This window comes from Streptomyces sp. NPDC044571 (assembly GCF_040647115.1).
In the GTDB taxonomy this organism is placed as follows: domain Bacteria; phylum Actinomycetota; class Actinomycetes; order Streptomycetales; family Streptomycetaceae; genus Streptomyces.
This window is the reverse complement of record NZ_JBEZBN010000024.1, coordinates 1-99530: the sequence shown is the minus strand read 5'-3', so window position 1 is coordinate 99530 and position 99530 is coordinate 1. Positions and strand designations below refer to the sequence as shown.

Annotated in this window: 102 protein-coding genes and 6 pseudogenes; 66 read left to right on the top strand and 42 right to left on the bottom strand. The window is 73.2% G+C overall.

Translation table 11 applies throughout. The features are described 5' to 3' along the window. Positions 1-116: 116 nt before the first annotated feature. From AB0B01_RS15665 to AB0B01_RS15655, 3 genes are read right to left on the bottom strand one after another with little or no spacing between them, the layout of a single operon-like run. Positions 117-827 carry a sulfite exporter TauE/SafE family protein gene (locus AB0B01_RS15665; RefSeq protein ID WP_361718177.1) on the bottom strand — a complete coding sequence of 237 codons (711 nt, stop codon included), beginning with the start codon at positions 825-827 and terminating at the stop codon, positions 117-119. Beyond that, entirely contained in the window at positions 824-2266 is a 1443-nt protein-coding gene (locus AB0B01_RS15660) for an amidohydrolase family protein (RefSeq protein WP_361718174.1), read from the bottom strand. The genes AB0B01_RS15665 and AB0B01_RS15660 overlap by 4 nt, the downstream gene beginning before the upstream one ends. A gap of 23 nt (positions 2267-2289) precedes the next feature. Continuing rightward, entirely contained in the window at positions 2290-3630 is a 1341-nt protein-coding gene (locus AB0B01_RS15655; RefSeq protein ID WP_361718171.1) for a uracil-xanthine permease family protein, read from the bottom strand. Positions 3631-4032: 402 nt separating this feature from the next. On the opposite strand from AB0B01_RS15655, the gene AB0B01_RS15650 reads away from it, so the two are divergent. Both AB0B01_RS15650 and AB0B01_RS15645 read left to right on the top strand, forming a co-directional pair. Beyond that, positions 4033-4392, top strand: coding sequence for a hypothetical protein (locus AB0B01_RS15650; protein ID WP_361718168.1), 360 nt, complete (start codon positions 4033-4035; stop codon positions 4390-4392). A gap of 127 nt (positions 4393-4519) precedes the next feature. Further along, positions 4520-5206 (top strand): DUF4230 domain-containing protein, encoded by a 687-nt coding sequence (locus AB0B01_RS15645; RefSeq protein WP_361718165.1) that lies wholly within the window; start codon positions 4520-4522, stop codon positions 5204-5206. A 17-nt stretch (positions 5207-5223) separates the two neighbouring features. Here AB0B01_RS15645 and AB0B01_RS15640 read toward each other — a convergent pair whose 3' ends face one another. Continuing rightward, positions 5224-5382 (bottom strand): hypothetical protein, encoded by a 159-nt coding sequence (locus AB0B01_RS15640; RefSeq protein ID WP_361718162.1) that lies wholly within the window; start codon positions 5380-5382, stop codon positions 5224-5226. Positions 5383-5446: 64 nt separating this feature from the next. After that, complete coding sequence (locus AB0B01_RS15635) at positions 5447-7501, bottom strand: SpoIIE family protein phosphatase (protein WP_361718159.1); 2055 nt, start codon at positions 7499-7501, stop codon at positions 5447-5449. Positions 7502-7738: 237 nt separating this feature from the next. Here AB0B01_RS15635 and AB0B01_RS15630 point away from each other — a divergent pair, with 237 nt between their 5' ends. From AB0B01_RS15630 to AB0B01_RS15605, 6 genes are all read left to right on the top strand, one after another. Continuing rightward, the gene (locus AB0B01_RS15630) at positions 7739-8371 is read left to right on the top strand and encodes a hypothetical protein (protein ID WP_361718156.1); all 633 of its coding nucleotides are present in this window, start codon (positions 7739-7741) and stop codon (positions 8369-8371) included. Between the two features lie 106 nt (positions 8372-8477). Beyond that, the gene (locus AB0B01_RS15625; protein WP_361718198.1) at positions 8478-8735 is read left to right on the top strand and encodes a ferredoxin; all 258 of its coding nucleotides are present in this window, start codon (positions 8478-8480) and stop codon (positions 8733-8735) included. Beyond that, entirely contained in the window at positions 8728-10119 is a 1392-nt protein-coding gene (locus AB0B01_RS15620) for an FAD-dependent oxidoreductase (protein ID WP_361718154.1), read from the top strand. Before AB0B01_RS15625 ends, AB0B01_RS15620 begins: the two co-directional genes overlap by 8 nt. Positions 10120-10143: 24 nt before the next feature. Beyond that, positions 10144-11382, top strand: a complete 1239-nt coding sequence (locus AB0B01_RS15615; protein ID WP_361718151.1) for a cytochrome P450 — start codon at positions 10144-10146, stop codon at positions 11380-11382. A gap of 94 nt (positions 11383-11476) precedes the next feature. Further along, positions 11477-11758 (top strand): hypothetical protein, encoded by a 282-nt coding sequence (locus AB0B01_RS15610; RefSeq protein WP_361718148.1) that lies wholly within the window; start codon positions 11477-11479, stop codon positions 11756-11758. After that, positions 11755-12369, top strand: a complete 615-nt coding sequence (locus AB0B01_RS15605) for a hypothetical protein (RefSeq protein WP_361718145.1) — start codon at positions 11755-11757, stop codon at positions 12367-12369. The genes AB0B01_RS15610 and AB0B01_RS15605 overlap by 4 nt, the downstream gene beginning before the upstream one ends. 78 nt (positions 12370-12447) lie before the next feature. Here AB0B01_RS15605 and AB0B01_RS15600 read toward each other — a convergent pair whose 3' ends face one another. Next, positions 12448-13632 (bottom strand): Gfo/Idh/MocA family oxidoreductase, encoded by a 1185-nt coding sequence (locus AB0B01_RS15600; RefSeq protein WP_361718142.1) that lies wholly within the window; start codon positions 13630-13632, stop codon positions 12448-12450. Positions 13633-13657: 25 nt separating this feature from the next. Beyond that, positions 13658-14596 carry a hydroxymethylbilane synthase gene (gene hemC, locus AB0B01_RS15595; protein WP_361718139.1) on the bottom strand — a complete coding sequence of 313 codons (939 nt, stop codon included), beginning with the start codon at positions 14594-14596 and terminating at the stop codon, positions 13658-13660. Positions 14597-14813: 217 nt separating this feature from the next. Here hemC and AB0B01_RS15590 point away from each other — a divergent pair, with 217 nt between their 5' ends. Beyond that, a complete protein-coding gene (locus tag AB0B01_RS15590) occupies positions 14814-16709 on the top strand; it encodes an FUSC family protein (protein WP_361718136.1) in 1896 nt (631 codons plus the stop codon). Beyond that, a complete protein-coding gene (locus AB0B01_RS15585) occupies positions 16694-17143 on the top strand; it encodes a hypothetical protein (protein WP_361718133.1) in 450 nt (149 codons plus the stop codon). The genes AB0B01_RS15590 and AB0B01_RS15585 overlap by 16 nt, the downstream gene beginning before the upstream one ends. A gap of 51 nt (positions 17144-17194) precedes the next feature. On the opposite strand, the gene AB0B01_RS15580 is transcribed toward AB0B01_RS15585, so the two are convergent. Further along, on the bottom strand, positions 17195-17338 hold the full coding sequence (locus AB0B01_RS15580; protein ID WP_361718204.1) for a hypothetical protein: 144 nt from the start codon (positions 17336-17338) through the stop codon (positions 17195-17197). Here AB0B01_RS15580 and AB0B01_RS15575 point away from each other — a divergent pair. From AB0B01_RS15575 to AB0B01_RS15550, 6 genes and pseudogenes are all read left to right on the top strand, one after another. Further along, a pseudogene (locus AB0B01_RS15575) lies at positions 17307-17757 on the top strand (ATP-binding cassette domain-containing protein). The gene AB0B01_RS15580 and the pseudogene AB0B01_RS15575 sit on opposite strands and share 32 nt — an antisense overlap. An 80-nt stretch (positions 17758-17837) precedes the next feature. Next, positions 17838-18224 carry a VOC family protein gene (locus AB0B01_RS15570; RefSeq protein ID WP_361718130.1) on the top strand — a complete coding sequence of 129 codons (387 nt, stop codon included), beginning with the start codon at positions 17838-17840 and terminating at the stop codon, positions 18222-18224. A 28-nt stretch (positions 18225-18252) separates the two neighbouring features. Beyond that, positions 18253-18519 carry a hypothetical protein gene (locus AB0B01_RS15565; RefSeq protein WP_361718127.1) on the top strand — a complete coding sequence of 89 codons (267 nt, stop codon included), beginning with the start codon at positions 18253-18255 and terminating at the stop codon, positions 18517-18519. Positions 18520-18977: 458 nt separating this feature from the next. Further along, a complete protein-coding gene (locus AB0B01_RS15560) occupies positions 18978-19328 on the top strand; it encodes an STAS domain-containing protein (RefSeq protein WP_361718124.1) in 351 nt (116 codons plus the stop codon). Positions 19329-19400: 72 nt separating this feature from the next. Further along, the gene (locus AB0B01_RS15555; RefSeq protein WP_361718121.1) at positions 19401-19997 is read left to right on the top strand and encodes a TetR/AcrR family transcriptional regulator; all 597 of its coding nucleotides are present in this window, start codon (positions 19401-19403) and stop codon (positions 19995-19997) included. Further along, positions 19994-20866: an SDR family NAD(P)-dependent oxidoreductase gene (locus tag AB0B01_RS15550; protein ID WP_361718118.1), complete on the top strand. Its 873-nt coding sequence runs from the start codon at positions 19994-19996 to the stop codon at positions 20864-20866. Before AB0B01_RS15555 ends, AB0B01_RS15550 begins: the two co-directional genes overlap by 4 nt. A 10-nt stretch (positions 20867-20876) precedes the next feature. Here AB0B01_RS15550 and ppk2 read toward each other — a convergent pair whose 3' ends face one another. After that, complete coding sequence (ppk2, locus tag AB0B01_RS15545) at positions 20877-21824, bottom strand: polyphosphate kinase 2 (RefSeq protein WP_361718195.1); 948 nt, start codon at positions 21822-21824, stop codon at positions 20877-20879. Positions 21825-22182: 358 nt separating this feature from the next. Between ppk2 and AB0B01_RS15540 the strand changes: the two genes are divergently transcribed. The 8 genes from AB0B01_RS15540 to AB0B01_RS15505 all read left to right on the top strand — a co-directional run bounded on the left by AB0B01_RS15540 (position 22183) and on the right by AB0B01_RS15505 (position 28773). After that, positions 22183-23037 carry an MIP/aquaporin family protein gene (locus tag AB0B01_RS15540; protein WP_361718115.1) on the top strand — a complete coding sequence of 285 codons (855 nt, stop codon included), beginning with the start codon at positions 22183-22185 and terminating at the stop codon, positions 23035-23037. Positions 23038-23127: 90 nt separating this feature from the next. Then, entirely contained in the window at positions 23128-24645 is a 1518-nt protein-coding gene (glpK, locus tag AB0B01_RS15535) for a glycerol kinase GlpK (RefSeq protein WP_361718112.1), read from the top strand. Positions 24646-24751: 106 nt separating this feature from the next. Continuing rightward, positions 24752-24946: a hypothetical protein gene (locus tag AB0B01_RS15530; protein WP_361718109.1), complete on the top strand. Its 195-nt coding sequence runs from the start codon at positions 24752-24754 to the stop codon at positions 24944-24946. Positions 24947-25116: 170 nt separating this feature from the next. After that, a complete protein-coding gene (locus AB0B01_RS15525) occupies positions 25117-25311 on the top strand; it encodes a hypothetical protein (protein ID WP_361718106.1) in 195 nt (64 codons plus the stop codon). Between the two features lie 214 nt (positions 25312-25525). After that, positions 25526-25729 carry a hypothetical protein gene (locus AB0B01_RS15520; RefSeq protein WP_361718103.1) on the top strand — a complete coding sequence of 68 codons (204 nt, stop codon included), beginning with the start codon at positions 25526-25528 and terminating at the stop codon, positions 25727-25729. An 80-nt stretch (positions 25730-25809) separates the two neighbouring features. Next, positions 25810-26490: a M15 family metallopeptidase gene (locus tag AB0B01_RS15515; RefSeq protein ID WP_361718100.1), complete on the top strand. Its 681-nt coding sequence runs from the start codon at positions 25810-25812 to the stop codon at positions 26488-26490. A 40-nt stretch (positions 26491-26530) separates the two neighbouring features. After that, positions 26531-27157 (top strand): nucleoside/nucleotide kinase family protein, encoded by a 627-nt coding sequence (locus AB0B01_RS15510; protein WP_361718097.1) that lies wholly within the window; start codon positions 26531-26533, stop codon positions 27155-27157. Positions 27158-27243: 86 nt separating this feature from the next. Further along, on the top strand, positions 27244-28773 hold the full coding sequence (locus AB0B01_RS15505) for an FAD-dependent oxidoreductase (RefSeq protein ID WP_361718192.1): 1530 nt from the start codon (positions 27244-27246) through the stop codon (positions 28771-28773). Positions 28774-28782: 9 nt separating this feature from the next. On the opposite strand, the gene AB0B01_RS15500 is transcribed toward AB0B01_RS15505, so the two are convergent. Beyond that, positions 28783-30249, bottom strand: a complete 1467-nt coding sequence (locus tag AB0B01_RS15500) for an ornithine decarboxylase (RefSeq protein WP_361718094.1) — start codon at positions 30247-30249, stop codon at positions 28783-28785. Positions 30250-30323: 74 nt separating this feature from the next. Between AB0B01_RS15500 and AB0B01_RS15495 the strand changes: the two are divergent. Further along, a pseudogene (locus tag AB0B01_RS15495) lies at positions 30324-30764 on the top strand (ATP-binding protein); the annotation flags it as partial. Between the two features lie 78 nt (positions 30765-30842). Here AB0B01_RS15495 and AB0B01_RS15490 read toward each other — a convergent pair. Beyond that, positions 30843-31187, bottom strand: a complete 345-nt coding sequence (locus AB0B01_RS15490) for an STAS domain-containing protein (RefSeq protein WP_361718091.1) — start codon at positions 31185-31187, stop codon at positions 30843-30845. A gap of 160 nt (positions 31188-31347) precedes the next feature. Here AB0B01_RS15490 and AB0B01_RS15485 point away from each other — a divergent pair, with 160 nt between their 5' ends. The 3 genes from AB0B01_RS15485 to AB0B01_RS15475 all read left to right on the top strand — a co-directional run bounded on the left by AB0B01_RS15485 (position 31348) and on the right by AB0B01_RS15475 (position 33036). After that, entirely contained in the window at positions 31348-32271 is a 924-nt protein-coding gene (locus AB0B01_RS15485) for a SigB/SigF/SigG family RNA polymerase sigma factor (protein WP_361718088.1), read from the top strand. Between the two features lie 206 nt (positions 32272-32477). Continuing rightward, complete coding sequence (locus AB0B01_RS15480) at positions 32478-32843, top strand: ATP-binding protein (RefSeq protein WP_361718085.1); 366 nt, start codon at positions 32478-32480, stop codon at positions 32841-32843. Positions 32844-32913: 70 nt separating this feature from the next. Beyond that, on the top strand, positions 32914-33036 hold the full coding sequence (locus AB0B01_RS15475; RefSeq protein WP_356852704.1) for a hypothetical protein: 123 nt from the start codon (positions 32914-32916) through the stop codon (positions 33034-33036). A gap of 18 nt (positions 33037-33054) precedes the next feature. Here AB0B01_RS15475 and AB0B01_RS15470 read toward each other — a convergent pair whose 3' ends face one another. Together AB0B01_RS15470 and AB0B01_RS15465 are read right to left on the bottom strand one after the other, a co-directional pair. After that, entirely contained in the window at positions 33055-33462 is a 408-nt protein-coding gene (locus AB0B01_RS15470) for a DUF2267 domain-containing protein (RefSeq protein ID WP_361718082.1), read from the bottom strand. 145 nt (positions 33463-33607) lie between these two features. Continuing rightward, entirely contained in the window at positions 33608-34042 is a 435-nt protein-coding gene (locus AB0B01_RS15465) for an Hsp20/alpha crystallin family protein (RefSeq protein ID WP_361718079.1), read from the bottom strand. Between the two features lie 228 nt (positions 34043-34270). Between AB0B01_RS15465 and AB0B01_RS15460 the strand changes: the two genes are divergently transcribed. Then, positions 34271-34870: an HSP18 transcriptional regulator gene (locus AB0B01_RS15460; RefSeq protein ID WP_361718076.1), complete on the top strand. Its 600-nt coding sequence runs from the start codon at positions 34271-34273 to the stop codon at positions 34868-34870. 100 nt (positions 34871-34970) lie between these two features. On the opposite strand, the gene AB0B01_RS15455 is transcribed toward AB0B01_RS15460, so the two are convergent. Next, the gene (locus tag AB0B01_RS15455; RefSeq protein ID WP_361718073.1) at positions 34971-35144 is read right to left on the bottom strand and encodes a CsbD family protein; all 174 of its coding nucleotides are present in this window, start codon (positions 35142-35144) and stop codon (positions 34971-34973) included. Positions 35145-35311: 167 nt separating this feature from the next. On the opposite strand from AB0B01_RS15455, the gene AB0B01_RS15450 reads away from it, so the two are divergent. From AB0B01_RS15450 to grpE, 7 genes are all read left to right on the top strand, one after another. After that, positions 35312-36640, top strand: a complete 1329-nt coding sequence (locus tag AB0B01_RS15450; RefSeq protein ID WP_361718070.1) for a PP2C family protein-serine/threonine phosphatase — start codon at positions 35312-35314, stop codon at positions 36638-36640. A gap of 258 nt (positions 36641-36898) precedes the next feature. Next, positions 36899-37450 carry a DUF5133 domain-containing protein gene (locus AB0B01_RS15445; RefSeq protein WP_361718067.1) on the top strand — a complete coding sequence of 184 codons (552 nt, stop codon included), beginning with the start codon at positions 36899-36901 and terminating at the stop codon, positions 37448-37450. 9 nt (positions 37451-37459) lie between these two features. Then, a complete protein-coding gene (locus AB0B01_RS15440; protein WP_361718064.1) occupies positions 37460-37852 on the top strand; it encodes a hypothetical protein in 393 nt (130 codons plus the stop codon). A 291-nt stretch (positions 37853-38143) separates the two neighbouring features. Continuing rightward, positions 38144-39286 carry a hypothetical protein gene (locus tag AB0B01_RS15435; protein WP_361718062.1) on the top strand — a complete coding sequence of 381 codons (1143 nt, stop codon included), beginning with the start codon at positions 38144-38146 and terminating at the stop codon, positions 39284-39286. Then, a complete protein-coding gene (locus AB0B01_RS15430; RefSeq protein ID WP_361718059.1) occupies positions 39274-39906 on the top strand; it encodes a hypothetical protein in 633 nt (210 codons plus the stop codon). Before AB0B01_RS15435 ends, AB0B01_RS15430 begins: the two co-directional genes overlap by 13 nt. 242 nt (positions 39907-40148) lie before the next feature. Further along, complete coding sequence (gene dnaK, locus AB0B01_RS15425) at positions 40149-42029, top strand: molecular chaperone DnaK (RefSeq protein ID WP_361718056.1); 1881 nt, start codon at positions 40149-40151, stop codon at positions 42027-42029. Further along, complete coding sequence (gene grpE, locus AB0B01_RS15420) at positions 42026-42523, top strand: nucleotide exchange factor GrpE (protein ID WP_361718053.1); 498 nt, start codon at positions 42026-42028, stop codon at positions 42521-42523. The genes dnaK and grpE overlap by 4 nt, the downstream gene beginning before the upstream one ends. Before the next feature lie 57 nt (positions 42524-42580). On the opposite strand, the gene AB0B01_RS15415 is transcribed toward grpE, so the two are convergent. The 6 genes from AB0B01_RS15415 to AB0B01_RS15390 all read right to left on the bottom strand — a co-directional run bounded on the left by AB0B01_RS15415 (position 42581) and on the right by AB0B01_RS15390 (position 48461). Beyond that, positions 42581-42901 (bottom strand): hypothetical protein, encoded by a 321-nt coding sequence (locus AB0B01_RS15415; protein ID WP_356851044.1) that lies wholly within the window; start codon positions 42899-42901, stop codon positions 42581-42583. Positions 42902-42999: 98 nt separating this feature from the next. Beyond that, positions 43000-43470, bottom strand: a complete 471-nt coding sequence (locus tag AB0B01_RS15410) for a hypothetical protein (RefSeq protein ID WP_361718050.1) — start codon at positions 43468-43470, stop codon at positions 43000-43002. Beyond that, positions 43467-45959, bottom strand: coding sequence for a nitrate reductase (locus tag AB0B01_RS15405; RefSeq protein ID WP_361718047.1), 2493 nt, complete (start codon positions 45957-45959; stop codon positions 43467-43469). The genes AB0B01_RS15410 and AB0B01_RS15405 overlap by 4 nt, the downstream gene beginning before the upstream one ends. Before the next feature lie 164 nt (positions 45960-46123). Then, the gene (locus AB0B01_RS15400; RefSeq protein WP_361718044.1) at positions 46124-46942 is read right to left on the bottom strand and encodes an SDR family oxidoreductase; all 819 of its coding nucleotides are present in this window, start codon (positions 46940-46942) and stop codon (positions 46124-46126) included. A gap of 149 nt (positions 46943-47091) precedes the next feature. After that, entirely contained in the window at positions 47092-47649 is a 558-nt protein-coding gene (locus AB0B01_RS15395; RefSeq protein ID WP_361718041.1) for a hemerythrin domain-containing protein, read from the bottom strand. A gap of 347 nt (positions 47650-47996) precedes the next feature. Then, a complete protein-coding gene (locus AB0B01_RS15390) occupies positions 47997-48461 on the bottom strand; it encodes a hypothetical protein (protein WP_361718038.1) in 465 nt (154 codons plus the stop codon). Positions 48462-48805: 344 nt separating this feature from the next. Here AB0B01_RS15390 and AB0B01_RS15385 point away from each other — a divergent pair, with 344 nt between their 5' ends. Then, a complete protein-coding gene (locus tag AB0B01_RS15385; protein WP_361718035.1) occupies positions 48806-48997 on the top strand; it encodes a hypothetical protein in 192 nt (63 codons plus the stop codon). 57 nt (positions 48998-49054) lie between these two features. Here the strand turns inward: AB0B01_RS15385 and AB0B01_RS15380 are convergent, their stop codons facing one another. Next, entirely contained in the window at positions 49055-49342 is a 288-nt protein-coding gene (locus tag AB0B01_RS15380) for an acylphosphatase (protein WP_361718032.1), read from the bottom strand. 103 nt (positions 49343-49445) lie between these two features. Here AB0B01_RS15380 and polX point away from each other — a divergent pair, with 103 nt between their 5' ends. From polX to AB0B01_RS15350, 6 genes and pseudogenes are all read left to right on the top strand, one after another. Next, positions 49446-51170, top strand: coding sequence for a DNA polymerase/3'-5' exonuclease PolX (gene polX / locus AB0B01_RS15375; RefSeq protein ID WP_361718029.1), 1725 nt, complete (start codon positions 49446-49448; stop codon positions 51168-51170). Positions 51171-51279: 109 nt separating this feature from the next. Beyond that, positions 51280-52086 (top strand): class I SAM-dependent methyltransferase, encoded by an 807-nt coding sequence (locus AB0B01_RS15370; protein WP_361718026.1) that lies wholly within the window; start codon positions 51280-51282, stop codon positions 52084-52086. Beyond that, complete coding sequence (locus AB0B01_RS15365; protein WP_361718023.1) at positions 52083-52664, top strand: putative glycolipid-binding domain-containing protein; 582 nt, start codon at positions 52083-52085, stop codon at positions 52662-52664. The genes AB0B01_RS15370 and AB0B01_RS15365 overlap by 4 nt, the downstream gene beginning before the upstream one ends. Positions 52665-52690: 26 nt before the next feature. Then, positions 52691-52750, top strand: a pseudogene (locus AB0B01_RS15360) (hypothetical protein); the annotation flags it as partial. A 170-nt stretch (positions 52751-52920) separates the two neighbouring features. Then, positions 52921-53165: pseudogene (locus AB0B01_RS15355) on the top strand (family 1 glycosylhydrolase); the annotation flags it as partial. Positions 53166-53190: 25 nt separating this feature from the next. Continuing rightward, a complete protein-coding gene (locus AB0B01_RS15350; RefSeq protein ID WP_361718201.1) occupies positions 53191-53430 on the top strand; it encodes a hypothetical protein in 240 nt (79 codons plus the stop codon). A gap of 451 nt (positions 53431-53881) precedes the next feature. On the opposite strand, the gene AB0B01_RS15345 is transcribed toward AB0B01_RS15350, so the two are convergent. Continuing rightward, entirely contained in the window at positions 53882-54118 is a 237-nt protein-coding gene (locus tag AB0B01_RS15345) for a chaplin (RefSeq protein ID WP_361718020.1), read from the bottom strand. Between the two features lie 585 nt (positions 54119-54703). On the opposite strand from AB0B01_RS15345, the gene AB0B01_RS15340 reads away from it, so the two are divergent. Both AB0B01_RS15340 and AB0B01_RS15335 read left to right on the top strand, forming a co-directional pair. After that, positions 54704-56395 (top strand): ABC transporter ATP-binding protein, encoded by a 1692-nt coding sequence (locus AB0B01_RS15340; protein ID WP_361718017.1) that lies wholly within the window; start codon positions 54704-54706, stop codon positions 56393-56395. Then, positions 56392-57333: a serine/threonine-protein kinase gene (locus AB0B01_RS15335; RefSeq protein WP_361718014.1), complete on the top strand. Its 942-nt coding sequence runs from the start codon at positions 56392-56394 to the stop codon at positions 57331-57333. Before AB0B01_RS15340 ends, AB0B01_RS15335 begins: the two co-directional genes overlap by 4 nt. Before the next feature lie 105 nt (positions 57334-57438). On the opposite strand, the gene AB0B01_RS15330 is transcribed toward AB0B01_RS15335, so the two are convergent. After that, positions 57439-58323: a hypothetical protein gene (locus AB0B01_RS15330; RefSeq protein WP_361718011.1), complete on the bottom strand. Its 885-nt coding sequence runs from the start codon at positions 58321-58323 to the stop codon at positions 57439-57441. A gap of 200 nt (positions 58324-58523) precedes the next feature. Between AB0B01_RS15330 and AB0B01_RS15325 the strand changes: the two genes are divergently transcribed. The 3 genes and pseudogenes from AB0B01_RS15325 to AB0B01_RS15315 all read left to right on the top strand — a co-directional run. Then, positions 58524-58718: a hypothetical protein gene (locus AB0B01_RS15325; RefSeq protein WP_361718008.1), complete on the top strand. Its 195-nt coding sequence runs from the start codon at positions 58524-58526 to the stop codon at positions 58716-58718. 73 nt (positions 58719-58791) lie between these two features. Beyond that, positions 58792-59440, top strand: a pseudogene (locus AB0B01_RS15320) (transposase); the annotation flags it as partial. Between the two features lie 135 nt (positions 59441-59575). Continuing rightward, positions 59576-59686, top strand: a pseudogene (locus tag AB0B01_RS15315) (IS481 family transposase); the annotation flags it as partial. 196 nt (positions 59687-59882) lie between these two features. Here the strand turns inward: AB0B01_RS15315 and AB0B01_RS15310 are convergent. Continuing rightward, positions 59883-61079 (bottom strand): kelch repeat-containing protein, encoded by a 1197-nt coding sequence (locus tag AB0B01_RS15310; RefSeq protein WP_361718005.1) that lies wholly within the window; start codon positions 61077-61079, stop codon positions 59883-59885. A gap of 614 nt (positions 61080-61693) precedes the next feature. Between AB0B01_RS15310 and AB0B01_RS15305 the strand changes: the two genes are divergently transcribed. Both AB0B01_RS15305 and AB0B01_RS15300 read left to right on the top strand, forming a co-directional pair. Next, positions 61694-63037 carry an MFS transporter gene (locus AB0B01_RS15305; protein ID WP_361718002.1) on the top strand — a complete coding sequence of 448 codons (1344 nt, stop codon included), beginning with the start codon at positions 61694-61696 and terminating at the stop codon, positions 63035-63037. Then, positions 63034-64218 (top strand): anhydro-N-acetylmuramic acid kinase, encoded by a 1185-nt coding sequence (locus AB0B01_RS15300; RefSeq protein ID WP_361717999.1) that lies wholly within the window; start codon positions 63034-63036, stop codon positions 64216-64218. Before AB0B01_RS15305 ends, AB0B01_RS15300 begins: the two co-directional genes overlap by 4 nt. 31 nt (positions 64219-64249) lie before the next feature. Here AB0B01_RS15300 and AB0B01_RS15295 read toward each other — a convergent pair whose 3' ends face one another. From AB0B01_RS15295 to AB0B01_RS15250, 10 genes are all read right to left on the bottom strand, one after another. Further along, positions 64250-64765, bottom strand: a complete 516-nt coding sequence (locus AB0B01_RS15295; RefSeq protein ID WP_361717996.1) for a histidine phosphatase family protein — start codon at positions 64763-64765, stop codon at positions 64250-64252. 130 nt (positions 64766-64895) lie between these two features. After that, entirely contained in the window at positions 64896-66056 is a 1161-nt protein-coding gene (locus tag AB0B01_RS15290) for a GDSL-type esterase/lipase family protein (RefSeq protein ID WP_361717993.1), read from the bottom strand. Beyond that, positions 66049-67293 carry a monooxygenase gene (locus AB0B01_RS15285; RefSeq protein ID WP_361717990.1) on the bottom strand — a complete coding sequence of 415 codons (1245 nt, stop codon included), beginning with the start codon at positions 67291-67293 and terminating at the stop codon, positions 66049-66051. Before AB0B01_RS15285 ends, AB0B01_RS15290 begins: the two co-directional genes overlap by 8 nt. 151 nt (positions 67294-67444) lie before the next feature. After that, complete coding sequence (gene pgm / locus AB0B01_RS15280; protein WP_361717987.1) at positions 67445-69085, bottom strand: phosphoglucomutase (alpha-D-glucose-1,6-bisphosphate-dependent); 1641 nt, start codon at positions 69083-69085, stop codon at positions 67445-67447. Between the two features lie 221 nt (positions 69086-69306). Continuing rightward, positions 69307-69864, bottom strand: a complete 558-nt coding sequence (locus AB0B01_RS15275) for a TetR/AcrR family transcriptional regulator (protein WP_361717984.1) — start codon at positions 69862-69864, stop codon at positions 69307-69309. 177 nt (positions 69865-70041) lie between these two features. Beyond that, complete coding sequence (locus tag AB0B01_RS15270) at positions 70042-70791, bottom strand: IclR family transcriptional regulator C-terminal domain-containing protein (protein WP_361718189.1); 750 nt, start codon at positions 70789-70791, stop codon at positions 70042-70044. 884 nt (positions 70792-71675) lie between these two features. After that, positions 71676-72254, bottom strand: a complete 579-nt coding sequence (locus AB0B01_RS15265) for a sigma-70 family RNA polymerase sigma factor (RefSeq protein ID WP_361717981.1) — start codon at positions 72252-72254, stop codon at positions 71676-71678. A 463-nt stretch (positions 72255-72717) separates the two neighbouring features. After that, positions 72718-72987, bottom strand: a complete 270-nt coding sequence (locus tag AB0B01_RS15260) for a hypothetical protein (RefSeq protein ID WP_361717978.1) — start codon at positions 72985-72987, stop codon at positions 72718-72720. 16 nt (positions 72988-73003) lie between these two features. After that, positions 73004-74755, bottom strand: a complete 1752-nt coding sequence (locus AB0B01_RS15255; protein WP_361717975.1) for a S8 family serine peptidase — start codon at positions 74753-74755, stop codon at positions 73004-73006. Between the two features lie 132 nt (positions 74756-74887). Then, entirely contained in the window at positions 74888-75628 is a 741-nt protein-coding gene (locus AB0B01_RS15250) for an SOS response-associated peptidase (protein ID WP_361717970.1), read from the bottom strand. Between the two features lie 119 nt (positions 75629-75747). On the opposite strand from AB0B01_RS15250, the gene AB0B01_RS15245 reads away from it, so the two are divergent. The 3 genes from AB0B01_RS15245 (at position 75748) to AB0B01_RS15235 (ending at position 79084) form a co-directional block, all read left to right on the top strand. Beyond that, a complete protein-coding gene (locus tag AB0B01_RS15245; protein ID WP_361717967.1) occupies positions 75748-76239 on the top strand; it encodes a GNAT family N-acetyltransferase in 492 nt (163 codons plus the stop codon). A 127-nt stretch (positions 76240-76366) separates the two neighbouring features. Then, entirely contained in the window at positions 76367-77338 is a 972-nt protein-coding gene (locus AB0B01_RS15240; protein WP_361718186.1) for a cation diffusion facilitator family transporter, read from the top strand. 90 nt (positions 77339-77428) lie between these two features. Further along, positions 77429-79084 (top strand): FAD-dependent monooxygenase, encoded by a 1656-nt coding sequence (locus AB0B01_RS15235; RefSeq protein WP_361717964.1) that lies wholly within the window; start codon positions 77429-77431, stop codon positions 79082-79084. 6 nt (positions 79085-79090) lie between these two features. Here AB0B01_RS15235 and AB0B01_RS15230 read toward each other — a convergent pair whose 3' ends face one another. Next, the gene (locus tag AB0B01_RS15230) at positions 79091-79702 is read right to left on the bottom strand and encodes a short chain dehydrogenase (protein WP_361717962.1); all 612 of its coding nucleotides are present in this window, start codon (positions 79700-79702) and stop codon (positions 79091-79093) included. A 70-nt stretch (positions 79703-79772) separates the two neighbouring features. On the opposite strand from AB0B01_RS15230, the gene AB0B01_RS15225 reads away from it, so the two are divergent. Continuing rightward, positions 79773-80639, top strand: coding sequence for a LysR family transcriptional regulator (locus AB0B01_RS15225; RefSeq protein ID WP_361717959.1), 867 nt, complete (start codon positions 79773-79775; stop codon positions 80637-80639). Positions 80640-80684: 45 nt separating this feature from the next. Here the strand turns inward: AB0B01_RS15225 and AB0B01_RS15220 are convergent, their stop codons facing one another. Beyond that, positions 80685-81818: an alpha/beta fold hydrolase gene (locus AB0B01_RS15220; RefSeq protein ID WP_361717957.1), complete on the bottom strand. Its 1134-nt coding sequence runs from the start codon at positions 81816-81818 to the stop codon at positions 80685-80687. A gap of 78 nt (positions 81819-81896) precedes the next feature. Between AB0B01_RS15220 and AB0B01_RS15215 the strand changes: the two genes are divergently transcribed. Beyond that, on the top strand, positions 81897-83027 hold the full coding sequence (locus AB0B01_RS15215; protein WP_361717954.1) for a winged helix-turn-helix domain-containing protein: 1131 nt from the start codon (positions 81897-81899) through the stop codon (positions 83025-83027). On the opposite strand, the gene AB0B01_RS15210 is transcribed toward AB0B01_RS15215, so the two are convergent. Next, positions 82994-83341, bottom strand: coding sequence for a VOC family protein (locus AB0B01_RS15210; RefSeq protein WP_361717951.1), 348 nt, complete (start codon positions 83339-83341; stop codon positions 82994-82996). The two genes, AB0B01_RS15215 and AB0B01_RS15210, sit on opposite strands and share 34 nt — an antisense overlap. A 122-nt stretch (positions 83342-83463) precedes the next feature. Then, entirely contained in the window at positions 83464-83865 is a 402-nt protein-coding gene (locus tag AB0B01_RS15205) for a VOC family protein (RefSeq protein ID WP_361717948.1), read from the bottom strand. A 67-nt stretch (positions 83866-83932) separates the two neighbouring features. Between AB0B01_RS15205 and AB0B01_RS15200 the strand changes: the two genes are divergently transcribed. The 7 genes from AB0B01_RS15200 (at position 83933) to AB0B01_RS15170 (ending at position 90940) form a co-directional block, all read left to right on the top strand. Beyond that, positions 83933-84094, top strand: a complete 162-nt coding sequence (locus AB0B01_RS15200; RefSeq protein ID WP_361717945.1) for a hypothetical protein — start codon at positions 83933-83935, stop codon at positions 84092-84094. Positions 84095-84376: 282 nt separating this feature from the next. After that, positions 84377-86335 (top strand): hypothetical protein, encoded by a 1959-nt coding sequence (locus tag AB0B01_RS15195; RefSeq protein ID WP_361717942.1) that lies wholly within the window; start codon positions 84377-84379, stop codon positions 86333-86335. 17 nt (positions 86336-86352) lie between these two features. Continuing rightward, positions 86353-86973: an L-threonylcarbamoyladenylate synthase gene (locus AB0B01_RS15190; RefSeq protein ID WP_361717939.1), complete on the top strand. Its 621-nt coding sequence runs from the start codon at positions 86353-86355 to the stop codon at positions 86971-86973. Positions 86974-87034: 61 nt separating this feature from the next. Then, on the top strand, positions 87035-87703 hold the full coding sequence (locus tag AB0B01_RS15185) for a 1,4-alpha-glucan branching protein (RefSeq protein ID WP_361717937.1): 669 nt from the start codon (positions 87035-87037) through the stop codon (positions 87701-87703). 93 nt (positions 87704-87796) lie between these two features. Next, positions 87797-88999: an aromatic acid exporter family protein gene (locus AB0B01_RS15180; protein WP_361717934.1), complete on the top strand. Its 1203-nt coding sequence runs from the start codon at positions 87797-87799 to the stop codon at positions 88997-88999. Between the two features lie 94 nt (positions 89000-89093). Then, the gene (locus tag AB0B01_RS15175) at positions 89094-89321 is read left to right on the top strand and encodes a DUF6296 family protein (RefSeq protein ID WP_361717931.1); all 228 of its coding nucleotides are present in this window, start codon (positions 89094-89096) and stop codon (positions 89319-89321) included. A gap of 215 nt (positions 89322-89536) precedes the next feature. Further along, a complete protein-coding gene (locus tag AB0B01_RS15170) occupies positions 89537-90940 on the top strand; it encodes an Ig-like domain-containing protein (RefSeq protein ID WP_361717928.1) in 1404 nt (467 codons plus the stop codon). A gap of 32 nt (positions 90941-90972) precedes the next feature. On the opposite strand, the gene AB0B01_RS15165 is transcribed toward AB0B01_RS15170, so the two are convergent. The 4 genes from AB0B01_RS15165 to AB0B01_RS15150 all read right to left on the bottom strand — a co-directional run bounded on the left by AB0B01_RS15165 (position 90973) and on the right by AB0B01_RS15150 (position 94265). Next, positions 90973-92070 (bottom strand): NAD-dependent epimerase/dehydratase family protein, encoded by a 1098-nt coding sequence (locus tag AB0B01_RS15165; protein ID WP_361717925.1) that lies wholly within the window; start codon positions 92068-92070, stop codon positions 90973-90975. Positions 92071-92084: 14 nt separating this feature from the next. After that, a complete protein-coding gene (locus AB0B01_RS15160; protein ID WP_361717922.1) occupies positions 92085-92750 on the bottom strand; it encodes an HAD family hydrolase in 666 nt (221 codons plus the stop codon). Then, positions 92747-93106 (bottom strand): PRC-barrel domain-containing protein, encoded by a 360-nt coding sequence (locus tag AB0B01_RS15155; protein WP_361717919.1) that lies wholly within the window; start codon positions 93104-93106, stop codon positions 92747-92749. The genes AB0B01_RS15160 and AB0B01_RS15155 overlap by 4 nt, the downstream gene beginning before the upstream one ends. A 397-nt stretch (positions 93107-93503) precedes the next feature. Continuing rightward, complete coding sequence (locus AB0B01_RS15150; RefSeq protein ID WP_361717916.1) at positions 93504-94265, bottom strand: DUF72 domain-containing protein; 762 nt, start codon at positions 94263-94265, stop codon at positions 93504-93506. A 267-nt stretch (positions 94266-94532) separates the two neighbouring features. Here AB0B01_RS15150 and AB0B01_RS15145 point away from each other — a divergent pair, with 267 nt between their 5' ends. From AB0B01_RS15145 to AB0B01_RS15130, 4 genes are all read left to right on the top strand, one after another. Next, a complete protein-coding gene (locus AB0B01_RS15145; RefSeq protein WP_361717913.1) occupies positions 94533-95507 on the top strand; it encodes an LLM class F420-dependent oxidoreductase in 975 nt (324 codons plus the stop codon). A 99-nt stretch (positions 95508-95606) separates the two neighbouring features. Next, entirely contained in the window at positions 95607-96452 is an 846-nt protein-coding gene (locus AB0B01_RS15140; RefSeq protein ID WP_361718183.1) for a class II glutamine amidotransferase, read from the top strand. Positions 96453-96562: 110 nt separating this feature from the next. After that, positions 96563-97615 (top strand): M4 family metallopeptidase, encoded by a 1053-nt coding sequence (locus AB0B01_RS15135; protein ID WP_361717910.1) that lies wholly within the window; start codon positions 96563-96565, stop codon positions 97613-97615. A gap of 302 nt (positions 97616-97917) precedes the next feature. After that, the gene (locus AB0B01_RS15130; RefSeq protein WP_361718180.1) at positions 97918-99417 is read left to right on the top strand and encodes a M4 family metallopeptidase; all 1500 of its coding nucleotides are present in this window, start codon (positions 97918-97920) and stop codon (positions 99415-99417) included. Positions 99418-99530: the final 113 nt, after the last annotated feature.

The window sequence follows — 99530 nt, the reverse complement described above, 5'->3', positions numbered from 1 at the left end:
GCACCACGTACCGTCCGATACCAGAACGAAACGCTCACTAAGACGTCATCTCATTTGGCGAATCTGCGGTAGCAGATGCCTCGCCCGCCTCGTCCCCCGCGCCTCGTCCCTGCGGGTCACGGACCCAGCATGAGCACCGCCCCGGACACCAGGGCGAAGACCAGGACGAACAGCCGTGTCCGGCGGGCGTCGAACCGGTGGTGCACCAGCCGGCTGAGCCAGGCTCCGGCGGCCAGGGCCGGTAGCAGCAGCACCGCCTGGCCCAGCTGGGCCGGGGCCGCCCGTCCCGTCGCGAACAGCAGGCCGAGCGAGGCCGCTTCGCCGACGAGGAAGCACACGGCGACCGTGGCCCGCAGCTCGGCGGCCGGACGGTGCTGGTAGACCAGGGCGAGCGGCGGCCCGCCGACCCCGGTCGCGGTCTCGGTCAGCCCGGTCACCAGGCCCGCACCCACGTACGCCCCGCGGGAGGGCGTGAAGGCCGGGGCGGCCAGGCTCACCAGCGCCGCCAGAACGGTGGCCGCCCCGACGAAGAGGCCGAGCCGCCCCGAGGGAATCGCCCACAGCAGCAGGAGCCCGCCCGGGGTGGCCGCCAGCCGGGCCCCGGTGATCCAGCCGGCCCCGCGCAGGTCGAGGCTGGCCCGCTCGCGCCAGGCGACGTACGCGTTGAGCGGGATCATCGACGCGAGGACGAACACCGGCACGAGGGCCGGGTCCAGCAGGCCCGCCACCGGGGCGACGATCAGCGCGAAACCGAGTCCGCCGGCGCCCTGGACGAATGCCGCCACCGCGACCGTCACCGCCAGGACCACCAGGCTCTGCGTGGTCACCGCGCCACGCTCCGCCCGATGCGGCGGTCCGCGCGGGCAGCGGCGGAGGTGGGATGCGTACGGGTCACTGCGGCCCGCCCCACGACGGCGCGGGCGAGTTCGGCCGCCCGCTCCACCAGGGCCGGGCCGTCCCAGTCGGGCGGCCACCCCTGCCACAGCCGCAGGCGGCCCGCGACGAACACGGCGCTGATCTGGTCCCGGTTGCCGCGCCGGACCAGCTCCCAGGGGAGGTCCCACGACAACCGCAGCTCGGGCGTGGTGATGTCGACCAGCAGGAAATCGGCGGCGGCGCCTTCGCTGACGGTGCCCGTGCGGTCGGCGAGGCCGAGGGCGTCGGCCCCGCCGCGGGAGGCGTGCTCCAGCCAGGTCCAGCCGGCCCCGCAGGAGGAGTCGCCGGAGGCGAGGCCGTAGGCCAGGCGCTGTGCGGTCTCGGCCGCGTCGACCAGCCGGAAGGCATCACCGCGTGTTCCGTCGGTCCCCAGCCCGAAGCGGATGCCGCGCTCCGCCATGAGGGCCGCCGGGGCGACGGCGTTGCCCTTCCAGGCGCTCGCCACGGGGTTGTAGCTGACGGCGGTCCCGGTGTCGGCGAGCAGGGTGAGCTCACCGGGGGTCAGGAGGGTGGCGTGGGCGGCCAGCAACCGGGGGCCCAGGGCGCCCACGCGGTGCAGGTGTTCCAGGGGGCGTAGTCCGTGCCGTACCAGGGAGCGTTCGACGGCGACGAGATGCTCGTTGACATGGATCTGGACGACGGCGTCCGCTTCCGCCGCCAGGCGGGCGGTGGCGTGCAGGGTGCGGTCCGTCGCGGCCTCGGGGACGGAGATCGCGAGGGAGGGATGGACCAGGTCGTCGGCGGCGTAACGGGCGAGGTGCTTCTCGGCCGCCGCGAGGACGCCGCCGCTCGGTGCACCGGGGTGCCCGGCGCCCGTGGCCTGCTCCGGGGCGGCGACGTCGTTGCAGAGGAGGGAGAGCACGCAGCGGATGCCGGCGTCGCGTGCGGCGGACGCCACGGCCTCCACGTCCACCACGGCCCGGGTCCCGGCGTCGGCGACGGTGGTGAACCCGCCGCGCAGTGCCTCCAGCGCTGCCAGCTTCGCCGCCACGTAGGCGGACTCCTCGTCCAGCGCGGCCTCCAGGGGCGCCCACACCCGGCGGAATATCTCCGAGGGTTCACCGAAGGCCAGCGCCGCCCCGAAGCTCTGGGTCAGGTGGTGGTGGGCGTCGACGAAGCCGGGCATCAGGACGTGGCCGGGCAGTCGTACGGGCGTCAGCCGGGGGTTTCGGCGTTCCAGTTCCTCGGCGGGGCCGACCGCTGCGAAGGAGCCGTCGGCCACGACGACGGCATGGGCGTCGAGGGCTCCCTCGGGTGTGATCACCACCTCGGGTACGTACAGCCGCGGGCCGGTTCCCCGGAGGAGGGCCGGGGACAGCGTGTTGCTCATGTTTCTCTTTCCGCTGGAGGGGGTCACGAGTGCGCGGGCCGGGCGTCGGCCGTCGCCGGCTCGGGTACGGGCGTCGGCTTGCGAGCCGGGCCCGGGCGCGTGTGCCGGAACAGGACGTTGAGCAGTGCCGCGGTGAACGCCCCGACGGCGACGCCGCTTTCGAGGAGGATCCGTACGCCCGGCGGGAAGCCCGCATACACACCCGGGACCAGGATGGGAAGCAGTCCGAGCGCGAGGGCGACGGCGCAGACGAAGGTGTTGGTGTGGCGGTCGAGGTCGGCGCGGCCCAGCATCTGGATGCCGAGCACCGTGATCACGGCGAAGACGACCATGGCGGTACCGCCGACGACCGCCGAGGGCACCACCGCGATCAGCCGGGTGACGGGTGCCAGGAAGCCGATGAGGATCAGCACGGCTCCGGCCGCGGCGGTGACGTAGCGGCTGCGTACCCCGGTCACGCGGACGATGCCGATGTTCTCCCCGCTGGTCACCATCAGGGGCAGCCCGAAGAAGCCGCCGATGAGGGAGGCCGCGGCGTCTCCCCGGATGGTCTTGGGCACGTCGGTGCGCCGGTCGATCTGCTTGCCCACCGCCTCGGCGTTGATGACGGTCTGGCCCGTCGCCTCCGCCATGGAGGCGATGCTGTAGAGCATCAGGGGCAGTGCGGCCACCAGGTTGAACTGGGGGGAGCCGAAGGGCAGGAGCTGGGGGGCGTTCAGCAGCGGGCCGTGGGCCGCCCGGCCGAGGTCGACCGAGCCGAGGGCGAAGGCGAGGGCGGTACCGGCGACGAGACCGAGCATCACGGCGAGCTGGCGCAGGATTCCGGTGAACAGCCGGTAGAAGGCGACGGTGAAACCGATCGTCGCCAGGCCCAGCGCGAGGTGCGTGGGATCCGCGAAGCCCGGCTCCCCCGGTCGGCCGGTGACGAGGACCGCTCCGACCTTCACGAGGTTGACGCCGACGATGACGATCATCGTGCCGATGACGAGGGCGGGGAAGAAGACGAGCAGACGGGAGAAGACCGGCAGCACCACGAAGTAGAAGGCAGCCGTGAGGATCACGGCTCCGGTCGCGGTGCGCAGCCCGTGCTGTTCGGCGATGGCCAGGAACAGGATCAGCGGCGCGCCGCCGGGCAGCATGACGAATGGCAGCCGCGGGCCGAACTTCCAGGGGCCGAGGGACTGGATCAGCGACCCGATCCCCGAGAGGACGAAAGCCGCGGAGAGCAGGTTGACCGTCAGCCGGGGGTCGAGCTTGAGCGTCGCGCTCATCAGGAAGATCGCCGAGATGGGGGTCGCGGCCATCACCAGGACGTGCTGGACGCCGAAGAGCAGGATCCTGCCCAGCGGACGGGCCTGATCCACGGGGTGGGGCTCGGCTTCGGCCGGTGCGGGGCGGGGATCGGCTGGGGCCGGTACGGCGAGGGGATCGGCTTCGGCCGGTGCGGGGTGGGGCGCCGGCGGGGAAGAACGGCGGGACACGGGACGGGACCAGGGCACGTGCGAGCTCCGTTCAGCTCGTTCCGGATATGGCCACGGCACGGCCCGGGACGGGGGCCGCAGCAGCGGGGCCAAATCGATTTGGCCGTCAGTATGTAAGGGCCCATGGGGCACGTCAATAGACCCGGCAAGCGGGCATGTTGCCCGTCCGCTTACGGATGCTGCCGAGGCCCCGGAGGACGGCTCGGCGCCGACGGCCCTTTTTCGTCGACGGGTTGACGCGGGCCGGGGCGGAGTGGCGGCGGCGGGTGAATAGACTTGGCTTCCATGTCGAAGCCTGACGAACTGCTCGTTGACATCGCCGCGCTCGTGGAGTCCGGGCAGAGCAACCAGATGTCCCTGACCGTAGTCGCCGGAGGTGCTGTCATCACCGGCCGGCTGGCTCCCGAAGCCGTGTGGCGGCAACGCGTGTCCGAGGTGCTGACGGACTCGGCCCGGCTGGGCGAGTTCTCCGGCATCTTCAGCGCCTCCCCGAGCAAGGGCCGGCCGCCCACGCATCTGCACTTCCACGTCGCGAGGATCCTGCAGGGCACGGTCGGGATCCCGGAGACCGGCGGCATGTACCGCGTGGCCATCGAGGACGTCAGCGCCTGGACCATGGGCGACTTCAGCTACTCCGACCACTGAACCGCCCCCACGACCCGGACTGCGAGGGCCGGCCCGGCGGTGCCGGGCCGGCCCACCGCTGTCGTCGAGCCGGCGGCCGGAGCGTGCCGGGCAGCTGGACCCGCGCAGGGCGGGGTAAGCGCGGGGCATGGACACCTCTTCGCGTTCTTCTGACCCGCCGGCAGCCGCGCGGCGCCGGGGCGGGGTTCCGTGGTGGGGGCGGGTGGCCGCAGCCCTGGCGGCCCTGGTGGTGCTGTTCGTCCTCGTCGCCCGCTTCAGCCTGATCCCCGGGTTCGGCAACCTGTTCGGTGGGGACACCACCCGCGACCGCTCCGGTCCCGCACTGCTCAAGTCGATCCAGGACATGCACCGTTACGAGGGCGCCGTCGGCAACTTCCAGGTGGTCGTCGACCTGGAGAAGGACGCGGCCTTCCTGCCGGACGCGATCCGCGGGACCCGCACCCTGTACGTCGGCGCCGGCACGGTCAGCGGCTACGTCGACATGGGCGGGCTGGGCGAGCGGAGCGTGACGGTGAACGCGGACCGCACCGAGGCCGCGATCAGGCTCCCGCATGCGGTGCTCGGCCCCGCCGCCCTCGACCCGGACCGCTCGTACGCCGTGTCGAAGCAGCGCGGCCTGTTGGACCGGCTCGGCGACCTCTTCTCCGACAACCCCGCCGGAGAACAGGCCGTACAACGGCTGGCCGCGCAGCACATCGGCGAGGCGGCCCGCGACAGCGGCCTCGCGGCGCGCGCCGAGGAGAACACCACGGCCATGCTCGACCGGCTGCTGCGCAGTCTCGGCTTCCGGCAGGTGACGGTCGGCTACGGCTGAGCCGGGAGGTCCGCCCCTCACCCCGGAGGGCGCCGGCGCCGGCGCCTGGACAGCGTGATGAGCAGGAAGGGGAGGCCCACCACCCACACCAGGCCGCCGATGACGATCAGGCTGCCGTCCGCGCGCGCACGGCTGAAGCCCAGGTCCTTCGTGCCGATCCCGTTCCACGTGGACATCCGTGCTCCCCCGTCCCCGGATCCTGCTCCCACCCTGGTGATCCGGCGTCCGGCCCGCAGGGAGTCAGGCGGTTCCAGTGGGGTTGACCGACGCGATGAGCAGGGCGATGTCGTCGTCGGCCGCGGCCGGGACGAGGTGGGTGAGGAGGCTGTCGCAGAGTCCGTCGAGGGAGCGGACGGGCTGGGCGAGCAGATCGGTCAGTTCGCCGAGGCGCTCGTCGATGTCCGCGCCCCGGGCCTCGATCAGGCCGTCGGTGTACAGCACGAGCAGGCTGCCGGGGGCGAGGGTGAGTTCGGTGGTGGTGAAGCCGGTGCCACCGCCGACGCCCAGTGGCAGGCCGGGCGGCACGTCCAGGACGCGGACCGTGCCGTCGGGGGCGACGCTCACCGGCGGGGGGTGGCCGGCGCGGGTGACGCGGCAGTGGCCGGTCGCCGGGTCGACCACGATGTAGAGGAAGGTGGCGAGCATCGGTTCGGCCAGGTCCTCCAGCGCCGCCTCCAGCTGGAACAGCAGGTCTTCCGGGGCGAGGTCGAGGCGGGCGAGCGCCCTGACGCTGGCGGAGAGCCGCCCCATCACCGCCGCGGCCGCGGTGCCGTGGCCCATCACGTCGCCGATGGCGAGGGCGACGCGACCGCCGCCCAGGGCGGTGACGTCGTACCAGTCGCCCCCGACCTCGTTGACGTCGCTGGCGGGCAGGTAGCGGTGGGCGATCTCTATCCCCGGCGGCGCGGTGATGTGCTGGGGCAGCATGCTGCGTTGCAGGACGGTGGCGGTGTCGTGCTCGCGGTTGTAGAGGCGGGCGTTGTCCACGCACACCGCCGCCCTGGAGGCCAGTTCCCCGGCCAGGGACACCTCGTCGGGGGTGAACGGGCCGACGGGCCGAGTGCGGTAGAAGGTCGCCAGCCCGAGGACGACACCGCGCGCGAGCAGCGGAGTCATCATGAAGGAGTGCACCCCCTGCTCCAACAGCCGTCGCGGGGTCGCCGAATGGCGGGCGGCCGGGGCGATCGCCTGCTCGTCGAGCTCCTCGATGACGAAGGGGCTGAGGGCGACGAGGGCCTGGGTGTAGGGGGCGTTCGGGGGGAAGGTCAGGGTGCGGCCCAGCGGGGCGAGGGTGGCCGTGATCTGCGAACCGGTCAGGGGCGCCTTCCCCAGGCGGCGCAGTGCGGCGCCGCCGACCAGGCCGCCGCCGAGGTCGCCGCCGCCGGCCAGGCTGTCGAGGACGTCGACGGTGACCGCGTCCGCGAGGTCGGGCACGGCGAGGTCGGCCAGCTCCTGGGCGGTGCGCTCCATGTCCAGGCTGGTACCGATCTTGGCATTGGCCTCGTTGACCAGGGTCAGGTGGCGGCGGCCGGCTTCGGCTTCCAGCTGGGCCTGTTCCTGGGCGGTGATGTCGATCAAGGTGGCGGTCAGGCCGATGGGACGCCGCTCGGCGTCCTCCAGCCGTACGTACGACCCCGACCACACGTGGTCGTGCTCCGGGTCCGCGGGGGTGCGGCCGGTGCGGCGGTAGTCCAGGATGGGCTCCCCGGTGGCCAGGACCCGGCGCATCGCACGCTCCATGTCGGCGCCGTTGATGTCCGGCAGGATCTCCACCACGCGGCGCCCCACGTGGGCCGCCTGCGGCAGACCGTTCATCGCCTCCAGGGCCGGGTTGACCCGCAGGAACCGGAGCTGGGTGTCGAGGACGGCGATGCCGACCGGGGAACGGGAGAACAGCCCGTCCCACACCGCCGAGGAGCCGCGGATACGCCGGGCCGCCTGCGCGTCCACGGCGAACACCAGGACCGTCGTGCCGCCCCGGTGGCGGGCCGGGACCGGGCAGGCCCAGATCTCCAGTTCCAGGGGGCGGCCCTCGCTGTGCCAGGCGGTCACCGTGCCCATCACGCCGCGCCCGGTGGCCGCGCCCTCCCACAGCGACCGGCCGAGGGTGCGGTCCGCGCCGGGATGGAGCAGCTCGGCGATGTGCCGGCCGAGTACGTCGTGCGGAGGGTAGCCCAGCAGGTCTTCCGCGGCATGGTCCCAGCGGACGATCAGCCCGTCGGCGCTCGTGGCCACGACCGCGACGGGCAGGGCGCCCAGCCATCCCCCCGCGTCCCGGGCCGCGCTCGTGGTCACGTCATCGAAGGGCACCTGCTCCATCCGCCGCACTTCCGCACCGTCGCCGCCTCGGGCTGCTCGCGCGACCCGCCGCACCTTTCCCCCTCCCGATCAGTATGGGCACCGGTCGGCCGCCCCGGCATCAGGGACGGGAGCCGCCCCCCGCCCGCGCCCGCGGGGCCGGGCGGGCGGATCGCCTCACCCGGCCGGGTGCGCCCGTTGGCCGACGGGCCACGGGCCCGGCTTGCTGGACGGATGAGACAGCGACCACCGGGGACCTCCCGGCAGCAGAGCCTGGAGACCCCGCGGGCCGCAGGACTGGCGGGGATCGTCTTCGCCCTCCTGTTGGCGGCGGCCATCGTGCTCGTACGGATCGGGCTGCCCTCCGGGGCCGGCGGCGACACCCTGGACATGGACCAGGGCCAGCGGAACGCGGTGGCCACGGCGGTGGAGCTCGTGCCGTTCGCCGGGATCGCCTTCCTGTGGTTCATGGGGGCGCTGCGCGCGCACACCGGTGAGAAGGAGGACCGGTTCGTCGCCACCGCCTTCCTGGGCAGCGGGCTGGTCTTCGTCGCCTGCCTCTTCGGCGCCGCGGCGGCCGCCGGGAGCGTCCTGGGCTCCGACCAGCCGCAGGCGTTCGGCCGGCACTTTGCGTACGGGCTGCTCACGACGTACGGGTTGCGGATGGCCGCCGTCTTCGTCTTCGCGACCTCCACCATCGGACGCAGGATGGGCGTCTTCCCGCGCCCCATCAGCCTCGCCGGGATCGTGGCCGGCCTCGTCCTGTTGGTGGTGGGCTCCTCCCTGCCGTGGTCCGAGCTGGTCTTCCCCGCCTGGGCCCTCGTCATCAGCCTGTACATCCTGCGGGCGGCCCGCCGCTCCGCCTGAGAACGCGCCGCCGTCACCCCGATGGCCCGGGCGGACGGGCCGCCCCGGCCCGTGCCGCGCACGATGGTCCGGGAGTCGAGGGGGCCACCGAAAGGACCGCACCTTGCTGAGGCTTGTCGTCGACCTGAACCGGTGCCAGGGATACGCGCAGTGCGCGTTCCTCGCACCCGATGTCTTCGCGATGCACGGGGACGAGGGACTTCTCTACGATCCCCAGGCCGAGGCGGCCCAGCGCGAACGCGTGGCCCAGGCCGCCGCCGCCTGCCCCGTCCAGGCGATCATGGTGGACGAGATCGACCTGGGCGCCCCGGGCGGCGCGGGGGCCGCTGCCACCGCCCCCACCCCGGGGGCGTCCCGTGCCTGACGGAAGCCTGGAGCAGCTCAAGCGCGAGGGCCGGATCGTCGTCGTGGGGGCCTCGCTGGCCGGGCTGCGCGCCGCCGAGACCATGCGGGAGAAGGGCTTCAAGGGCTCGCTGACCATGATCGGCGACGAGCCGTACGAGCCGTACGACCGCCCGCCCCTGTCCAAGCAGGTCCTGCTGGGCAAGGCCGGCGCCGACCACACCGCCCTCCCCCGGCGGCTGGCCCTCGACGCCGACTGGCGGCTCGGGGTTGCGGCCAGCGGGCTCGACATGACGGCCCGTACGGTCAAGTTGGCCGACGGCGACGAGGTTCCGTACGACCGGCTGCTGATCGCAACGGGCGTACGGGCCCGGCGCTGGCCGAACGAGGCCGAGGGGGAGCTCGACGGCGTCTTCGTCCTGCGGACCCGCGACGACGGCGCGGCCCTGGCCCGGCGGCTGGACGCCGGGCCGCGCCGGGTGCTGGTGATCGGCGCCGGATTCACCGGCTCCGAGATCGCCTCCGCGTGCCGGGAGCGCGGGCTGGAGGTCACCGTCGCGGAACGGGGCGACGCTCCGCTCGTCGGCGCACTGGGCGGGGTGATCGGAGCCGTCGCCGCCGAGCTGCACCGCGAGCACGGCGTCGACCTGCGGACCGGGGTCATGGTCACGGGGCTGGAGGGCGACTCGACCGGGCGGGTCCGGGCCGCGCACCTCTCCGACGGCACCACGCTGGAGTGCGACGTGGTCGTCGTGTCCCTGGGCGCGCAGCGCAACACCGAATGGCTGCTGGGCTCCGGCCTCGGTGCCGGCCCGCGCGGTATCGCCTGCGACGCGGGCTGCCGGGCGTTCGACATCCGGGGCATCGTCACCGACGACATCTACGTGGCGGGCGACGTGGCGCGCTCCCCGCACCCGCTGTTCGGCTACCAGTTCCTGTCCCTGGAGCACTGGGGCAACGCCGTCTCCCAGGCGGAGACGGCGGCGCACAACATGCTCAGCGAGAGCGTCGAACGGCGCCCGCACATCTGGGTTCCGGCCTTCTGGTCGTCCCAGTTCGGGGTGAACATCAAGTCCGTCGGCGTGCCGTCGATGGGCACGGAGATCATGATCACCCAGGGTTCGCGGGCCGAACGCCGCTTCACCGGGGTGTACGGGTACCAGGGCCGCATCATCGGGGCCGTCACCTTCGACAACGCGCGGTGGCTGCAGTTCTACGAGCAGCAGATCGAGCGGACCGCGCCCTTCCCGCCGCCGTTCCCCACGGTCGACCGGCGCTCCGAAGGGCAGCAGCCGATGCCTGCCGACTTCCCCGACCCGTCCGTGCCCACGCACGGGCCCACCATCACCCTCAGCGGATATTCGCCGGCAGACCGGCGGATGACGTTCACCCCCGCCGGGCACTGACCCGCACGTCCTCGGAGGGCCCGCATGACGCAAGGCATCCTGAGCGAGATCCTGAACTACGCCAACCGGGCGAACCCCTATCCCCTGTACGAGGAACTGCGCAAGACCCCGGTGTACCACGACGGGAACGGGCCGTACGTCATCAGCACCTACTACGAGATCCAGAGCCTGCTGCACGACCCGCGGCTGAGCTCGGACTCCCGCAACCTGGCGGCGGCGGCGAAGGATCCGCTGGCCGAGGAGTCCGAGGAGGAGGCCGCGGCGCTGCCGCCGAGCTTCCTGAAGCTGGACCCGCCCGAGCACGACCGGCTCCGGCGGATGACGAACCGGCCCTTCGGCCCCCCGCACGCACCGCACCGGATCGACGGGATGCGCGGGGACCTGAAGACCATCGTGTCCGGCCTCATCGACAACCTCGGGGATCCCTCGGAGATCGACCTGGTCGACCAGTTCTCCTACCCGTTCCCCGTCACCATGATCTGCCGGCTGCTGGGCGTTCCGCGGGAGGACGAGGCGCGCTTCCACGTCTGGGCCGACACGCTCGCGGCGAGCCTCGACCCCGATCCCGACGCCGACCCGAACGAGCGGCAGAAGACCACCCACGACGCCCGGATGGAACTGGGCATGTACCTGGCCGGGCTGATCGAGGAGCGACGCAAGAACCCCGGCGAGGACATGCTCTCCCAACTGGCCACCGGGAAGGGGCCGGAGGGGGCGATGAGCACCATGGAGCTCCTCAGCACCGCCGCCCTGCTGCTGATCGCGGGTCATGAGACCACCGTCAACCTCATCACGAACGGGATGCTCACCCTGCTGCGCAATCCGGACGTGCTGCGTCAGCTGCGCGAGACCCCGGGGCTCGCGGTGCCGCTGGTGGAGGAGCTGCTGCGGTTCGAGCCGCCGGTGCAGCTGCTGCCGCAGCGCACTCCCCTCACCGACATCGAGGTCGACGGGGTCACCATTCCCAAGGGCTCGTCGATGTGGCTGATCCTCGCCTCCGGCAACCGCGACCCGCGGCGATTCGCGGATCCGGACCGCTTCGACCCGTACCGCAAGGACGTCCAGCACCTGGGGCTCGGCAGCGGCATCCACAGCTGCTTCGGCGCGCCGCTGGCCCGCCTGGAGGCGCAGACGGCCCTGAGCGAGCTGGCGCGCCGCCTGGAGAACCCGCGCCTGCTGGAGGACCCGCCGCCGTACCGGCAGAACGCGGTGCTGCGCGGGCCGCGCCATCTGCGGATCGCCTGCGACGGCATCCGCAGCTGAGCCACAGGCCGCATGCGGCGAGCTGCGGGCCGCGGCGGCGGCGGCGCGTCAAGGAATCCTTGACAACGCGATCATGTCAAGGTTTCCTTGACACATGCGGATCTTGAACTCGAAGGTGTCCCCCGAGGACGCCTCCCCTGCCGACCATTCGTACGTCGCACTGATCCCGTTGACCGCGATCCTGCCCGCCCTGACGGCGCTGTTCGCCGACCGGTTGGGCACGGCCGCCTGGGCGGCGCTCGTCGCGGTGGAACTCGGGCTGATCGCGACCGTGGCCGCCCTGGCCCCCCGCGCCACCGCCCGTACGGCCGACCGGGCGCGCCGCGACGCGGACGTTCTCGACGCGCTGGAGCCCCTCCCCGGCGTACGGCGATGAGCGGCGAGCCGCTGCTCGGCGCGCAGGAGGCCGTCCGCATCCGGGAGGGCATCGCCGCCGCCGTACTCGGCGCCCCCGAGGGGCTGGCCGAGTCGCTGGAGCACGACGCCGACGGATACCTGCGCCTGGTGGATGCCTCGCGGGTCGGCGCCGAGGAGGCGAGCCGGCTGCTGCGCGAGGCCGTCCAGGGGGCCAGGGCCGCCGGGCACAGCTGGGACACCGTCGGCCGCGTCCTGGGAGTGAGCCGCCAGGCCGCCCAGCAGCGGTTCGCGGGCAAGGCCGCGGACGCCACCGCAGCCGGACCGGTCGCCGGCGGCGCGGGTGCGGCCGAGCGCCGCATCCTCAGTCCGGTGTCCGCGTTCACCGAGATGGCCGCCCTGGCGGAGGCCGGCCGCGACGGCTGGCACCTCGTCGGGTACGGTCCGCTCTTCCACGAGGTGGAGGCGTCCGACCACCCCTGGGAGCACTGCCGGGTGACGCTCGCCTCCGGCGGCCGGCACCGGCGGATGGAGGCGGAGGGCTGGATCCCCGTCGGTGCCGGCTGGTTCCCCTGGCGGTACTACAAGCGCCCCCTCGGCGCGGCCAAGGCGGCTTCTGAGCACGGACGCTGACGAGCAGTTCGTGATGCCCGCCGTCGGCGCCGACATCCGCGGCGCGCGGACGCCCAGACGGACCCGACGACTGGCGGCCTAACGACGCTGGCCGTTGTCGAAGTAGGCGCTCAGTCGGGGGTCGAGCGGGGGGACCCTCCGCGGGGTCCCTCCGTCGCGCAGTGACTCCGTCGCCCCGCATCCCGCGGCGACGGCCATCCGCGCGGCGACCGATGAGGTGTCCGTCGTCCCGCCCTCGCGGATGAAGCGCAGGAACTCGTCGACCAGCAGTGGGTCCGCGCCACCGTGCCCGCCCGGCTCCCGGACCTGCGCGACCGTGTGCGTGGCATCCGGCTCGGCCCGGTACGCCGAGCGCCGGGTGTTCCACACCCGCACCTCGCTCCCCGGGCCGTCGCCGAAGTTCTCCAGCCGTCCGGCGTCACCGATGACCGTGTAGTTGCGCCAGTAGTCGGGGGTGAAGTGGCACTGCTGGTAGGCGGCGAGGACTCCGCTGGCCAGGCGGAGGTTGATCAGGGACACGTCCTCGACGTCGATCACCGGGTTCAGGTCGCGCTGCGTGTGCGGCGGCCAGTGGCCCGTCTCGGTGTACCAGTCCTGCGCCTTGGGTTCGCCCGGGGCGCGGCGGTGCGGGTTGTCGCCGTAGACCATGAGGTCGCCGAGGGCCTGCACGTCCTGGGCGTACGAGCCCGCCAGCCAGTGCAGTACGTCGATGTCGTGCGCGGCCTTCTGGAGCAGGAGGCCGTTGGTGTACCGGCGCTCGGCATGCCAGTCCTTGAAGTACCAGTCGCCGCCGTAGCCGACGAAGTGGCGGATCCAGACCGTCTTGACCTGCCCGACGGCACCCTGCGCGATCAGTCGGCGCATCAGGCGGACCACCGGCATGTGTCGCATGTTGTGCCCCACGTAGAGCCGGGTGCCGGTCTCGTACGCGGTCCGCAGGATCCGGTCACAGCGCTCCACCGAGATGTCGAGGGGCTTTTCGACGAAGACGGGCTTGCCGACCGCGAGCGTGGGGCAGGCCACCTCTGCGTGCGTGTGGTCCGGGGTCAGGATGAGCACGGCGTCCACATCGGGGGCGCCGACGACCTCGCGGTGGTCCGAGCAGGTCCGGGCGCCGGGGAAGGCGGTGGCGGCGAGCGCACGGGCCCGCGGGTCGGGGTCCGCGACGGCGGTCACGGCCGCGCCGCGACCCGGGCGGTGGGCGACGCGGGCGAGGCTGCCGCGCAAGCCGTAGCCGAGGACTCCGATCCGTACGTCCCGCATCAGCCGTCTCCCTCGACTCGGGTGCTCAGGACTCCCTGATGGCGGCCAGCACGTCCGCCGCGCCCTGTTCGAGAAGGTCCGCGGCCACCGAGGCCCCCACCTTCTCCGGAGCGTCCACGGGCCCCGCGCCCTCCGCGGTGACCTGGACGGCCCCGTCCAGCGAGGTGACGGCGGCGGACAGGTGCAGCCGGCCGTCGGAGCCGATGCGGCCCCAGGCTCCCACGGGGACCGAGCAGCCGCCGTGCAGTTCGGCGAGCAGGGCGCGCTCGGCCCGTACGCAGGCGTCCATTTCGGTGTCGCCCGTCGCGGCGAGCAGGCGGGCGGCCGGCGAATCGGCGCGGACCTGGATGCCCAGCGCCCCCTGACCCGGGGACGGGAGGAACACGGACGGGTCGAGGATCTGCCGCTGGTGCGCGGGGGGTGTCATGGCCAGCCGGTTCAGTCCGGCGGCCGCGAGCACCACGGCATGCATGCCCGCGCGTCCGACGTGTTTGATCCGGGTCGGTACGTTGCCGCGGATCGGGACGACTTTCAGGTCGGGCCGCAGGTGCAGGAGCTGGGCGATCCGGCGGGGCGCGCCGGTGCCGACGACGGCCCCTGCGGGCAGTTCGTCCAGCGTGGCGCCGCACAGCACGTCCCGTACGTCCTGGCGCGGGCCGGGGGTGGTCAGCAGCACCGTGCCGTCGGCGACGCGGGTGGGGAGGTCCTTCAAGGAGTGCACGATGATGTCGGCCGCGCCCGTCACCAGGGCGTGTTCCTGGTCGGAGGAGAACGCGGAACCGCCGGACGTCTTGGCGACCTCGGCGAGGGTGGAGGTGGTCCGGTCGCGGTCGCCGCCCTCGGTGATCAGCAGCCGTTTGAAGACCACCTCGGGAAACGCGGGCCGGATCTGCTCCAGCCACTCCCTGACCTGCTGCTTCGCGAGCGCGCTGGCCCGGGACCCGACGACGAACACATCACCCATGCCTGCCAACTCCTCGTACGGCGAAGGTCGTTGGTCAAGCCTAGTGGGCCGACAACCGTGCGGTTTCCGACAGTCTGTTGGGATCGGGGCGGTCGCGGGCGGGCGCGGGTCCCGTGGAGAACCCGGTCCGCGCCGTCCCCCGCGGCGCCGAAGTGACGCGGCAGGGCGCCCCTGGCACGCTGGGAACCGGGGACCGTGAACGGGCAGGCGGTGCCGGATGGCCACGGAACCCAGGGGTGGCGCAGGCGGCGACCGGGCCGGTCCGGATGCCGGGCGGGTGTCGGCGCTGTCGCGGACCGCGCAGGAGCTGCGGACCGGGACCGGTCCGTGGCCGTCGGCCGCGCGCCGGGCGATACGCCTGACCCTCGCCGCGTGCACCGGCTTCTACGGCTTCCTGTACGGGCTGGACCGGCCGGTCAGTGCCACCTACGCGCTGTTCGCGGCCGTCTCGCTGGGCGGGCTGTCCCGGATCCCGGGCACCGGCCGGCAGCGGGCCGCCGTCATCGGCGGGGCGCTGCCCGCGGCCTGCCTCCTGGTGCTGGTCGGCACCTGGCTGGCGGTACGGGACTGGGCCGCCGTGGCGGGGATGCTGGTCATCGGTTTCTGTCTGGCCTTCTCGTCGGCGGCCGGGCCCCGAACGGCCGGGGCCGTCCCGGGACTCCAGCTGATGTACATCCTGCCGTGCTTCCCGCCGTACGCCCCGCAGGCCCTGGGCGATCGGCTGGCGGGTACCGCCGCCGGTGCGCTGCTGCTGCTCGCCGCCGAGCGGTACCTGCTGCCCGACCCGCCGGTGCCGACGTACCGGGAGCGGACCGCCGATGCCGCGGCGACGGCGGCCCGGCTCGCTGCCGCGCTGGCCCACCTGCCGCACGTCGTCTCCGGCGCGCTCGCGGCGCAGTCCTCGGCGGCGGGAGAGGCGCTGCGGTCCTCGCGGGTGCCGGAGGCCGAGAGGCCGGCCGGGCCCGGGCTGCGCGAGCGCGCCCTGGCCCACGCCGGGCTTGCCGCCCGTACCCTGCTGCGCCGGCTGCGCGACCTGCCGACGCCCCCGGCCGGGCGGTCCCCGGCGCCGCCCGGCCTGGAGCTCGTACGGGCGGTGCAGGCGACGGCAGACGCGGTGGCCCGGGCGCTGCGGGACGGCGGTCGCCCCGCCGGGGCGGAGGAGCTGCGGCGGCGGCGCGCCGACCTCGCGGAGGCGGTGCCCGTCCCGGTGGCGGGGGTCCGGCGGCGGCAGGCCCTGCTGCTGGAGGTCGCGGACGCGGCGCTGGCGTTGCGCATGGCGGCCGACATCGCCGTGCGGGGCCGGACCGCGGTGTCGGAGGCCGAGGCGGAGGCGGACCACCCGACGGGCCGGTTCTGGTACGCACGGCAGAGCGAGGCCGCGCTGTACCGGCACCGGCTCGCCGGGCATGCCGGCCCCCGGTCGGTCCACTTCCAGAACGCGGTGCGGATCAGTCTGGCGCTGGCGGCGGCCCGGACGGTGGCCGCGCTGGGCTCGCTGCCGCACGGCTTCTGGGCGATGCTGGCCGTCCTCAGCCTCACCCGGACCACCGCGGTGCAGACACGGGCGGCGGTGCGCGCCGCGCTGACCGGGACCTGCCTGGGCGCGCTCGCGGCGGGCGGCATCCTCACCCTGGCGGGCACGGCGACGACCGTGTACGAGATCGTGCTGCCGCCGCTGATGCTGGCTGCGTTCTGCATCGGGCCGGTGCGCGGGGTGGGCTGGTCGCAGGCGTTGTTCACGCTGGTCATCGCGCTGGTGTTCGCGCAGCTGTCACCCGCCACGTGGCAGCTGGCCGAGGTGCGGTTCGTGGACGTTCTCATCGGCAGCGCGATCGGCTTCGTCTGCGGGCTGCTCGCCTGGCCGCGGGGCGCCCACGACGAGCTGGGAAGGGCCGTGGCCCGTCTGCTGGTGGAGTGCGGGGACCACGTGGAGGCGACCACGGACGGTGTCGCCCTCCAGGGTCCCGCCGCGCCGCCCGATGCCGGACAGGACGGTGCGGGGACCACGTGGAGGCGACCACGGACGGTGTCGCCCTCCAGGGTCCCGCCGCGCCGCCCGATGCCGGACAGGACGCGTTCGAGGGCCGGGAGTGGCGGGTGCGGCATGCCCTGATCATGGCCGAGACGGCGTACGCGCAGTACCAGAGCGAGACCCAGCGGCCGCCCGGTCCGGGCCCGGACTGGCAGGCCGTGCTGATGACGGGGCACCACGTGCTGTGGGGCGCGCGGCGGGTCCTGGAAAGCCCCGACGGGAGGCCGCCGGGCGCGGAGGCGGCTGCGCTGGTACGGGGGTACGGGTCCGCCGTGGGGCGGGGGATGCGGCGGGCCGCCGTACGGCTCGCGCCGCCGAAGGGCGCCGCCGGCGGAGCCGACGCGCCCGCCCGGCCGCCCGCCCGGCCGCCGGACCTGCCCGGGCCGCCGTTCCCCGGAGCCGGCTTCGGCGCCGACGAGCCCCCGCTGTTCTTCACGGCGCTGGTCTGGCTCGATGCGCTGACCGCGGACCTGGAGCACGTGGCCGGACCACCGGTGCGGGTGCCGCATCCGTGAGAGGGCGAGCAGGCGGCGCGAGGGCCGTACCGGCAGGGCCGCCGCCCACGGCTACACCGGCACGGCGATGCGCCCGTCGCGCAGTTCCACCACGTGGTCCGCGAGCTCCATCAGGGTGGCGTCGGCCGCAGCCGGGCCGCCGGGCCGCGACGGGGGCCGGGCCATCGTCTGCGACCGCCTGGTCCGGATCTCCACCACGGCCGGGGTCGAGGTGCAGGCTCTGCAGGGGCTGGAACTGACCGTCGCGCAGGGGGACCTGATCGCGCTGGTCGGTGCGTCGGGCAGCGGCAAGTCGACCCTGTTGAACAACCGTGAACCGGCAACTCGGCACGACCGTGGTGATCGTGACCCACGACCCGCTCGTGGCGGGCGAGGTCCGGCCTACGGTGGCGATCCGCGACGGCCGCACCAGCGGCGAGGTGCTGCGGCGGACGGTCACCGACGAACACGGGACGGAGTCGGTGAGCGAGCGCGAGTACGTGATGCTCGACCGCACCGGCCGTGTGCAGCTCCCGTACAAGTTCCTGCGGGCCCTGGGCATGGAGGACCGGGTGGCGGTCGATCCGGCCTCCGACCGGATCGAGGTCCGCCGCGACGACATGGAGGCGGCGTGAACGGGTGACCGGGGCGGATCGGAGGGAGAATGGGGCGCGGGGGCGCCGGTCGATTCCCGGGGGAACGGAGGGCATCCACCATGCTGGGAGACAGCAGGGCATTCAGCGGGTACTCGGTCGACAGCATCGAGGGCGCGAAGCAGTTCTACGGTGACACGCTGGGGCTGCGGGTCTCCGAGGAGAACGGCATGCTGTTCCTGCATCTGGCCGGGGACACCTCCGTGCTGCTCTACCCGAAGGACAATCACACGCCCGCGACGTTCACGGTGCTGAACTTTCCGGTGGACGACATCGACCGGGCCGTCGACGACCTGGCCGCACGGGGTGTGACCTTCGAGCGGTACGACGGGTTCGGGCAGGACGCGAAGGGCATCGCCCGGGAGAACCCGCCGGGACCCTCCATCGCGTGGTTCAACGACCCTGCGGGCAACATCCTCTCGGTCATCCAGCAGGGCGACGCTTCCTAGACCGCGGACCGGAACCGGGACGGCGGGCATGGGATCGATCGTCGTGCTGTTCGAGCTGGCGGCGGACCGGGCCCTCGGCCCGGACGGCGTCGAGCCCGTGGTGGTCGCGGTGCACGCCGCCGGAGCCGACCCCGACGTACCGCAGGACCCGCTCCCCCGCACGCTCTGCGGCCTGGACACCGACCCCATGGAACACGCGCACTACAGCCCCGGCGGCCCAGGCGAGCCGTGGTACCCGCCGGCCTCCGAGGACCGCCGCTGCCACGCCTGCGAGGCGGCGCTCCACGCGCTGTGAGCCGGTGTTCGCGTACGCCGGGGGCGCGTCCGGCGGCCGCCCCCGGCTCACGCGCGCCCGGCTCCTCGGGCGGATGGTCGCCGTGGCGGTGGACGATGCGCCAGCGGCCGTTCTCGCGGCGGTACACATGGGTGGTCCGCAGCGCGCGGTCGGCTTGCCGTTGACGGAGACGGTGTTGTGCTCGGACCTCGGCCGGGCGTCGCCCCGGTGGAGCGCCCTTTCGACGGCCACCCGGAGCGGCAGCACCTCGGCCGGGAACGCGTCGGCTTCGGACGCCATGACGGCCTCCTCCCTCAGTACGGCTGTTGCTCCACAGCCGGCATGCGGCACGGGCGACATACGGCGCCGTCGGCCGACTGCGCCGAGCGGACCGCCGTGGGCCGGTGCTGTTTTCGGTCGCTCCGGTATGGGCACGCGGAAAGGGACGAATCGGAATGAATCACGGGAATCGGCACGGGATGGCCTACGACAGTCCGCGGGTGCAGGTCCTGCTCGACGAGGACGGGGTACGCGCCGTCGTGTTGTCCGGGGAGTTCGACGTCGACAGCGTCGCCCCGCTCCAGGAGGTCCTCGCGGCCGCGGCGCGCGAGGGGGCGCGGCGGGTGGTCGACATCGCCCAGGTGGCGTTCGCCGACTCCTCGCTGCTCAACGTGCTGCTGACCGCACACGGGGAGGAGAGCCTGGTGGTGGCCGGCCCGGTGCCGAAGCAGTTCGCCGAGCTGCTGCACATGTCCGGCTCGGAGGACGCACTGGACATCGCGCCCACCCTCGCCGAAGCGCGTGTCCGGGCCCGGGCCCGGTCCGCCTGAACCGCCCCGTGAGGCCCTGCCCACCACCCCCGGGCTTGACAGGGAACACCTGGCGGAATGAACATTCATTCCGTGACACCGCGCAAGCCTGACCTCGCCCAGTTGCTCCTCGACACGGCCATCACCCTCTTCGCCGAGCGGACCTACGAAGGCACCCAGGTGCCCGCCGTGGCCCAGCGCGCCGGGGTCGGGGTCGGCAGCATCTACCGCTACTTCCCGAGCAAGGAGGCGCTGGGAAACGCCGCGTTCCAGTACGCCAAGGGGGCCCTGCTCAACGAGATGGCCCGGGCTCTCGCGGAGGGCGGTCCGGCCGCCTCCACCCGCGAGGAGTTCGACCGCTTCTGGACCGGCCTCACCCGCTACGCCTCGGCCCACCTGGACGCGTTCGTCTTCCTGGAGCACCAGCAGCACGACACCTTCCTCGCCCCGGAGAGCCGGGAACTCGCCGCCGAGATCGACCGGGTCGGCAGCGACTTCATCGAGCGCGGCCAGCGGGCCGGCGCCATCCGGGACGGGGACGCCCGGCACCTGATCGCCCTCGCCGTCGGGGCGTTCACCGGGCTGCTGAGGCAGCAACGCCCCGACGGGCTGTCCCGGCTCTCCCCCCAGGCCCTCACCCAGGCGCAGGACGCCGTCTGGGACCTCCTGAGTCGAAAGGCTCCCGCATGACCTCCCCGAAGTCCGTTCTGATCACCGGCTGCTCCTCGGGCATGGGCAGGAGCAGCGCGCTCGCCCTGCACCGGCTCGGCCACCGCGTGTACGCCACCGCCCGACGGCCCGAGGCACTGGCCGCACTGGCCGCCGAGGGCATCACGACCCTTGCCCTGGACGTGACCGACGAGGCCTCGATGGCCGCTGCCGTACGGCACGTCGAGGAGGCGCACGGCAGCGTGGACATCCTGGTCAACAACGCCGCGTACGGACTGCACGTACCGGTCGAGGCCGCCACGGCGCAGGAGATCCGCGACCAGTTCGAGACGAACGTCTTCGGGCTGGTCCGGATGACCCAGCTGGTGCTGCCGGGCATGCGGCGGGCGGGGCGCGGCCGGATCGTCAACATCTCCTCGATGGCGGGCCGGTTCTCCCCGCCCGGCGGGGCCTTCTACCACGCGAGCAAGCACGCGGTCGAGGCGATCAGCGACTCGCTGCGCCTGGAGGCGGCCCCGTTCGGCATCGAGGTCACCGTCGTCCAGCCCGGGCCGACGATCACGGAGTTCGGCTCGACTGCGGTCGCCACCATGGGCGCGGAGGCGGACCCCGCCGACCCGTACGGCCGCTTCCGTGCCGAGCTGGCGGACATGTACGCCCGGCGTACCTTCCGCCGCCGCAACGGCGCCGTTCCGGCCGAGACGGCCACGAAGGTGATCGTCCGGGCGGCGACCGCGCGCCGGCCGCGGGCGCGGTACGCGATCGGGGCGCTGGCCCGCACCGTCATGCTGGCCAAGCGGGCCCTGCCGGATTCCGCCTTCGACGCCGTGATGCGGCGGAACTTCCCGCTGCCGGCCCCTCGGTCGACGGCTGCCGCGGCGGCCCGCTGAGGCACTCGGTTCAGGGCCTGCGCACGGTGTGCCTCGGGATGGGAGCCAGCGGCGTCGGGGAGAGGGACGTCGTCTCCTCCCCGGCCTCCAGGAGGGTGTCGGCGGCGCCCACGATCAGGGGATCGGGCTCCCCCACCGCCGCCGGGTCCTTCCTGGCGTAGTCGAGCCGCCACAGGAGGCTGCGCATGGCTTCCAGCCGGGCCCTGCGCTTGTCGTTGCTCTTGACCACCGTCCACGGGGCGTGGGCGGTGTCGGTGGCGCGGAACATGTCCACCTTGGCGGCCGTGTAGTCGTCCCACCGGTCGAGGGAGGCCAGGTCGGTGCCGGAGAGCTTCCACTGCCGTACGGGGTCCACCTGGCGGATGGCGAAGCGGGTGCGCTGCTCGGAGCGGGAGACGGAGAACCAGAACTTGATCAGGTGGATCCCGTCTTCGACGAGCATGCGTTCGAAGAGGGGGCACTGGCGCAGGAAGAGCTGGTACTGCTCCTCGCTGCAGAAGCCCATCACCCGCTCCACCCCGGCCCGGTTGTACCAGGACCGGTCGAAGAAGACGATTTCCCCGGGCGAGGGGAGGTGGGCGGTGTAGCGCTGGAAATACCACTGCCCCGCTTCGCGTTCCGTGGGCTTGTCGAGGGCGACGATGCGCGCCCCGCGAGGGTTGAGGCGCTCGGTGAACCGCTGGATGGTGCCGCCCTTTCCGGCCGCGTCCCGGCCCTCGCACAGGACGGCCACCCGGGCTCCGGACTCCTTCACCCACCGCTGGAGCTTGAGCATCTCGATCTGCAGGATGCGCTTGGCCCGCTCGTACTCCGCGCGGCGCACCTTGCGGTCGTACGGATAGTTCTCCCGCCACGTCTGGATCGCCGCGCCCTCGGCGTCCAGCAGCACGGGTTGCTCGGGGCGGCTCGCGTCCACGCTGAGCCCCCGGAGCAGCTGCTGCTGAGCCTCGCCGGGCATGCCGTCGTTCACCGAGGGACCTTCCACGCCGTGCGTATACCCCAACGCGGCCCGTCATGCCGCGCACAGGTGAGGTAGCGCCATCGCACGTACGCTGGAGCAGAGGCAGGCCCCACCCCGGGCCGGAGCACTCCGGCAGACACCGCCGGTGTGCGGAAGGACGGCCCCGGAGGGCAGCGCCCACTTCGCGAAATCCACGAGTCCGTGAACGAGTGACCAGGTGAATCGAGTGACCATGTGAAGCGCGTGGATGCGTGCATTCCATGGAGCCCCCACCTCGCGAAGTCCACAAGGAAATACTTCTCCGCCCATATCGCGGCTTGACAGCCGGCTTTGGCCGGCGGAAAGCGGGGCCCCCATGGCTGAGCGGCTCAAAAGGTCCGGCCTGATCGGAGAGCTTTCGGCCGAATTCGCAGGCACGATGATCCTCATCCTCTTCGGCGTGGGCGTGGTGGCACAGGTGGTCGCGGGCGGGGCGCTCACCACCCCGCCAGGCGGCCTCGGGAACCACGACAGCATCGCCTGGGCCTGGGGCCTCGGCGTCACCCTGGGCGTCTACGTCGCCGCACGGCTCAGTGGCGCCCACCTCAACCCGGCCGTGACCCTGGCACTCGCGGCGTTCAAGGGATTCCCGTGGAGCCGTGTGGCTCCCTACGCCCTCGCCCAGACGGCCGGCGCCTTCGTCGCGGCCCTGCTGGTGCGCTGGAACTACAGTGAGGCGCTGGCCAAGGCTGATCCCGGCCACACCATCAAGACGCAGGGCGTGTTCTCCACCCTGCCGGCCAACGGCAATCCGAATCTTCCGGTCCACGAGTGGGGAGCCTTCCGCGACCAGATCATCGGGACGGCGATCCTGATGCTGCTGATCCTGGCCGTCACGGACCTGTTCAACACGCCTCCCGGCGCCAACCTGGCCCCGTTCATCATCGGCCTGATCGTCGTGGCGATCGGCATGGCCTGGGGCACCGACGCGGGCTACGCGATCAACCCGGCCCGTGACTTCGGGCCCCGTCTGGCCAGCTTCATCACGGGGTACGGCAGTGCATGGCGAGATCAATACGGCAACTTCTACTTCTGGGTGCCGATCATCGGTCCCCTGATCGGAGCCCTGGTCGGCGCGGCCCTGTACAAGTTCTTCATCGGCAGGTACCTGCCGACGGCAGAGGCGGAACCGCCCGGACGCATGCCAGGACCGGACGAATCCGAGACCTGATCGGGCACTGGCCCACAGCATCCCCGGCGCTGCGTGACGCCCGCGCAGCCCGTCCCAGCAGCCCATCCCACAGGAGAGGCGGGAACCGCCATGGCGGACTTCATCGGCGCGGTGGACCAGGGAACCACCAGCACCCGTTTCATGATCTTCGACCACTCCGGCAACGAGGTGGCCAAGCACCAGCTGGAGCACGAGCAGATACTCCCGCGCTCCGGATGGGTGGAGCACGACCCGGTGGAGATCTGGGAACGGACCAACTCGGTGATCCAGAACGCCCTCCGGCACGGGAACCTGGAAGCCGAGGACCTGGCGGCGATCGGCATCACCAATCAGCGCGAGACGACCGTCGTATGGGACCCGCGCAACGGGCGCCCGTACTACAACGCGATCGTCTGGCAGGACACCCGTACCGACTCCATCGCCGCGGCGCTGGACCGCTCGGGGCAGGGCGATGTCATCCGCCGCAAGGCGGGCCTGCCGCCCGCCACGTACTTCTCCGGCGGGAAGATCCAGTGGATCCTGGAGAACGTCGACGGGGTCCGCGAGGCGGCGGAGGCCGGGCACGCCCTGTTCGGCAACACGGACTGCTGGGTGCTGTGGAACCTGACCGGCGGCCCGGACGGCGGAGTCCACGCCACGGACGTCACCAACGCCAGCCGCACGATGCTGATGAACCTGGAGACCCTGGACTGGGACGACGAGCTGCTGGGCTTCTTCGGCGTCCCGCGGGCCATGCTGCCCGCCATCCGCCCGTCCTCGCACCCCGAGGCCTTCGGGGCGACCCGTACGTCCCGGCCGCTGCGCAGCGCGATCCCGGTCACCGGGGTCCTGGGCGACCAGCAGGCGGCGACCGTCGGCCAGGTCTGCTACGCGCCCGGCGAGGCGAAGAACACGTACGGTACCGGCAACTTCCTGGTGCTGAACACCGGGACCGAACTGGTCCGTTCGCAGCACGGCCTGCTGACCACGGTCGCCTACCAGTTCGGTGACAGCCCGGCGATCTACGCGCTGGAGGGCTCCATCGCGGTCACCGGCTCCGCCGTCCAGTGGCTGCGCGACCAGATGAAGGTGATCGGCGATGCGGCGGAGAGCGAGCGGCTGGCCCGCACCGTCGAGGACAACGGCGGGATGTACTTCGTCCCCGCCTTCTCGGGCCTCTTCGCCCCGTACTGGCGCTCCGACGCCCGCGGTGCGATCGTCGGCCTCGCCCGCTACAACACCAACGGGCATCTGGCGCGCGCCACTCTGGAGGCCATCTGCTACCAGAGCCGCGACGTCGTGGAGGCCATGGAGCAGGACTCCGGTGTCCACCTCGACGTGCTCAAGGTCGACGGCGGTGTGACGGCGAACGACCTGTGCATGCAGATCCAGGCCGATGTCCTCGGGGTCCCGGTCAGCCGCCCGGTGGTGGCCGAGACCACCGCTCTGGGCGCCGCGTACGCGGCCGGACTGGCCACCGGCTTCTGGCGGGACACCGACGAACTGCGCACGCACTGGCAGGAATCCAAGCGCTGGGAGCCCAAGTGGACCGAGGAGCAGCGCGCGGAGGGCTACGCGGGCTGGAAGAAGGCCGTGGAACGGACGCTGAACTGGGCCGAGGTCGCCTGAGCTCGCGGGCCGGACAGGGCCCCGGCACGGCAGAACCCGAACGGAACGAGCCCGAACGGAACGAGCCCGAACTGAACGAGCCCGAACTGAACGAGGAAGGGCAGGCATGACGAAGAGGGAAGCACCGAAGGACAAGGCCGAGAAGCTCAAGGAGCGGGCCAAGCAGATGATCCAGGAGCTCAAGGAGGAGACGACGGAGCTCGACACCCGCCCGTACGGCAGCGCCCCCGCGACCCGTACTCCCCGGGCCCGAACTCAGGGCACCGGCGGGGCCGGTCGGCCCGCCGGCGAAGCACGGTGAGCGAGCCGCAAGCGGGCCCGGCGCCGACGGCCTCGTCGGCGCCGGGCGGCGCACACGCACGGGTGAAGGCGGTGCGTCGTCGCGGTCTCGGGATGCGGTGCGGCGGGTCTGGCCCAAGGATGAACCCCGGGAATGAACCCCGTACCCCTGGTCCCACCGAGGAGTTGTCCATGCCCGACGGCACGCCGCCCACCCTCCGTACCGAATATGTCGCCGCCCTGGCCGCCGACGCCGCACCCCGGGACGGGAGGCGGACGGAACCGGGCCGCTACGTCGCGGCCGGCGACTACTGGTTCCACCAGACGGGGAGCATGCGCGCCGAGGGTCCGGGCCGCGGTTCGCCCGCAGCCGTGTGCCGCCCCTGACCGACGGGAGTGCGCGGCAGCGGGCGGCCTACGCCTGCGGTCGGGCCGGGGTTCCGCGCCGGACCGGGCTCGCCCGGCCCGGCGGCGGCCTGCCGGACAGCACGCCCGGGCGGCCCGTCCCGCGGTGCGCAGGTTTGGCCGGTCGGCGGCCGGGCAGCCGCCAGCCGACAGGATCAGGGGGCAGGTGTGGGGGGGTATCCGAGAGGAGTCCGCGATGGAGGACCAGGGCGGCGCCGGTGGAGCGCCACTGCACGACGAGGGAGACCGCGAGCGCCGCAGGCCCCATGTGAAGCCGTCCATCATGGACCGGCGCCGCAGGGAGCGCGAGTCTTCGTCGGACACGGCGGCCGACAAGCAGTCCGACGAAACGCGGCAGCAGGACAGGCCCGGGAAGCGCGGCCCGTCGACCGGCGATTGATGCGTCGGCCGGCTCCGTGCCCGGGAGGCCGCCCGGTCCGTACGGCGGACCCGGGCGGCCGCGTCCGGACCGTTCACCGCGTGGCGCTGCGCCGCCTCGCCCCGGCCGTGGTGACGGCGGTCGGCGTGTGGTGCACTGCCGCGCTGTCCTGCGCGGGGCCGGTCCCGGCCGGGCCGCCGCCCCGCATGCCGCGGCCGGAACTGGCGGCGGAGGTGACGGTCGCCTCGGCGGCCGCACTCGCGGCCACGTACCGGCCCGGCTGCCCGGTCGCACCCGACCGGCTGCGGCTGATCCGGATGAACCACTGGGGCTTCGACGGCGCGCTCCACCGGGGTGAGATCCTCGTGCACGAGGACGCGGTCCGGCCCCTCCTCCACGTGTTCGGCGAGGCCTTGGAGGCCGGGTTCCCGATCCGCCGCATGCGGCCGGCGGCGGCGTACGGCGGCGACGACCGGAAGTCGATGGCCGATGACAACACCTCCGCCTTCAACTGCCGCCAGGTGACCGGCGACCCCGGGCGCCTCTCGCGGCATGCGTACGGCATGGCCGTCGACATCAACCCGGTGGAGAACCCGTACGTGGACCGCCACGGCACCGCGCACCCCTCCGCGGGCCGGTCCCATTTGCGCCGTGACCCTGCCGGGCCCGGCATGATCCGCCCGGGGGACGCCGTCATCCGGGCCTTCGAGGACGTGGGATGGGAGTGGGGAGGCCGCTGGCATCCCCCCGACTACCAGCACTTTTCCACCGACGGCACCTAGTGCGCCCCGGGCGGGCGGGGCGGGGGTGCAGGATGGGCGGATGGAGAGGGCAGAGCTGGAGGGACGGGCCCGCCGCCTGGCGGCGGCGGGCGGCCGGCGGATCCTGGGGATCGCGGGAGCGCCGGGTGCGGGCAAGTCCACGCTGGCCGCGCGGCTGGCGGACGCGCTGGGCCCGGAGCTGGCCGTGGTGGTGCCCATGGACGGATTCCACCTCGCCCAGGCCGAGTTGGTGCGCCTGGGCCGGGCCGACCGGAAGGGCGCGCCGGACACCTTCGACGCGGCCGGGTACACGGCGCTGCTGGGTCGGCTGCGCGCATCCGGCGGCGCGGACGCCTCCGCCGAGGCCGTCTACGCGCCCGCCTTCGACCGCTCGCTGGAGGAGCCGGTCGCCGGGAGCATCCGGGTCGATCCGGCCGTCCCCCTGGTGATCACCGAGGGGAACTACCTGCTCCACGACGCAGGGCCGTGGGCGCAGGTCAGGGCGCTGATGGACGAGGTGTGGTTCCTGGCCCCGCAGGACGGGCTGCGGGTGCGGCGGCTGGTCGAGCGCCATGTGCGCCACGGCAAGGAGGAGGCGTACGCGCGGCAGTGGGTGGCGCGCTCCGACGAGGCGAACGCCCGCCTGGTCGCGCCGGGGCGCATGCGCGCGGACCTCGTCGTGGAGTGAGTGCGTGCGGGTCACCGCATCGCCGCCGCGATCGAGGGCAGACGCCCGGCATGAACCACACCACCGACTTCGCTCCCTCCCACTGGATGCAGACCGTGGAGGTGCCCGCGCATCCGCCGCTCACCAACCCCGCATCCGCGGACGTCGTCGTGATCGGCGGCGGGATCGCGGGGCTGAGCGCAGCGTGGGAGCTGGCACGGTCGGGCCGGCACGTGACGGTGCTGGAGGCGGGACGGCTCGCCGCGGGGGTCACCGGTCACACCACCGGGAAACTGACCGCGCTGCACACGACCGTCTACGCGGAGCTGCGGCGCAGCGCCGGGCCGGAAGCGGCGCGCGACTACGCCCACTCCCAGAGCGCGGCCCTGCGGCGGGTCCGCGAGGTGGCCGACACCCTCGGCGTGGACTGCGAGCTGGAGAGCCGTTCCGCGTACACCTACTGCGAGGAACCCGAGGGGGTCGAGGCGCTGCGCGCCGAGGCGGAGGCCGCCCGGGCCGCCGGGCTGGAGGCCGATTTCGTCACCGACACGGGCCTGCCCTTCCGGGTGGCGGGCGCCGTACGGGTGCTCGGCCAGGCCCAGTTCCACCCCCGCAAGTACCTGCGGGCGCTGGCCGAGGACGTGATCGCGCAGGGCAGCGAGATCTACGAGCACACCCGCGTCGTCGATCTGGCGGAGGGCGAGCCCTGCCGGGTCACCACCGACGCGGGGGTGACGATGGTGGCCCGGGACGTCATCGTCGCCACGCACTATCCGGTGTTCGACCGGGCCCTGATGTTCACGCGGCTGACCCCGCACCGGGACCTGGTGGTGGCCGGGCCGCTGCCGGCCGACCGCGACCCGGACGGCATGTACATCACCCGGGAGGACGGCAAACGCTCCGTGCGCACCGCCCCGTACGGCGACGGCCGCCGGCTCCTCATCGTGACCGGCGAGGAGTTCACTCCCGGTGACGGCGGGGTCGAGGCCCGCTACCAGCGCCTGTCGGGCTGGGTACGGGAGCGCTTCCCCGGCGTCACTGTCACGCACCGCTGGGCGGCCCAGGACAACGCCCCCGTGGACACCGTGCCGCTCATCGGCCTCTTCCACCCCGGCAGTACCCACGTGTACGTGGCGACCGGCTTCGGCGGCTGGGGCATGAGCGGCGGCGTCCTGGCCGGCCAACTGCTGCGCGCCCTCGTCGACGGTCAGCCGCCCGCCTGGGCGGAACTGTACGACCCGCGCCGGATGGCGTCCGTGGCGCGGGCGGCGCCCTCCTTCGCCAAGACCCAGTGGCAGGTCGGAAAGCACTTCGTCGGGGACCGTCTCGCGGCGCTGCCCGCGGGCGCCCTGTCGGAGGCGGAAGGGCTGCCGCCGGGCCGGGCGGCGGTCGTCGACGTGCGGGGACGCCCGTGCGCGGTCCACCGCGACGACGAAGGCCGGCTGCACGCCGTGTCCGCCACCTGCACCCACCTGGGGTGCCTCGTCGCCTTCAACGATGCGGAACGCACCTGGGAGTGCCCCTGCCACGGCTCGCGGTTCGGGATCGACGGCGAAGTGCTGCAAGGTCCCGCGCTGCGGCCCCTGGACCGGCCCGACATCAACGGGGCGGAGTGGCAGTGGCCCGACAAGCCCTGACGGCGACCCTCACTCCTCGCGCAGCACCCGCACGCTCTTGACCTCGGTGTCCACCGCATCGGGGACGACCATGCCCGCGTCCACGCCGGTGCGCAGGTACGTCAGCACGTCCATGGTGAGGCGCTCGCCCGGCAGGGCCGCCGGAATGCCCGGCGGATACGGGGTCAGCATCTCGGCGGCGATCCGGCCGTCCGCCTTCTCCCACGGGACCTGTTCGGTGCGCCCGAAGAACGCGTCCCGCGGCAGCCGCGCCTGCTCCAGCCGCAGCCGCGACGGTGGCGGGACGCTCACCCGCTGCTGCGTGCGGAACTCGTCGCGGTGTGCCACGAGGTCCCGGAGGGCGGTGAGCAGGGTCTCTGCGGTGTCCTTGTCGTCGGCGTGGGTCAGCTGCGCGCTGATGCGGCGGTGGTCGGAGACGTGGAGGTTGATCCGGTGCTGCTCGCGCAGCCAGTCGGCGGCGCGGTAGCCGGTCGTGCCGAGGCCGGTGATGTCGACGATCACCTGGAGGGGGTCCATGTCACTGGCGCGGCCGGGTCCGCAGAAGTCGTCCCGCCCGTGGACGTGCAGCCCGTCGAGCGCCTCGATGCGTTCGCGGACGGCGCGGGCGAGGGCCAGGGCGTCGTCGTACAGCTTCCGGCCGTGCTGGGCCATCTGCCGCCGCCAGCCGTCGAGGCCGGCGTAGATCAGTACGGAGGGGCTGGTGGTGCCGAGCAGGTCCTCGCGGCTCCTGAGCACCTCGGGCTTCACGAGGTCGCCCTGGAGGTGGAACACCGAGCCCTGTTCGATGCCGGATCCCATTTTGTGCACGGAGGTGACGCACACGTCGGCGCCGGCGTCCATCGCCCAGGTCGGCAGCCCCGGGTGGAAGGGCAGGTGCGCACCCCAGGCCTCGTCCACGATCAGCGGCGCCCCGCGGCGGTGGCACACCTCGGCGATGGCGGCGAGGTCCGAGCAGGTTCCGTACGGGGTGGGGCTGGTCACCAGCGCCCCGCGGGCTTCCGGCTCGGCTTCGAAGGCGGCCTCGAACGCCTCGGGGGACGGCGGGTGGGCGAGGTGGAGCTGCGGGTCCCACTGCGGGTCGACCCAGACGGGCTCGATGCCCGACAGGATGAGCCCGGCGACCACGCTCTTGTGGGCGTCGCGGCCGACGATCAGCTTCTCGTGGGGCCCGGCCACCGAAAGCATCGCCGACTTCACGGACAGGGAGCTGCCGCAGGTGGAGAAGAAGGCGTGCTCCGCGCCGACGGCGTCGGCCATCAGTTCCTCGGCCTCCCGCAGGATGCCGTGGGAGGAGGTCCGGTCGTCCAGGCCGCTGGTGGCGAGGACGTCCGAGTGGTAGACGGCGTCACCGAGGACGGCCCGTACGCGGGGATCGGCTCCGCGGGCCTGTTTGTGTCCGGGCGGGGTGAACGGGGTCTGGCCCTGCGCGTGGTAGTCGGCCAGGGCTTCGAGTACGGGGGCCTTCGACTGGTCCATGCGCAGCCGCCTGCCCGGTTCCCCGGGGCAGAAACCGCGGGCCGGTCTTCGTCACCTGGCCGGGGGGACGGCGGGTGGGCGGCCGAAGGCGGGGTAGACGAGCCGGTGGTCAACGGCACGACGGCAGAAGCGAGGTGAGGACGTTGGCGGTCAAGGCAGTGGGATGGGCACGTTCGTTCCCGGTTTCCGAGGGCGTGAGAGCGGCACGGCAGTGGACCGCCGAACACCTGGCCTGTCTGCCGTGGAACGGCGAGGCCTCGGACACCGCCCATGCGGTCCTGGTCAGCGTCTCGGAGCTGGTCACCAACGCCCATCTGCACGCGGCCACCACCGCCCATCTGGTGCTGACCTGGGACGGCACCTGCCTGCACGTGAGCGTCGCCGACGCCGACCCGCGCCTGCCGCGGCCGCGCAAGGCCGACGCCGACCCGAGCGCCGGGTCCGGGAGGGGGCTGGGCATCGTCGACGTCCTGGCGGATTCCATGGACGTGCACGCGTGCCACGGCGGCAAGGCGGTGACCGCCTGCTTCCGCCCCGAGGGCCGACCCTGCCGCAGGCCGGCTGACGGCCGTGCTCGTGCGGGGACGGGGACATCAGGCGCGGAGGGCGTCCTGGACGCTCGGGTACAGGGAGAGGACGGTGTCGGCGCCGGTGAGCGCGAACAGCCGGCACAGCTGCTCCCCGGGGGCGGCGATGCGCAGGGCCGTGAGGCGGTGCAGCCGTAGGAGCAGGTTGAGGAACGAGGAGTCGCCGAACGTGATGGACGCGGCGTCCAACACCACGAGCCGGGACCGGTCGGCGGCCGCGGCGAGAGCCTCCTCCAGAGGGGCCAGCGTGTCCTGGTCCAGTTCTCCGCAGGCCGCGACCACCCAGCCGGACCCCGCCGGATAGCTGTCGCCCACCACGCCTTCCCGGTGTGCGTCCTCTGCCCCGGTCATGCTGCCTCCCGGATCGTCACATGTGCGGCCTCCACTGGGGAGTATGCACGTTCCCCCCGTGGACCACGACGTGTGAGACGTGGACCACGACGTGTGAGAGCCGCTGCTCTGGGCACAAGCGGGTCCGGCAGCCATCAGTCAATGGGAGGGAACGGCCACCATGCTTCGTACGGCCGCAGTTGCAAGCCCCGTTCGCGCGACCGATGTGCAGGTACCGGTATCGGCCCGGCCCGTGGGAGGGGAGCCCGCGCAGGACGTGGAGCTGCCGCAGTTGGCGAACGCGCGGGAGATCGCGCCCGCCGACGCCCGGGAGATGTCGCGGGTGTTCTTCGGCCGGTTGCGCGAGCTGGAGGAGGGCACGCGTGAGTACCAGTACGCCCGCAACACCCTGATCGAGATGAACCTCTCGCTCGTGCAGTTCGCCGCACGCCGTTTCCGGGCCCGCGCCGCGGGCGGCGGGCTCGACATGGACGACATCATCCAGGTGGGCACCATAGGCCTGATCAAGGCCATCGACCGGTACGACCCCGAGCGCGAGGTGGAGTTCTCCACGCTCGCGCTTCCCTACATCACCGGTGAGATCAAGCGGTTCTTCCGCGACACCACCTGGGCCGTCCACGTCCCGCGCCGCCTCCAGGAGCTGCGCTCGGAACTCGCCAAGGCGCAGGAGTCGCTCACCGACACGCTGGGCCGCGCCCCGACGGTCAAGGAGGTCGCGCGGTACCTCGAACTGTCCGAGGAGGAGGTCATTGACGGCCTTGTCGCCGCCAACGGCTACACCAGCGGCTCCCTGGACACCGCCACGGAGGCCGAGGAGACCGCGGGATCCGGTCGTCCGACGCGTCCGCTCAGCGACAAGCTGGGCGAGCCGGACCCCGCCATGGAGCTCTTCGAGGACTTCCACACCCTCGCTCCCCTGCTGGAGCAACTGGACGCCCGGGACCGGTTGATCCTGAGCATGCGGTTCGGCCAGGAGATGACCCAGGCGGAGATCGGCGCCGAACTCGGCATCTCCCAGATGCAGGTCTCCCGGCTGCTGTCCCGCATCCTGGGCCGGCTGCGGGCCGGAATGCTCACGTCGTAACGGCGAAGCCCGGCACGACAACCGTATGAGACCCCCGGTCGCCTACACTGTCACGGGCGTGCGCAGGTCACTCGAAGACGCAGAGACGCCGGGGGTGAGAGACCACTGTGAAGACCAGCGGGCCGGATACCGGCGATCCACTGCGTGCGGGACCTCCCGTGCCGGGCCAGCGTCGTCGCCTCGCGTTGGCCGGTGTACGGGGCCAGGTGGGCAAAGGCCGTGATTTCACCCGTCAGGCGCTGCGGGACTGGGGCTGGTACGGGACGGAGACCGCCGAGGACACCCTGCTCGTCGTCTCCGAGCTGCTCACCAACGCCGGTCTGCACGCGGACGGCTGCATCGAACTCGTCCTGACCGCCGGTGAATCGCTGCGGATCGACGTGCTCGACGGCACGGCAGACCTGCCGCGCCGTCATCCCGCGCCCCAGCGGGGCCTGCCCGGCGGACACGGTCTCCACATCATCGAGCGGCTCTCCGACCGCTGGGGCACCGACCCCCGGCCGCCGGGCAAGGTGGTCTGGGCGGAGTTCGAGTCCTCCCGTCTGGTCACGGGCAGGCCTGCCCGGCCCTGAGGCGCCGCCGCACGCCGCGCCGCCCCCGCCCGCGGAGCTTCATTTCCGCGGAAGGGGGCAGGCGCGCGGCATGACTTCGAATCTGCTCACGTCCCTGGCCCTGGCCCCCGCCCCCGGCCCTGCCTGGCTGCACCTGCTGGTGATGGCGTTCGCCCTGCTGGTCCTGCTCCACAGCCTGGCCCGGCACCGGTAGCGGGGTGGGCCCCGGATCCTAAGCGGCGACCTGGTGGGGCCGGACGAGTTCCGCCTGCCCGAACAGGAGGGCCCAGCCGTCGGGGAGCCGGCCCAGGATGCGGGCCAGGAGCTCCGGGCCCGCCAGACGGGCCACCACGGTGAGCACGGCCCCCGTCTCCCAGCGGGTGGTCGCGGGGGTGGCGCCGGTCCGCGTGGCGAGGTCCTTGACGAAGCCCCAGCCGGTGAGCTGTCGGGTGTCGGGGATCTGGGCGGTGAAGGGGAGGGCGGCCTCCCTCGGGAGCCGGGCCGCGAGGTCGACGCGTTCGTCCCCGGTGATCTGACGCCCGAGGGCCGCCATGACGTTCCTGACGGCTTCCGCGGCACGTTCACGCGTCGGATAGGCGCCCTCGTAGCGCACGGTCTCCAGCATCTGTTCGTACGTCATGTCCGGTGCCTGCTGGAGCGTTGCCGGCGGGGGGAACATGGGTGCTGCATGCCTTTCTCCTCGAAGGGACTGCCGGACTGGGGCCGTCGGCCCGGCCGCGCCGCGCGCGGTGTGCTGTCATGCGGGGTCCGGGTGCGACCGCCGCTCAGCCGCTGATCTCCTTGCGTCCGCCGCCGGCGCCGATGGCGATCTTCCGGGGCTTGGCGCGCTCGGAGATCGGGATGCGCAGGGTCAGGACACCTGCGTCGTAGTCGGCCTGGATGTTCTCGGTGTCGAGGGTGTCGGCGAGGGTGATCTGCCGGGAGAAGACACCGAGCGGGCGCTCGGAGAACTCCATCTGGACGTCGTCGGCCTGGGCCGCCGGGCGGCGCTCCGCCTTCACGGTCAGCATGTTCCGTTCGACGTTGATGTCGATGGCGTCGGTCGAGACCCCCGGCAGGTCGAAGGCGATCACATAGGCCTCGCCCTCGCGGTACGCGTCCATCGGCATCGCCGACGGCTTGGACCAGGTGCCGGGTGACCCCATCAACTGCTGGGTGAGCCGGTCGAGCTCGCGGAACGGGTCGGTGCGCATCAGCATTCGCGAAACACCTCCGGTTGGTTCAGGCAGTACCTGCCCATGCGCTTCAACGTGCCTCCGTTGTAACATGTCATCCAGTCGATGACAAGAAGGTCGTCATCTGGAGGATGACATCTGCGAACGGAGATCGAGATGCCCCCGGCGCACCGCCCTGCAGCGCAATCCGAACCCGCCCCCGAGCCCGCCGCAGGACCCGGCCCGGCCTCATTCCTGGCGGCTGCGGCCGCATTGGAGGCCATTGACCAGGCCGTACGTTCCGCCCAGGAAGCCGAGCCGGCGACCGGGCCGGCCGACGGCGGCCCGCACCCGGCGCTCGCCTCCCTGCTCCTGCTCCGTGAGGTCCGCGAGCAGCTCGCCGGCTGGGAGGCGGGTCTGATCGAGACCGCCCGGGACGCAGGGGCCAGCTGGGCCGATCTCGCCGCGCCGCTCGGGGTGGCCAGCCGGCAGGCCGCCGAACGCCGCTACCTGCGGCTGCGCCCCGGCCCGGCCGACTCGACCGGTGAACAGCGGGTCCAGGCCGTACGCGACCGGCGGGCCGCCGACCGTACGGTCGCCGCCTGGGCCCGGGACAATGCCGCAGCCCTGCGCCGGCTCGCCGGGCAGATCACCGCGCTGACCGACCTGCCCGCGGGCGCCGAGCAGCGGCTCGGCGAGCTCAACGAGGCGCTCGGCCACCACGACCCGGCCCGCCTCGTCGCCCCGCTGACCGCCACGCGGGACGATCTGCACCCGGCCCACACCGAGCTGGCGGAACGCGTCGCGGCGATCAGCCGGCACACCCGCCTGCTTCGCGACCGCAGCAACCAGCGCCGCGGCCCCCTCGCCTGAGCAGGCGCCTTCGCCGAGTGCGCGTGGCACGGAAGAGGCCGGCGGATCGTCGGACGATCCGCCGGCCTGTGCACACCGCCTTCGGGGACGGTGCCCCGTCCTAGTGCTTGAGCGTGTCCTTGGCCTTCTGGGCGGTCTGCTTGGCGTCGCCGGCAGCCTGTTCCGCCCGGCCCTTCATCTCAAGACTCTCGTTCCCGAGGGCCTTGCCCGTGGTTTCCTTGATCTTGCCCTTCGTGGTCTTGCCGACGTTCTTGGCTTTCTTGCCTCCGGCCATCCCCAGCCACCTCCTGAGAAGAAGCTCACTTTCTGCACATTCCCCGCATGAGGGGCAATATGCCCTCCGGCTCTCCGAGGAGCCATGGGGACGTGACGGGAGGCGGCCCCGGTCGACCCGCACGAGAATGAGGAAGGGGATTCGGCGCTCGGCGGCGAGGTACGCAGATGGATGAGGCGGATTTCGGCCGGCTGCTGGCCCGGCTGCTCGGCGACGCCCACCGCTGCGGCCCCGACGACCTGCCCGCCCTGTTGCGGGGGGCCGCGCGTTCCATGGGGTTGCACGACGCGGTGATCTACCTGGCCGACGTACAGCAGGCACAGCTGGTCCCGCTCCGTGCCGCCGTGGGAGACTCCGGGGACCCGGCCGGAGAGCCGTCCGCGGGTGAACGTCTCGCCGTGGACGGCACCCTCGCCGGCTGGGCGTACCGCACCGAGTGCCTGCGCCTCTCCTCGTCCGGCGACCCGGTGGTGTGGCTGCCCCTCGTCGACGGTGTCGAGCGGATGGGTGTCCTGCGCGTCACGGCGTCCTCGCTCGACACCGCCGCCCTCGAACAGTGCAAGACACTGGCGGCGTTGACGGGACAGTTCCTGTTCTCGAAGCTCCCGACGAGCGACACCGTCCTGCGGGCCCTGCGGACCCGCCCGATGACGCTGCAGGCCGAGCTCGGCTGGGCCTTCATGCCTCCACGGACGATCGGCACCCGTTCCGCCACGTCCAGCGCGGTCCTGGAGCCGGCGTACGCGATCGGCGGCGACGCCTTCGACCACTCGATCACCGCCACCACGCTGCACATGGCCGTGATCGATGCCATGGGGCACGATCTGGCCTCCGGGCTCTGCGCCGCCGTGGCGATGGCCGGCTGCCGTTCCATGCGGCGTGCCGGCGGCGATCTGGTCGACATCACCTCCGCGGTCGACGAGGCGCTCAGCACTTGGCTCCCCGACCGTCTGCTCACTGCCGTGTTCGCCGACGTCGGCCTGAGGACCGGCACCCTGACCTGGGTGAACTGCGGCCACCCGGCGCCGCTGATCATCCGCAACCACCGGGTGGTGCCCGGAGCCCTGCAGCGCCCCGCGCAGCTGCCCCTCGGCCTCGGCCCGCGCACCCGGCGGGCCCCCAGCGTGATCCACCACGCGCAGCTGGAGCCCGGCGACCGGGTCCTGGTGTACACGGACGGTGTCACCGAGGCCCGCTCCAGCACCGGAGAGCAGTTCGGCGAGAAACGGCTCGTGGACACCATCGTCCGCGCGACCGCCGCCGGTGAGGCCGCCCCGGAGGCCCTGCGCCGGCTGGTGCGGACCATCCTCGACCACCACCACGACCGCCTCACCGACGACGCCACGATCCTCCTCGCCGAATGGCACCCCCACGGCGTCGCACCGCCGCCGGAGCCTTCGCGGACGCCGCACTCCGCGGAGCGGGCGGATGCCCGGCGCGAGGGGCCCGCTGCCGGGGGCGGGCCGGGGGGTGAGGGGACACCGTCCGGTGTCTGACCGGGAGGTCCTCCGGGACGCTCCGCTCGGGGGTTCGTCGCGTACCGGAAGACCTGGTGGCCCATGATGGGCCACCGACCCTGCGGATCGCCGCCGCACACGAGAGGCGTGGCGCGTCAACACCCGGGCGCGGTGGGCGTCCGATCGTGGGACAAACGCCGTGGCGCCCCGTAAATGCGCCCCTTCCGCTCGGGCCGGTGGTACACAACTGGCCTACGCAGATACCCCCAAGTGGGGCACCGGCCAGAGGAGTGGCGGATGACCAGCACGCCAGCACGACACCGTCCCCCCACCGGCCTCATCGCGGACGACGACACCCCCGCCACCGGTGTCTCGCCCGGGCCGGCCGGGCGCGCGGCGCTGGGACGGGCCACCGGCATCCTGATGGCCCTCGTGCCGTGCAGCACCGCGACCGCCCGCCGCATCCTCGCCGAGACCGCCCGGGTCGCCGGAGTGGGCCTGTCCGAGGCGGTGGGCGCCGCTCTCGCCCTGCGGGACGGCGAGGACGGGCCGCCGTCCCCTGTCGAAACCATCCTGCAGACCGTGATCGAACACACCCTCCACACCCCCGACCCGGCGCCGGCCGCCCTCCAGCCCAACCCGAGCGTGCTCCGCGGACACCTGCGCCATTTCCGCGCCCTGCGGCGCCGGACCTTCGCCACCCCCGAGGACCCCGGCTTGCGCTGCGAACTGGAGGACGCCTCCTACACGCTGTGCGTCCTCACCGGCCGGCGCAGCCCCCACCACGCCGTCCACGCGGCGGAGGAGCTCGTCGCCCTCCACCGCCTCGACACACCCCACGCCCACTAGAGCCGGCCCATGACCACCACACCCCAGCAGCCGGGCCCGTTGCCGACCCTGACGGCAGGGACCGCCCCGGCCGCCACCGCCCGCGCCACCGGAACCTTCACGGCCCTCCTCCCGGGCCGTGGCGCCGCCCGGCAGGGCCCGGGAGGCGCCGCCCGGCCGGGCCCGGGAGTCCCGTGGCAGCCGATGCACTCGGCCGGCAGCCGGACACCGCTGTTCGACACGCTCGCACGGGACTGGGCCGCCCGCGGGGCCACGGTTCCGGGGACACCCGACCCCGTCTGGGAGCGGCTGGCCTCCTGGGAGCACCTGCGCTGGGAGACCGAGTGCACCCTGCGGAGCCTGCACCTCCAGGGCAGCGGATTCGCTTCCGACGCCCCGGCATGGGCATCGGGAATCTGGTAAGACGCCCGGGTAGCAGCCCCGGGAGGAAGCATGGGTGAGGGATTCGCACAGGAACCCGCGATCCACGCCGCGCCCACCGAGCCGCCGACGCATCCGTTCCCGGCCGGCCCGAACCCGCACCCGGCGCCCCCCACCCACCCCTTCCCGGCCGACCCGCACGCGCCGGAACCGAAGCCGCCCGCGCCTGCGGAACCGGGCCGCGAGCCGGGACCCGAACCCGCGCCGAGGCCCCCGCCGCACTGAGGGCCGCGATCGGGCCCGACGGGAGGAAGCCGTGAAACCGAGGCAGCCGTGAAACTGCAGTTCCTGAGCGCCCTGTACGAGCGTCACGGCCCGGTGGCGTCGGTGTACCTCGACACCTCCCGCGATGTCGACGACCCGGACCGCGCCGTCGAGCTGCGATGGCGGAGCCTGCGCGAGAGCCTGCTCGCCCACGGCGCCGACCCGGCCACCGTCGAGGCCGCGGGACGGGCCCTCGGTACGGACGCCCCGGTCTCCGGCCCGCACGGCCAGGCGGTCTTCGCCGCGGAGGGCGAGCTCCTGCTGGCCGCCTGCCTGCCCGAACCGCCCGTCCACGCATCGGCCCGGTACGGGGTCGTCCCCGACGCCCTCCCCTTCGCCCTCCAGCACGCCCCGGACCTCGCGTACACGGCGCTGGTCATCCACCGGACGCACACCATGGACACGGGCAACGCCGAAGACGAGCTGGAGGTCGAGCGCGAGAGCGGGCGATGGCCGATGAGCCGGGTCGCCGCCGGGCGGACCCCCTCGCGGCGCATCCCGGTGGACGGCTGGGCCCAGGAGGCCGAGCAGCTCCTGGCCGAGTTCGCGGAGCAGGTCGAGGCCCGGGGCACCGAGGTGATCGTGCTGGCCGGGGACCCCTGGGCGGCGAACACCCTCACCCGGGAGGCGCCGCGCCACCTCCACGACCGCTTCGTCCGGCTCCGCGACGGTCACCCCCGCCGACCGCAGCCCGGGCGGGCGCTGCTGGAGGCGGAGCTCCGCTCGCTGCTCGCGGGCAAGGTGCCCGAACACGACCGGCAGCGGCTGGACGCCTTCCACGCGCAGCGCGCCCGCCGCCAGGAGGAGGTCGAAGGCCTCGCGGCGACGGTCACCGCCCTTCAGCGCGGACAGGCCCGGGCGCTGCTGGTCAACCGGCGGGCCCGGTTGCCGGACCGGCTCTGGGCCGGAGCGGAGCCGACGCACCTCGCGCTCTCCGGTGCGGAGCTGACCGCGTTCGGGGTGGGCTACTACTGGGAGGAGGAACCCGGTGCGGCGCTGATCCGGGCGGCGTACGGCACGCAGGCCGAGCTGCTGGTGGTGGAGCCGGAGGAGGTGTCCCTGGAGGACGGACTCGGGGTGCTGCTGCGCTACGTCGACACGGACGCACGAGCGGACGGAGCGGGACGGAAGGAGGAGCCATGGCCCGGGTGACGGTGGAAGGCAGGGAAGTGGTCGTCCGGCTCTCCCTGTGGGAGAGGCTGGCCGCGCGGCGGCGCGAGGTTCGCGTCCCCGTGTCCTCGCTGCGCCGGGTCGAGGTCGAGTCCAGCTGGTGGCGGGTACTGCGCGGGGTGCCCGGCCGCGGTAGCTGGCGCCCCGGGCGGTGCCTGGGCGTCCGGCACGCGCAGGGCGGGGACGACTTCGTCGCCGTGAAGGCACAGGGGCAGGTGCTCTGCATGGAACTGGCCGGGGAGGGGGCGCTGCGCCGGGTGGCGGTGTCCGTCCCCGATGCCCAGCGGCTGTGCCGTGAGCTGAGCGCCTTCCTCCCCGAGGAAGCGGGAGAGGAAGAGGAGGGCGGTGAGGGGCAGGCTCCTCCCCCGCCTTCCCCGCCGCACCGGCCGCTGCTCCAGCACGAGGGCGGGACGGTGGACGATCACGGCCGCAGACCCGGCGCGGCCTCGCGCACGGGGACCGGAGCCCAGCTTCCGGCCGATGACGAGCGGGTACGGGAGGCCAACGAGGGCGCGGGCCGAGCGGAGGACCGGGACCGGGTCGAGGACCGGGGCCGGGTCGAGGGGGCGGGCGGCGGGGTGCGGCCCCCGTCGCAGCCCTGATGGCCGAGGCCGCACCCCAGGTCCGGGGTCTACCCGGGGCGCGCGCGGTCATGCCGGAGGCATCTTGACAGTGCCGGTCACAGGTTCTATCCCAGTCATTGAAAGGCGTTGTTTTCGCAGGTGGGGGCAGCGGGGGAGGTGGAGCAGGGCAGCGGGGGCGTCCGGCGCCGCAGTGGGGCGCTCTCCGTCCCGAAGCTCCGGCAGCGGCTCCTGCGGCGGATGCGAGCAGAGAGGAGCGGGCTATGGCGCGCTCGGTGGGTATCGATCTCGGAACCACGAATTCCGTCGTCAGCGTCCTGGAAGGCGGCGAACCCACCGTCATCCCGAACGCCGAGGGTGCCCGGACGACCCCCTCCGTGGTGGCCTTCGCCAAGGGCGGGGAGGTGCTGGTCGGGGAGGTCGCGAAACGGCAGGCCGTCACCAATGTGGACCGTACGGCCCGTTCGGTGAAACGCCACGTCGGGGATCCCCAGTGGCGGTTCCCGGACACCGGGGACGTGGACGGCAAGCGCTACACCGCGCAGGAGATCTCCGCGCGCGTGCTGCAGAAGCTCAAGCGTGACGCGGAGGCCTACCTCGGGGAGGACGTGACCGACGCCGTCGTCACGGTGCCCGCCTACTTCAACGACGCGCAGCGCACCGCCACCAAGGAAGCCGGCGAGATCGCGGGGCTGAGGGTGCTGCGGATCGTCAACGAGCCGACCGCCGCTGCGCTCGCGTACGGGCTGGACAAGGGGCACGACCAGACGATCCTCGTCTTCGACCTGGGCGGCGGCACCTTCGACGTGTCACTGCTGGAGATCGGCGAGGGCATCGTCGAGGTCAAGGCCACCAACGGCGACACCCACCTGGGCGGCGACGACTGGGACCAGCGCATCGTCGACCACCTGGTCAAGCAGTTCCAGAACGGCTACGGCATCGACCTGTCCAAGGACAAGATGGCGGCCCAGCGGCTGCGCGAGGCCGCCGAGAAGGCGAAGATCGAGCTGTCCTCCGCCACCGAGACCAACATCAACCTCCCCTACATCAGCGCCTCGGCCGACGGTCCGCTGCACCTGGAGGAGAAGCTCACGCGGACGCAGTTCCAGGAGCTCACCGCCGATCTGCTGGAGCGCTGCAAGACGCCCTTCCACGAGGCGGTCAAGGACGCCCGCATCAAGGTCTCGGACGTGGACGACGTGATCCTGGTGGGCGGCTCCACCCGGATGCCGGCCGTGACCGAGCTGGTGCGCGAGCTCACCGGAAAGGACCCGCACAAGGGCGTCAACCCGGACGAGGTCGTCGCGATCGGCGCGGCGCTGCAGGCCGGTGTCCTCAAGGGTGAGGTTAAGGACGTCCTGCTCCTCGACGTGACCCCGCTGTCCCTCGGCATCGAGACCAAGGGCGGCATCATGACCAAGCTGATCGAGCGCAACACCACGATCCCGACCAAGCGGTCCGAGATCTTCACGACGGCCGATGACAACCAGCCGTCGGTGCAGATCCAGGTCTACCAGGGCGAGCGCGAGATCGCGGCGTACAACAAGAAGCTCGGCATGTTCGAGCTGACCGGCCTGCCCCCGGCCCCGCGCGGCGTCCCGCAGATCGAGGTCACCTTCGACATCGACGCGAACGGCATCATGCACGTCACGGCCAAGGACCTCGGCACGGGCAAGGAGCAGAAGATGACCGTCACCGGCGGTTCGGCGCTGCCGAAGGACGACATCCAGCGCATGATGCACGACGCCGAGCAGCACGCCGAGGAGGACCGCCGCCGCAAGGAGGCCGCCGAGACCCGCAACCAGGCCGAGCAGCTCGTCTACCAGACGGAGAAGTTCCTCAAGGACAACGAGGACAAGGTGCCGGCCGAGGTCAAGACGGAGGTCGACGCCGCCGTCACCGAGCTGAAGGACAAGCTCAAGGGCGAGGACACCACAGGCATCCGAACCGCCACGGAGAAGCTGGCCGCGGTCAGCCAGAAGCTCGGCCAGGCGATGTACGCGCAGTCCGCCGGGCAGGAGGCGCCGGGTACGGCGGCGGGCGGGGCCGGTGACGCGGGCCGGGCCGGAGCGGCGGATGCCGCTGACGACGTGGTCGACGCCGAGATCGTCGACGACGAGACCCCGAAGGGGGGAACGGCATGAACGGGCCGGGCGAGCCCCGGGATCCCGACCGCGAGGACCGCGCCGACCGGCTGGAGTCCGCCCTCGCCGAACGCACGGCCGATCTGCAGCTGGTCAAGGCGGAGTACGACAACTACCGCAAGCGGATCCGGCGCGACCGCCTCGCCGTGCGGGAGGCGGCCGTCGCCAACGTGCTCACCGGGATGCTGCCGGTGCTCGACGCCATCGACGAGGCGCGGGCCCAAGGAGAGCTCACCGGCGGGTTCCGGTCGGTGACGCGGCTCCTGGAGGCCCAGCTCGCCTCCCTCGGTCTGGAGAGCGTCGGCGAGCCGGGAGAGCCCTTCGATCCGCGCGTCCACGAGGCAACCGCCTGCACCACCGGTCCGGGCGCCACCGCGCCGGTGTGTACCGAGGTGCTGCGTGCGGGCTACCGCGTGGGCACGCACCTGCTGCGGCCCGCACAAGTCACCGTGACCGAGCCGCCGGACCGGCCGGTCGGCCCGCCGTCCGCCTGACCCCCGGGCCGGGCGCTCGGACCACCCGGCAGCCGGGCTGTCGGGGTGTCGGGACGGTCAGGCGGATTCGTCGGCGAGTTCGAGGGCCAGCTCCTGGAGGATCTCCTGCGCCGATCGGGGCGGGTCCAGTTCGTCGTACGCATCCGCCACCGCTTCGAAGGCCAGCACGAAGCCGGTCACCAGGGAGCTCCAGGGGCCGGAAAGCTGCTCCAGCATCGCGCGCCCGATCTCTGCCGCGTCCGCTCCGGCGGGAACCAGGAACGTCGACGGCGTGACCTCGCCGAGCAGCGCGGACACGTAATCCGAATCGACCCCGCTGCGCAGGCCCGTCAGTACTGCGATGGCCTTGAGCTTGATCTCGTTGTCGCTGGCTAGCACCGGTCCTCCTGCGGGGATGTTCCGTGGCCCCGGGTCCCTGGGCGGGCCCCTTCTGCCGGGGTGAGCGCCTGCCCCGGCCGGGGCCCGCCAAACGACGGTCAGGCCATGCTCGCCAGCACCTGGGGCGAGAGGTTCTTGAGCAGCGTGTTGCACCAGCGCATCTGGCGCAGGGTCTGGGGATGGCAGTCCGAGGCGAGGGCGGCCAGCCGGTCGTCCCGGGTCGCCTGCGCGACCTGGGCGAGCATCTCCCAGTGCAGGGAGTTCCGGCCGGCGGCCAGGTGGAGGGCGGTCAGGTCGCGCAGCAGGAGCAGCCCCGGATGGGTGGGGGCAGCGTCCTGCCCGTCTGCGGCCTCGGGGGCGGCCGCGGCGGTCTCGTCGAGGACGAGGCCGTGGTGCCGGGAGGCCTCCGCCAGCCGGTCGCCGTGCTCCCGTGACCAGCGGGCCAGGTCGGTGGCCACGTGGTGCACCTCGTGGTCGGCGCGGTGCCGTTCGGCCGCGGCCAGCAGGGCGGCCTCCAGATGGCGTTCGCCGCCGTACAGGGCCTGCAGGACGAGGGTGATGCCGCTCATGCCCCCTCCGGTTCCTTCCGGTCCTCGTGGTCACCGGTGGTCTGCACCGACCGCGCGGAAGGGCCGCCGACGGTGGCCGGCACGGCGCCGGGGTCCGCGGGTGCGGAGGCGGTGGTGGTGGGGGCCGGGGCGGGGCTGCCGTCACCGCGTTCCACGCGGGTGATCCGGGCCGCGGCCACCTTGTACAGGGGCTGCTTGGAGGCGGGATCCCAGTCCGTGACCGTCGTCTCGTTGGCGGCGCGGCCCGGCCGGCCGTCCTCGGGCGGCCGGTGGCCGGCCTCGGTGTCCCAGTAGCCGTAGTGGAAGGGTACGAAGATCAGGCCGTCGCGGATCGCGGTGATCCGCAGCCGGCCGCGCAGCGCTCCGCGCGGCGTTGTGACGTCGACCAGGTCGCCCTCCGCGAGCTCCTGCCGGGCGGCCTGGGCCGGGGACAGCTCCACCCACACCTCGGGGGCGGCGGCGTTCAACTGGGGGACGCGGCCGGTCTTGGTGCGGGTGTGGAAGTGGTAGAGCGTACGGCCGGTGCTCAGCTGGAGCGGGTACTCCGGCGAGGGCTCCTCGTGGGGCGGCAGGTACTCGGCCGCCTTGAGGACCGCCTTGCCGTCGGGGTTGAGGGAGCGGTACTCGACCACGTCCACGGACGCGCCCGTCACCAGGTCCTTCCCGTAACTCTCGCAGGTCTCGGGTGCCGCCCAGGTGATCCCGTCGGCGTAGAGGCGCTCCGTCCCCTCCGGCGCGCCGTCGGTGCAGGGCCAGGGGATGCCGCTGCCGCCCCGCAGCAGGTCGTACGTGAGCCCGGTGTAGTCACAGGGACGCCCCGCGCTGCACCGCTTCCAGGCCTCGAACGCCTCCTCGGGGCCGTGCCAGTGGACGAGGGGGCCGCCGTCCTTGTCGCGGAAGTCCATCCGGCGGGCGTAGTCCAGGAAGACGTCGAGGTCGGGCCGGGCCTGCCCGGGCGGATCGACGGCCTTCTCGGCGAGGTGGACGGTCCGGTCGGCGTTGGTGAAGGTGCCGGTCTTCTCGCCCCAGGTGGCCGCGGGCAGGACGACGTCGGCGAGCTGGGCGGTCTCGGTGGGGAAGAGGTCCTGGACGACCGTGAACAGCCCGTCCTGCCCGAGGATCGAGCGGATGCGGGTCAGCTCGGGCAGGGATACGGCGGGGTTGGTGCCGCTGATCCACAGCAGCTTGACCGAGCCTTGTTCCGCGTAGCGGAAGATCTGCAGGGCGGGGGTGGGCGGGGCGTAGTGCGGGATGTCCTTCGGCTCGACGTTCCACACCCGGGCGAGGTCGGCGACGTGCTCGTCGTTCTGCCAGTTGCGGAAGCCGGGCAGGTCTCCGTCGGCTCCGCACTCGCGGGTGTTCTCCGCGGTGGGCTGCCCGTTCATCTGGAGCAGTCCGGCGCCGGGCCGGCCGAGCATGCCGCGGATCAGGTGCAGGTTGTTGACCTGGACGGCCGCGGCCGTGGCCTGGTGGGACTGGTAGACACCCTGCAGGACGGTGGACAGCAGCCGCTGCGCCCCGCCGAGGATCTCCGCGGCCTCCCGGACGGCGGCCTCCGGCACATCGCAGATGTCGGCGGCCCAGGCGGGTGTGCAGGGCGCGACCTGCCGTTCGAGCTCGTCGAAGCCGACGGTGTGGGCTTGGACGTAGGCCTGGTCGACGTGGCCGGTACGGATGATCTCGTGCAGGAGGGCGTTGAGCAGGGCCACGTTGGTGCCGGGCCGCGGGGCGAGGTGGACCGAGGCGCGGCGTGCGGAGGGCGTGGGACGCGGGTCGACGCAGACCAGCCGGGGCGGGGCGGGCCCGTCGAGGCGGTCCAGTACCCGCATCCAGAGCACCGGCTGGGTCTCGGCCATGTTGTGCCCGAAGAGCGCGAGCGTGTCGGCGTGGTCGACGTCGGCGTAGGAACCGGGCTGGCCGTCGCAGCCGAAGGTCTCCTTGAGGGCTTCCGCGGCGGTGGCGGTGCACAGGCGGGTGTTGCCGTCGAGGTGGTTGGTGCCGATGCCCGCCCGGGCCAGTACGGCCAGGGTGTAGTACTCCTCCAGGTACAGCTGCCCGGAGGTGTAGAAGGCGATCGAGCCGGGGCCGTGCTCATCGAGCAGTGCCCTCGTACGGGTCACGATGCGGTCCATCGCCGTGTCCCAGTCGCACGGTGTGAGCCGTCCGCCCTCCCGGATCAGGGGACTGGTCAGCCGGTCCGGGGAGGCATTGGCCTGCCATCCGAACAGGTCCTTGGGGCCGAGGCGGCCGCGGTTGACTCGGTCCGCCGCCCGGCCGCGGACGCCGACGATCCGGCCGTGGCGCACGGCGATGTCCATCGCGTCGCCGTTCGAGTGCAGGAGGGAGGCGGCCTGCACCCACTGCTCCACGTCCTCGGGCCGTACGCCTTCCGCCAGGTGCGTGTCGGTCCGTACCGGCCAGGCCTCGCCGGGGCCGTAGGGCGTCCGCGCACCCCAGGGATCCGCGATCCGGTCCACCATGCGTTCCACCTGTGCCTCCGCGCTGCCGGCTTGGACCTCATCGGGCGGCTACCCGATCCGGACCCGGTCAAGCCAAGCTCCTCCCCACGGCCCCCACCAGGCGTTTTGAGGCCGGCGCGCCGGTTGCGGAGCACGGGGCCGACGGCCCAGTCAGGCGGGCCGACGTGCCCCGGTCACACCTCGCGCCACCGATCGTCGGGCAGATGGGAGCCGGCCATCGGGCCCATCCGCAGCATGCCGCCGTCGACCGCCCACGAGGCGCCGGTGACGTAGGAGGCGTCCTCGCCGGCCAGGAAAGCGATCACTGCCGCGACCTCCCGGGCATCGCCCGGCCTGCGCAGCGGGACTCCGGGCCGGGTCTCCTCCCGTACGTCCCGGTCCTCCTGGCCTGTCATGGGGGTGGCGATCTCCCCGGGGGCGACGGAGTTCACGGTGATGCCGTAAGCGGCCAGCTCCAGGGCCATGACCTGGGTGAGCAGTCCGAGGCCGCCCTTCGCGGCGCAGTACGGGGCCGCGCCGACGCGGGGCTGGTGCTCGTGCACCGAGGTGACGTTGACGATCCTGCCCCCGTCGCCCTGGTCGATCATGCGGCGGGCCGCACGCTGCGCACACAGGAACGGACCGACCAGGTCGACGTCCAGGACCTGGCGGAGGGTGTCGAGGCGGATGTCGAGGAACGGTGTGGCGGTTCCGGTGCCCGCGTTGTTCACCAGCACGTCGATCCGGCCGAGGTCCTCGGCGAGCCGGTCGATGACGTCGGCCGCCTCGGGCAGCCCGGTCAGGTCCAGCCGGCGGACGGCCGCCTTGCGGCCGTACCCGTGGACCTCGGCGGCCGTGGCCCGCGCCCCGGCCTCGTCGCTGTGCCAGGTGATCCCGACGTCCAGGCCGGCGGCCGCGAGCCGGACGGCCGTGGCCCGGCCGATGCCGGAATCCGCGCCCGTCACCACGGCTGCCGTGGGCCTGCGCCCTCCGGTTCCGAGCGGATGAGTCATGGAGCTGCCTTTCGGTCGGCTGTCTCCGGTGGCCGTCGCCCGGTCGGGCGGGCCCGGACCCGGGCGCGGACGCTCCGGCCGGGTACGGTGCACCTACCCGCGCGCGGCCCGGGCGAGGCAGGCCCATCCGGGTGCCGCCCGGCCGCCGGTCACCTGCCGCGGCCGGTGACGATGTCGCGCACCCGGTCGGCCAGGCCGGCGCCGGGGGCGGACAGCCCGTCGGCGGGCGGTGTACGCAGGACGTCCGGCAGGGCCCCGGTCGACGCGAGGTCCTTGGCCCGCCGCGCCTCGTCGCCCAGTGCGTCCAGGACGCCTTGCGGACAGGCCCGGCGCAGCCGGGGGAAGAGGTTCTCCTCCTCGTCCCGGACGTGGGCCGTGACCTCCGACTTCAGCGCGGCGAGGAGACGGTCGAATTCGGGCCCCTCGGCGTCCAGCCCTTCGAGGTCCTTCACCAGCTTCTCCACCAGGGAGTGGTCCGCGATCTCCTTGTCGGCGACGACGTCTCCGTCCGGGAGGTGCTCCCGGATCGCCGGGCAGAGGTGTTCCTCCTCCACGACCGTGTGCCGGACGAGTTCGATTGTCAGCCGCTCGACCGCCGTCTGCCGGTCCGCCGCCACCGCGGTGTGCTCGATCCGGTCGAACATCTCCGCGGCCTCGCGGTGGTCGGCGACCAGCTCGGCAATGACGTCTCCGCCGCCGTGTCCCATGGCTCCGCTCCCTTCGACGAGGGTGTCGGCCGGCGCGCGTTCCGGCCTGCGGTGCGCCTACCCGGCAACGGCCCGCTCTCACGGACCGCAGCCGACTCCCCCGGCCCGGAGGGGAGCCGGCCCGCATCCCGCCCAGCGGGGCACCGGCACCGGGCTGCGCCGGGCGGTGGGGGCGGGCTCGGGCTGCCGGCGGGGCAGCCGGTCACCGGAGACGGCCGGGGCACCGCGCCGGCCGACGAGGCGGGGCAGGGGGCGCGGGCCACGGGCTCGGGTTGGCGCGCCAAACTGCCTGCCGCCCAGGGAAGTTGGCGGCCGGAGCATTCGGGTCCGCCCCGGGGCGGGGAGGGCTACGTACGGGACTTGGCGGCCTCGGCCGGCCGGTCGGCGTCGAGCAGGACCCACAGGCGGCGTCCGTCCGCGGCGGCGTCGGTGCCGCAGCCGACCACGCTGCGCAGCGAGGCGAGTTCGGTGAGGACGCCGTCGTCGGGGGCGGTTCCGGTGACGTGGCTGAGAGCGACGGCGAGGATGCGGTGGTCCTGATCGGCGAGGTGGACGCTGATCCTCCGCCCGCCGTCGGCGACCGCGGCACGGACCAGGAGCCGTACGGCGGTGTCCAGTTCGTGCTCGTCGAGGTGGGGGTAGCCCCAGGCGCGGACGCGGGCGGTGGCCTGCGCTCCGGCCTTCTGCGCCGCCCACTCGTCCGCGCGGAAGGTCAGCCCCGCGGTCTGCCGGTTGCGGATCTGCATGCGTGGTGCGGAGCGGCCCCGGAACGGGGGGTTCGGCCCGCCCGCCTCAGCCGGCATCGTCGTCATGTGACCACGCTACGCGGCTGCGCGCCGTCCCCGAAAGAGCGTCAGCCGTACGCCCTCCGCGAGGAGTCGGGTCGGTCGCCCAGCGGCGCCGGGGTCGCAGGAAACCCGGACTTCACCGCCCTCGGGTGCGGGGCCGGTCGTCCTCGGATTCGGCCGGGCGCCACCCCCGCAGCGGGACGCCCAACGCCCGCTCCCTTACTGCCCGGCTGCGATCGGCTCGGTCGAACTCGTCCCGCGCCTTCCCCGGTTGACCTGAAGAGAACACTACGCTTCGTGTTTATGACCCGCCATTCCGGTTACATGACGTAGTGACAGGCAGTCAGTACTCGACGGAAGGCAGGAACATGACCCTCGTCACCGTGCTCATCCTGGTCGCTGCCCTCGCCCTCATCGCCCTGCTCGCACTGGCCCCGTCGGTGCCGGCCCGGCTCAATGCCTTTCCCGGGCGCCGTCGCCGCCCGAGCCACCGGCGCGGCCGTCAGGTCCGGTTGAGCAAGATCCCCGGCCAGCGCAATGTCCACCACCACGCGGGCTGACCCGGGGCGGCGGCGCGCGCGCCGGCTCAGCGCGGGCGGCCCGCGCTGCGGGGTGGTTCAGTCGCCGCCCCCCGGCGTGGGCCGCACCTCGAACCCGCTGAGCTGCTCCGGCGCCTCTTCCCGGGCCTGCACGCCCCGCACCTCGGCGGCCGGCGGCCCCGTGTGCGCCCAGCCCACCATCTGCGCGACGGCTCCTTCCTCCCCCTCGAAGACCGCCTCGACCTCGCCGCCCGGCAGATTGCGCACCCACCCGGACACTCCGCGCTCCAGGGCCTGATTGCGACAGGTGTCCCGGAAGAAGACCCCCTGGACCCGTCCGGACACGATCACGTGCTTGCGTACCATGCCCCGACCATAAGGCCCGGCAGACCCTCACCGAGCGCGACAAGGCGATGATGCTCGGTGACCCGGGTGCGCCCGCTGCGGCCCCGCAGGGCACCCTGGGGGTATGGCCAGGGCCAACGAGGACGTCGAGGCGCTGCTCCAGGAGTACGCCGACCTCATCGCGATCACGGGCGGGGACGCCTTCAAGGCCCGCGCGTACGAGAAGGCCGCCCGGGCCATCGGCGGCCACCCCGCCGATATCGCCCAGCTCGACGCCAAGGGCCTGCGCGAGATCCCGAACGTGGGCAGGTCGATCGCCGACAAGATCGTGGAATACCTGCACACCGGCCATGTGCCCGACATCGAAACGACCAGGGCCGCCATCCCGGCCGGCGTGCGCGAGCTCATCAGGATCCCGGGGCTGGGGCCCCGCAAGGCGATGGTCCTCTACCAGGAGCTCGGGATCTCCTCCGTGGAAGCGCTGCAGACCGCCATCGAGGAGGAGCAGCTGCGCGATCTGAAGGGCTTCGGGGAGCGCACCGAGGAGAACATCCTGCACGGTATCTCCCTGCTCCAGAAGGCCGGAAGCCGCATCCTGCTCGGCGCCGCGATGGACATCGCCGAGCAGATCGTCGCCGACATGTCGCGGATCCCGGGCTGCGTACGGTGCACGTACGCGGGCTCGCTGCGCCGGATGCGGGAGACGATCGGCGACATCGACATCCTGGTGGCCGCCGACCGGTCCGCGCCGTTCATGACGGCCCTGGCCGAGCTCCCTTACACGGGCGAGGTCATCGCGCACGGCGCGAAGAAGACCTCCGTCCGGACCACCACGGGCCTCCAGGTCGACCTGCGCGTCCTGCCGCCGGCCTCGTGGGGCGCGGGACTCCAGTACTTCACCGGCTCCAAGGGGCACAACATCCGCACCCGGGCGCTCGCGGTACGCCAGGGGCTCAAGCTGTCCGAGTACGGGCTCTTCGACGCCGAAAGCGGCGAGAACCTCGCCTCGGAGACGGAGGAGGAGATCTACGCCCGGCTCGGCCTGCCCTGGATCCCGCCGCCGCTGCGCGAGGACCGCGGGGAGATCGCGGCCGCCCTCCAGGACGAACTGCCCGCGTTGTTGACGGAACGGGACCTCCGGGGCGACCTGCACACGCACACGGACCTCACGGACGGTCTCGCCTCCCTGGAGGACATGATCACCGCCGCTGCGGCGCGCGGCTACGCCTACTACGCGGTCACCGACCACGCTCCCGACCTCGCGATGCAGCGGATGACGCGGGAGAAGATCCTCGCGCAGCGTGAGCAGGTGCGCGCACTGGACCGCACCATGCACGGGATGCGGCTGCTGCACGGCACGGAACTCAACATCGGCCCCGAGGGCGGCCTGGACTGGCCCGACGACTTCCTCGCCGGGTTCGACCTCTGCGTCGCCTCCGTGCACTCCCACTTCAACCAGAGCAGGCAGGACATGACCCGGCGCATCATCCGGGCATGCGAGAACCCGTACGTCGCGGTCATCGGCCATCCCACCACCCGGCGCATCGGCAAACGCCCGGGCGTGGACGCCGACTTCGACGCGGTGTTCGAAGCCTGCGCGCGCACGGGCACGGCGCTGGAGATCAACGCCCACCCGGAGCGGCTCGACCTGTGCGACGAGGACATCCTGCGGGCGCGACAGTACGGCGTGAAGTTCGTCGTGAACTCGGACGCGCACGCCACGACGCATCTGCCGTACGTCCGCTACGGGGTGGGCACGGCGCAGCGCGGATGGCTGACGAAGGAGGACGTGGTCAACACCTGGCCCTGGACCCGGCTCCGCCGTTTCCTCGGGGCCCACAGGCCGTAGGCCTGTCGTCCCGTCCCGTGCTGCGCCGTGCCGTGCCGTGCCGTGTCGTGCCGTGTCGTGCCGTGTCGTAGCCGCCGTCCGGGGCGGTCGCGGGCCGATAGTGGGTGCCGTGAGCAGCGAGTCGGAGGAAGGCGGTCCGGTGCACGGCACCGACTGGACCGGGCGGGACGGGGCGCAGGCCTTCGCGGCGGTGGAGGCGGCCACCGACTGGCTCCTGGGGTATCCCTTCGTGTTCGAGGCGGTGGCCCGCGGGATCGGCGGGCACGGTGTGCTCGTGGACTACGGGTGCGGGCCGGGCCGGGTGGCCGACCGCGCGGCGCGCCTGCTCGGGGTGCGGGTACTCGGGGTGGACACCTCGCCCGAGATGCTGGACCTGGCCCGGGGCTCGGGGACGGCGGTGGCCGGGTACCACCTCGTCGTGGACGGCCGGGTGGCCGACCTGCCGGACGGGTGCGCGGATGCGGTGATGTGCAATCACGTGCTCGCCTCGCTGCCGGACGAGGAGGCGGTGCTCGCGGTGTTCGGCGAGATCCGCCGGCTGCTGCGGGTCGGGGGGCCGCTCGTGCTGCTGACCACGGACCCCGCATGCACCGGCGTGGAGTACGCCTCCTTGCGGGTGGACACCGCGGACGCCCCGTACGGGCCGGGCGAGGAGATGACCGTACGGCTGCGGCGTACCGACGGATCCTGGCAGGAGGTCCGCAACCACGCCTGGCCCGTCCACGTACTGCCGGCCCTGCTGGAGCGCGCCGGTTTCGGCGAGGTCGTCCAGCACCGGCCGACCGTGGAGGAAGCGCTCGCCCTCACCGGCCCGGTCCTCGTGCAGAGCCGCGCGTGGGCCGGGGAGCGGGCACGGCCTCCGCTGGTGGTCACCTCGGCCGTTGCGGTGGAGCCCGGGCACGCGGTGCCGGGGTGAGGGACGTCGAACGCTTCACCCGTACGTGGGAGGTCTCGGCCGGCAGGGGATACGACACCGCGTGGGGGGAGTTCCACGGGGACCGGCTGCGCGCCCGTGGACGGGCCTTCGCGCTGGAGGGCGGCCCGTACTGGGTCGGCTACACGCTCGACACCGGACCCGGCTGGGTCACGCGCTCGCTCCGCGTCAGCGTCGAAGGCCCGGGCCACTCGGCCCGCGAGCTCGACCTCGTGCGCGGTGACGACGGGCGGTGGACGGTCGACGGGCAGGTGCGGAGCGAGTTCGACGGAGCCCTCGACTGCGATCTCGGGCTGTGCCCGATGACCAACACCATGCCCGTCCGGCGCCACGGACTGCACCTGCGCGAAGGGGAAGGTGCACCCCGGGAGTTCCTCATGGCCTGGGTGTCGGTGCCCGAGCTCACCGTGCTCCCCTCCACGCAGACCTACACCCCCCTGGGCGGCCGCCGGGTCCGCTACGCCTCCGGCACGTTCCGCAGCGACATCGCCTTCGACGCCGCCGGACTCGTCCGCGACTACCCCGGCCTCGCCACCGGGCTGTCGGGCTCCGACGGCTGAAGGATCAGGACGGCTCGCTCGCGGAGGTGGCCACCGACCACTACCGCCGCTTCCGCGAGGACGTGGCGCTGATGGCCGGGCTGGGCGTCGGCGCCTACCGGTTCTCGGTCTCGTGGTCACGCGTCGCGCCGGAGGCGACCGGCTCGTCGACGAGCTGTGCGCCCGCGGTATCGCCCGGTGCCCACGCTCTTCCACTGGGACACCCTGCTCGCCCTCGAAGAGCAGGGCGGCCGGCTCCGGCGCGACACGGAGGTACATCACCGAGAACGGGTGCTCGTACGGGGACGGCCCCGACCCCGCCACCGGACGGGTGGCCGATGCGCGCCGGATCGCGTACACGACGGCCATCTGCGCGCCCTGCACCAGGCGATGGCGCAGGGGGTGGACGTCCGGGGCTGCTTCACCTGGTCGATCCTCGACGACTTCGAGGGGGCTGAGGGCCATCAGCAGCGATTCGGGCTGGTCCACGTCGACTACGAGACGCTGGAGCGGACCCCGAAGGAGCGGGTGGCTCGGCGTCTCGCCGGTGGGCGGGGTCCTGGCCGGCGCGGCGCTGGCCACGGCCGCGGGTGGACTCACCGCCGGCTATGTGGCCTGCGCGGCCTTCACGGTCCTCACCGCCCTGCCGTACGTCCTGATCGGGCGCGACAGCCGCCTGTCCCCCGCCGACCGGCCCGCCCTGCGCCGGCGCACCTTACTGGCCGGCTTCTGGATCGACCCGCGTCGCCACCCCGACTTCGGCCGGGCGTGGCTGACCGGTTCCTGATGAACCTGTCGTACCGGCGTACTGATCCTGACCGCGCTCAACGCGCTCACCCTCCTGTCCACAGTGGTGGTCGGCGGAAGGCGGTCGGACCGTACGGGCCGCCGAAAGGTGTACGTCATCGCGTCGGGGCTGGTCATCACGGCGGGGACCCTGCTGCCGGCGGTCTGGCAGACCTGGACGGGGGCGGTCACCGCCTCGCTCGTCCTCGGCGCCGGCTCCGGTGATCGCCGCGCCGGTGGTCACCCACCTCGGCGGATACACCGCCCCGTACGCGCCGGCCGGGGCCCTCGCCCTGGCCGGGTCGGTTCTGGTCCGCCGCATCCGCGGCGTGCCCTGACCGGCGGCGTCCCCTGACCGGCGGGGCGCCCTGCCGGAGGGGGCGCCGTAGGCCGGACGACGACCGGCCGGGTGCCACCGGAGGGATCCGGTGGCATCCGCCGGTGCGGATGTGTCAGTCGTTGACGCAGATGGTGCCCCCGGCCGGGTTCAGCGCCCCGACGACGCTGACGCTGTTCCCGCAGATGTTGATCGGGATGTGGATCGGGACCTGGACCACGTTGCCCGAGAGCACGCCCGGCGAACCGACGGCGACACCGTGCGCCTCGCTGTCGGCGACAGCGGCCCCGGCCCCGCCCAGCGTCGCGGCGACGACCAGACACGCTGCAGCGGCGACGGTACGGATCTTCATGAAGGTCTCCCATCGAGTGAGGGTGTTCGACCTCATTCCACAGCAGACCCGACCAGAGCTGGACTATTCACCCGGTCGTGGGCGGTGCGCGCGTCCACCTGGCGGGACCGAATGTGCAGAGAACCGGTCTTTTCCGGAAAACAGCAATCCCTTGAGCGTTCTGTCCCGTATTGCATGTGGAAGTCTCTCCAGGAGGGAAATCTCATGGCGATCTTCAGTCATCTGACCCCGGCAAAGCACCGTCGCCGCAACAGGAGGAACACGGAGGACCGGCACGACAACACTGGCACCAACCACCGTCGCCGCCGTCGTCACAGCAACAACACCGGTCACGGCCGCCACGGCCACGGCTGCTAACCGCATGGGACGGCCGAGCGGCCCCCGCTGGGGGTCCGCTCGGCCGGCATGCGGTGAAGGGATGCGTCCATGAGGCGGGTGTCATGGCAGGTCCTGCGACGGCTGTTGTCGGTGGCGGACGACCCCGACGCGGTCGTGGCCGCTGCGCCCCAAGTCTCTCCGCGCGCAGCCTTCCGACGTTTTTGGCCCTATACGCGTGGTGGTCGGCGCTGGCTGGCGCCGATCCTCTTGTTCAGCCTGATCGGCCCCGTCCTGGACGCGGCTGAGATCTGGCTGTTCAAGGTCGTGGTGGACGAGGTCCTCGTTCCGCGCGATCTGGGCCCCTTCCTCTGGATCGCACTCGCCTACCTGGGGTTCGTCCTGTGCTCCGGCATTCTGGGGTTCGCCGACGACGTGTTGTCCACCTGGGTCAGCGAGCGCTTCGTGCTGTCGCTCCGCTCGGACGTGTTCCGCCACGTGCAGAGGCTCTCGCTCGGCTTCTTCGAGCGCCGGCGGCTGGGCGACGTACTGTCCCGCATCACGGGCGATGTCGACGCGGTCGAGACGTTTCTGCTCTCGGGCGTGGCCAACGCCCTGTACGACGTGGTGCGGTTGGGCGTCTTCCTGGGCCTGCTGTTCTACCTCCGGTGGGACCTGACCCTCCTCGCGCTCGTCATCGTGCCGCTCTTCTGGTGGGCGGCCCGCCACTTCTCCCGGCTGATCAAGGCCGCCTCGCGCGAACGACGCCGGCGCAGCGGCTCGATCAGCGCCATCGCCGAGGAGTCGCTCGGCAACATCGCGCTGGTGCAGGCGTACAACCGCCAGGAGTGGGAGGGACGCCGCTTCGACCGGGAGAGCACCGGCAAGTTCCGCGCGTCCATGACCTCGGCACGGATCCGCGCGGTCTACGGCCCGATCGTCGAGGTCGTCGAAGTCACCGGCGCCCTGGCGGTGATGGGGCTGGGCACGTGGAAACTCGCCCAAGGACAGCTGACCCTGGGCGGCCTGCTGGTCTTCCTCGCCCTGCTGAGCAAGCTCTACAGCCCCGTCCGCGGCCTGTCGCAGCTGGCCGCCACCTTCTACGCGGCGTCCGCCTCCGCCGAGCGGATCATCGAACTCCTCGATCAGCAGCCGCAGGTCGCCGAGGCGCCCGATGCCCGGCCCATCGGGCGCGCCCGCGGCGAGGTCGAGTTCCGCGGCGTGAGCTTCCGCTACCCGGGGACGTCCCGGTGGGCGCTGAGCGACGTGTCCTTCCATGTCGCAGCCGGCACGACGGTCGCCCTGGTCGGGGCGAGCGGCGCCGGGAAGTCCACGCTCGGAAAGCTGCAACTGCGCTTCTACGACCCGGATCAGGGCGCCGTCCTCCTCGACGGCACGGACCTGAGGGAGCTGCGCCTGGCCGAGCTGCGCGAGAACGTCGCGGTGGTGCTCCAGGAAACCCTCGTCTTCCACGGCACGGTACGGGAGAACATCGCCTACGGCCGTCCCGGTGCGAGCGAGGCGGAGATCGTCGCCGCAGCCCGCGCCGCCGACGCGCACGAGTTCGTCCAGCTGCTGCCCCAGGGCTACGACACCGTCGTGGGCCAGCGCGGCCGCACGCTCTCCGGCGGGCAGGCCCAGCGCCTCGCCATCGCCCGGGCGATGATCAGGGACGCGCCCGTCCTGCTCCTGGACGAACCGACGACGGGGCTGGACACCCAGTCGGCCCGCCGGATCATGGAACCGCTGCGCCGGCTGATGGCCGGACGGACCACCCTGGTCATCTCCCACAACCTGCTCACCGTCCGCGACGCCACGTCCACCGTGGTGCTGGAGCACGGGCGGGTCGTCGAGCAGGGCACGCACGAGGAACTGCTGCGGCTCGACGGGACGTACGCACGGCTCCACCGGGTTAACGGGTCCGCCCCGGCCGGCCCCACGGAGGGCAAGGTCCTCTCATGAACACTGCCACCAAGGCCCCGCCGGTCCCGCCCCTCGCACCCGGAACCCGTCCCGCCCCGGGTTACGAGGTGCTGGCGCACCTGGACCGGACCGGCTGGCTCGACCTCTACGACGTCTGGAGCGAGGAGCGGGCCTGCCGGTGCGTGCTGAAGGTGCTGCGGCCCGACCGCAGGCACGAGGAACCGCTGCGCGACCGGCTGCTGCGCGAGGGCCGTTGGCTCCAGGACTTCACCCACCCGCACGTGGTCCGCGCGTACGAGACCTTCGAGTCGCCCGAGCCGCTCGTGGTGCTGGAGACGCTCACGGGGGAAACGCTGTCCCACCTCGTCGACCGGCTGTCCCGGCGGCCGTCCGCACAGGACGTGGCCCTTCTGGGTCTCCAGCTGTGCTCGGCGGTGCACTACCTGCACGGCCGCGGGCTGCTGCACCTGGACCTGAAGCCGTCCAACGTGGTCGTCGACTGCGGGCACGCGAAGGTCCTCGACCTCAGCGTCGCCCGGGCGCCCGGCACCGCCCCGGCCGGCGTCGGCACCTTCTGCTACCTGGCCCCGGAGCAGGCGCGCGGCGGCCCGTTGTCCGCCGCTGCCGACGTGTGGGGCATGGGGATCACGCTGTACGAGCTCGCCACCGGCGGCCTGCCGTTCGACTGCGACCCCTTCATCGGCAGCGAGATGACGTCGGCGACGGCGAGCAGTGGCAGCGCGGGCACGGACGGCCTGGAGGATCTGGCGGACCTGGAGGACTATCCGCAGCTGGCAGGGGCTGCTGCGCCGGTCGGCTCGCGGCGCCGGGGGCTTCCCGCCGAGCTCGCCGCGGCCATCGACAGCTGTCTGCGCCCCGAGCCGGCCGCCCGGCCGACGACGACGGAGCTGGCCGCCGCCCTCGACGCGGTCCTCCCCCCGGACCGCCGCCGCACGGCCGTGGCCATGGCCGACTGACGCGCTGCGGACCCCGCCTGTCCCGGTACGGCTCCGAGCCGGGTACGGCGCACGGGAGCCGGCTCGCGCAGGTCGCCACGGAACACGCAAGGGGCCCCGACGGCGTCAGTCGGGCGACAGCTCCACCAGCCTGGCCGAAGCGGCGTCGGCTGCCCGGCGGGCCTGTTTCACCGCCCGTTCCAGGTCCCGTACCCGGGCCGCGGACTGCGCCGCCGCCTCGCGCGCGCCGCGTTGGGCGGCCCGGGCCTCGCGCAGTCGGCGTTCCGCTTCGGCGAGGTGTTCGTCGGCCCGGGCCACGGCCTCCTCGTGCCGCTGCTGCTCCTCGACGGCCGCGCGCAGTTCCCCGTCCCGGGCGGCGGCCTCGCTGCGGGTGTCCTCGGCCGCCTGCCGGGCGCGTTCGAGTCGGCCCCGGCGGCGGGCGTCCGCGCGTCCGGGAGCGGGTGTCCCGGACGGCGGTGCCGGTGTGGGCGGGGCGGGGGCCTGCTCCGTCCGGGACCCGCCATCCACCGGCGGGAGGCCGGTGAAGCCGACCGGGGGCTCCAGTGCCTTGGCGAGGCGGCCCGAGGCCCACTGCTCGGCGGCCTCGGGATCGGCGAGCGCGGCGTGCAGCGTCTGCTCCACCTCCCGCAGGACGCTGTCGCTGACCGTCTGCCCTGCCTCGCCGGCCAGCTGCCGGGCGGTCCGGGCCAGCTCGGAGACCACCACGTGCTGCTGGTGCGACAGCTCGCGCAGCTGCGGGCCGTGCAGCGTCCGGTGGGCCTCGCGCAGGGCCCGGCCGAGCTCCAGCAGCGCGGCCGCCTCCTGGGGCCGCTCCCGGACGAGGAGGTTCGAGACGTACGCGGCGAGCGTGGGCCGTCGCAGGCCCGCGATCCTCTTCGCCGCCTGCTTGTCCCCGGCCTTCCGGGCCCGGGCGACCTGCTCGTCCCGGGCCTCGGTGAACCGTTCCGGGGGCAGCCCGTACACCTGCGCGCTGACCGCTTCCACATCCACGTCCGCATCCACAGCACCCACCATCGGGCACCGCCCGGCGTCCGGGGCGGAACACGCCGGGCCGCCCCGGCCACCGGAACCGGATGCGCTGCGGGAGCACGGTCCTCGGCATGCGGGGTGACGGGATCACCGGCAGGCTGGAGGAATGAGCAAGGCGATCACGGGCCGGTCGCCCGCTGAGGCGCGGACGGGGGCGGGCCGTGGAATGGGATGAGGTGCTGGCGCTCCTCGAAGCCCCCGGAGAGCGGCTGCCGCTGTTGTCCCGGGGCGAGGCGGCCGCGCTGATCGCGCTCCTGGGCGAGGTGGATCTGACCTCCGGGTCCCCCGTGTCCATGGGGTTGCGCGAGCTCCAGGTACGCATCGCGGCCCGCGTCGGCACCCCGGAGGGCCATTAGGGCCTGTGTGATGTCGTGATCAGTTCCTGGGTTCTGCCCCCTTCTCAGGGTGGAACCCGGTAGGAGTGTGGTCGTGACGCGCCGACAACTCGCCCATGCCCAGCGGAAGTTCATCGAGCCGTACTTGCCGATCGGTTGGTACGGCCCGTCCCCGAGCGGTTACGGGAGCAGTTCGAGGGGGTGATCTGGCGGTTCAGTGCCAGTGCCAGTGCCAGTGGCGGGAGATGCCCGCCGAGTTCGGCCCGTGGGCGACCGCCTACGGACGCTTCCGCGTCTGGCGGGACGCCGGTGTTTTCTCCGCTCTGCTCGAAGGCCTCATCGCCGAGGCGGCCCGCGTAGGAAGAACGGACCTGTCGCTGGTCAGCGTGGATCCACAACGGTCCGCGCCCACCACGACGCCGCAGGGACGCGCGTCAGCAAGCACCTCATGGAGGCTCTGGAAGAAGCCGCGTAGGAGCAGGAAGCGGCCCGACAAAAAGGGGCGGACCGGAGGAGCAGAACGGACAGGCCGAGCGTCGGCCCGTCCGACGTAGGCGCGAGCTCCGCCTGAACGAAGCCCTGCTCGGCAGGTCCCGTGGCGGACTGACCAGCAAGATTCATCTCGCCGCGGACCGCAGGCCGGGGACAGCCCGCAGTTCATCCCCGTGCTGGCGAGGGCGAGAGTCCGTCTGCCTGTCGGCCGTCCCCGCACCAGGCCCGGCGCGGTCGCCGGGGACAAGGCCGGCCAGCACGACCGTGGGTCGGGTTCTGGGCCTGCCTTTGGACCTGGCCACCCGGACGGAGGCCATACCTGCGTGAACGCAGGTGCGTCACCGGCCTGGCCGGGCGTGATGACGAAGGCCGGCGGGCGACGGTACCGTTCCAGCCGCCCGCGCGTGACACCCCACCGAACGCCCTCCGCAGTCGAGGCCCGGGTCTGTGACCTGCGCCGGAGCCGCAAGTTCGGCCCTGCCCGGATCGGACCGGTAGACAGCTCCCACCACACCGGAGGTCTTCGCCATGTTCAAGGCCCGCCGAGTGTCAACAACGCCCGTGATCAACACCTAGAGCGCGTCCTGCGTCGGCGGACCTGCGGTCTCGGGTCGAGCGTCGTCACGATCGATACCGTCAACGTCTGCCCTTGCCTCCCGCCTCTCGGGGGCTCCGGACCCCCTCGCACGCCGGTCAGCTGCCGGCGGTGCGGCGGTCACGGTCGATGGCGAATGCCTCCGCGGTGTTCATCGCGGTGGTGTCGATCTCGCCGCCGAGGGCGTACACACAGGTGTCCTTGGCGTACCGGCGGTCGCTGTCGAGTTCCTTGGGGCAGGGAGCCGCTGCCGCAGCCAGGAAGTCGCGGGGCGTCGGCAGCGACGGCAGGGTCGCCCACCTGTTCGTGACAGGGCTGTACTCCTCCACCGTGCCCAGGACCTCCGTAAAGTTGCGGCCGCCGATGGCGTAGACGCAAGTGTCTTTCGCCCTCTCGGTGCACGGTGCCGCCGTCCCCGCCAGGAAGCCGCGGGGAACCGACAACGAGGGCAGGGCCACCCACCGGTTGGCGGCGGGGCTGTACGCCTCGACCGTGTCCAGGACCGCGACTCCGTTGAACCCGCCGGCGGCGTACACGCACGTACCGCGCAGGCCCTCGACGCCCTTCGGGCACGGCGCGGCCGCCCCCGCCAGGGTCCCGCGGGGCGTAGGCAGCGGGGGGAGGGTCGCCCACCGGTTGGTGGCAGGGCTGTATGCCTCGACCGCGCCCGTGTAGCCGGCTTCGGTCAGGCCGCCGATGGCGTACACGCAGATGCCGCGCAGGCCCTCGACGTCCTTCGGGCACGGCGCGGCCGCCCCCGCCAGGCTCCGGCGGGGAGTCGGCAGCGAGGGCAGGGACTCCCACTCGTCGAGGGCCGGACGGTACACCTCCACCGTGTCCAGGAAGCCGGACTCCAGGTTGGACCCGCCGATGGCGTACACGCAGCCGCCCTTGGCGGGCCCGCGGTCGCCGTCGCGCTCCTGAGGGCAGGGCGCCGCCACGCCGGCCAGCCGGTCGCGGGCGGTGGGCAGCGGGGACAAGGTCTGCCATTCGTTCAAGGCTGGGCGGTACGCCTCCACCGTGTTGAGGACGGTGAGACCGGGCGAGTGCGTACTCCCGCCGAAGGTGTACACGCAGGTCTCCTTCGCGTGCGCCCGGGTGTCGTCCGACTCATCGGGACAGGGCGCGCTGGCGCCCGCCAGAGCCGCGCGGGCGGTCGGTACCGGGGGCAGGGTGAGCCATGCGTCCTGAGCGTTGGCCGCAGTGGCCGTCAGGGCGAGCAGCGGCGCGAGCGCGGTGACGGTGAGCCACCGGTGCAGCGAGCGCCGGCGTGACGGTTTTCGGCTGCCCGTCATCGAGTCCGGCCCTGGACCGGCCGGGACGCCGCGACAACGTCGCAGCAGGACCTCCGCAGCGCTCTTCCGCCGGCCGGGCTGGTTACTGCTCCCCATCGGATACCTCTTTCGCGGCACGCCGGTGCTGTGCGCTGCGGCGTGAAATCAGAGCTTCGTGGCATCTATATCCGGACCTCGGTGAGTACCCGTCACCGACGCCGCCGAACGGTGCAGACCACACCCACGCGCAGCAGCGGCCTCACCTGCCCGCCGTGACACGCGTACCCGCAGGTCTCGCGGCTCGTCGACCAGCACGGTCAGCGGCGCGTTCTGATCGGCACCTTCCAGACGGCGGTGCTGCAAGACCGCCGGGTCATCCGTCGGGCGCAGCCGGCCGAGGCCCTGTCCGCTCTGCAGTGGCGCCCAGGACGCACACAGTGCCCACAAGAAGATGGGCGCGAGAGGCGCCCGGCCCGGGTGGATCGACGACCTACTGAAGATCCCTGAATGATCACGACACCACGCAGACCCCAAGGGCCTGATCCGCAGGACAGGCCCCGGGGTGTCCGCCGCCGATCTGCTGAACCCTGGGGCCCGCAGGCGTCGCCGGCCCGCCGGGCGGGCACTGAGCACGGGTGAGACCTGACGTCCTGCGCGCCCCGGCGGGAAACCGCGCCGCTTCCCGCCGGGCGCTGCTCGCCGGCTCGGTCGGCAACCTCGTCGAGTGGTACGAGTTCGGCGTCTACGGCTGCTTCGCCACGGTCATCGCCGCCAACTTCTTCACCCCTGCCGGTTCCGGCGCGGCGCCCGGGGCCGAGGCGCTCGTGGCGACGTACGCCTCGTTCGCGCTCGCGTTCTTCTTCCGGCCGCTGGGCGCCGTGGTGTTCGGGCGGCTCGGCGACCGGTTTGGGCGACGGGCCACCCTCGTCCTGGTGGTCGGCCTGATGACGTTCGCCACGACGATGATCGGGCTCCTGCCCACCCGCGCTGCCATCGGCGCGGCCGCCCCCTGGCTGCTGACCCTCCTGCGGATCCTGCAAGGGCTCTCGGCGGGCGGTGAATTCGGCGGCGCCGTCTCCCTGATGACGGAGTACGCACCGGTGGGACGGCGGGGCCTCTACGGTGCGTGGCAGTCGTTCACCGTCGCTCTCGGGCTGCTCACCGGGGCCGGCACGGCCGCCTGCCTGGCCTCGGTGCTGCCCGCCGGGGCGCTGCACGCATGGGGATGGCGGATCCCGTTCCTGCTGGCCCTGCCACTCGGCGCGGTGGCGCTGTGGCTGCGTACGGCGCTGGAGGAGCCGCCCGCGGCTTCTGCCGGTGGTGCCTCCCCGGCCGCCCCCCGGGCCGCTCCCCCACCGCCGGATCCTGCCGAGCCGAACCGGCCCGGCGAGCTCGGCCGGGCCGTCGTGCTCGGGATCGGGCGGGTCATGGGCTGGTGTGCGGCCGGGTACACCTTCCTCGTGGTCCTGCCGTCGTACCTGCAGGCCACGCTGGGCACCTCCGTGCGGGAGGCCCTGCTGGTCACGGCCGTCGCCCAGCTGGGGTTCGCGGCTTCGATCCTGCCCGCCGGGATGCTGAGCGACCGGATCGGGCGGCGCCCGGTGATGCTGGGCGGGGCGCTCTGCGTGGTCGTGCTCGCCTTCCCGCTGCTCCAGCTGATCCGGTCCCCCGGCGGGTCCCCCTGGCTGCGGGCCGGGGCGGTCCTGCTCGCGGGCGCGGTGGTCGGCCTGATGGCCGGGCCGGGCCCTGCGATGCTGGCGGAGATGTTCCCCCGGCGGGTCCGCTGCACCGGGCTCGGAGTGGCCTACGCCCTGGCCAACGCGGTGTTCTCCGGCTGCGCCGGACTCGTCATCACCGCGTTGACCGCCCGGACGGGAAACACCGGCATTCCGGCGTACTACGCCGCCGGCGCCTGCGCCGTCAGCTGTCTCGCGCTGCTCACCCTGGGCGGCCACGACCACCGGGAGCCGTTGCGATGAGAGTGATCGGTCTGATGTCCGGGACCTCGTACGACGCCGTCGACGCCGCGGCCGCCGATCTCGATCTGTCCGCCGAGGACGGCACGCTCCACCTGACCCCGCTGGGCATGGTCAGCGAGCCCTACCCGCAGGACGTACGGGCGGCTCTCGCCGCGGCCCTGCCGCCCGCCGCCACCACCCTGGCCGACGTGTGCCGCCTCGACACCCGGATCGGACAGGCCTTTGCGGCCGTGGCCGCCCGCGCCGACCGGGAACTGTGCGCGGGGCGGGCCGAGTTGGTGGCCTCGCACGGGCAGACGGTGTACCACTGGGTCGAGGGCGGCCGGGTGCACGGCACGCTCCAACTGGGCGAGCCGGCATGGATCGCCGAGCACACCGGCTGCCCGGTGGTGTCCGGCTTCCGGCCGCGCGACGTCACCGCGGGCGGGCAGGGCGCACCGCTGGTCAGCCTGGTCGACCTGATGTTGCTGCGGGGGCGTCCCGGCGTTCCGGCCGCCCTCAACATCGGGGGGATCGCCAACGTCACCGTGGCGGGCGGCGGTGCTCCGGTCGCCTTCGACACCGGTCCGGGCAACGCGCTGATCGATGCCGCGGTGCGGGAACTGACCGGCGGGCGCCGCGCGTACGACGAGGACGGCGCCCTGGCCGCCGCCGGGCAGGTCGAGGAGGCGCTGCTGGAGCGGCTGCTGGCGGATCCGTACTACCGGATGCCCGTTCCCCGGACGACGGGCAAGGAACTGTTCCACACGGGCTATCTGCACGAGCGGCTGGCGGGGTTCCGTGAGCTGCGGCCCCAGGACCTGATCGCCACGCTGACCCGGCTGACCGCGCGGACCGTGGCCGCGGCGGTGCTCCCGTACGGGGTGACGGAGGTCTTCGCCTCGGGCGGCGGCGTCCGCAATCCGGCACTGATGGCGATGCTGGGCGAGGAGGTGGCGGGCACCGCCGTGGTGCGGGGGTCGCACGAGTTGGGGCTGCCCGCCGAGGCGAAGGAGGCCTACGCCTTCGCCGTGCTGGGCCACCTCACCCTGCACGGCCTCCCGGGGAACGCCCCGGCGTGCACCGGTGCGGCGGGACCGCGGATCCTCGGCTCCCTCACGCCCGGCAGCCGCCCGCTGCGCCTGCCGGAGCGTCCGGTCCGCGTGCCGCACAGGCTGGCCGTACGGGCGGCCCCGGCCTGACGTGCGGCGGGGCCCTCCGGACGCCCTGCGCTCAGTGGCCCGGCGTCCAGAGTTCCGCGAGCTGTGCGGCCTCCCGGTCGAGGTCCCGCCAGGCTCCGGTCACCGTCAGCACGGCGACGGACGCGGTGGGGAACGACGTGCGCAGGACGCGCACCCGGTCCTTGGGGCCGCCGCCGCACAGGCCGTCCGCCAGCTGGTGGATGGCGGGGTTGTGACCCACCAGCAGCAGGCCGGTCAGGTCGTCGGTGCTCTCCCGTACGACGTCCAGCAGGCCGTCGGCGTCGGCGTCGTAGAGCCTGTCCTCGTAGCGCGTCGGCGGTGGCGTGGGCCAGTGCGCCTGCATCAACTGCCAGGTCTGGCGGGTGCGGCGGGCCGAGGAGCACAGGGCCAGGTCGACGGCGAAGCCCGACTGCGCCAGCCATGCGCCGGCCTTGGGCGCGTCGTGGCGGCCCCGGTCCGCGAGACCGCGGTCGAAGTCCTCGGCGGCGTCCTTGGGTACGGCCTTCGCGTGCCGGACCAGGACGATCCGGCGCTCGGCTTCGGGCATGATCCACCCCTCTCACGACTCTTCCCACGGTGGCACGCCTGCCCGCCGTCCGCACGGCCAACGCGGCATTGAACAAAGTACGAGCACCGTCGGCGCTTCGTTCGGGCCCTGGCTCCTGCCCCGAGCGGCGTCAGGCGCCCTTGACGGCGAACGGACCGCCGTCGCCGAATACCTGTTCCAGGAAGCGCTCGCCGATCAGGCGGTGGCCGGCCGAGTCCGGGTGCAGGCCGTCGGGCAGCGGCACCTCGGCGAAGTCCCGCTCCCCGTAGAGCGAACGGCCGTCCAGGTAGTACAGGTGGGGGTCCTCGGCCGCCCGCTGCTCCGTGATGCGCGCGAGCTCGTCCCGGATGACGGTGAGGGTGAGCCGGGTGCGGTCCGACGCGTCACCGAGGGCCCGGAACCGCAGCCCCCCGTCCGAGAAGTCCGGCGCGAGGGGCCCCGGGGTCTCCTCGTGCAGGGGGCACAGGACGGGGGAGACGACCAGCAGCGGTGCGGTCGGATGTCCGTCGCGGAGGGTGTCGAGGAAGCCGTGCACCGCCGGGGCGAAGGCGCGCCGTCGCATCAGGTCGGTGTTGACCAGGTTGATGCCGATCTTGACGCTCAACACGTCCGCTGCGGTGTCCCGCATCGCGCGCGCCGTGAACGGGTCGAGCAGGGCGTTGCCGCCCAGGCCCAGGTTGATCAGCTCCACCCCGGCCCGGATCGCGGCCAGCGCCGGCCAGGTCGCCGTCGGGCTCTCGGCCGCGGAGCCATGGCTGATCGAACTGCCGTGGTGCAGCCACACCCGGCGGCCCGCGGTCGGGACGGCCTCGACCGGGGCGTCGGTGCGCAGGGCGATGAGCTCCGTGGTCTCCCCGTGCGGCAGCCAGATCTGGAGCTCCTTCAGCTCCCCGGACAGGCCGGTGAAGCGGACGGTGCCGGCCGGGCCGGGCCGTACCTCCGCCGCCCCGGTGGCCATGTCGAGCGTGCGGGTGTTGCCGCCGGACACCCGGGCCTGTCCGGCCGGCAGGCCGTCGACCAGGAGGTCGTAGACCCCGTCCACGGGGGCCGCCATCCCCTGGTAGAGCGTCTTCGTCGGGAGCACGTCCAGCTCGACTGCGGTGGCCCGGCTCCGGAAGGACAGCCGCACACCGGAGGGTTGGGACTCGACCATGGCCAGCTGGGCGTCGGGGAACTGGCGTCGGGCCCGGGCGGGCAGCCGGTGCGGCAGCAGTCCGTGCTCCGTGCGCTCCAGGTCGAGCGCACCGTGCAGGATGCGGGTGTCGATGGGGGTGGTGATCCAGTCAGTCACGTGACGACCTTACGTGCGGCCTCGGTGCGGTCATGGACTGGCCGCCGATGTCTGCCGCCTCCGCGAGTTGGTCCTGCCACCACGCCTGTGCCTGCCGGGCGTTCATCGCGGCCCAGGCGGGTGTCCGCTCCACCTGGGCCCGGCCGAGCCTGCGGGCCAGGGCGACGAGCTCCCGTCCCGCGGTGGCCCGTGCCGTCCGGTAGGCGTTCAGCAGCTCGTCCCAACAGGCCGCTGCCCGCCAGGCGGCCTCGAAGGCACTGGCGTCCTGGAGGGCCTTGGCCGCCCCGCTGGTGGTGTGCGGGCGCGCCACGACGGCCGCGTCACCCGCCAGCAGGAAGCGTCCGGCCGTGGTGTGCGCGCTCTCCAGGTCGTAGATGGGCTGGACGTAGGTGTGCTCCGCATCCGTCAACGCGATGACGCGGGCCCAGTACGGCGGGAACCTGCGGTCCAGCAACTCGGCCAGCGCACCGGCGAGTTCGGCCGTCACCTGGCCGGGCGGGAAGCTGGTGGGATCGTCCAGCCGCAGCCGCCCGGTCTGCGGGGGCATCGCGTACAGGACCCAGTTCACCCGGGGGCCGTCCGGTCCGGGGATCCGGTAGATGACGCAACTGCCGCCCGGGAAGCAGACGGTGGTCACCGCGTCGCCGGGGAAACCCGTCCCGCCGGTCTCCGCCAGCCGCCGGGCGTCGAAGTTCCCGCGCCAGCAGACGTACCCGGCGTACTCGGGGCGCGAGGTGCGGCAGACCGTCTCCCGTACGACCGAGCGGTACCCGTCGGCGCCGACGGCCAGGTCGTACTGCTCGGCCACCCCGTCCGCGAGGCGCAGCTCGGCACGGTCGCCGACGGCGGCCGCCCCGGTCACCGTCACGCCCTGGCGGTAGACGACCGACGCGGGCGTCGCCTCCCGTAACCCGCGCCAGAGCAGCCCCCAGTGGTACGAGTGGAAGGGGAAGGGCTGCTCCCAGAACGTCCGCCCGTCCGGGCCGGCGGCGTCGTCGCGGACCACCCACCGGCGCCGGGTCAGCCGGTGGGCGGCGATACCCGCGGGCAGGGCGCCGGTCGCGGCGAGTTCGGCGGCCCGCTCGTCGTGGACGCACAGCCCCAGTCCCCGGTCGGCGAGCCGCCCGCGGGTGCGCTCCAGCACCACCACCTCGTCCGCGCCCGCGCGCGCCGCCGCCGAGGCGAACGCACATCCGGCAATGCTCCCGCCGACCACCGCGACCGTACCGCCTTGCATGGCTGCTCCCTCGACTCGCCGGTCCCCCGCTCCGGTCCCCTGCCGCGATCGGAGGGGGCCGCTTACGGGGACTCTCCGGCAGGCAGGGGGGATTCGGCAAGGGAGCCGGGCCCGACCGGCTGCCCGTCAGGCCCGTCAACTCGTCAGCCCGTCAGGCCGTCAGCGCGGCCGATACGACGCCCTGGGCCTCCTCCTGGACCCGGCTCAGGTGCTCGGGGCCGAGGAAGGACTCGGCGTAGATCTTGTAGACGTCCTCCGTGCCCGAGGGGCGCGCGGCGAACCAGGCGTTCTCGGTGGCCACCTTGATGCCCCCGATGGCGGCGCCGTTCCCGGGGGCCTCCGTCAGCACCGCGGTGACCGCCTCGCCCGCCAGGGTGTCGGCCGTGACCTGCTCGGACGAGAGGCGGGCGAGGACGGCCTTCTCCTCCCGGGTGGCCGGGGCGTCGACGCGGGCGTACGCCGGTTCGCCGAAGCGGGCCGTGAGGCCGGCGTACCGTTCGCTCGGGGTCTGCCCGGTCACGGCCGTCATCTCCGAGGCCAGCAGGGCGAGGAGGATGCCGTCCTTGTCGGTGGTCCAGACCGAGCCGTCGCGGCGCAGGAACGAGGCCCCGGCGGACTCCTCGCCACCGAAGCCGAGGGTGCCGGCGGCCAGCCCGTCCACGAACCACTTGAAACCGACCGGAACCTCCACCAGTTCGCGGCCGAGGTCGGCGGCCACCCGGTCGATCATTCCCGACGACACCAGCGTCTTGCCGACCCCCGCACCGGCCGGCCACCGGTCGCGGTGCCGGTAGAGGTAGTCGATGGCGGTGGCCAGGTAGTGGTTCGGGTTCATCAAGCCGCCGTCCGGGGTCACGATGCCGTGCCGGTCGGCGTCCGCGTCGTTGCCGGTGGCGATCCGGAAGCGGTCGCGGCCCTCGATCAGCGAGGCCATCGCGTACGGGGAGGAGCAGTCCATCCGGATCTTGCCGTCCCAGTCCAGGGTCATGAACCTCCAGGTGGGGTCGGTGTGCGGGTTGACCACGGTCAGGTCGAGGCGGTGCTCCTCGGCGATGCGCCCCCAGTAGGCCACGGAGGCCCCGCCGAGCGGATCGACCCCGATGCGCACACCTGCGGCGCGTACGGCGTCCAGGTCGAGCACGGACGGCAGGTCGCGCACATAGCTGCCGAGGAAGTCGTACGTCCCCGTGGTCGGCGCCGCCATCGCCCGCGTGTACGGCAGCCGCCGTACGTCCTTCAGCCCGCCCGTGATGATCTCGTTGGCGCGCTCCTGGATCCAGCCGGTCGCCTCGGAGCCCGCGGGGCCGCCGTGGGGCGGGTTGTACTTGAAACCGCCGTCCGCCGGCGGGTTGTGCGAGGGGGTGACCACCACACCGTCCGCGCGTGCCGAGGTGCGGCCGCGGTTGTGCGCGAGGATGGCGTGCGAGACCGCGGGCGTGGGGGTGTAGCCCTGGGCCGAGTCCACCAGCACGGTGACCCCGTTGGCCGCGAAGACCTCCAGGGCGGTCACCCGGGCGGGTTCGGAGAGCGCGTGGGTGTCCACGCCCAGGAACAGCGGGCCGTCGGTCCCCTGCTGGGCCCGGTACTCGCAGATCGCCTGGCTGGTCGCCGCGATGTGGTCCTCGTTGAAGGCGGTGGCCAGGGAGGACCCGCGGTGCCCCGAGGTGCCGAAGGCGACGCGCTGGGCGGGGTCCGCCGGGTCGGGGTGCAAGGCGTAGTACGCGGTCACGAGCCGGGCGACATCGATCAGATCGTCCGGGCGCGCCTGCTGTCCCGCTCGTTCGTTCGGCATCCGCCGGCTCCTCCGTGAGGTCGAAGAGATCAACCAGGTCATTGTGTCGTCCCGCCGTCCGCGCCGCACCGGCACCCCACCCGTGGGTGCGTGAGAAGATCCTTCCGCTTCGCCGTACGCGGTGTACGCGGTGTGCGCCGACCGCGGCGGTGGAGGGCGTCGGCGCGGTCCTGCTGCGCAGGCCGGCGTGCGGCCCGCCGGGACGCCGACGTCCGCGGGCCTCAGCGCAGGAGCCAGCCGCGGGTCAGTTCCAGGACCTCGGCGCGGCTGCGGGTTCCGTGGTCCGCGGCCACGAAGTGGTTGCCGATGCGCAGGGAGACGGCGAGCATGCAGCGCACTTCCACGTCGTCCTCGTCCGCGCAGAAGGTGCGGAACAGCGAGCGCAGGTACTCCATGCGCCGGTTGTCCACGCGCCGGAGCCGCTCCGCGACGCCCTCGTCGCGCCGGGCCCAGTCGCGGACGGCCAGGTCGGCGGTGATGCCGGTGATCGGCCCGCCGCCGGACGAGGCGATCCGGATGAGCCGCTCCAGTTTGGCCCTGGCGTCTCCGCCGCCGCTCTCGACGCGCTCGATCACGGCCTCGGTGACCTCGTGTTCCCAGGCGTCGAGCATTTCGGTGAGCAGGGCACCCCGGTTGCCGAAGTACCCGTAGAAGCCGCCCTTGCTGACGCCCAGTGCCTGCGCGAGGACCTCGATCCGGACGGCCTCGGGGCCGCCCTCGGCGAGCGCGCGCAGGCCCTCCTCGATCCACTTCGCACGCGGCGTACGGGCCACGGCCATGGTGCGTCTCCCCTCGCAGCTCACATCCGTACGGAATCGTACAGATGCAGCCGCCCGGATCCGTACGGCACCGTACAGACAGGGTGCCTCGTCCTCCGGAGAGGCGCTGCCCGCTCCGTGTGCGGTGGGCCGTCGCACGCCGTGGCGGCGACGGCCCCCTGCGCAGCCGAGGTCGCGCTACGCCGTCGGGGTCAGGACGCTGCCCCCGGTGACGATGAGCGCGAGGAGGACGGCGGCCGCTTCGCTCTGCAGGATGCGGGCGGCCTGCTTCAGGCGGTGCGGGTCCGGGGCGGGCATCGACAGGGCGACACACTCCGCGTTCGGGCCCGCCGTGATGGGCACCGCCGCGCACACCGTGCCGATGGCGTACTCCTGGAGGTCGAGGAGCGGAGCGTTGGGCAGGCGCACGTCGAGCTGGTGGAACAGGGCCCGTTCGCTGGTGAGGGTGTGGGGGGTGAACCGCTCCATCCGGTGCCGCGCCAGGTGGTCCCTGCGGTCCCCGTCCTCCAGCTGTGTCAGCAGAGCCTTGCCGACCGCGGAGGCGTGCGCGGCCGCGCGGAAGTCCACCCATTCCTCGACGAGCGGCGCGGTGGGGGAATCCGCGTACTGGGTGATGGCGACCTCGCCGTCCGTGTAGCGGGCGACGTAGACCGCGGCGCCGACCGCGTCCCGCACCCAGGCCAGGGCCTGCCGCAGCCGGCCCGGGCCGTCGTCCCCGGCGCCCGCGGTCAGTGCCAGGGCCGTGCCCGCGACGTAGGCGCCGGGACCGGCCGGGCGGGCCAGGTTCGCCCGTACCAGCCGCTCCATCACCCGTGCCAGGACGAGTTGGGGCAGCCCGGTCCGGCGGGCGATCTGCGTGAGGCTCACGCCGCCGGAGTACCGGTTGACGAGCTCCAGGACGCGCAGGGCCTGGTGTACGGACTCCAGGGCGCCCGAGGCCGGCCGGGGCCGGGGGGTGCGGCAGTCGGTGGGACGGGGGTGGGTCGGCCCGGGGGCCGGGGAGGTGGAGCCGTTCGCCTCGTCCGCCAGGTGCGCGCCGCCGAGCTGCGCGTGGCGGGCGATGGCGGCAGCTAACTGGGGGCCGGGGGTGAAGACCTCCCCCAGGTCCGGGTCCTCCCGCGGGACGAGCGAGGCGACGGCCCTGCGCAGCCGGGGGGCGAGCCGGTAGCGGGCGCCGCCCAGACAACCGGGCGCGGTGAGGGCGGTGAGGTCCTGGGTGGTGATGGGCGGGGAGGTCCAGATGACCGAAGCCGCCAGGGCCCCTTCGAGGTTGTCCGGGATCGCCGGCAGGGCGGGCAGGCCGTCGTCCGCGGGCAGGCTCTGCACCTGGCGCTTCCAGTGGCGAGCCGTGGTGACCTCGGCGCGGGCCAGGTGGTGGAGGTAGAGGCACTGGGCGGCGGCGCGGGATCCGGCGCCGGCCGCGTACTGGAACCAGAACTGTGCGCCGTCCATACGCCCGGCCAGGTGCAGCAGGCACCCGAACATCAGGGCCGACCACGGGCTGTGGGGCCAGGCCTGCCGCTCCAGGGCGAGTTCGGCGAAGGCCCTGCTCTCCACCAGGTGGCCGGTCACGGCGTCCAGCGCACAGGCGGCCCGTACGTGGCAGGAGGCGTCCATGACGAGGTGGTCGGCCATCCCCTGCGCCCCGCCGCGGCCCTCGGCCCGGGAGCGGTCGGCAGCGACGCGGCGGGCGATCCGGCGCCGGGCAGCGTACTCGTCGTACCCGGCGAACTCCTCCGACAGCACCTGTGCCTCCTTCAGCGCGGTGTCCAGATCGAACGGCACGGCGTCGCGATCGCGTGTCATGTCGCTCACTGGTCCTTCTCCTCTCCGGGAGCCCAGGCCACGCCGAGTTTTCGGGAGAGGATCCGGCGTGCGCCGCGGATGTGCGAGCGGACCGTGGCGGGGGAGATGCCCATCATCCGGGCGACGGTGTCGTAGTCGTTGCCCAGCAGGAAGGTCAGCAACACCACGTCGTAGTGGCGCTCGGACAGTTCCGAGATCGCCGCGTACAGGCCGAGCTTGGACTCCAGCAGTTCCAGCCGTTCCCGCGAGGAGCGGCGCAGGGCCGCGAACCAGGCCGTCTCCACCATGGCCACGGGCCGGCTGAGGGCGGTGAGGCGCCGTTCGACGTGCTCGCGCAGGACCGCCCACGCGAAGCCGTTCAGGCTGGCTTGGCTGAGGGCGTGCGACCAGACCTTCAGGAGGAAGGTGAAGGCGTCGTCGACGACGTCCTCGGCGTCCCTGGCGGCACCGAGCTGGAGGTGGGCGTAGCGCAGGTAGGCACGGTGGTGCTGGGAGTGGAACGCCGTGAAGTCCACCGGCAGGACTCCCGCCAGTTCACTGGAGACCGCCCGGTCGCCCGATGGGTCGAAATCGCCCTCGTTCATGCCTTCCCCCGGGGCTGGGCGCCGCCGGCCCGGGGCGCGGCGTGGACCGTGGCGTGTGCCTGGCCCTGAACCGGGGCCTGGACCTGGACCTGGACCGCGGTGGCGGCTAACAGCACAGGGGCGACTCTCTCGACAGCGTTCACGTGGGTGCGAGGCCTTCCGGTGAGATGTGCGGGTGAGGGCTGGGCCTGCCCCCGGTCCGGCAGCCGCGCATCACCGAGGGTTCCCCTGCTTCTCACCCCATCGGAGAAGGCGCCCGTTTGTGCACGCCGGTCCCGCAAAATTTCCGGGCAGCTGGCGCATGGGCCTCCCCGCGCGCCCTTTCACACCCGCGTACGCCCTCTGCCGTCCCGGCGCACCGCGCCCGCGTACGCCCTCTTGCCGGCCCGCTCGGCGCAGGCCCGGCCGCCACCCGGGCATGCGCGTGCCGACCGGGCGGGCCGCCCGGTCGGCACGGCTGCTGCTACAGCGGGCGCCGCTGCGCGGACAGGGTGAGGAAGAGCACCCAGGGCTGGTCGGCGAGGATTTCGACGTCCCGGCGGGAGAGCGTGGCGGTCAGGATGGTACGGCCGGCGTCGTCGCCGTCGACGCCGCATCCCCGCAGCTGCTCCCGCTGCGCTTCCGAGAGCGGTCCGGTCAGGCGTACGGACACCGGGAGTTCGCGCACCTGCGCATCCCGGCCCTCGGCGTCGACGGCCATCGCGAGGGAGGCGTCGAGTTTCCCGTAGTCCATGGCGGTCCGCCGATCGTCACAGGTGGGTGGCCTTGAGGAGGCCGTGGCCCCACTTGGGGTGGAAGGCTCCGGGTGTGCCGCCGGGAATGGCGGCGTTCGACCGCAGCAGGTCAAGGAACTTCCGGGGATCGCAGCCCGGGTCGCGTTGCAGCAGGAGTGCGGCCACACCCGCGATGAAGGGCGTGGCCATGCTGGTGCCCTGGAGGGCCACATGGCCGGGGCCGGTGATGAAGGCGCGGGGAAGGTCGCGGGCGTCCCTCGACAGGGCCGAGATGATCATCGCGCCGGGGGCGGTGATGTCCGGCTTCGGCGCACCGCTGCGCAGGGGTCCCTCGCTGCTGAAGCTCGCGATGTCGTCGAGGACCAGCCCCGGCATCTCGACGTCGTCGCCGTCGACGTTGCGCCACTCCTTGCGCGTGGTGAAGGCGGCGACGGTGATCGCTGCGGCGGCGCAGCCGGGCGAACCGATCTTGATGGCGTCGTGCACGGCGGGCCCGCTGAACTGCGGCTGTGTGCGGGCCTCGGGGCGGCCGAGGATCCATGCGTCCACCTCGACCGGCCCGCCGGTGCCGGACGCCGTACGCAGCAGCAGCCGCCAGGGACCCGCTGCGGGGCCCGTCGGCTCGACGACGGCGACGAAGTTGTGGTCGTGGTTGGCCGGGTCGGGACCGGGCGTGACGATCTGGACCCTGCCTTCCGGCAGGTCGAAGGTGTGCACGGGCGAGCCGGAGGTCTTCACGGGCTGGAACGCGGTCGTGGCTCCCGAGGGCGAGGCCATGGCGATGTCGAGCCGGTCGCCGCCCGGGTACCAGCCGTTGATCCAGAACACGTCGGAGGCGCCCGCCAGGCTGCCCGGGTGGCAGGGGATCGAGCGGACCGCGCCTTCCTTGACCTGGAACCGCGCGTGGAGGTCGTCGTCGCCCTCGTTGCCCGCCGCGCAGCACACGATCCGGCCCGGACCCGATTCCTCCTCGATGGCGAGGGACATCGGGTCGGTGCCGTCGTGGGCGTCGAAGTGCCCGCCGAGGCTGAGATTGACCACCGCCGGCAGGCCGAGGTCGCGCGCCACCCGGAAGACGTACTGGATGCCGTCGATGATGTGCGCGTCCTGGAAGTCGGTCTTGACCATGACGATGCGCGCTCTCGGGGCCACCCCCTCGCTGCCCGCGGCGATGCCGGTGACGTGGGTGCCGTGGCCGTCCGTGTCCCGGGACAGGGTGGCCATCGTCATCCCGGCATTCGTGAACTCCGCGCCGTACCGGCCTTCCGGCACGCCCGTGCCGCCCAGCATCGTCTGGTCCCAGATCCGCTCGATCCGTCCGGTGAAGGCCGGGTGGAGCGGGTCGATACCGCTGTCGACGACACCGATGACCACGTCCTCGCCACTGAGGTGGTGTTCCGTCCGGAACTGGGGCACCTCGACCTTGTCCTGTGCGAGGTTCAGGTACGGGCGCAGCCGGGTGGCGGGGACGATGCGCCGGATGCCCGGATGCATGGAGAGCCGCTGCAGTTCGTCCAGCGGGACGATGGCGGTACGCACCCTGCGTCCGCCCTGGTTGAGTTCGATCCCGTCTCCCAGGCTGCCGTCCAGCACGGCGTCGGGTTCGCACTCAAGCGAAACGATCACCCGGACCGGCTTGGCCTCCTCGTGTACCGAGACCAGTCCGAGGAGGTCGGCGTGTGGCTGCAGGGGCGCTCTCGTGCGGTTCGCCTGCTGATACCGGTCGTAGGTCGCCGCCAGGGCGGGGGCCAGCTTGGTGTAGTCCATGAGTCTTCCCCTCGGAGCGCATCGGGGGCCTGGTGCGGCCCACAGCTCTCCACCCTCGGCCGGGGGCCGCCGGCCCGCACGGCGGGGTCGGCCAGACGGACCCCGGCTTCCCCGTACGGGCCCGGCCGACCGTCAGGACGTGGTGGGAGCCTCGGCGTCGAGGAGGTGGGGGCCGTTGTTGCGGACGCTGTTGACCGCGGTGGAGACCGCCCGTACCTCCAGGCGGCCCTCGGCGGGGGTGTGGAGGAGGGCGCGCAGGGCGTGGACGTCCTCGTGGGCGGGGTCGAGCCAGGCCCCGTAGTCGGCGGGGTCGAGTGCGAGCGGCATGCGGGGGTGGATGCGGCCCGCGGCGTCGGCGGCCTCCGTGGTGATGACGGTGGCCGTGGTCAGCCAGGCGGCCGGGTCGTCCTCGTCGGGCACGTTCCGGTCGCGCCAGAACTCGTACAGCCCGGCCATCGCCATCACCGTGCCGTCCTCGGGGCGGATGAAGTACGGCTGCTTGTACGCCTTCGCCGTGGCGGTCGCGGGGACGGACTGCCATTCGTAGAACCCGTCCGCGGGCAGCAGGCACCGGCGCTTGGTGAACGCCTTGCGGAAGGCCGGTTTCTCGTGCACCGTCTCGACCCGGGCGTTGATCATGCGGGCGCCGACTCCCGGATCCTTCGCCCAGGACGGGACCAGGCCCCAGCGCACCGTGCGCAGCCGGCGCTGCACCGCGCGGGTGTCGCGGTCCGGACGTTCGAGGACGGCCCAGACGGGGTCGGTCGGGGCCACGTTCCAACTCGGCGCGAGCGCCTCGCTCGGATCCCAGCGGGCCTCGAACAGGCCGGCCAGGTCCTCGGGGGCTCGGCTGGAGGCGTAACGGCCGCACATGCCCCCACCATGCCACCCCGGCGGCTCCCCCGGCACCGAGGCGCGCGCAGCGCGTCGCCCGCGGCGGCCGTCCGCCGCACACGGTGACCGCGGGCGGCGGACGGCTTACGCTGTCGTTCATGGTCAGACTGGAGCGGCTCGGGGCGGACCATGCCGATGCGCTGCTGGCGTTCGAAACCGAGAACCGCGAGTACTTCGCGCGGTCCGTGCCGGATCGCGGGGACGCGTACTTCGCGGGGTTCGCGGCCCGTCACCGGGCCCTGCTCGCGGAGCAGGACGCCGGTGCGTGCCGGTTCCACGTGATCGTGGACGACCTCGGCGACCTGGTCGGCCGCGTCAACCTCGTGGACATCGCGGACGGGGCCGCCGAGTTGGGCTACCGGGTGGCCCGGCGCGCCGCGGGCCGCGGCACGGCGACAGCGGCGTTGCGGGAGGTGTGCCGACTGGCCGCCGGGGCGTACGGCCTCGACGTGCTCACCGCGGTCACCACCCGCGACAACGGGGCGTCACGGGCGGTGCTCGCACGTACCGGGTTCACCGTGGTCGAGGACGTCCTCCTCGACGGGCGGCCCGGTGCGCGTTACCGTCGCCGGCTTTCCGCGCCCCTCTGACTTCTCCTTCCTCCTTCCCGTCGAGAGCGAGGGCACGGTGAGTCACCGTCACGAGCACGGCCGGCCGCACGGCCCCCCGCCCGCGGACGCGCCTGCGGCACGGGCCCGGCGCCGGATCCCGCACCTGATCCGGCACCGGCTCGCGCACCTGCTCGTTCCGCACCGCCACGAGGTGACGGACAAGGTCGACGCGGCGATGGAGTCCTCCCGGGAGGGCATGCGGACCCTGTGGCTCTCCCTGGGCGTCCTGGGTCTGACCACCTGTGTCCAGGCCGCCGTCGTCGCCGTGTCCGGGTCGGTGGCGCTCATGGGCGACACCCTCCACAACGCCGCCGACGCGCTGACCGCCGTGCCCCTGGGCATCGCCTTCGTCCTCGGCCGGCGGGCGGCGAACCGCCGGTACACCTACGGCTACGGCCGCGCCGAGGACCTGGCGGGGGTCGCCGTCGTCCTCACCATCGCCGTCTCCTGCGCGCTGACGGCCTGGCAGGCCGTGGACCGGCTCCTGAACCCCCGCGAACCCAGCCACCTGTGGGCCGTCGCGGCGGCCGCGGCGGCCGGCTTCGCCGGCAACGAGTGGGTGGCGCGCCACCGGATCCGCACGGGCCGCAGGATCGGTTCCGCCGCCCTCGTCGCAGACGGCCTCCACGCCCGCACCGACGGATTCACCTCCCTGGCCGTGCTGCTCGGCGCGGGCGGGACCGCGCTCGGCTGGAAGGCGGCCGACCCGGTCGTCGGCCTCCTCATCACCGCGGCCATCGTCCTGGTCCTGCGGGACGCCGCACGGGAGGTCTGCCGGCGTCTGATGGACTCCGTCGACCCCGCCCTGGTCGACACCGCCGAACGGGCGCTGCGCGCGGTGGGCGGAGTGCTCGACACCGGGCAGGTCCGGATGCGGTGGATCGGCCATACGCTGCGCGCCGAAGCGGACATCTTCGTCGACCCTCAGCTCACCGTCGTCCAGGCGCACGCGCTGGCCGTCGAGGCCGAGCACGCGCTGATCCACGCCGTTCCGCGGCTGACGGGCGCCACCGTCCACATCGACCACCCCGCCGAGGACGGCGACCCGCACGCCGCCCTGGCCCACCACGCCTCCTGAGCGCCGGCCCGGGAGGCGCGATGGCCGGTCGGCGGCCTCCGGGCCACCATGGGAGGGACCCGTTCCGGGGGGACCCACCGGGAGGCGTTCATGGTGCACGGCGAGGGAGCGGCCGCGGACGTACTCGTGGCGGGCGCCGGGCCGGTCGGTCTGACGGCCGCCGCCGAGCTGCGGCGGCGCGGTGTCGGCTGCCGGATCATCGACCGGCTTCCGGCCCGGCTGCCGTTCGCCAAGGCCGTGGGGATCCAGCCCCGCACGCTGGAGATCTGGGACCGGATGGGCTTCGTCCGGGCCGCGCTGGACCTGGCGGTCCCGATGCACGGGCAGCTGATGTACATGAACGGCGCCGAGCAGCCCCCCGTCAGGTTGCAGCTGCCGCCGGAGGTGCCGTACGGCTTCGCCGCGCTGCCCCAGTACGAGACCGAGCGCCTCATCGAGGAGTGCCTGGGGCGGTTCGGCACGGGGATCGAACGGGGCACCGAGCTGCTGTCCTTCGCCCAGGACCCCGACGGGGTGACCTGCCGGCTGCGCACCCCGGCCGGGGAGGAGGAACTGCGGACCCGGTACCTGGTGGGCTGCGACGGTGCGCACAGCACCGTCCGCAGGGGGCTCGGGCTGGGCTTCGAAGGCGGCGCGTTCCCGGAGGAGTACATGCTCGCCGATGTGGAGGTCGACTGGGACCTGCCGTACGGGTACGGGGTGCGGGCCGTGCACCGGACCGCAGCGGGCGCCGTCGACGACGTGCTGGTGTGCATTCCGCTGCCGGGCACGGGCCGCTACCGGATGTCGATGAGGGTGCCGCCGGAGCTCTCCGCCGCGGCGCCGGCGGCCGGCGACGGGGTGGCCCACGGTCTGGAGAGCGGCGGCCGGGCCCCCGAACTGGTCCACGTCCAGGCCGTCCTGGACCGGCTCTCGCCCCGGCCGACGACCGCGTCCGCGATGCGGTGGTCCTCGGTGTTCCGGATCAGCCACCGGCTGGTGGACCGCTACGGCGACGGGCGGGTCTTCGTCGCCGGGGACGCCGCGCACATCCACCCGCCGACCGGCGCACAGGGCATGAACACCGGGATCCAGGACGCCTGGAACCTGGCCTGGAAGCTGGCCGCGGCCCTGGAGGGCGCTGCCGGCCCGGGCCTGCTCGCGAGTTACGACGCCGAGCGCCGGCCGGTCGGCGAGGAGGTCGTCGGCCGCACCGTGCGGCACGCCGCCGAGGGCATCCTGGCCGATCCGTCGGACCCGGTGACGCCGGCGCTGCGCGAGGCGCAGCTGCTGGTCGGATACCGGGGCAGCCCGATCGTGCAGCGGCCGTCTCGGGCGGGCGCCGGCCGGGGCCCGCAGGCCGGCGACCGGGCCCCGGACTGCGGCGGGCTCGGCGGGCGGATCACCTCCTACCCGCTGCGCCTGTACGACCTGCTGCGCGGCCGCGAGCACCTGCTGGTGCTGTACGGGACCGGGCCGCTCGCGGACGGCACCCTGACCGAACTCGCCGAGGTCGTACGGACCTTCGCGCCCGGCCTGGTGGAGGCCTGCGCGGTCCTCGCGGAGGCGGACACGGACGGGCCGGCTCCGCTGCCGGTGTACCGGGACGCGCGGGGCGAGTTCGCCCGGATGTACGAGGTCGGGGAGCCGACGGTGTTCGTGGTCCGGCCCGACGGCTACCTGGGGGCCCGGCTGTGTCCCCCGACGGTCCAGGACCTCACCGCCCACCTCGCGCAGGTGTTCCGGGCTTCCGGGACGCCGGCGTAGGGACGGCTAGTCTCCGAGTTCCAGGATCCGGCCCGTCTCCGGGCCCTCGATGGCGCGTACGTAGGCCTGCGCCACGGCGGCCAGGCCGACCGGCGGGAAGCCGGGGAAGGATGCGCCGTAGACGTCCAGGGCTTCGGTGAAGACCGTCGGGCTGACCGCGTTGATGCGCTGCGGGGCGATTTCGACGGAGGCCGCGCGGACGAACGCCTCCACCGCGCCGTTCGCCATCGAGGCGGCCGTGCCCGTGACGATCGGGCTGCGGGCCAGGACGCCGGTGACGAGGGTGAAGGAGCCGCGGGGGGCGATCCGGCCGAGGCCCTGGCGTACCAGCTCCAGTTGGCTGAGGACCTTGCCGTCGAAGGCCGCCGTCCAGTCCTGCGGTGTCATGTCCGCGACCGGCTTGTAGGGCACCGAGCCCGCGGCGTTCGCCACCGCGTCCAGCTGCCCGCCCCGCCCTGCCTCGTCGTACAGGGCGGCGATCTGCGCCGGGTCGGTGATGTCGTGGCGGAGGTCGCCGCTCGACCGTCCGGCGGTGAGGACCGTGTGGTTGCGGGCGGTGAGGGCGTGGTGGACGGCCGTGCCGAGCCTGCCGGCCGCGCCGATGAGAAGGATTCGCATGCCCCCGACGCTAGGGCCACCGGGCCGGGCCGGGGAAATGCCGCCCGTGCAGCATTTATGCTCGGCGGTTATGAACGTGGAGCTACGGCACCTGCGAGCCCTCGCCGCGATCGGCGACGAGGGCACCATCACGGGCGCGGCGGATGTCCTGCGGCTCAGCCAGCCCGCCCTGTCCCGCACCCTGGACCAGTTGGAGCGCCGCCTGGGCACCACGCTGGTCGAGCGTACGACCCGGCGGCTGGCCCTGACCCCGGAGGGCCGGCGCCTGTGGGAGCACGCGCACCGCATCCTCTCCCAGGTGGACCAGGCCCTCGCGGAGGCCGCCACCGGGCCGCGGCCCCTGCGCATCGGCTTCGCCTGGGCGGCCCTCGGCCCCTACACGGTGGGGCTGCTGCGCGAGTGGCGCCGCGAACGCCCCGACGTCCCGGTCGAGGTGCACCGGCTCGACGACCCGGGAGCGGCGCTGCGCCGCGGGAAGATCGACGCCGCGTTCCTGCGGACGCTGCCCGAGAGCGGTGACCTCCCGCTCTCCGTGCTGCCGCTGTACCGCGAACCGCGGATCGCGGCCCTGTGCGAGGACGATCCGCTGGCCGCCCGCGAGGAGGTCGCGCCGGCCGACCTGGCGGACCGTACGGTCGTCCTGTGCGCGTCGGCCGCCACGACCAGCACGGCCCTGTGGCCGCAGGAGCGCCGCCCGGCCTCCCTGACCGTGGCGAACGTCGAGGAGTGGCTCACGGTCATCGCGACGGGTGAGGCCGTGGGTGTCACCGCGGAGGCCACCCGGTACAGCCACCCGTACCCCGGCGTCCGCTACCTCCCGCTCACCGGCGTCCCCCCGGTGACGGTCCACTTCCTGTCCCCCAGGGCCCCGACGCATCCGCAGACCGAGGCCTTCCGCGCCCATGCCCGGCGCGTCCTCCCGGCCACCGGCATCTAGGGAGTCTTGTCCGCCACGCCGCGCGGCCGTACGTCGTGTAGGTGCTCACCTCGCCAGGTGGCGGGTGAAGAACGACCGCACGAGGTCGCGGACAGTCGGCACCGTGACCCGGGGGTCGGCCGGGCCCACCATGGCGGCGCGCCCCGCAGCGGTCATCAGGCCGGCCTCTTCGAGCTGGGGGACGAGGGCCGCGTAGTCGGTGAAGGCCCAGTGGTGGGTGTGGTCGAGCTGCCGCCGGACGACCGGGCCCCCGTGGGCGAGGAGGGCCGCCCAGGACCGGTCCAGCCGGGCGTCGCGGAAGCCGTCGGTGCCGGCCAGGAGCAGCGGCCGGTCCGTTCCCCGCCGGGCCACGGGCAGGAGTTCGCCGTCCAGTTGGTCGAGGTATCCCTCCAGGTTGGCGGCGGCTGCGATCCGCCGGTCCTCGTGGAGCGCCTGTGCGGCCGCGGTACCGCCCGCGGAGTGCCCGTAGACCCCGACCCGGTCCAGGCCGAGGGTGTCGAGGACGAAGCGGAGATCGGCCACCCTGGTGTCGATCATGGTGCGGAAGGTCGCCGCGTCGAGGTCCGGACGCAGGGCGGTCCTCCGGATCCGGTCGCGTTCCGGCCGGGCGTCGGGGAACTCCACCTCGCTCGCGTCCCCGGGGTGGTCGACGGTGATGACGGTCCAGCCGTGCGAGGCGAGGTCGATCGCGAGTGAGCTGCCCATCGTGCGGGCGTCGCCGCCGCCAGGGGTGTAGAGCAGTGCGGGGCGCCGGCCGGGCAGGGGCGGGGCGCCGGCCCGGGCGTGGGTGAGGGTGGCCGCCCAGTCGACCCCGGTCGCCGGCAGCTGCGGACGGACCAGGTGGGCGAGGGAGGCGAACACCGCGGCGGCGCCGGGCGTGAGCTGCGGGACGCGCGGGAAGCCCCGGGCGGGCACGGCCGGCCGCAGGACGGTGACCATGAGCTCCCGTACACCGATCCCGGTGTCCCACGGGTCGTTGCGGGAGCGGTCGACCAGGTGGAGGACGCGGGCGCCGACGGGGTACGGGCCGGTGGGCGCGGGCAGCCGCAGGAGGGGCGCACCCCCGTGCCCGGAGGCGGCGGCGGAGCCGGTGACGGCGGTCGTGAGGAACAGGGCGGCGGCGCCGGCGAGAGCGCCCTTGGCGAAGGAACGGCGGCCCGGTGCGGAGGAATGTGTCATGGACGGCATCCTGGAGGTGGCCGCGGTACCGGGGCGAAGCTTGCGGCCAGGCCCGAAAGCCTGGCGCTGAGCAGGGAGATGTGCGTGATCCGGATCCATTTCACGTCGGACGACTTCGCCCGGGTGCGGTTCGCACCGCGGCCCTCCCCCCTACCCGAGCTGCACGCGGCCCTGATGATGCTGGGCGCCCCGCAGGAGGAGCTGCTGTTCGGGCGCTGGCGCAGCAGGCTGCTGCGGACCCTGCCGCACGCGGTCCGGCCGCTCTCGGACCTGGTGCCGGACGGGAGCGCCCCCGCCTTCCTCGACGTCCTCGGCGACACGCCGGACGAGGGGTTCGCGCTGATCAGGGCCGCCCGCCCGGAGTTCGTGCGGGCCGGCATCGAGCAGGTCTACGCACAGCGGCCGGCCCCGCCGTGGATCCGCTCCCTGCACGGCGGGGACGCCGGCGCCTGGCGGATACTCGTCCGGGCGCAGCGGGCGGCGTACGAGTCGGTGCTCGCGCCGGTGTGGCCGCTGGTCCAGGACCTGCACCGGTCGGAGTTCACCCACCATGCCCTGACCGCCGCAGAACAGGGCATCGGCGCCGCCCTGACCGCCCTGGCACCGGGGTCGCGGCTGCGCGGCGGGGTCTGGGAATGGCCCCGGCCGGACGTCCCGGGGGTGCGTGAAGTCCGGCTCGGCGGGCGCGGGCTGGTCCTGCGACCGACCTTCCACTGGCGGCAGGGCCCCCTCGTCCAGGACCTGCCGGACCGTCCGGTGGCGCTCGCCTACCCCGCGGGCCGGGGACTGCCGCTGGTCCCCGTCCCGGACCGGGGCGGCCCACCGGACGAGCCCCTCGCCGCGGTCCTCGGGCGCACCCGGCTCGCCCTGCTGCGCTGCCTGGACCAACCCCGTACGACGACGGGACTGGCGCGCCGCCTCGGCGTCAGCAACGCCACCGCCTCCGCCCATGCCTCCGCGCTCCGCGCCGCCGGTCTCCTCACCACCACCCGCACGGGCCGCTCGGTCCACCACGCGCGTACGCCCCTGGCCGAGCTGTGGCTCGCCGACGGTCGGGAGCTGTCCGGCCGATCACGTGCGAAGCCAGATGACCAGGGCGGCGGCGGTTACTCTGCCGAGGCAGACGTAGCCGCGCGGTCTTCTCCGGGAGCACAACCGCCCGGACAGGTCCCGGTTCAGGGGCCGACGTACTCGTACACGCCCCCGTGAGGGTGTCGCAGCACCGCTCGGTGACCGTTGGGGGTGGGCTGCGCAGGCATTACCACCGTGGCGCCGGCGGCGACCGCTTCGTCGACGGCTGCGGCCAGATCTGCGACCGTCAGGGTGGCGCTCACCCCGGCGACCCTCTGCACTGCCTCGTCCGGACCGCAGAACAGCAGGAAGGGCCCGACACTCGCCAGATGCACACCGGCGAAGGCGAAGCGGTCGGCCGTGCGGCCCGTCAGTCGCTCGTAGAAGGGGACGGCCGCGTCCAGGTCGTCAACGCGCTGTCGTGCGATCACCGAGTCGATCTTCATCGGCATGCTGGAACTCCTCTGTTGCGTTGGAGGGCTTCGTTCAACACTGTCAGGCTTGTCGCGTCATCGTTCGCCCCGGTGGCAGGCGCGGCCCGGGGCCGCGCCTGCCATACCGGGTCTACGAACGGTCAGCCGTCGCCACGGCCTGCGCGGCTGCGCTCGCGCAACGAGATGCGGTTGCCGTCCGGGTCCACCGTCTCGATGCGGACGCCGAAGCCGTAGTCCACCGGCTCCGGCTCGTCGAAGGTCACACCCCGGTCGCGGAACACCTTGAAGTCCGCGCGCAGGTCGTCCGACTCAAGGATGACCGGGCCGGGCGTTGCGCCCGGCTCGGCCGGCTGGCCCGCGGCCGGGGCGTGCGCCCACAGGAGGATCTCGACGGGACTGCCGGGGACGCCCACGGTGAGGAAGCGCCCGCCAGGGTTCGGGAAGTCGATGCGCTTCTCCAGGCCCAACTGCTCGGTGTAGAACCGCAGCGCGCGGTCCTGGTCGGTGACGTACAGCGTCACGTACATGACGTTGGTCAGCATGGGGTGGTCCTTCCCTCCGTCGGTCTCTTTCCTCTCCCTGACGAACCCCGGCAGGAGGATGTGACGGATGGATGGAGGAAATCTGCCGACCGACGGCTTCGAAGGCTTGCTGCCGGGGTCGCAGGCCGAGGCCGGTGACGCCTTCCAGTCAGCCTCACGCCGCTCCACCTGGGCGGCGTTCCTTGACACCATCACCGCCGCCTCCCTGGTCATCTGGCTTCGCACGTGATCGGCCGGACAGCTCGTAGGGGCCGTCGGGATCCCGGCGGCCGCGGCCGGCTCCGGTCAGGTCAGGTCAGGTCAGGTCAGGTCAGGTCAGGTCAGGTCAGGTCAGGTCAGGTCAGGTCAGGTCACACGATCGGATGCCGTTACGGCCCCATCAGGTGAAACACGCCCCCACTCCCCCTTCGCCGGGACCGGATGCGTGCAAGGTGGGTCCAGCTTTCGGCGCCCCGGCACCCTCCGCCCGGCCGCGCCCGTCGAGCAACGGAAGGGCCGGTACCCGATGGTGATGGCGAGGGCCCCGCTGCCCGCTCTGCTCTCCTTGGTGCTGACGGGGGTCCCCGCCGTGCTCCCGAACGCCGCGGCAGCCGCGGCCTACGACGGGCAGCCCCGCCGCGAGACCGCCCTGTTCAGCGTGAAGTCCGCCAACAACGCGGCAGCCCAGGCCTTCACGGTGGCCGGCACCCGGCTCTCCCGGGTCAGTGTCTACCTGGGCAGCGGCGCCGCGACCGGGACCGTGACCGCCCAGGTCCGCCGGGTCCGCGCCGACGCCGGGTCGGTGGTCGCCTCGAAGACCGTGAACCTCGCCGCGCTGGGCGGGGCCGGCGCGGGCTGGGTCGAGTTCCCGGTCAGCGCCTCCGTCACCGCGGGCGCCACGTACTACCTCTTCGTGCAGGCGACCACGGCGGAGAGCAGACCCGTCGCCTGGTACGGCACCAAGCAGTCCGTCCCCGGCTCGCTGACCAGCTGGAACTACGACAAGGCGTACTGGGGCGGCTGGCACGCCGAAACCACCGCCCGGCCGGCCTTCCACGTCAATCCCACCGGGAGCGAGCGCTGCGGCGAGACCGAGCCCTGTTACGTGCCCGCCTCGGCGCTCGCGGCCCGTACGGCGGGCCTGCTGACCAACGGGGTGGCCACCGAGGCCGTACTGCCCTCCTTCGCCGTCGGCGCCTCCTACGTCGACGGCAGCAACGTGCTGCGCCTGCCGTCCGGCCGGTGGCGGTACCTGCCCGAGGGCGCGACCGCGTCCGCCGTGGTCGAGGCGGACGACGCGGGGGCCGTCGCGCAGATCGAGGAGAGCCGCGGCTGGCTGGCCGCGGGCCAGGTGCCGGGGACCACCGCCGCGCAGCGGGACGCGACGCAGCGCGCCCTGCTGTCGATGCGGGCGCTGCTGAAGCCGAACGGCGCGTTCGCCGCGGGGTGGTCGCCGCCGTGGGAGTACTCCTGGCCCCGGGACGGCGCTTTCGCCGCGGCCGCCTTCGCCGCCACCGGGCACGACGACGAGGCGTACCGGATCCTGGGCTACGACGCGCGCACCCAGCGGGCCGACGGGACCTGGGAGGCGCGGACCAAGCTGGACGGCAGCGGACCCCCCGATGCCCGCCCGTGGCAGCTCGACGGCAACGGCTGGGTGCCCTGGGCCACCTGGCAGTGGTACCAGGCGGCGCCGCCGGACGAGCGGGACGAACGCCTGCGCACGCTCTACCCGATGGTGCGGAAGGCAGCCGACTACGCCGCCCGGTCGCTGGGACCGAACGGGCTGCCTCCGGCGTCCCCGGACTACTGGGAGCTGGGCACCGCGACCACCAACATCGGGACCGCCGCCCCGCTGCTCGCCGGGCTCAACGCCTCGGCCGACCTGGCCGCCCGGCTGGGCATGAGCGGCGACGCCGAACGCTGGGCGGAGGCGGCCCGGCGGCTGTCCGCGGGCATCGCCGACGTCTTCGCCCCGCTGGGCTACCCGCGGACCGCAGACGGCAGGCACGGCCTGGACAGCGCGGTGGCGTTCATGGCGCCCCCGTTCAACAGCGCCCCGCCCGACCTCGGCGGGGCCCTGGACTCCGCCTATCGGGCGCTGCTGCTGCCCAACGGCGGCGTCTCGCCCGGCAACGACCCCGATTTCAGCTGGGGCCCGTACGCCTGGACGGCCAGCACCTCCTTCTTCGCCCTCGCCTGGTCGGGTACGGGCGAGCAGGCGAGGGCGGCCAGGGTGCTGGACTGGGTGCTGTCGAAGCGGAACGGGCTGGGCGAGCTTCCCGAGAGCGTGAACGGGGCCGGGCTGCCGTCCTCGGTCGCTCCCCTGGGCTGGACGGACTCGCTGGTCGTGCTCACCGCGCTGGCCCTGGAGGGCTCCCCGCAGCCGACTCCGCCGATGCCCGCGGGCACGGCGCGGGCGGGCACGGCGCAGGCCGGTGCGGCGCGGGCGGGCACGGCGGCCGGCGGTGCGGTCGTGCGGACCGGCTGATCGCGTACGCTCGGCGGATGGCGAAGTACTTCGACGTGCACCCTGAGAACCCTCAGCCGCGCACCATCAGCAGCGTTGCCGACAGCATCCGCTCCGGCGCGCTCGTCGCGTACCCGACGGACTCCTGCTACGCCCTGGGCTGCCAGCTCGGCAACCGGGAAGGGCTCAGCCGGATCCGGTCGATCCGCGGTCTCGACGACCGGCACCACTTCACGCTGGTGTGCCAGAACTTCGCGCAGCTGGGGCAGTTCGTGCACGTCGACAACGACGTGTTCCGCGCGATCAAGGCGAGTACGCCCGGCAGTTACACCTTCATCCTGCCGGCGACGAAGGAGGTGCCGCGCCAACTGCTGCACCCCAAGAAGAAGACGGTCGGCGTCCGCATCCCCGAGCACGTCGTCACCCAGGCCCTGCTCGCCGACCTCGGGGAGCCGCTGCTGTCCAGCACCCTGCTCCTCCCGGACGAGAGCGAGCCGATGACGCAGGGCTGGGAGATCAAGGAACGGCTCGAACACGTGGTGGACGTCGTGGTCGACTCGGGCGACTGCGGGACCGAGCCGACCACGGTCATCGACTTCTCGGGCGGCGAGGCCGAGATCGTACGGCGCGGGGCCGGGGACACCAGCCGCTTCGAGTGACGGTGCCGGTGCGGTGTAGCGTCACCCTCGAACAAGGCGTCAGAGAAAGGGTGTTCGAGGCATGGCCGTCATCCACCGCACCACGTTGAGCCCCACGAAGCTGGAACTGCTCGCCTCGTGGCTGCCCGGCCGGTCCTGGTACCGGGCCACCGGGAGCGAGCCGCGGCTGAGCAAGGCCGGCGGCTTCCGGCTGGACGACCCGAAGGGGGAGGTCGGGATCGAGTTCATGGCGGTCACCGACGAGTCGGGGCCGGAGCCGGTGACGTACCTCGTGCCCCTCACCTACCGCGGAGCGCCCCTGGAGGGTGCGGAGGAGGCGCTCATCGGCACGTCCGAGCACGGGGTGCTGGGACGCCGGTGGATCTACGACGGGGCCCATGACCCGGTCCTGTTCGCCCAGTTGGCAGCCTTCCTCCGGGGCGAGGCGGAGCCGCAGGCCCAGAGCATGAGCGATACGCCCGACCCGACCGTCGCCGCCCACCTGGCCGGGAGCGTGCAGGTGCCCGTGCAGGCGCCGGAGGGGCTGCTGGTGGTGACGGACGGGCCGTCGACCACGGAGCTCCTCGTAGGGGGCGGCGCGGGCGGGCAGCTGACCCTCGGGATCCGGCGCGTGCTCCGGCCCGAACCGGAGACCCCCGCCGACGCGCCGCCCCTCGGGCACGTCACCGCAGGGTGGACGCTCCCGGACGGGCGAACGGCCCGGGGCCGGTACGCCGTCGTGCACGCGTAGGCCGTCGGCCGGGCGCCTCGGCGGACACGGCCAGGGCGGTGGTGAAATGCGGTGTAGGTGTGTTTCGTGTTCCCAGTGGGCAAGCGGGGGCATATGCCGACTCCTGCGATCCCCGATTCCGTCCGCGATCTCGTACACCTGGTACGCCACCGCCGGGAACCCGTGGTGGTGCAGGCGGTCCGCTCGACGGCCGCCGCCGTGGTCAGCTACGTCGTCGCCCTGGCCCTCAGCAGTGAGCCCGCCCCGCTGACCGCACCGCTCACCGCCCTGCTGGTGGTCCAGGTGACCCTGTACGCCACGCTCACCACCAGCATCAGGCGGGTGAACTCGGTGGTCGCGGGTGTCCTGGTCGCCGTCCTGTTCAGCACCCTCGTCGGGCTCACCTGGTGGAGCCTCGGGCTGGTCATCCTCGCTTCCCTGGCCGTCGGGCACCTCGTACGCGTCGACGAGTTCGTGCCCGAGGTCGCCATCAGCGCGATGCTGGTGCTCGGTGTGGCCCGGGTGGGCGAGACGGCCTGGGACCGGGTGCTGGAGACCCTGATCGGTGCCGTCGTCGGCTTCCTGTTCAACCTGCTCCTGACCCCGCCCGTGTGGACGGCGCCCGCCGGGGCCGCCATCACCGGCCTCGCCGCCCGGATGGGCGAGCTGCTGGGGCACATGCGCGACGGTCTCACCGGGCGCACCGGGAGCGCGGCCTTCCCCCAGGCGGCCGAGCGGCTGCACGAGGCGCGCCGCCTCGACCACGACATCGTGCAGGTGGACGCGGCCCTGCGGCAGGCCGAGGACAGCCTGCGGCTGAACCCGCGGGTGAAGGAGAGCCTGCTCCAGCGGGTGGTCCTGCGTACCGGCCTGGACACGCTGGAGATCTGCGCGGTGGTCCTGCGGGTGGCCTGCCGCACCCTGACCGACCTGGCGAAGGCGCGCCCGCACGGCTCCCTGTACCCCGAGCACATCGCGGTGGCACTGCACGCCCTGTTCACCCACCAGGCCACGGCCGTGGCCAGCTTCGCCACGCTGGTCACCGCACAGATCAGCGCGAACGCGGAGCAGGCCGAGGAGGACCTCGCCCGCGCCCTGGAGGCCGCCCGCACCGCCCGCGACCGGGTGGCCCACCTGCTCCTGGACGAGGTGCGGGGCGACCCCGCGCAATGGCAGCTGCACGGGGCGCTGCTGGCCGAGGTGGACCGGGTCCTGGACGAGCTTGGCGTGGAGAAGCGGACGGAACGCCTGGTGGAGGAGCTCGACCGGGCCCGGCCCCGTCCCGCGGGCGTGCTGGCCCGACTGACCCGGCGCTGACCCGGCGGCGACCGGCGCTGACCGGGCGGCCCTCACGACCTGCGCGCATGATGGAAGGGGAGATCTCCGTGCGCCCGGCCGAGGGAGGACACACATGAGTTCCCAGCGTTACGAGCTGATTTTTTCCGAGGGCCCCGAGGGGGGCGAGGACGTCGTCGTCGTGGCGCCCAACGGCCAGACGGGGCCGGGCGGCCATCCGGTCTACGAGGATGCGACCGGAATCGTCCGGGCGGAGATCAGCGACCAGGGGGAAGTGCGCATTTTGGCCTCCGGAGGCGCGCAGAGCCCGGCCAGGGTGGTGGGGGTCAAGGCCCTGCCCTGACCGTACGGCGCGTTGCTCCGTTCGAGTGCTCTTGGCCCCCCGTTCGGCCGCACAACCCGAGTGCATGATCATTATTTCGGTCCGCAGTCGCTTTGATGCTGGTATTCCAGCCGTGGGCGAACCGGGAGGGCTGCGTGGCCACGTCACCGACACCGACACCTACTTCGACGTCGACCTCGACGCGACGGAACAGGCTGTGGAGCGCGGTCGCCGCGGTGGCCGGGGCCGCGCTCGTCGTCGCCGCGGCCCCCGGCAGCCTGCCCGCACCCGATGTGCCCCGCTACTGGCCCACCGGCCAGGACGCGGCGGTGACGCTGCTGGTCGGCAGGGCCCTGGAGGAGGGCCGCGGCGGCGCCGTCGAGCGGTGCGCGGGGGAGGCGTACCGCGCAGGACGGTGCACCGGCTGGCGCGAGGAGCGGGTGCGGGCCACCGCGCGGGGAGCGGGCTCCGTCCAGCGCGGCCCCGCGTCCCGCAAGGCGGCGCAGGCGGGGCGCACGGTGGTGTTCCCCACCGATGCGGGCGGCCCGCTGGAGATCTCCCTCGCCGACCCGGGCCGGCTCACCGACGTCACCGTCCGCGACGGGCACGGGCGCTACGTGGGCGGCGAACTCGCCCCGAAGAGCCGGCAGTGGACCAACACCGAACCGCTGCGGGCCGGCGAGACCTACACCGTCCGCGTCGGCGCGCAGGACGCCTCCGGGACCCCGGTCGGGGTGACCATGGCGTTCCGCACCGCCCCGCCGCGGGAGCGGGACAGGCTCACGGTGGAGTTCGGGCCGCGGCCGGGGACGTACGGGGCGGGGCAGATCGTGACGGCCGCCCTGAGCCACCCGGTTCCGGCCGCCGACCGCGCGGCGCGGGCCCGGTTGGAGCGGTCCTTGGAGGTGACCTCGGAGCCCGCGGTGGAGGGCGCCTGGCACTGGGTCGACGACTCGACCCTGCACTACCGGCCCCGTACGTACTGGCCCGCCAACGCCGTGGTGCGCGTGCGCAGCGGTCTGGACGGGGTGCAGGTCGGCGACCACCGGTACGGAGGCCCGTCGGAACCCGTGCAGTTCACCGTCGGGGACCGGATCGAGGCGGTCACCGACGCGGCGGCGCACGAGATGACCGTCCGCCGCAACGGGCGCGTCCTGCGCACAATCCCGGTCACGACCGGCAAAGCGGGCTTCCGGACCCGCAGCGGCATCAAGGTCGTCCTGAGCAAGGAGTACCAGGTACGGATGCGGGGGGACAGCGTCGGCATCCAGCGCGGGACGAGCGAGTTCTACGACATGCCGGTCTTCTACGCGACGCGCGTGACGTGGAGCGGCGAGTACGTGCACGCCGCGCCCTGGTCGGTCGAATCGCAGGGCGAGGAGAACGTCAGCCACGGCTGCACCGGCATGAGCACCGCGGACGCCGCCTGGTTCTTCCGGACCGTACGGGAAGGCGACATCGTGGAGGTGGTGAACAGCGAGGGCGAGCGCATGGCGCCGTTCGACAACGGCTTCGGCGACTGGAACCTCGACTGGCGGGCCTGGCAGGCGGGCAGCGCCCTCAGCGCCGCGGTCGCCCCCGCCTCCGGCTCCCCGGCGTCCTCCCCCCGCAGCGCCGCTCGGCTGCGCCCCCTGACCTGACCGCCCCGTCCGCCGCCCGGCCCGCGGGGCGGTCAGGTGCCGGACGGGGACGGCCGGCCGGTGGGCGTCAGGGGGGCGGTCGGCATCCCGGCGCCCTCCCGCAGGCCCGCCAGGAACTCCTCGAAGGCCTCGACCGAGCTGCGCCGGGGCTGCCAGCCCAGCTCCTCCTGGGCGCGCGAGGCGTCCAGCAGGGGCAGCCGCAGCACCGCGTCGAACAGGTCGGGGGACGCCGGGACCAGCCGCATGCGCCACGCCGCGGCGATCCCTGCCCGCACGGCGGCGGTGGGCAGCCGGACGGGCTTGGCGGCGAAGATGCGGGCCAGGGTCGCGCCGTCCAGCGGCGGGCCCGCGGCGAGGTTGAACGCGCCGCGCACGGGGCGCAGCACCGCCTCGCGGTAGGCCGCCGCCGCGTCGTCGGTGTGGAGGGCCTGGAAGCGCAGGCCCTCCAGTTCGGGCACGAGGGGGATCAGCCCGGGGCGTACGAGGCTGCCGGGCAGCAGGCGGCCCGCGAAGATCCGGCGCTGCTCGGAGGCGGACTCCCGCTTGAAGAGGAAGGCGGGGCGCATCCGGACCACGCGGATGCCGGGGAAGACGGCCTCGTAGGCGTCGAGTACGCGTTCCAGGTAGGCCTTCTCGCGGCAGTACGCGGCTTGCGGCCAGCCGTGCGTGGGCCAGGACTCGTCCACCGGGCGGTGGCGGGGGCCGGGCGAGTACGCGCCGACGGACGAGGCGTGGACGAGGGCGGGCACCCCGGCGGCGGCCACGGCATCGAACACGCGGAGGGAGCCGAGGACATTGGTCTCCCAGGTCTCGGCGGGGCGGTGGGTGGGCTGGAACTTCCAGGCCAGGTGGACCACGGCGTCCGCTCCGTCGAACAGCGGGACCAGGTCCTGACCGCCGGGCTCGATGCTGACGGACCGCCAGTGCGTCTTCGGGGGCTGCCAGTTCGGTACCCGGCGCGCCAGTCCGGTGACGGAGGCCACCGCGGGGTGGTCGGCCAGGGCCTGGACCACGCTGGTGCCGACGTTGCCGGTGGCGCCGACGACCACCACGCGCAGGCCGTCTCCGGAGGGCTCTTCTGCGGCGGATCCTGGCACGGGCACCGGGCCGGGTGCGGGGGCGGAGGTCATGGCGGCGGCTCCGTTCAGGAGGGTGCCCCGAAGGGGCTGCGGTCGAGTTGGTCGAGCAGGTCGCGGGGGTGCCGGTACACGGCGCGGGCCCCCGCCTCCTCCAGGTCGCCGCGCGGGATGCCGCCGCAGAGCAGGCCGACGCAGGTGACGCCGGCCCGGGCTCCGGCCTTCATGTCCCACACCGTGTCGCCGACGAGGACGGAGTCCGGGGCGTCCGCCCCGGCGAGCTTGAGGGCGTGGTGGACGGGATCGGGGGCGGGCTTGCCGCGGTCGACGTCGTCGGAGCTCCCGCTGTCGGTGATCGCGTCGTCCGCCCCGATGGCCCGCTTCAGCGCCCCGAGTTCGGCGCCGCCCGCGGAGGTCACGAGGACGACCCGCCAGCCCCGCCCGTGGAGTGCGCGCAGCAGTTCGTCGGCGGCGTCGATGCGGGGCAGCCGGTCGAAGTACGTGCCGTACAGCGTGTCGTGCGCGGCCTTGAGCGCCTCGTCCTCGTCCTCGTCGCGCCCGTCGCCGAGCAGGTGGGCCAGCAGGTCCTCGCCCGGGAGGCCGATCGCGCGGTGGATGGCGTGCATGGGGACGTGCTGGCCGGCCTGCCGCAACGCCTCCCACCAGCACGTGACGTGCAGGTGGTTGGTGTCGGTGAGCGTCCCGTCGACGTCGAACAGGGCAGCGCGGGTCATGCCCGGTGTTCCGGTCCGCTGCCGTAGTACACCCCGATGACGCGGTGGTAGTCCGCGTCGCCGAGGTGCCTGTCCCTGACGAATTCGGGCGCGTGCTTGATCTGGTCGCGCGTGCGGTCGACCTGGATCTTCCGCTCCTCGGGGTCGATGCGGGAGACGGTGCCCGCCGGCAGGAGCACTTCCTTGCCGAAGATCCACGGGCCCGTGTCGACCACCAGGTAGGCGGCGCCGACCTCGTCGGAGTGCTTGTCCACCTTGCCGATGGCGCCGTCGACGGCCTCGACCTTGTACCCGGTCAGGTCGACCCCCTCCAGCCTGCCCGAGGTCTCACGGTATCCCCACAGATTGACGATCATGCGAGCGGCTCCTCTGTCCGGAATGACCGATGATGTTCACCGACGCACCTGCCCTGTCCAGCCTGCACTATGCCGCCCGCCAGGCCGGGAGGCCCGGCCGTGTCGGCGGCCGCGGCGGGGGTAGCCGCCCCTTGGAACGTCCCCCGAGCCAGGAAGGCCACCATGGGCACTCCCCCGCGCGATCCCGTACCCCCGAGTCCCACGCCCGCACCCGGTCCCGGCCCCGGGCCGCAGCCGGGCCCCCTGCCCGGACCGGTGCCCGCTCCCGGCGGCCCGGATCCGGTGCCGCCGGCGCCGCCGCAGCCCGAGCCGGACCCGCAGCCCGAGCCCGCGCCGCGGCCCGAGCCGCACCCCGAGCCGGGGCCGCTGCCCGGGCCGGTACCGGCGCCCGAACCGGTCACCTGACCGGCGGCGCCGGCCCGGGGGCCGGGCCCCGGTCCCCGGTCAGGCGCATGAAGGCCCGGGCATCGTGGACGGCCGCACCGCCCGTGTCGTTGTTGAAGTACGCGTAGACCTCGGCGTCCGGGGGCCAGGTCTCGGCGATGCGGGCGGCCCACGAGCGCAGGGCGGTCCTGCCGTACCGGGGGGCGGGGCGGGCCCGGCCCGCATGGAAGCGCACGTACCCCCAGTCGGCGGTGCGCCACAGCGGGGTGACCGGGCGCGAGTCCCGGTCCGCCCAGCACAGGGCCGCGGCCCGTTCGGTGAGGACCGCCTGCACGTCCGCGTTCCACCACGAGGCGTGCCGCGGCTCCACGGCCACCCGGGTGCCCGCGGGGAAGCAGCGCAGGCACCTGTCCAGCGCCTGCGGGTCCGCGTGCAGCGTGGGGGGAAGCTGGAGGAGGACGGGGCCCAGCCGCTCGGCGAGGGCGCTGCTGTGCTCCATGAGCCGGTGCACCGGCTCCTCCGGGTCACGGAGGCGTTTGATGTGGGTCAGGAAGCGGCTGGCCTTCACGGCCATGACGAAGCCGTCCGGGGTGCGCTCGCGCCAGGCCGCGAAGGTCCGCGGGTCGGGCAGCCGGTAGAAGGCGTTGTTGCTCTCCACGGTGCGGAAGTGGCGGGCGTACTCCTCCAGCCACAGCCGCTGCGGCCGGCCCTCGGGGTAGAGGAGCCCGGACCAGTCCCGGTACTGCCATCCGGAGGTTCCCACGTGCACGGGCATGGCTGCTACCCCGGGTCCGAGGCCGACGGCTCGTCGTACCCCAGGTCCTGTTCGATTTCCGCACGCAGCGCCCGCTCGCGGGGCGAGAGCTCGTCGCCGTCCATTCCGGCACCCGTTCTCCGATCGGAATCCGCCTGACCGGCGCGTACCCGGCCCGCTGCCGGGCAAGCGTGGCCCTGCTGCCCCGGCGGGTGCAGCGTGCACCCGCCCGGCTCCAACGGGTGCGTCCCGGGTTTCATGCGCGTACATTGCGGCAAGACGTCGCGCATGGTGCGAATCGGATACACGATGATGACCGAGCAGGCCGGACCGCGTGAGCTCGTGGAGCACGTCGTCGGCGCGGAGCGGGCGGGGTTCGACTTCTGTGTGACCTCCGACCACTACTTCCCGTGGCTGGAGGCGCAGGGGCACGCCCCGTACGCCTGGACCGTGCTCGGGGCGGCCGCGCAGGCCACCTCGACGATCCCGCTGATGACGTACGTGACCTGCCCCACCATGCGGTACCACCCTGCCGTGGTGGCCCAGAAGGCCGCGACGCTGCAGGAGCTGTCCGGGGGCCGCTTCCGGCTCGGCCTGGGGTCCGGGGAGCGTCTCAACGAGCACGTCGTCGGGCGCGGGTGGCCCGCCGCGCACGTCCGCCTGGAGATGCTGGAGGAGGCGGTGGGGATCATCCGGGCGCTGTTCGAGGGCGGGACGGTCAGCCACCACGGGCGCCATTTCGACGTGGAGAACGCCCGGCTGTGGGATCTTCCGGGGGAGCCTCCGCCGATCGGGGTGGCGGTGTCCGGGGAGCACTCGTGCGAGCTGGCGGGCCGGCTGGCCGATCTGGTGATCGCGATCGACCCCGAACGCGAGCTCCTGGAGGCCTTCGCCCGGGCCGGCGGGGCCGGAAAGCCCGCGGTGGGCCAGTTGGCGGTGTGCTACGACACGGACCGTGACGCCGCCGTCAAACGGGCCCACGAGCAGTTCCGCTGGTCGGCGCTGGGCTGGAAGGTCAATGCGGAACTGCCCGGTCCGGCCTCCTTCGAGCAGGCGTCCGAGCACGTCCGCCCGGAGGACGTCGCGCAGAGCATTCCGTGCGGCGACAACGTGGATGATTTCGTCGAGGCGGTGCGTCCGTACGTCGACGCGGGCTTCTCCGAGGTCGCCCTCGTCCAGGTGGGCGGCGGCCACCAGGAGCCGTTCCTGGAGTGGGCCGAATCCACGCTGCTCCCGGCCCTGCGCGCCCTGCGGCCGTCGTAGTCCGAGGTCCGAGGCCGGGACGAGCCGTCCGGCGCGTACGGCGCATCCCCGTCCGGAGCGCGTTAGGCTCGGACGGGGCGCAGGAGAGGGATGATGCTGATGTGTCGCTGGCTCGCCTACTCCGGTACGCCGATGCTTCTCGACGCGGTGCTGTACAAGCCGGAGCACTCACTGATCAATCAGAGTCTGCGTGCGCGGATGGGCGTCGAGTCGACCAACGGCGACGGTTTCGGCATCGGCTGGTACAGCGCCGACCCCGAGAGTGACGGTACGCCTGCGGTGTACCGTGACATCGGGCCGGCCTGGAACAACCGCAATCTGCGCGAACTGGCCTCGCACGTGCGCTCGCCGCTGTTCTTCGCGCACGTCCGCGCCTCCACCGGTTCGGCCATCCAGCAGACCAACTGCCACCCCTTCCGCCACGGCCGCTGGCTGTGGATGCACAACGGAGCGATCACCGATTTCCACCGCCTGCAGCGCGACCTCTGCATGGCCGTCGACCCGGCGCTGTTCCCGTGCATCGAGGGTTCGACGGACTCCGAGGTGATGTTCTACCTGGCCGTCACCTTCGGTCTGGACCAGGACCCGCCCGGGGCGGTCGCCCGGATGGTGGGTCTGGTGGAGCGGCTCGGCAAGGAGCACGGTGTCCCGGACCCCATGCAGATGACCGTGGCGGTCAGTGACGGCGCGCAGGTGTGGGCCTTCCGCTACTCCAGCGAGGGCAGGTCCCGCTCGCTCTTCTACAGCAGCCGGGCGGAGACCGTACGTCAGCTTTATCCCGAACTGCCGTACCTGCGCAAGGTGTCCGACGACACCCGGCTGGTCGTCTCCGAACCGCTGGGTGACCTCCCCGGTGTGTGGAACGAGCTGCCCGAGGCGAGCTACGCCGTCGTGCCCTCCGACGGCACGGTCGACTATCTGCCGTTCATTCCCGAACTGCCCTGAACCGTCCTGCACCTCCTGCGAAACTCCCGGGCCGGACCCCTGGCCAAATGGAGCAGGCGTACGCGAAGATCGCGGCCGCATACGCCACCACTCCATCACGGGAGACGTCTATGGCCCGCCGCACATCCCGCGGCCTGATGGCCGCGGCCACCACCACCGCGGCCCTGTTCGCCCTGGCCGGTCCGGTCTCGGCCCTGCCCTCGGGGGCGAGCTCCGAGGCGCCGCTGCCTCAGGCCCGCCTCTTCATGGTCAATCCGGTCCAGTCCTCCGGGGACCAGACGCTGACCGACGCGAAGGACGCCGCCGACGCCGTACCCGCGTCGGCGTACGCCACCGCGGCCCTGCGCAACCTCGACGGCAGCGGGTCGCTGTCGGGAAGGTGGGCGTACGTCCGTTCCGACACCGGCAGCTCCGCCAAGACCGCGGACGCGGGCGCCTACTCCCGTGCCGACGACCAGTTCGAGCAGGTCATGGCCTACTTCTGGGTGAACGAGGCCCAGGAGTACCTCCAGGGCCTCGGCTTCGGCAGCGAGCTGCCGGGGGCCAACGACCGCGCGCAGCCGGTCCGGATCAACCAGTACGGGGCGGACAACTCCTTCTTCACGGACAAGAAGGCCGAGATCCGCTTCGGCAAGGGCGGGGTGGACGACGCCGAGGACGCCGAGGTGATCGTCCACGAGTACGGCCACGCCGTGCACAACGCGCAGGTCCCCGGCTTCGGCACCTCTCCGGAGGCCGGTGCCATCGGCGAGGCCTTCGGGGACTACCTCGCGGTCGAGGTCGGCGCGCACGCGGACGAGGTCCACGGGTGGCAGCGCAGGACGGACCTCGCGTGTGTCGCCGACTGGGACTCGACCGGGTACAGCGCGGCTCCGCACTGCCTGCGCCGCATCGACGGCGACAAGGTGTACGCGGACCGGGTGGGCGAGGTGCACGCGGACGGTGAGATCTGGTCGCGGGCGCTGTTCGACATCCGCGGGGCCCTGGGCGCCCGGACCGCCGACCGGATCATCGTGAACGCGCAGTTCGGCTTCCGCCCCGACACGAGCTTCCAGGACGCGGCGCTGACGACCATCGCGACGGCCCAGCGCATGTACGGCAAGAGCGCAGCGGACGCGGTCCGCGCCGCGTTCCGGGCCCGCCAGATTCCCGGAGTCGGGTAACCACTGCATACGGTGTCGGTTCCGCGCCCGGTCGGGGGCCGGAACCGACACCGTGTCAAATCCGGCCAATTCCATGCCGATTCACCGGTGAGCGGACACGGATGTGCAGCCTTCGGACAACAGAAGGTCAAATCCTTGTTGCGCACCTGTCAATGATCGGCCACTTCCTGGCACTCTCTCCTGCACTGCCCCCCACGGCCAGCCAAGGAGATCGAGTGACCCCCCACCCCACGTCCTCAACCCCCACCTCCCACAGCCGCATCCACGTGCTGCGCACCGCCGCCCTCGTCGCTTCCGCCGCGATGGTCGCCCTCGCGGTGCAGAGCGGTCCCGCCCAGGCCTCCGCCGACCGTGAGGCCGGAGCCACGGCCGTCGCCCTGACGGGCTCGGCGCGCGCCTCCGCCATCGCGCAGGCCCAGACCGAGGCCGCGGACACCGCGAAGGCCATCGGCCTCGCCGGCGAGGAAGCGCTCGTGGTCCGGGACGTCGTCAAGGACGCGGACGGTACCGTCCACACCCGCTACGAGCGTACGTACGCCGGCCTGCCGGTCCTCGGCGGCGACCTGGTCGTGCACACCGGGAAGAACGGCGCCCGCTCCACCACCAAGGCGACCGCGGCACGGATATCGGTCGACACCAAGACCGCCTCGCTCGCCGCGCCCAAGGGCGCCCGCAAGGTCGTCTGGGCCGCCGGCGGGACGCCGGTGCTCGCCTGGGAGACCGTCACCGAAGGCGTCGGCCACGACGGTACGCCGAGCGAGCTGCACACCGTCACCGATGCCCGCAGCGGCAAGGTGCTCTACTCGTACGACGGGATCGAGACGGGCATCGGCAAGAGCGAGTACAGCGGCTCCGTCACCCTCGGCACGAAGGCCAACGGGTCCCAGTTCGAGCTGACCGACGACGCCCGCGGCGGCCACAAGACCTACGACCTGGCCGGCGGCACCAACGGCACCGGGTCGCTGTTCCTGGACGCCGACGACACCTGGGGGGACGGCACCCCCGCCAACCGGCAGACGGCCGCGGTCGACGCGCACTACGGTGCGGCCGTCACCTGGGACTTCTACAAGAACGAGCTGGGCCGCCTCGGCATCCGCGGCGACGGCGTCGCGGCGTACTCCCGCGTCCACTACGGGAACGCCTACGTCAACGCCTTCTGGTCCGACTCGTGCTTCTGCATGACCTATGGCGACGGAGCGAACAACACCAAGCCGCTGACCTCGCTCGACGTGGCCGGCCACGAGATGTCGCACGGTCTGACCGCCTCCACGGCGGGCCTGCGCTACAGCCGGGAGTCCGGCGGCCTCAACGAGGCGACCTCGGACATCCTCGGCACCGCGGTCGAGTTCTACGCGGCCAACGCCTCCGACCCCGGCGACTACCTCATCGGCGAGAAGATCGACATCCGCGGGAACGGCACGCCCCTGCGGTACATGGACAAGCCGAGCCGCGACGGTGCCTCCGCGGACTACTGGGACCGCAACGTCGGCCGCCTCGACGTCCACAACTCCTCCGGCCCGGCGAACCACTTCTTCTACCTGCTGTCCGAGGGCAGCGGCGCGAAGACCGTCAACGGCGTGAGCTACAACTCGCCCACCGCCGACGGCTCCACCGTCACCGGGGTCGGCCGGACCAAGGCGTACAAGATCTGGTACAAGGCGCTGTCCGTGTACATGACCTCCTCGACGGACTACGCGGGCGCCCGGACGGCGACCCTGCAGGCCGCCGCGGACCTGTACGGCTCCGGCAGCACCGAGTACCAGACGGTCGCCGCCGCCTGGACCGCGGTCAACGTGAAGTGATCCAGAACCGCCGTGTCGCGCCGCCCCTGCGGGCGGCGCTGGACGCGCTGCTGGAGGTGCGCGACCGCGTGCGCGACGTCATGCACCTCCAGATCGTGGCCTTCCCGCAGGAG

Excerpts from the sequence above, each read along its gene's own strand:
- grpE (WP_361718053.1), top strand. The coding sequence starts at position 42,026 with ATGAACGGGCCGGGCGAGCCCCGGGATCCCGACCGCGAGGACCGCGCC.
- AB0B01_RS15260 (WP_361717978.1), bottom strand. The coding sequence starts at position 72,987 with ATGGACTACGGGAAACTCGACGCCTCCCTCGCGATGGCCGTCGACGCC.
- AB0B01_RS15345 (WP_361718020.1), bottom strand. The coding sequence starts at position 54,118 with ATGAAGATCCGTACCGTCGCCGCTGCAGCGTGTCTGGTCGTCGCCGCG.
- AB0B01_RS15160 (WP_361717922.1), bottom strand. The coding sequence starts at position 92,750 with ATGACCCGCGCTGCCCTGTTCGACGTCGACGGGACGCTCACCGACACC.
- AB0B01_RS15600 (WP_361718142.1), bottom strand. The coding sequence starts at position 13,632 with ATGCGGGACGTACGGATCGGAGTCCTCGGCTACGGCTTGCGCGGCAGC.
- AB0B01_RS15645 (WP_361718165.1), top strand. The coding sequence starts at position 4,520 with ATGGACACCTCTTCGCGTTCTTCTGACCCGCCGGCAGCCGCGCGGCGC.
- AB0B01_RS15310 (WP_361718005.1), bottom strand. The coding sequence starts at position 61,079 with ATGACGGGCAGCCGAAAACCGTCACGCCGGCGCTCGCTGCACCGGTGG.
- AB0B01_RS15300 (WP_361717999.1), top strand. The coding sequence starts at position 63,034 with ATGAGAGTGATCGGTCTGATGTCCGGGACCTCGTACGACGCCGTCGAC.
- AB0B01_RS15380 (WP_361718032.1), bottom strand. The coding sequence starts at position 49,342 with ATGGTACGCAAGCACGTGATCGTGTCCGGACGGGTCCAGGGGGTCTTC.
- AB0B01_RS15140 (WP_361718183.1), top strand. The coding sequence starts at position 95,607 with ATGTGTCGCTGGCTCGCCTACTCCGGTACGCCGATGCTTCTCGACGCG.
- AB0B01_RS15590 (WP_361718136.1), top strand. The coding sequence starts at position 14,814 with ATGGCCACGGAACCCAGGGGTGGCGCAGGCGGCGACCGGGCCGGTCCG.
- AB0B01_RS15205 (WP_361717948.1), bottom strand. The coding sequence starts at position 83,865 with ATGCTGACCAACGTCATGTACGTGACGCTGTACGTCACCGACCAGGAC.
- AB0B01_RS15475 (WP_356852704.1), top strand. The coding sequence starts at position 32,914 with ATGACTTCGAATCTGCTCACGTCCCTGGCCCTGGCCCCCGCCCCCGGC.
- AB0B01_RS15220 (WP_361717957.1), bottom strand. The coding sequence starts at position 81,818 with ATGACACATTCCTCCGCACCGGGCCGCCGTTCCTTCGCCAAGGGCGCT.
- AB0B01_RS15130 (WP_361718180.1), top strand. The coding sequence starts at position 97,918 with ATGGTCGCCCTCGCGGTGCAGAGCGGTCCCGCCCAGGCCTCCGCCGAC.
- AB0B01_RS15335 (WP_361718014.1), top strand. The coding sequence starts at position 56,392 with ATGAACACTGCCACCAAGGCCCCGCCGGTCCCGCCCCTCGCACCCGGA.
- AB0B01_RS15540 (WP_361718115.1), top strand. The coding sequence starts at position 22,183 with ATGGCTGAGCGGCTCAAAAGGTCCGGCCTGATCGGAGAGCTTTCGGCC.
- AB0B01_RS15250 (WP_361717970.1), bottom strand. The coding sequence starts at position 75,628 with ATGTGCGGCCGTTACGCCTCCAGCCGAGCCCCCGAGGACCTGGCCGGC.
- AB0B01_RS15285 (WP_361717990.1), bottom strand. The coding sequence starts at position 67,293 with ATGCAAGGCGGTACGGTCGCGGTGGTCGGCGGGAGCATTGCCGGATGT.
- AB0B01_RS15510 (WP_361718097.1), top strand. The coding sequence starts at position 26,531 with ATGGAGAGGGCAGAGCTGGAGGGACGGGCCCGCCGCCTGGCGGCGGCG.
- AB0B01_RS15530 (WP_361718109.1), top strand. The coding sequence starts at position 24,752 with ATGACGAAGAGGGAAGCACCGAAGGACAAGGCCGAGAAGCTCAAGGAG.
- AB0B01_RS15565 (WP_361718127.1), top strand. The coding sequence starts at position 18,253 with ATGGGATCGATCGTCGTGCTGTTCGAGCTGGCGGCGGACCGGGCCCTC.
- AB0B01_RS15500 (WP_361718094.1), bottom strand. The coding sequence starts at position 30,249 with ATGGACCAGTCGAAGGCCCCCGTACTCGAAGCCCTGGCCGACTACCAC.
- AB0B01_RS15145 (WP_361717913.1), top strand. The coding sequence starts at position 94,533 with ATGGTGCGAATCGGATACACGATGATGACCGAGCAGGCCGGACCGCGT.
- AB0B01_RS15640 (WP_361718162.1), bottom strand. The coding sequence starts at position 5,382 with ATGTCCACGTGGAACGGGATCGGCACGAAGGACCTGGGCTTCAGCCGT.
- AB0B01_RS15410 (WP_361718050.1), bottom strand. The coding sequence starts at position 43,470 with ATGAGCGGCATCACCCTCGTCCTGCAGGCCCTGTACGGCGGCGAACGC.
- AB0B01_RS15605 (WP_361718145.1), top strand. The coding sequence starts at position 11,755 with ATGAGCGGCGAGCCGCTGCTCGGCGCGCAGGAGGCCGTCCGCATCCGG.
- AB0B01_RS15235 (WP_361717964.1), top strand. The coding sequence starts at position 77,429 with ATGGTGCACGGCGAGGGAGCGGCCGCGGACGTACTCGTGGCGGGCGCC.
- AB0B01_RS15265 (WP_361717981.1), bottom strand. The coding sequence starts at position 72,254 with ATGAACGAGGGCGATTTCGACCCATCGGGCGACCGGGCGGTCTCCAGT.
- AB0B01_RS15470 (WP_361718082.1), bottom strand. The coding sequence starts at position 33,462 with ATGACGTACGAACAGATGCTGGAGACCGTGCGCTACGAGGGCGCCTAT.
- ppk2 (WP_361718195.1), bottom strand. The coding sequence starts at position 21,824 with ATGCCCGGCGAGGCTCAGCAGCAGCTGCTCCGGGGGCTCAGCGTGGAC.
- polX (WP_361718029.1), top strand. The coding sequence starts at position 49,446 with ATGGCCAGGGCCAACGAGGACGTCGAGGCGCTGCTCCAGGAGTACGCC.
- AB0B01_RS15450 (WP_361718070.1), top strand. The coding sequence starts at position 35,312 with ATGGATGAGGCGGATTTCGGCCGGCTGCTGGCCCGGCTGCTCGGCGAC.
- AB0B01_RS15245 (WP_361717967.1), top strand. The coding sequence starts at position 75,748 with ATGGTCAGACTGGAGCGGCTCGGGGCGGACCATGCCGATGCGCTGCTG.
- AB0B01_RS15155 (WP_361717919.1), bottom strand. The coding sequence starts at position 93,106 with ATGATCGTCAATCTGTGGGGATACCGTGAGACCTCGGGCAGGCTGGAG.
- AB0B01_RS15650 (WP_361718168.1), top strand. The coding sequence starts at position 4,033 with ATGTCGAAGCCTGACGAACTGCTCGTTGACATCGCCGCGCTCGTGGAG.
- AB0B01_RS15485 (WP_361718088.1), top strand. The coding sequence starts at position 31,348 with ATGCTTCGTACGGCCGCAGTTGCAAGCCCCGTTCGCGCGACCGATGTG.
- AB0B01_RS15465 (WP_361718079.1), bottom strand. The coding sequence starts at position 34,042 with ATGCTGATGCGCACCGACCCGTTCCGCGAGCTCGACCGGCTCACCCAG.
- AB0B01_RS15550 (WP_361718118.1), top strand. The coding sequence starts at position 19,994 with ATGACCTCCCCGAAGTCCGTTCTGATCACCGGCTGCTCCTCGGGCATG.
- AB0B01_RS15610 (WP_361718148.1), top strand. The coding sequence starts at position 11,477 with ATGCGGATCTTGAACTCGAAGGTGTCCCCCGAGGACGCCTCCCCTGCC.
- AB0B01_RS15445 (WP_361718067.1), top strand. The coding sequence starts at position 36,899 with ATGACCAGCACGCCAGCACGACACCGTCCCCCCACCGGCCTCATCGCG.
- AB0B01_RS15505 (WP_361718192.1), top strand. The coding sequence starts at position 27,244 with ATGCAGACCGTGGAGGTGCCCGCGCATCCGCCGCTCACCAACCCCGCA.
- AB0B01_RS15440 (WP_361718064.1), top strand. The coding sequence starts at position 37,460 with ATGACCACCACACCCCAGCAGCCGGGCCCGTTGCCGACCCTGACGGCA.
- AB0B01_RS15400 (WP_361718044.1), bottom strand. The coding sequence starts at position 46,942 with ATGACTCATCCGCTCGGAACCGGAGGGCGCAGGCCCACGGCAGCCGTG.
- AB0B01_RS15295 (WP_361717996.1), bottom strand. The coding sequence starts at position 64,765 with ATGCCCGAAGCCGAGCGCCGGATCGTCCTGGTCCGGCACGCGAAGGCC.
- AB0B01_RS15165 (WP_361717925.1), bottom strand. The coding sequence starts at position 92,070 with ATGACCTCCGCCCCCGCACCCGGCCCGGTGCCCGTGCCAGGATCCGCC.
- AB0B01_RS15660 (WP_361718174.1), bottom strand. The coding sequence starts at position 2,266 with ATGAGCAACACGCTGTCCCCGGCCCTCCTCCGGGGAACCGGCCCGCGG.
- AB0B01_RS15195 (WP_361717942.1), top strand. The coding sequence starts at position 84,377 with ATGGCGAGGGCCCCGCTGCCCGCTCTGCTCTCCTTGGTGCTGACGGGG.
- AB0B01_RS15570 (WP_361718130.1), top strand. The coding sequence starts at position 17,838 with ATGCTGGGAGACAGCAGGGCATTCAGCGGGTACTCGGTCGACAGCATC.
- AB0B01_RS15390 (WP_361718038.1), bottom strand. The coding sequence starts at position 48,461 with ATGACGACGATGCCGGCTGAGGCGGGCGGGCCGAACCCCCCGTTCCGG.
- AB0B01_RS15455 (WP_361718073.1), bottom strand. The coding sequence starts at position 35,144 with ATGGCCGGAGGCAAGAAAGCCAAGAACGTCGGCAAGACCACGAAGGGC.
- AB0B01_RS15615 (WP_361718151.1), top strand. The coding sequence starts at position 10,144 with ATGACGCAAGGCATCCTGAGCGAGATCCTGAACTACGCCAACCGGGCG.
- AB0B01_RS15275 (WP_361717984.1), bottom strand. The coding sequence starts at position 69,864 with ATGGCCGTGGCCCGTACGCCGCGTGCGAAGTGGATCGAGGAGGGCCTG.
- AB0B01_RS15395 (WP_361718041.1), bottom strand. The coding sequence starts at position 47,649 with ATGGGACACGGCGGCGGAGACGTCATTGCCGAGCTGGTCGCCGACCAC.
- AB0B01_RS15200 (WP_361717945.1), top strand. The coding sequence starts at position 83,933 with ATGGATGGAGGAAATCTGCCGACCGACGGCTTCGAAGGCTTGCTGCCG.
- AB0B01_RS15150 (WP_361717916.1), bottom strand. The coding sequence starts at position 94,265 with ATGCCCGTGCACGTGGGAACCTCCGGATGGCAGTACCGGGACTGGTCC.
- pgm (WP_361717987.1), bottom strand. The coding sequence starts at position 69,085 with ATGCCGAACGAACGAGCGGGACAGCAGGCGCGCCCGGACGATCTGATC.
- AB0B01_RS15215 (WP_361717954.1), top strand. The coding sequence starts at position 81,897 with ATGTGCGTGATCCGGATCCATTTCACGTCGGACGACTTCGCCCGGGTG.
- AB0B01_RS15385 (WP_361718035.1), top strand. The coding sequence starts at position 48,806 with ATGACCCTCGTCACCGTGCTCATCCTGGTCGCTGCCCTCGCCCTCATC.
- AB0B01_RS15180 (WP_361717934.1), top strand. The coding sequence starts at position 87,797 with ATGCCGACTCCTGCGATCCCCGATTCCGTCCGCGATCTCGTACACCTG.
- dnaK (WP_361718056.1), top strand. The coding sequence starts at position 40,149 with ATGGCGCGCTCGGTGGGTATCGATCTCGGAACCACGAATTCCGTCGTC.
- AB0B01_RS15255 (WP_361717975.1), bottom strand. The coding sequence starts at position 74,755 with ATGGACTACACCAAGCTGGCCCCCGCCCTGGCGGCGACCTACGACCGG.
- glpK (WP_361718112.1), top strand. The coding sequence starts at position 23,128 with ATGGCGGACTTCATCGGCGCGGTGGACCAGGGAACCACCAGCACCCGT.
- AB0B01_RS15225 (WP_361717959.1), top strand. The coding sequence starts at position 79,773 with ATGAACGTGGAGCTACGGCACCTGCGAGCCCTCGCCGCGATCGGCGAC.
- hemC (WP_361718139.1), bottom strand. The coding sequence starts at position 14,596 with ATGGGTGATGTGTTCGTCGTCGGGTCCCGGGCCAGCGCGCTCGCGAAG.
- AB0B01_RS15210 (WP_361717951.1), bottom strand. The coding sequence starts at position 83,341 with ATGCCGATGAAGATCGACTCGGTGATCGCACGACAGCGCGTTGACGAC.
- AB0B01_RS15520 (WP_361718103.1), top strand. The coding sequence starts at position 25,526 with ATGGAGGACCAGGGCGGCGCCGGTGGAGCGCCACTGCACGACGAGGGA.
- AB0B01_RS15430 (WP_361718059.1), top strand. The coding sequence starts at position 39,274 with ATGGCCCGGGTGACGGTGGAAGGCAGGGAAGTGGTCGTCCGGCTCTCC.
- AB0B01_RS15525 (WP_361718106.1), top strand. The coding sequence starts at position 25,117 with ATGCCCGACGGCACGCCGCCCACCCTCCGTACCGAATATGTCGCCGCC.
- AB0B01_RS15230 (WP_361717962.1), bottom strand. The coding sequence starts at position 79,702 with ATGCGAATCCTTCTCATCGGCGCGGCCGGCAGGCTCGGCACGGCCGTC.
- AB0B01_RS15135 (WP_361717910.1), top strand. The coding sequence starts at position 96,563 with ATGGCCCGCCGCACATCCCGCGGCCTGATGGCCGCGGCCACCACCACC.
- AB0B01_RS15185 (WP_361717937.1), top strand. The coding sequence starts at position 87,035 with ATGGCCGTCATCCACCGCACCACGTTGAGCCCCACGAAGCTGGAACTG.
- AB0B01_RS15560 (WP_361718124.1), top strand. The coding sequence starts at position 18,978 with ATGGCCTACGACAGTCCGCGGGTGCAGGTCCTGCTCGACGAGGACGGG.
- AB0B01_RS15175 (WP_361717931.1), top strand. The coding sequence starts at position 89,094 with ATGAGTTCCCAGCGTTACGAGCTGATTTTTTCCGAGGGCCCCGAGGGG.
- AB0B01_RS15630 (WP_361718156.1), top strand. The coding sequence starts at position 7,739 with ATGAGACAGCGACCACCGGGGACCTCCCGGCAGCAGAGCCTGGAGACC.
- AB0B01_RS15190 (WP_361717939.1), top strand. The coding sequence starts at position 86,353 with ATGGCGAAGTACTTCGACGTGCACCCTGAGAACCCTCAGCCGCGCACC.
- AB0B01_RS15490 (WP_361718091.1), bottom strand. The coding sequence starts at position 31,187 with ATGACCGGGGCAGAGGACGCACACCGGGAAGGCGTGGTGGGCGACAGC.